This window comes from Octadecabacter sp. R77987, from assembly GCF_042466115.1.
Lineage (GTDB): Bacteria > Pseudomonadota > Alphaproteobacteria > Rhodobacterales > Rhodobacteraceae > SW4.
In genome coordinates, this window is the sequence record NZ_JAXHBQ010000001.1 from 338,834 (window position 1) to 452,684 (window position 113,851).

Consider the following 113,851-nt stretch of genomic DNA (forward strand, 5'->3'; position numbering starts at 1 on the left):
TGATGCCGTGATTGCCGCGCGCCCTGATGTGCTGATCACCATCGATTCCCCCGATTTCTGCTTGCGCGTGGCGCGGCTTGTGAAAGAGGCGGGCAGCACGCGCACCGTGCACTATGTCGCCCCGACCGTCTGGGCGTGGCGGCCCAAGCGCGCCGCGAAAATGGCGCGGGTGATTGACCACGTGCTGGCCCTGTTCCCTTTCGAGCCACCCTTGATGCAAGCGGTTGGCATGCGGTGCGATTTCGTCGGGCATCCGGTGGTGGCAGACCCTGTCGCCTCGGCTGATGAGGTCGCGGCGTTTCGTAAGGCCCACGCCATTGACGGCCCGCTGATCCTCGCGCTGCCTGGATCGCGGCGCGGTGAGGTTTCCCGCCTCGCATCCCGTTTCGGCGCGGCCCTTGCGCATTTGATCAAAGCCCACCCTGACGCGCGCGTTGTGTTGCCATGCGCCGGACCGGTCGAATCCCTCGTGCGGGAACTGACAAATGACTGGCCGGTGCAGCCGCTGCTAATATCCGCCGCTGACACTACCGACAAACGCGCCGCCTTTGCTGCCGCTGATGTGGCGCTTGCGGCGTCGGGCACGGTCTCGCTTGAACTGGCCGCCGCCGCAACGCCGATGGTGATCGCCTATGATATGAACTGGCTGAGCCGGATCATGATTTCGCGGATGTTGCTGGTGGACACGGTCACGCTGGTAAACCTTGTCAGCGACACCCGCGTGGTTCCGGAATTTATCGGTCAAGACTGCCAGCCCGCACCGATTGGTGCCGCGCTGCTGGACGTGCTGGCCAACCCCGATGCCCAAAACGCCGCGATGGCCCTGACAATGGAACGGCTGGGGCAGGGTGGCGAAGCCCCCGGGTTGCGCGCCGCCCGCGCCGTGTTGAATGGATGTGGAGAGAGCGATGCCGGCCCCTGAAAATACCCTCAAGTCAAACCTTGCGGCGGGCAAGTTGCAAACGGGTGTCTGGTTGACGCTGGCCAACCCGATTGCCGCCGAAATTGCCGGACGCGCGGGCTTTGACTGGTGCCTGATCGATGCCGAACATGGCCCCAATGACATCCCGTTGATCCTGTCTCAGTTACAAGCGCTTGCTGGCACGCCTGCGCAGGCGGTGGTGCGGGTGCCAATCGGGCAGGATTGGGTGCTGAAACAGGTGCTGGATCTGGGTGCGCAAACGATTATGGTGCCGATGGTCGACACCGGCCCGGACGCCGCGCGCGCCGCTGCCGCCATGCGCTATCCCGGTGCAGGTGTGCGGGGCATGGGCGCGGCATTGGCGCGGGCCAGCCGATATGGTGAAATCGTCGATTATGTCGCCAGCGCCAACGACCAGATTTGCCTGATCGCCCAAGTGGAAAGCCGCACCGCGATTGAAAACATCGACGCGATTGCAGGCACGCAAGGGGTCGATTGCGTCTTTATCGGCCCTGCGGACCTATCCGCCGATATGGGGTTTCCGGGCAATCCCGACCACCCCGAAGTGCAGGCCGCCATCGACCACGCCATCACGCGGATCACGGCGGCGGGCAAGGCAGCGGGGATCATCAGCTTTGATCCGGCGCAGTTCGCCGGATTGGCGCAAAAGGGCGTTACATTCTTGGGGATGGGGGGGGACGCGGCACTGCTGCGGGTCGCGCTGCAGGATCTGGCGAGCAACTCCCCTAACTAGGCGCATCATCCAGCACACCATGCGCTGACATCTGCGCGTAAAGCAGCCCTTCGCGCAGGCCACGGTCGGCGACGGACAGGCGGTCGGTGGGCCACAGCCGCATCAGCGCTTGCAGGATCGCCGAACCGGACATGATCAGCGCCTGACGGTCGCGCCCGATCCGTGGATCATTGCGCCGCCCGACCTCGCCCAGGGATAGATAATCGCGGATCACCGCATCAATCTGGTCGGTGGTCATGCGCAGCCCGTCGACCTTGGTGCGGTCATAGCGGCGCAGGCCCAGATGGCTGGCGGCGACAGTGGTAACGGTGCCGCTGGTGCCGATAATCTGAAACCCCTTGCGGTCCTGGATTTCCGAGGTGGGCGCGAATTTTTCAAGGTTTTCTTCAAAAAACCAGCTCATCAGGGCAAAGCGCGCGGCGTCGTCCTCCACGTCGTGAAACTGGTCGCGCAGGGTGGCAACACCCAAAGGCACCGAAATCCAGTCCACCACCTTGGCACCGGCGAACGCACCCGGATCACTGTCAAACCCCGCATGCAGCCGCATGATCGCGCCCGATCGTTCCTTTTTGGGCACGTTCGTCAGGTCAATCCAGACCAGTTCGGTTGACCCGCCGCCGATATCCACGACCAGCAATTGCGTGGTCTTTTTGTTCACCAAGGGCGCGCAGGAAATCACCGCAAGGCGCGCTTCTTCCTCTGGCGTGATGATATCAAGGCGCAGGCCGGTTTCGCGTTTCACTTGGCGGATGAATTGCGTGGCGTTGCTGGCGCGCCGACAGGCTTCGGTTGCGACAAGGCGCATGTGTTTCACCTTGTGGCGTTGCAGTTTCTGGCGGCAAATGCGCATCGCCGCCACGGTCCGGTTCATCGACGCACGCGAAAGTTTGCCAGAACTTTCAAGCCCTTGGCCAAGTTGCACAGATTTGGAAAAGCTGTCCACGACCTGAAACTGATGGCCCATCGGTTGGGCAATCAGCATGCGGCAACTGTTTGTGCCCAGATCAAGTGCTGCATAAAGCGGCCGTTGATCGGACGGATTGGGTGCGGGGCTTTCGACCACGCTGGGGACTGCGCCCGCACCATCGGGACGCTGGGGCGCCATGTTTTGCGCCTTCCTATTTCGAGTTACCTTTAACCTAGTCACGCGCGCGCCGCCGCGCAAGCACCATGCGCGCCTCATGATCATCTTGAAAGGTTCGCGACTGGCCGTGCGCAGGCATATTTGCGACATAGGGGAAAGTCGCTGACCGCGCGTGTCATGTCGAAAATGATCACCTTGGTCGGGCAGCGCCCGCGTAAAAGCGGGTAACACTTGCGGGGAGGGAATCGCATGGCACAGGTCGTTATCGTCTATTGGCGCGACATCCCCGCACAGGTGATTGTCGGCAAGGGTCGTCGTGGCACGAAAATCCAATTGTCCGAACGCTTTGAACAGGCAATTGACCGCGCGGCGATGAAATCGGGTGCGGCCAGCACCGATGCCTATCTGGCCGACTGGCGCAAGGCCGATCCGGTCGAGGTCGCGGGCGAGGACGCCGATGTCGCCGCATCCGAAGCGGCCCGCCTTGAAGCCGAATACGACAAAGACCGCCTGATGACCCTGATCAACAACGACGGCCGCGCGTGAGCGGGAATTCTGATGACCGCGGAACACTGATCCGCTTTAAGGAGGCTGCAATGGCCCTTTTGAACTTCAAGAAGAAAACACCGCAAACCAGTGGCGTGAACCCTGACGTTGAATCCTTCCTGCAGGACTATTCCATCGAGGTGATGCCGCGCACCGCTGAAAAGGTCGAAAATTTCCGCGATCTGCTGCCCGCTGGCACTCGCGTCTATATCGCCCATATCGAAGGCACGCCGATCGAAGACATGGTCGCCACCGCCAAGCGCCTGAATGCAGACGGCTATCCCGTCATGCCGCATTTCCCTGCGCGCATCATCAAGGACAAGGCGACACTGGCCGACTGGATCGCCCGCTATCAGGGCGAAGCGAACGTTGATCAGGCGCTGCTGCTGGCCGGTGGTGTGGCCCAGCCGCACGGCGATTTCGACAGTTCCATGCAGTTGATGGAAAGCGGTCTGTTCGATGCGGCAGGCTTCAAACGCCTGCACGTGGCCGGCCACCCCGAAGGCAACCGCGACATCGACACGGACGGGTCGTTCAAGCAGGTCAATGCCGCCCTTGGCTGGAAACAGGAATTTTCCAAGCGCACCGACGCGCAGATGGCCATCGCCACCCAGTTCGCATTCGAGGCCGGACCGATTATCAAATGGGCCGATAGCCTGATCGACATGGGCGTCGATATTCCCGTCCATATCGGTATTGCCGGCCCTGCCAAGCTGCAAACCCTGATCAAGTTTGCCATTGCCTGCGGTGTTGGCCCATCCCTGAAAGTGCTGCAAAAGCGCGCGATGGATGTGACCAAGCTGCTGCTGCCCTACGAACCCACGGATGTTGTCGCGCAACTGGCCGCCCACAAGGCCGCCAACCCCGATTTCAATATCGAACGCGTGCATTTCTTTCCGCTGGGCGGGATCAAGACCAACGCGACCTGGGCCATCGACAACGGCGGCGCATCCGGCGTTCCTGCCAGCGCGTCATAATCAGCGGTATGGGGCAGGCGGCACTATTGTTTGATCTGGACGGCACGATGCTGCACAGCGACGCGATTCATATGGCGGTGTTTGCCGATATGATGGCGCCGCTGGGTCTGGACGTGGACGAAGCGTTTTACATGACCCATGTGCATGGCCGCCTCAATGTGGATTTCTTTGCCGAATTTCTGCCCGATCACCCCGATCCCCAAGCGCTGTCCGATGAAAAAGAGGCCGCCTTTCGTGCCCGCCTGCCACAGCCCTATCCGGCCATGCCCGGCGTGGTCGATCTGGTGGAGCGGGCCGCGGCGCAGGGGTGGAAACGCGCCGTTGTCACCAATGCCATGCGCGAAAACGCCGAATGCATGCTTGCGGCCATCGGGCTGCGCGATCACTTTGACACGATCATCATCGGCGAGGAATGCACCCGCGCCAAACCCGATCCCGCACCCTACCGCGCCGCCATGGCCGCGTTAGGTGTGACGCCGGAAAACGCAATCGCGTTCGAGGACAGCCCCTCGGGCGTGCGCGCGGCGGCTGCTTCGGGTGCTTATACTATCGGCATCCGGTCCGCGCTGGATGATGCAACCCTGCGCGCCGCTGGCGCCCAGACAACCCTTTCAGATTTCACAGACCCCGCGCTGGCCCCCGTGCTGGCGCGCCTTACAGGAGCCACCCAATGACCCGCACGATCGTCGAATCCAAGACCAAGACCGCCATTATCGGCTTTGACCAGCCGTTCTGCGTCATTGGCGAGCGGATCAACCCCACGGGGCGCAAAATCCTGTCCGAAGAACTGGAGCGCGGCGATTTTTCCCGCGTCGAAGCCGATGCGATTGCGCAGGTCGCCGCAGGTGCGACCGTGCTGGACATCAATTCGGGCGCTGTGTTTTCCAACAAGATGGCCGAAGATCCGCGCTACGCCGACAACAACTTTGTCGAACCCACGCTGATGCGCGAACTGGTCGAACGGGTGCAGGCCGTTGTCGATGTGCCGCTGTGCATTGATTCATCCGTGCCCGGTGCGCTGGAAAACGGACTGGCGGCTGCCGAAGGGCGCCCGCTGCTCAATTCCGTGACCGGCGAGGAAGAACGCCTTGAGCTGGTCCTGCCGCTGGTCAAGAAATACAATGTCCCCGTGGTCGCCATTTCCAACGATGACACCGGCATTTCCGAAGACCCCGAAGTGCGCTTTGCTGTCGCCAAAAAGATCGTCGAACGGGCCGCCGATTTCGGTATTCCTGCCCATGATATCGTCGTTGACCCGCTGGTCATGCCGATTGGCGCGATGGGAACGGCCGGTTTGCAGGTGTTCACGCTGGTGCGGCGTCTGCGCGAGGAACTGGGCGTGAACACGACCTGTGGTGCGTCCAACATTTCGTTCGGTCTGCCCAACCGTCACGGCATCAACAACGCCTTCCTGCCCATGGCCATGGCTGCTGGCATGACATCCGCCATCATGAACCCCGTTGCCTTGCCCATCGGCCCCAAGAAGATCGCCGAGAAAAAGGCCGAGATCGAAGCCGCCGGTATCATGCTGCCCGAAGGCATGGACGACGAAACCTTTGTGCGCCTGTTTGGCATGGGCAGCACCAAGCCGCGTGCGGGGTCGGAAATGACAGCGATCCGTGCTGCCAACTTCCTGACCAACAACGACCCGTCAGGCAACGCCTGGATTTTGGCAAACCGCGAAGCCCCCAAGGCCGGTCAGGAAGGGCGCGGACGGGCAGGGCGCGCAGGCGGTCGTCGACGCGGCTAGGGTCTTGTGCCGGGCGTCCCGGCGTCAGCAACACGGTTCACGCTAAGGCAGACCATCGCGCCGCAAGGTCGCGCTGGTCTGTTACGCGCCAGCCAGTCGTCAGGCAACACAGGTTTTGCTGGCATCGCCAAGTGCCAAAGCGTCCACCTACGCCCGATGACACGCGGATGTGTAGGGTGACAGGGCGTGGCGAATTGCGCCGATCACCAAGGCGCGCGCCACGGGTTTCAATGCGCCGTTTGCAACGGGATCAGCCAATCGACCAAGGTGTTGCGAAATCAGAGGCCAGGGTATTTCGCGCTCTCCCAACTTTGTAAACAGCCGGTCCACGGCTGCCGTCGCCACCGGATCGGGCCAGAGATAGCGAATGCGGTCGGACAGTCCAAAGTGGCGTTGGATCTTTTGATCACGGTCATTTCCGCTCACATAATCGCGCCAATACACCGGATTGTCTGCCATCACGTTCTCCATCGCGGCGGGCAGGGTTCCGGCTGTGTCGCCGTCACAGATCTCGCCAGCGATCGCATCAAGCCCGTAAAGCGCCTCGCGCATGGCAAAGGTCAGGCCGGGCCCGACCTTGAGGATCGCAAACCCGTCCTGCACAAGCCGCGCCAGTGCCTGCGCTGTCTGGTAGTCGGTTGAATGGGCCTCGAACACCAGCGTTTCCCGGGCCACGCGCCACGCCGCCAGCCTCGCCGCTGCGGCTGGGTCATACCGGTCAATGTCGATCTGGCCGAATTCAACGCCCGGCTGCACGACTAGCCCGACAATGCGCGGCCAGACATGTTCAAGGTTGGCGCTTTTCAGGGCGTCCATTTGGGCCTGAACTGTCGCATCCGCGCTTTCGGGCCGTGTCACGACAAGGTGCGCGTGGTCTTGGGATGCGCCACCGGGAACGGGAACTTCGGTGCCGATGATATAGCCGGGCGGGGGATGCCCGCCACGGGCTGCGCCGTCTTCGGCCTGGGCCATCAAGGCCGCCGCGCGCGCAGCAATGTCAGAATCACCCAGCGGTGTCGGGTCATCCGCGCACGACATCGACGCATCCAGATGGATTTTTGAAAAACCGGCCTGCGCATAGTCCCTTGTCATAACCAGCGCCTTGGCCATCGCATCCCGGGCGGGCAAATCGCGCCACGGATTCGGCCCAAGGTGATCACCCCCCAGCAAGATACCGGCGCGCGGGATGTTCAACCTGTCAGCGATGCCCATCACAAGGTCACGGAAATCCGCAGGGGTCATGCCGGTATAGCCACCGTCCTGATTGACCTGATTGCATGTCGCCTCGACGCAGGGCACCTGACCGGCCTCATGGGCCTCGATCAGGCCCGCTTCGATCACAAGCGGGTGGGCAGAACACACGCTGGTCACACCCGACCTTTGGCCGATACCATGCGCGCGCGGCAACGCAAGAAATGCATCCAGCGGGTTCATGAGAGAACCACAACCTTGCTAAGATGGCGGGGGGTGACGGTGTTGATTCCCTTGGATTGGGCATGTCGTTCACCCAGCAATTGCAGCGCGGGCAGGGCCTCGGCGCCGGCCAGATCGCCGCGTGTTGCCACTGGCAGCGACACGTCACCCGGACCGCCGATCCCGATCACGAATGCGCCCTTGTCCTGCAACTCGCGCACCAGTGCCGCGTCTGCCTGTGCCGTATCGCTGTGATAAAGCATGACAACAGCCGACCCTTCGTCAATCAGGCTGATGGGACCGTGGCGATATTCGCCGGGGTGAAAGGTCTGCGTGGCAGTGATCGCCATTTCCATCAGTTTCAACCCGCCCTCAAGCATCACGCCATAATGCGCGCCCCCGCCCAGAAACACGATGTGATCGCGCGTATGGAAGGGTGCAATGTCGCTGGCGTCCATCGCGTCAAGCAAGGCTTTGGCATGCGCGGCAAGGGTATCGTCCACCGTCAGGCCAGCCATCGCGTAGCCCGCCAGCAGCATCAAGGACGCAGAGGCTGTCATCACGATGCCCTCGGCGGGGTGGGTGTCATAGACGATGGCGGTATCGGATGCGGCCGCAAGTGCTGTGTCGGGCGCACAGGTCACACCCGTCACATGGAACCCGAGCGCGCGGCTGGCTTCGGCGGCCCGCAGGGTTTCCGTTGTTGTGCCACTGCGCGACAAGGCGATGATGTCGGCCTTGGCCCCCTCGGGCAGATAGGACGCGGCGCGATCATGCCATTCGCCCGCAGGCACGCCGATTGCACGATGTCCGGCGCGGCACAAGGCGGCCGCCACGGCAAGTGCCAGATTGTAACTTGTTCCGCAGCCGATCACGACACGGGTGGTGTCGCGCACCGGCAGTGGCGCGGGCATCACGGCCTTGCGCCAGTAATCGAATTGTCCGGTGATACCATCAATCGTGTGTGTCATGTGCTGTGGTCCTTCAAGGTCATTGCGGATTGTCCTGAGACAGGACCTTGGCGGTCCATTCAGGTGTGACGTTCCATTTCGCCAAGGCGGCGGCGTGCAGCAGCCCGCCCGTCAACGCGCTGGCGACAGGGGGTGTTGGGGCCCCGTTTTCATGTATCAGCGCATCAAGGATCCGGCTGCTTTGAAAGACCGATCCCGCATGGGCCCAGGGCGTGCCGACAGGGGACGCCGAACGCATCAATGCTGCAAGATGGGCGGCCGCCTCATCCAGAATTGAACGGGCAACGAGGTTTCCCGCCAGCGCCAACCGATCAAGGATGCGGGCGACACTTGCGATCCGCGCGCGCTGTGTGTCCCCTTGCATCACCCAATCCAGCAGACCGTATGGGTGCTTTGGCGCATCCAGCGCCTGCGTCAGCATTGCGGCAAATCCGGTCATCGGTGCGCGGCCATCAAGTTCGGCAGTGGCAAGCACAAGCGCCTGTTTGCCGATCCAGAACGCGCTGCCCTCGTCACCCAGCCAGTGCCCCCAGCCGCCGGACCGGCGCTGGATGCCCTGCGACCGCCCGATCGCCATTGACCCGGTGCCCGCCAGCACCAGAACCCCGTCACGATCCGGAAATGCGCCGCGAAAGGCCAGTTCCACATCATTGATGATCAGATGGGCAGCGCCGATCCGGGCGGTGACAAAATCGGCAACCTGCATGTCGTGGTCGGGAACCTCGCCAAAGCCGGGCATGCCGATCACCGCAAAATCAATGTCGTGTGCTTGGTCGAAAAGCGCGCCAAGCGCGGCCTGCCACCCGGCGCCATCTTGTATGTTGCACCCCTGTGCGGGTTTCAAACGGGACAGGCGACCATTGCGATCCGCAACCAGCCCCGCCGTTTTCGTGCCGCCGCCATCAATGGACAGGACCGACCTAAGCATATGCAAGCGCGGGCAGGGGGGTGGACTGTGTAAACGCGACACCGGCCGTGTCCAGATAGGCGGCGAATGCGCCTTTGGGTGGCGCGTCTGAAATCAACCGGTCGCCTGCGCCAAGGGTTGTGACAGCATGGGTCGTGCGGGTGTCGAATTTCGTATGATCGGCCAGAACAACCAGTTCGCCACTGCGGCGCACCATCTGCGCGTTGGTTTCGGCTTCGTCCGCATCAAGGCTTGAAATCCGGCCCTGCGCATCAATCGCCGAGACGCCCAGAAACACCCGGTCAAACCACAACCCGCCAAGCATCGAAACCGCCGCTGGCCCCACCATCGACAGGTTTTCAGACCGCACACGCCCACCGATCAGGGTGACATTGACATGGGCCGCATGTGCCAGTTCCTGTGCAATAGCCAGACCGTTGGTGAAAACGTTGACGGGAACGGTGTTGCTTTTGATGTGGCGTGCAAGCTGCAAAACGGTGGTGCCTGCGTCCAGCAAGATCGCCTCGTTGGGCCGGACAAGCGCGGCCGCTGCCTGGGCGATGGCCCGTTTCGCCGCGATTTGATTGTCCTCGCGCGCCGAAAACGCCAGTTCCTTTTTTGATCCGGTGGCAATCCGCGCTGACCCGTGCAGCCTGTCAATCTGGCCCGATTTTTCCAGATCCGCCAGATCGCGCCGCACCGTTGCAGGCGATGCATCAAGGGCAGTGGCAATCTCGTGCACCGATACCTGCCCCCGTGACAGAAGCAGCAAAAGCAATTTGGATTGGCGGTCGTTTGTCATGATTGGCCCCGGATGTTGGCGCATTTAACCAAATGATACGATCAGAGGCAATCACAAATTTGATCATTTGTGATCAAATGCGGCGTGGTCATCCGTGGCAAGGGGCGTGACGGGGCGGGCGCTTCGAGGGGCTGCACAGGTCAGCCCCCGCCACTTCATTCAGCGACAGGGTCAAGTCCGGTCCGCGCGGCTGCGCGGTGCCAGATGTTGCAAGCGCGGCAAGTGCGACGACCACCGCAATGGCCCCACGCGGTGAGCCGATGCATGATAATGCGCCGCTGCGTGGATTTTTGCACAATGTCACGGTGGGGCCGGGCCATTCATGCAAATCCGTATAAGCAACCGTTGGATTTCGCCAATTCACAGGTGTTTTCGTATGGCCTAGGACAAGACCAATACCGCAACACCGGAACGCGTGACCTGCCCTGCCTTGATGCGGGCGGCGATCCCCCTTGTCCTGAAAGGATATGACATGACATCCCAACCGACCTTTAAACAGGCGCCGCGCATTGCCGGCGCGCTTTACCTTGCCATTGCCGTTTGTGGCGGCTTCAGTATCGGCTACGTGCCCCAAGCCATCTTTGTCAGCGGTGACAGCGCACAGACTGCAGCCAACCTTGCGGCCAGCGCCGGCCTTTTCAAGCTGGGCGTTGCAGCCGATAGCGTCGTGATCATCTTTGAACTGGTCCTGACGGCCATTCTTTACGTCTTGTTTCACAAGGCCGCACCGATCCTGTCGGCCACGGCAATGCTGGCGCGCGCAGGGATGATCACTGTCATGGGGATGAACCTGCTGTTCTGGGTCATGCCGCTGGCTCTGGGCACGCAGGGCGACGTGGAGCAAAGCCGGATGATGATGTTCTTTACCGCCCATGAACTTGGGGTTTATGTCTGGCAGCTGTTCTTTGGCCTGCATCTGCTGGCACTTGGCGCATTGATCCTGCGCACCGGCCTTGTGCCGCGCGCCTTGGGCTGGGGCCTGTTTGTCGGTGCGTTCGGCTATCTGCTGCAAGGGATCGTCGAACTGACATTTATCGACATCGGCCCGTTCTATAGCGTGATCATTGCGCTGCTCGTCGTTGTGACCATTGCCGAGCTGTCATTTGCGCTCTGGCTGCTGATCTGGGGCGGCAAACGTCTGGGCGTGCAGGGCTAGCCCGATTTGGTCTGCATCTTTGCGACCATGCCCAGCACCATCCGGCGTGGCAGGAAGGGGATCAGCCAGTTGACCATCACCGACAGCTGGAATTCGGTCACCGCCACCAGCTTGCCGCGCATCATCGCGTCATAGCCGATCTTGGCGACCTGGGCGGCGGTGGTTTTGCTGTTCCGGGTCAGGGGAATGCCGTCCATGTCCGCGCGATCCGCAAAACCGGTTTCCACATAACCGGGGCAAAGCACGGTGCAGGTCACGCCCGATCCGCGCAATTCGTGATCCAGCGCCTGACTGAACGACTGCACATAGGCCTTGGTCGCGAAATAGACCGCCTGATTGGGGCCGGGCATCATCCCCGCCGTGGAGCCGACGTTCAAGATTTTGCCGCCACCTTGCGCCGCCATTTTCGCAGCAAAGATATGCGTGAGCGCGGTCAGGGTTTTCACGTTCAGATCAATCATCGCCAGTTCGTCGTCCAAGGCGCGGTCGATATGGCGGCCCAGCCCGCCGAAACCGGCGTTGTTGATCAGGATATCCACGCGCAAACCCGCGCCTTCGACCTGTGCTGCCAGCGCTTGCGCGCCGTCCGCTGCGCCGATGTCTTGGGCAATCGCATGGGCGGTGATGCCATGATCGCGTTCCAGTTCGGCCTTGAGGTCCAGCAACAGGTCGGCACGACGTGCCGTGATGATGACGTTACCACCCTGTGCGGCGTGATAGCGGGCAAATTCCTTGCCGATGCCCGAAGATGCACCGGTGATCAGGGCGGTCTGTGTCATGGGTCGGCCTTTCGTTACTGTTTCAACACCCAGAGTTTCCACGAAACTCTGTCCCAAATCCTGCAAAAGGATTTGTCACGCGCCGCGCCAGATCCAGCCGCCGCCAAGGATGCGACTGCTGCTGGTTTCATAGAACACGCAGGCCTGCCCGGGCGAGACACCTTCTTCGGCGACCATCAGTTCCACTTCGGCCGTGGTGTCTGACAGGGGCCGCAAAATCGCCTCGGTCGGGGGTTTGGTCGAGCGCACCTTCACGCTGATCTGACGCTCGGACAGGTCTGCAAACCCGCCATCACCCAGCCAGTTGATTTCGCGCACAGGCACGGTGCGGGTTGCCAGCAGGTCCTTGGGGCCGACAATCACATGGCGCGCGTCCACATCCAGCTTGACCACATAAAGCGGATCGGCCAGCCCGCCGATGCCAAGCCCGCGCCGTTGCCCGATGGTATAGTGCAGCACACCGTTGTGCTGGCCCAGCACGTTCCCGCCCACATCGACGATATCACCCGGTTCTGCCGCACCGGGGCGCAGTTTTTCGATGACGCTGGCGTAGTTGCCGTTGGGGACAAAACAGATGTCCTGACTGTCGGGCTTGTCCGCCAGCGCCAGCCCGTATTTGCGCGCCAGCGCACGGGTCTCGTCCTTGGAGGCATGATGGCCCAGCGGAAAGCGCAGATAATCCAGCTGTTCCGGCGTTGTCGAAAACAGGAAATAGCTTTGGTCCTTGGTCGGGTCCGCCGCGCTGTGCAGTTCCGGCCCGTGATCGCCGATCATGCGCTGGATATAGTGGCCCGTGGCCATGCAATCGGCGTCCAGATCCTTGGCGGTGTTCAGCAGGTCCTTGAATTTGACCCGCTCATTGCAGCGGATACAGGGCACAGGCGTCGCGCCCGCCAGATAACTGTCGGCAAATTCGTCAATCACCGCGTCCTTGAACACGTTTTCATAATCCAGAACGTAGTGGGGAAAGCCCATGTCCTCGGCCACGCGGCGCGCATCATGGATATCGCGGCCCGCGCAACACGCGCCCTTTTTGGCCAGGGCCGCCCCGTGATCATAAAGCTGGAGCGTCACGCCGACCACGTCATAGCCTTCTTCGGCCAGCATCGCCGCGACAACGGATGAATCCACGCCGCCCGACATCGCTACAACCACGCGGGTGTCAGCAGGGGCCTTGGCAAAGCCAAGCGAGTTCAGGGCGCGATCAAGGGGCATCGGATTTCCAATTGGGCAGCTCTGTCGGAATATAGGAAAATCCAACCTATTCTCAAGGGCGCGTTTCACCCCCCGTTAAGACCAAACCGCCAAAGTGCCTCCACAACCAGTCACATAGGGGTGTGAGACATGTATTTGAAAAAGATAGACGGCCCGCGCGCCGTGACCTTACCGGACGGAACGACGATGACGCATGGTGATTTGCCAAAGCCCGATACGCGCCGCTGGGTCGCCTCGCGCAAGGCGGCCGTGGTAAGGGCAGTGATCGCGGGGCTGATTTCGCGCGACACGGCCAAATCGACCTATGGCCTGTCCGAGGACGAATTTTGTGAATGGGAAACGGCAGTTACGCAACACGGCGAAGCGGCTTTGCGCACCACCGCGCTACAAAAATATAGACAACCCTAGGTTGCTGTGCCAACTTCTTTCTGTCCGGTAACGTGTGATTAACCATTCGTGTTCTAGTGTGACCGTGATGAAGGAATAGCGGAGACACTTAAAATGCGCGTTTTGCTGGTCGAAGATGACCCTACCATGTCCAAAAGCATCGAACTGATGCTGACCCATGCCAATCTGAACGTCTATGCCACGGACTTGGGAGAGGAGGGGATCGATCTTGCAAAACTGTATGATTACGACCTGATCCTTCTTGATATCAATCTGCCCGACATGAACGGCCACGAGGTGCTGCGCCAGTTGCGCCTTGCGCGGATCGACACGCCGATCCTGATCCTGTCGGGCGATGACGGCACCGAAAGCAAACTCAAGGGCTTTGGCTTTGGCGCGGATGACTACATGACCAAACCCTTCCACCGCGAAGAACTGGTCGCACGCATTCACGCGATCATCCGCCGCTCCAAGGGGCATGCGCAGTCAATCATCAAGACTGGCCAGATCGGCGTGAACCTGGATGCCAAGACCGTCGAAGTGGGCGGCCAGCCCGTGCATCTGACCGGTAAGGAATACCAGATGTTTGAACTGCTTTCGTTGCGCAAGGGCACGACCCTGACCAAGGAAATGTTCCTCAACCATCTGTATGGCGGCATGGACGAACCGGAACTGAAAATCATCGACGTCTTCATTTGCAAGCTGCGCAAAAAGCTGAGCGTGGCAACGGGCGGCGATAACTATATCGAAACGGTCTGGGGGCGCGGCTATGTGCTGCGCGATCCGCAGCCTGCGGGAATGGATGCCGAAAGGATCGCCATCGGCGCCTGACAAAATTACCAACACGCCCACCACTCACGGACTGGACGCGCTGGGGACGCACCCCTATCACTTGGGTTGGATGATAACACAAGGGTAGGGGTTTCGTTTGTCTGATACCCAGTCACTGGCTGAAATCGCCGTTGCCGACCTGACCGAAAGTCAGGCGCGCGCCGAACTGGCGCGGCTGGCGGATGTCTTGGCGCAGGCCAACACCGCCTATCACGGGCAGGACGCCCCCGACCTGTCTGACGCCGACTATGATGCGCTCAAACAGCGTAACACGGCGATCGAGGCGCGCTTTCCCGGATTGAAACGCGCCGACAGCCCCAGTGATCAGGTCGGTGCCGCACCCGCCCAGGGGTTCGGCAAGATCACCCACAAAATCGCGATGCTTTCGCTGGGCAATGCCTTTGCGGACGCGGAGGTTGCCGAATTTGACGCCGGTGTGCGCAAGTTTCTGGGCCATGACGCGCCCCTGTCCTACACTGCCGAGCCGAAAATAGACGGGCTGTCCCTGTCCCTGCGCTATGAAAACGGCGCGCTGGTCAGTGCCGCAACGCGTGGCGACGGGGCCGTGGGCGAGGACGTGACCGCCAACGCGCGCACGGTTGCCGACATCCCGCAAACCCTGACCGGTGCGCCCGATATCATCGAAGTGCGCGGCGAGGTTTACATGTCGCATGATGATTTCGCGGCCTTGAACGACCGCCAAGCCGCAACCGGCGGCAAGACATTCGCCAACCCGCGCAACGCCGCCGCCGGATCCCTGCGCCAGCTTGACCCGGCCATCACCCGTGCGCGCCCGCTGCGGTTCTTTGCCTATGCCTGGGGCGACCTGTCCGCGCCGCTGTCGGACACGCAAAAAGGCGCAATCGACAGGCTTGCCAGCCTTGGATTTGTCACCAATCCGCTAACCACGCTGTGTGACGGCCCCGATGCGATGATTGCCCATTACCGCCAGATCGAAGAACAGCGCGCCACCCTTGGCTATGACATCGACGGTGTCGTTTACAAGGTGAACGACCTTGATCTGCAACGCCGCCTCGGGTTCCGCTCCACCACGCCCCGCTGGGCCATTGCCCATAAATTCCCCGCCGAACTGGCGTGGACCACGCTCGAAGCCATCGACATTCAGGTCGGGCGCACTGGCGCGCTGTCGCCTGTCGCGCGCCTGAAACCTGTGACGGTCGGCGGGGTCGTCGTATCCAACGCAACCCTGCATAACGAGGATTACATCGCCGGTCGTGGCAACAAGGGCGAAGAAATTCGCGGCGGTAAGGACATCCGCATTGGTGACTGGGTGCAGGTGTACCGCGCCGGTGACGTGATCCCGAAAGTCGCCGATGTGGACCTGTCCAAACGCCCCGCCGATGCTGAACCCTATGAATTTCCCCACATCTGCCCCGATTGCGGGAGCGAGGCGATCCGCGAGGAAGGCGACGCCGTGCGCCGTTGCACCGGCGGGCTGATCTGCCCCGCGCAGGCTGTAGAAAAGCTGAAACATTTCGTGTCGCGCGGCGCATTTGACATCGAAGGACTTGGCGCGAAACAGGTCGAGCAGTTCTACACTGACGGCTGGGTGCGCGAACCCGCCGATATTTTCACCCTGCGTGATCGGTTCGGGTCCGGCATGCAGCAGCTGAAAAACCGCGAGGGCTGGGGCGACAAGAGTGCCGCCAACCTGTTTGATGCGATTGATGAACGCCGCAAGATCCCGCTGCACCGGCTGATTTTCGGCCTTGGTATCCGGCATGTGGGAGAACAGGTGTCCAAACTGCTGGCCACGCATTTCGGCACGTGGGACGCCTTTGAAACCGCGCTGACGCAGGCCGAAATCGGGCAAGGTGCCGCTTGGGACGACCTGATGAATATCGACGGGGTTGGCGCGGTGCTGGCGCAATCGGTGATCACGACCCTGCAACAAAAGGCCGAGCGCGCGAGCATCGACCGCCTTGTTGCGCAACTGGAAGTGCAAGCCGCCGCGCGCCCGACCAGCGATAGTCCCGTTGCCGGCAAAACCGTGGTGTTTACCGGATCATTGGAAAAAATGACCCGCGCCGAGGCCGAGGCGCGCGCGGAATCCCTTGGCGCGAAAGTGGCCGGATCGGTCAGCGCGAAAACCGATCTGCTGGTCGCGGGGCCGGGGGCCGGATCAAAGGCGAAAAAGGCCGCTGATCTGGGCATTGAAACGCTGGACGAGGACGGCTGGCTGACCCTGATCGGTGACGCATGACGGGCCGCCCCGAACCCCTTTGGCCGCTGTTTGGCGAATTGCAGACACTCGATGGTGTCGGCCCGAAAACCGCCCAGACATTCGCGCAAATGCACATCGAACGGCCACGCGATTTGTTGTTCACGCTGCCCCATTCCGGTGTGGATCGCCGACGCCGCGCCAGCATCCGCGATGTGATTGCCCCTGCGACCGTCACCGTCGAAGTGACCGTGGGCCAGCATGCGGCCCCCGCGGCCCGTGGCCGCCCTTACCGTGTGACGGTCGCGGATGCGCAGACCAGCTTTCAGCTGGTTTTCTTTCACGCACACGGGGATTACGTGCGCAAATTGCTGCCCACTGGGCAGCGGCGGCTGATTTCGGGCAAGGTCGAACTGTTCGACGGCGTGGCGCAGATGGTCCACCCCGATCATGTGTTGCCGCTGGACGAGGGCGCGCACATTCCGGCCTTTGAACCGGTCTATCCGCTGACCGCCGGCATCACCCAGAAACTGATGTTCAAGGCCACGCGCGCCGCCGTGAACATGGCGCCGATGCTGCAGGAATGGATTGATCCGGCCCTGAAAGCGCGCGAAAACTGGCCCGATTGGCACAGCGCACTTGCGGCCGCGCATGCGCCCGAAGATAGCGTGCATCTGGCCCCGACCGACCCCGCGCGCCAACGTCTTGCCTATGATGAACTGCTGGCCCATCAGATGACACTGGCACTGGCACGCGCGACCCTGCGGCGCGGCAAGGGGCGGCCCAGCCCCGGCACCGGATTCTTGCAACAAAAGGTGCTGGCCGCATTGCCCTATAAACCCACCGACGCGCAGACCCGCGCGGTGGCTGAAATCGGGGCCGATATGGCCGCGAAGCAGCGCATGAACCGGCTGCTGCAAGGCGATGTGGGGTCGGGCAAGACGCTCGTGGCGCTGTTGGCGCTGCTGGCGGCGGTTGAATCGGGCGGGCAGGGCGTGATGATGGCCCCGACAGAAATCCTTGCGCGTCAACACCTTGAGGGGCTGCGCCCGCTCGCGGACGATGCGGGCGTGGTGCTGGAAATCCTGACAGGGCGCGACAAGGGCAGCGAACGCGCCGCGAAACTGGCCGCCCTTGCCAGCGGCGATATTCACATCCTTGTGGGAACCCATGCAGTGTTTCAAAAGGACGTTCACTTTCACGATCTGCGCCTTGCGGTGATTGATGAACAGCACCGTTTTGGCGTGTCGCAACGCATGGAGCTGGGCGCCAAGGGCGCACTGGCCGATGTGTTGGTGATGACGGCCACGCCGATCCCGCGGTCCCTGTCACTGGCGCAATACGGCGATATGGATGTGTCGGTGCTAGACGAAAAACCGCCCGGTCGCACGCCGGTAACGACCGCGCTGGTCAGCACCGCCAAGATGGATGCGGTGGTGGACCGCTTGCGCGCCGCGGTGGCCGAAGGGCGGCAGTGCTATTGGGTTTGCCCCCTGGTCGAGGAATCCGAGGTCAGCGACATGACGGCCGCGACCGAACGGTTCAAACAGTTGCGCGCCGCCCTTGGCGAAGGACTGGTCGGGCTGGTGCACGGGCAAATGCCACCTGCCGAAAAAGACGCGGCGATGGCGCGGTTTGTGGGCGGCGAGACCAAAGTGCTGGTCGCCACCACGGTGATCGAGGTCGGCGTGAACGTGCCCAATGCCAGCATCATGGTGATCGAACGCGCCGAAAAGTTCGGGCTGGCCCAGTTGCACCAGCTGCGTGGCCGGGTCGGGCGCGGGGCGGCGCAATCAACCTGCCTTCTAATGTATCAGAACCCGCTGAGCGAAAGCGGCAAGCGACGGCTGGAAATCCTGCGCGAAACCGAGGACGGGTTTCGTATCTCTGAAGAAGATTTGGCCATGCGCGGGGCAGGGGATGTGATCGGCACCGCGCAATCGGGCCTGCCACGGTTCCGCATCGCCGATCTGGAACGCCAAGCCGCACTGATGGAACTGGCGCAAACCGATGCGCGCAAGCTGTTGCACGACGACCCGACACTGGACACACCGCGCGGCAAGGCGGCGCGGGTGCTTTTGTGGCTGATGGAACAGGACAAAGCTATTCGTTTGATATCAGTGGGTTAGCGCATTTCTGCGCATTTTGTTCTCAAATGTTCTTAAAAAGTTCTTGCGTCATGGTTAATGATATGAGAACAAAGATGCAACAAAGAGAACAACCGCAGGAGACACCAATATGGCGAAAGAGATCAAGAACGTGATCGCACGGTCGCAAGATACGATCATTTCCGACGCAATCGGTGCCCTGTCTTTGGTTGTGATCCTGTTTGTCGGACTGTCCCTGCCCGGACTGGTCTGACCTGCCTGCGCTCCGTGCCGATCCCCATTCATGTCAACCTGTCCCAACACAAGATATGAACCACACTGCCTGTCCAGAGATTGCCTCCTCTGAAAAGGGTCATCGGGTCCCACACGGAAACGCTTAACCTGCCGCCGCCATCCTGTCCCGGATGGCGGCGGTTTTTTATTTTGTGGCAGGGGGTTGTCAGGCGTTGTTCATGCTCTTGATCGCATCAAGTGTGGCATCGAATGCCAGCAGGATCGAACCATGGCGGTTCTTGTAGTCTGCCGCCGGTTGCAGCACTTCCAGCCCGTCAAAAGGCGCGGCAGGCACGGGGCCGCCGGATTTCAGCATTGCCGCCAGTTCATCACGCCCCTTTTGCACCGTTGCTGCGTCCAGTCCGATGATCACCGCACCAATCACCGCCGCGGCCGCCTGGCCCAAGGCGCAGGCCTTCACGTCTTGTCCATAAGCGCTGATCCTGCCATCCGTCAGGGCGATGTCCACCGTCACGGTTGAGCCGCACAGCGGTGCGCGCTTTGTTGCGCTGCCCATCGGCGCAGGCAGGCGTGTGGTGTGGGGCATATCCGCCGCCAACGCCAGAATCCGCGCGGAATAGAGTTTGATCATGTCCTGGTCGGCCACGGGGTTTGCCCTTTCGTTTCTTGCCCCCTAGATAGGGCCGGTAATCGCAAAAGGAAATCCCGCCATGACCTTTGATCCCGCAACGCTGACATATAATGACGCCGGCCTGATCCCCTGTATTGCCCAAGACCAAAGCGGCGAAGTGCTGATGATGGCCTGGATGAACGCGCAGGCGGTGGCGCAAACGCTGGCAACGGGGCGTGTCACCTATTGGTCGCGATCCCGCGGGGCGTTCTGGATCAAGGGCGAAACATCGGGACATACGCAGGATCTGGTGGATCTGCGCGTTGATTGTGACCGCGACTGCCTGCTGGCCGTGGTGCGCCAGACAGGCCCGGCCTGCCACACGCACCGGCGGTCCTGTTTTTATACATCCGTCATGGATGGTGAAACCGAACTGATGGCACCGATGGCCGAAAGCGCGGATTGAGTTGTATTGGCCAAGATGAAGCCGGGAGCGTCAGAGCCCGACCATCTGGCGGATGTCCCCGGGGCTGGCCCCTTCGGCGCGGTATTTCGACAGGGCGCGCGCATCGTCACGTTTGGCAAGTCGGCGGCCCTGATCATCGCGGATCAGCCTGTGATGGTGATAGATTGGTGTCGGCAAGCCCAGCAGCCGTTGCAGGATCACATGGATTTTCGTTGCTGCGAACAGATCCTGGCCGCGCACGATATGGGTGATGCCCTGGGCCGCGTCATCAAGCACCACAGAAAGGTGATAGGACGTGCCCATGTCGCGGCGTGACAGGACAACGTCACCGATGCTGGCGAGGGCTTCGTCTGCGCCAAAGGAGATCGCGCCGGTTTCGCCGTCCGGGCCTTTGCCGGTTTCGGTAAATGTGAACGGTGTGGTCAGGTCACGCAGGGCGCGTTCCAGCCACAGGCGCAGGGCGCGATCGGTGGGCATGGGCGTATCTTGCGGGCAGGCCGGGCGGCAGATGCCCGGATAGATCAACCCGTCGGGACCGGTCAGCACCAGCATGCCCTCTTGCGGGGCGGCCATCGCCGCCAGAACATCCCGCCGCGAGCAAGTGCAGGCAAAGACATACCCGTTGTCCCACATCCAGTTCAGCCTGTCGTGATACTGGGCCAGCCTGTCGGACTGGCGCATCACAGGGGTTGGCCATGTCAGCCCCAACCAGCGTAGGTCGTCATAGATCTGCGCCTCCCATTCCGGACGCGCGCGGGTCTGGTCGATGTCTTCGATCCGCAGCAGGAACGTGCCGTCGCGCGCCATGTCATGGGCCAGAAGGGCGCTATAGGCATGCCCCAGATGCAGCGGCCCCGTGGGCGAGGGCGCAAAGCGGGTGATCATGAACGGCGCAGCACGATCACGTCCGATCCCATGCCCTTGTCAGGCAGGTGCGGGCCATGATCGCGGTGGACCTCGCTGACCGTTCCCGCCGCCAAAAGGCGGGCAAGGTGATCGGTATAGCGTGAATCGGCCAGCGTCGGGTCGTTGAACGAAAACGCCAGCAACCCGCCGGCATCCAATGCGTCGATCAGCAAATCAAGCGTATCGGGCGGGGCCGCACCAAGGCTGACCACACCGGCAGCGAGAATCGCATCATAGCTTCCGCGCGCCACGTCAAGCGCACCTGGTGTGCCCGCGAACAGCTTGCGGTAAATCCCTTTTTGCTGCGCCAGGGCCAACATTTCCGGCGTGATGTCAGTGCCGTCGATCGTGGTAAAACCCGCTTGCGCCAAGGCCATACCCGACAACCCCGTGCCACAGCCGAAATCCAGCACCGGTCGCGTCACATCCATCAGCGGACCAAGGGCACTGGCCGCACGCGTCGGCGTCACATAGCCCGAGCCAAGCACATCGGCGTCATAGTCGGCCGCCCAGTCGCGATAGATCGCGATGGTGTCCTCGACCGAGCGGGGTTTCCAGAGTTTGGTGTTCAAAGTGTCGTCTGCCATGTTTCAAGGCTAGCGCGGGTTACGCACCTTGGGCAAGCCAGGCTTGCCAGTCGGTCTTGGCGCGGTCGGTATAGGCCTTGTAGCGGTCCTTGCGTCCGCGACGGCCCGATTTAAGCCCCTCGACAGCGGGAAACAGCCCGAAATTGACGTTCATCGGCTGGAACGTCTTGGCATCTGCCCCGCCGGTGATGTGGGTGACAAGTGCGCCGGTCGCTGTTGTGTCAGGGACGGGTGGCAGCGTTTCGCCGCGCAATTCGGCGGTTGCCAGGCGCCCTGCAAGCAGGCCCATGGCCGCCGATTCAACATAGCCTTCAACGCCGGTGATCTGGCCCGCGAACCGGATATTAGGGCGCGATTTCAGGCGCATCTGGTCATCCAGCAAGGTGGGTGAATTCAGAAACGTGTTGCGATGAATACCCCCAAGACGGGCAAAATTCGCATTCTCCAGTCCTGGAATGCGTTTGAGAACATCGATTTGCGCGCCATACTTCATCTTGGTCTGAAAGCCGACGATATTGTAAAGCGTCCCCAACGCATTGTCGCGGCGCAGTTGCACTACGGCGTAGGGCTTGTTTTCGGGATCGTGCGCATTGGTCAGGCCAACCGGTTTCATCGGCCCGAAACGCAGGGTCTCGCGGCCCCTTTCGGCCATGACCTCGATCGGCAGGCAGCCATCAAAATAGCCAGCGGTTTCGCCCTCTTTGAATTCGGTTTTTTCAGCGGCCAGCAAGGCATCAATAAAACCTTCGTAATCGGCCTTGGTCATCGGGCAGTTCAGATAGGCTGTGCGCTCGTCCTCGGTGTCGCCCTTGTCATAGCGGCTTTGCATCCACGCCACATCCATGTTGATGCTGTCGTGATAGATGATCGGGGCGATGGCGTCGAAAAACGCCAGTGCTTCGGCACCGGTTTCGGCGGCAATGGCATCTGCCAGCTTGCCCGATGTCAGCGGACCTGTGGCGATAATCCACTGGCCATCGTCCGGCAGCGCATCAATTTCCTCGTATGAAACCGATATGTTAGGGTGCGCGGTTAAGGTCGCCGTGACGGTTTCGGCAAAGGGATCACGATCAACCGCCAGCGCACCACCAGCGGGCAGTTTATGCTGATCGGCCGTGGCCATGATGATCCCGCCAGCGGCGCGCATTTCCCAATGCAGCAGGCCCACTGCGTTTTGTTCATTGTCGTCCGAGCGGAAGGAATTGGAACAGACCATCTCTGCCAGATTGCCGGTCCGGTGGGCAAAGGTTGCGACCTTGGGGCGCATTTCATGGATCACGACCTGAATGCCCGCGTTGGCGGCTTGCCATGCGGCTTCGGATCCGGCCATGCCGCCGCCGACGATGTGGAGCTCTTGTGTCATGACGCCACCGATAGCTTTGGATGATGCGGTTTGAAAGGGCGGGTTTACACTTTGTTGTGTTATTCGACCGGGTCCGCGCCTTCGTCCTCGTCGCCCTGTTCGGCGATCCAGGCAACGGATACGACCACTTCGCCCTTACCTGTGTCAAACACCTTGACCCCACCCGCGCTGCGCGAACGGAAGCTGATGCCCTCCACAGGCACGCGGATCGACTGGCCCTTGGAGGTGGCCAGCATGATCTGGTCGTCCAGTTCCACAGGGAAGGAGGCGACCAAGGCACCGCCGCGCATCGCCTTGTCCATCGCCATCACGCCCATGCCGCCACGCCCGCGCAGGGGGTAGTCGTGGCTTGACGACAGCTTGCCCGCGCCACCGGCGGTGATTGTAAGGATCAGGTTTTCAGCGGCCGACATTTCGGCGTAGCGGTCGGGGGAAATCGCACCGGCTGGCGCGTCTTCCTCGTCTTCGTTTTCGGCGTCATCGGCCAAACCGGCCATGGCGCGGCGCATCTTGAGGTAAGCGGCACGTTCCGCCGGATCGGCCTCGAAGTGGCGGATCACCGACATGGAGACAACCGTGTCATCGCCGTTCAGCCGGATCCCGCGCACACCCACGGACGCGCGGCTGTTGAACACCCGCACATCGGTGGTGCGGAAGCGGATCGCACGGCCCGAATCCGTGGTTAGCATCACATCGTCATCGTCGCTGCAAATGCGCGCGTTGATCAGTTTGGTGTCAGCGTGATCATCCTCGAACTTCATGGCGATCTTGCCGTTTGATTTGACATTAGTGAAGTCTGACAACCGGTTACGGCGCACAGTTCCAGCAGATGTGGCGAACATGATCTGCAGGTCGTCCCAGTCTTTTTCGTCGCGGTCCACCGGCATGATGGCGGCAATCGACACACCCGGCGGGATCGGCAGAATATTGACGATCGCCTTGCCCTTTGAGGTGCGCGAGCCCTGCGGCAACCGCCAAGTTTTCAGCTTGTAAACCATCCCGTCGGTCGTAAAGAACAGCAACTGCGTGTGGGTATTGGCCACGAACAGGGTTGTGACCACATCCTCTTCCTTGGTGGCCATGCCGCCGACACCCTTGCCGCCGCGGCGCTGCGCGCGGAAATCAGCGAGGGCCGTGCGTTTGATATAGCCACCCGATGTGACGGTGACGACCATGTCCTCGCGCTCGATCAGGTCTTCGTCTTCCATGTCGCCTGACCAGTCGACAATTTCGGTGCGGCGCGGCACGGCGAACAGTTCGCGCACCTCGGCCAGCTCGGTGCGGATGATGTCCATGATGCGGTCGCGGGATGACAGGATCGCAAGGTATTCGCGGATTTTCGCGGCCAGATCCTGCAATTCGTCTGTCACTTCCTTGACGCCGATCTGGGTCAGACGTTGCAGGCGCAAATCAAGGATCGCACGGGCCTGCGTTTCCGACAGGTTATAGGTGCCATCGTCATTGGCCGTATGGGTCGGATCGTCAATTAGGGCAATGTATTCAAGGATGTCGCGGGCGGGCCAGCGCCGCGTCATCAGTTTTTCGCGCGCTTCGGCCGCGTCAGCAGAAGACCGGATCGCGGCGACGATTTCGTCGATATTGGTGACGGCAACGGCCAGACCGCACAGGATATGGCTGCGCTCGCGGGCCTTGCGCAACTCGAACGCGGTGCGGCGCGCAACCACATCTTCGCGAAAGTCGATGAAGCAGGTCAGGAAACGACGCAGGGTGAGCGTTTCGGGGCGTCCGCCATTCAGCGCCAGCATGTTGCAGCCGAAACTGGTCTGCATCGGCGTAAAGCGGAACAACTGGTTCAGCACCACCTCGGCGGTGGCATCGCGTTTGAGTTCGACGACCACGCGCACGCCGTTGCGATCGGATTCATCCTGCACATGGGCGATGCCTTCGATGCGCTTTTCGCGCGCAGCTTCGGCGATTTTTTCGATCATCGCGGCCTTGTTGACCTGATAGGGGACTTCGTCGATAACGATGGCCCAGCGATCCTTGCGCAATTCCTCGATATGGGTTTTCGAGCGGATGATGACGCTGCCGCGCCCTTCCAGATAGGCTTTGCGCGCGCCGGAACGGCCCAGCATGATGCCACCGGTGGGGAAATCGGGGCCGGGCACATAGTCGATCAACTGTTCGCTGGACAGGTCCGGCTGGTCAATCAGGGCCAGCGTTGCATCGACGACTTCGCCCAGATTGTGGGGCGGAATATTGGTCGCCATGCCCACGGCGATGCCGCCTGCGCCATTGACCAGCATATTGGGGAAACGGGCGGGCAGGACGGTGGGTTCCTGCTGTTTGCCGTCATAATTGTCTTGGAAATCGACGGTGTCCTTGTCGATATCGGCCAGAAGATAGGCGGCGGGTTTGTCCATCCGCACTTCGGTATAGCGCATGGCGGCGGCGTTATCGCCGTCCATGGAGCCAAAGTTGCCCTGGCCGTCCAGCAAGGGCAGCGACATGGAAAAATCCTGCGCCATCCGCACCAATGCGTCATAGATCGCAGAGTCGCCATGCGGGTGGTATTGGCCCATCACATCGCCCACGGGACGGGCCGATTTGCGATAGGGTTTGTCGTGGGCGTTGTTGGTCTCGGACATGGCGAAAAGGATGCGCCGGTGCACCGGTTTCAACCCATCGCGCAGGTCGGGAATCGCGCGGCTGACGATCACCGACATCGCATAGTCCAGATAGGAGGTCTTCATCTCGTCGGTGATCGAGATCGAAGGCCCATCGTAGACATACCGTTCAGGTGTGTTTTCTTCAGGGTTTTCAGGTGTTTCCGGGGTATCGTTCACGTAAGTCGCCTGTCTGGTCTTGAACCGCTATATTTTGTTAACAGCGGTATATCAGACCCAAGGGATGGGGTGCAATGGGCAAGGCCGCTTGCGCCCCGCACGCGGGCGGGGTTGGGGGGCGCTGCCCCCCGTCCTCGCGGACTCCCCCCGGAGGTATTTTTGAACAAAAGAAGGGGTTATTGCGCCCGCAGCAGCATCCCGAACAGATCGCGCGGATCGTCGGGATCGGCGAGCATGTCAAGATCGGTGTAAAACGCCGTGCCCTTGATCTTGTCGCGGATGTAGCGCAGGGCGCTGAAATCCTCGACGGCAAAGCCGACACTGTCGAACAGGGTGATCTGGCGCGCGTCGGTGCGCCCCTTGGCGGTGCCGGTCATGACCTGCCAAAGTTCGGTCACGGCGTGATCGGGGTCAAGCTGCTGGATTTCGCCCTCGATCCGGGTCTGTTCGGGAAATTCCACAAAGATGTCCGAGCGCAGCAGGATATCGCGGTGAAGTTCGGTTTTGCCGGGGCAATCGCCGCCGATGGCGTTGATGTGCACGCCGGCGCCGACCATGTTGTCGGTCAGGATCGTTGCGTATTGTTTATCGGCGGTGCAGGTGGTGATGATCTGCGCACCCATCATCGCGTCCTCGGGGGTGGTGCAGGGGATCACGGTAAGGCCGGAGCCGGCCAGATTTCGCGCGCATTTTTCCGTCGCCGCGGAATCAATGTCATAAAGGCGCACGGTGTCGATCCCGCAGATCGCCTGAAACGCCAAGCACTGGAATTCGCTTTGCGCGCCATTGCCGATCATCGCCATGGTCGTCGCGCCCTTTGGGGCCAGATAGCGCCCGACCAGCGCCGATGTGGCCGCCGTGCGCAGCCCGGTCAGCAGCGTCATTTCCGACAGCAGCACCGGATAGCCGTTGCCCACATTGGCCAAAAGTCCAAAGGCCGTAACGGTTTGCAGGCCTTCTTTCATGTTCTTGGGGTGGCCGTTCACGTATTTGAAACCGTAGACTTCGCCGTCCGAGGTGGGCATCAGTTCGATCACCCCTTCGGCCGAGTGGGAGGCCACACGCGGGGTTTTGTCGAACAGCTCCCAGCGTTTGAAATCCGCCTCGATATAATCGGCCAGATCGCGCAGCATTTGCTGAATGCCGATGGAATGCACCAGCTGCATCATGTGATCGACGGATACGAAAGGCACGAGAGCGAGTTTGGAGGGCGTTGTCATGTAAAGCTCCGGGTGGGGCGGTCAAAGATGCGCCGTCCCAGCAGGGAGGCGGTCAGATCGACCATCAGGGATGCGGTGCGCCCGCGATCATCAAGAAACGGGTTGAGTTCGACGAGGTCGAGCGAGGTTACAAGCGCGCTGTCATGCAGCAGCTCCATCACCAGATGGGCCTCGCGCATGGTCGCGCCGCCCGGAACGGTGGTGCCGACGGCGGGGGCGATGGAGGGGTCAAGAAAATCCACATCCAATGACACATGCAGCATGCCATTGGCCGCGGCGACCCGTGCAAGAAATTCGGAAAGTGGCGCCTTGATCCCGCCCTCGTCGATGGCGCGCATGTCCACGTAGGTCACATCGCTGCCCTGAAGGGCGGCATGTTCGGCATCATCCACCGAGCGCAGGCCCATCATGCAAACGTTTTCAGTGGGCACCACGGCGGGCAGGGGCGGGAAGGCATCAAAGCCGTCGCGCCCTGTCACATAGCCCACGGGCGTGCCGTGCAGGTTGCCGCTGTCGGTGCTGTCGGGCGTGTGGAAATCAGAGTGCGCGTCAAGCCACAGCACGAACAGGGGCCGGTTCTGGTCAGCCGCGTGGGCGGCCATCCCTGCGACCGAGCCCAACGACAGCGCGTGATCACCGCCCAGAAAGATCGGCATGCCCGATTTGGCCGCATCGCGCGCGGCCGCCGACAGGGTTTTCGTCCAGCCGATGTTTTCTTCCAGCTTGTAAACCAGCGGATTGCGGGTGGTGGTTTCGGGGACGTCGGCAGGGGCAAGGTTGCCAAGGTCCGTGGCCGTGTGGCCAAGGCCTGTAATCGCCTCGGCCAGACCGGCTGTGCGATAGGCGTCAGGCCCCATCAGGCAGCCACGATTGCGTTTGCCACAGTCCACGGGTGCGCCGATAAGTATGCAATGTGTGTTTTCCATGGGCCGAGTTTTACCCGTTATGGTGGTAGTGTCAGGCGTCAATTTGTGCGAAATGGGTTGCTATTGACCAAACAGAACATAAGAAGTGATCGGAATGGATGATCTTGATATCGGGCTGATCGCCGCCCTGCGCCGTGACGGGCGCGCGCCTCTGTCCGATCTGGCGGCTGACCTTGGCGTGACCCGTGCAACGGTGCGTGCCCGCATGGCGCGGTTGCAACAAAGCGGGGAAATCGCGGGCTTTACGGTGCAGACACGCCGCGATGTGGCCCCCAGCCCTGTGCGCGGGCTCATGATGTTGGGGATCGAAGGGCGCGGCGCAGACCGGATCACCCGCACATTGCAGGGCATGGTGGCGGTCATGGCGGTGCATTCGACCAACGGGGCATGGGATCTTGTGGTGGAAATCGGCACCGGCACGCTTGAGGCGCTGGACAAGGTGCTGTTTGACATCCGCCGCATCGACGGGGTGACACGCAGCGAAACGAACCTGTTGCTGTCGACGCGGCGTGCGGGGCGGGGTCGTTAAAAGGACGCGGGGCGTTAGCGGCGCGCGGCCACGATCCAGACGGCCACCAATGCAAGCGAGAAAATCGCGTTCCAGCTGGCCATCGACAGCCCGAAAATCCACAACGAGACCTGATCGCACATCACAAGTGCCGGGCCATCAAGCGACAGCAGATCAGCGCCCGACCCCAGATTGCCGCCGCCGGTGCAGCTGGTCGGGCCGTCCCACCAGTCCTGTTCGACGCCGGTGTGATAGATGCCAAGACCGCCGGTCGTGGCGGCGGCCAGTGCACCCAGATAGGCCCAGATGCGCCCTGAAAACCCGGCCAGCAGCACCAGCGCGCCGATGATGATCGCCGCTGCGTGGGGCCAGCGTTGCCAAAGGCACATCTGGCAGGGGGCATAACCGATCGCCTGGAACAGGAATGCCCCGGCAAGAAGTGCAAACGAGCCGCCAGCGGCGATAAAGATCAGGGAATTGCGGGTCATATGTATTTCACCAGGAAGAATCCGCCGATCAGTAGGACGCAGAACAGGGTGAACACAAGCCCAAGGCGGCGTTCGATAAAGTCACGAATTGGTGTGCCGAATTTCCACAGCAGCGCGGCGACGACAAAGAACCGCAAGCCCCGCGCGATTATGGATGTGATGACGAATGTCGCCAGCGGCATCCCCGTCCAGCCGGACATGATCGTGATGACCTTGTAGGGGAAGGGTGTGATCCCCGCGACCAGCACCGCCCAGAACCCCAGATCGTTGAAGCGCGTGTTGAATTCGGCCATTGAATCGGCCTTGCCAAGGCTTTGCAAAATGGGCTGACCGATGCTTTCGAATGCGAAGGCACCAATCGCATAGCCCAGGATGCCGCCCAGAACAGAGGCGACCAGGGCCACACCGGCAATCAGGAACGCGCGGTTGGGGCGGGCCAGGATCATCGGAATCATCAGCACATCAGGCGGGATCGGAAAGACCGAGGATTCGATGAACGCAACAGCCGCCAACGCCCAAAGCGCATGCGGCGTGTCCACCAGCGACAGTGTCCAGTCGTAAAGTTTGCGGATCATCGGTGCTCGGCCCGTTTTGTTTTTCCCCTTAGGGCATGGGCGCGCGATCAGGTCAAGGTTTCAAGGATGCAGGCTAGACGCAGGATCGGTGCAGATTGTCGAAGAATGCCGTTGAGGTGGCAGGGTCTGTGCACGGCCAGAAAACTGGTGATCTGACCCCTTGCGAGACCTTTGGTGCGACACGGCTTTGAGGGGCGTTGACGCGGCCTGCGCGCGGGGGTAAACCGCGCCCGTTGGCCGGTGTGGCGGAATGGTAGACGCAGGGGATTCAAAATCCCCCGACAGCAATGTTGTGTCGGTTCGAGTCCGACCACCGGTACCAACGAAATTTCCGAAAATTTGAAGCATTGATTCGCGGGTCTGTTCGCTGACCCAGGGTTAATTATGGTCATTTGACGCGATTGGTTCCGTATTGGCACCGATCTGTTAACCCTGCCTTATTTCTGCCGCGGGAAAAGGCGGGGGGGTTTCCCCGTGAACCACTGTCGCGCGTTTTGCTACATTCGACGGCTCGATTCACCTTAGAACCCGCAAATTTGCCACTTTGCATCGCTGCGACCTGTCCAAAAGTGCTATTATTGTTTCTGGCAGCGAAACAATGGTCAAAGGGCAGGATTTCGTGACGCAAGGTAAATCACCTGAATTTCAGCGCGCAGACCCGTTAACCATCTTAATCCGAACACTTTTCACTTTGTTTGACTTAACCTTGGCTGTATCCAAGTCAGGCCCAACTGGGGGGCATATCCGGCATCTGGGGTGTCGGGTTCGGATGCGAAAGCAAACGAATGAAAATGTGGTGTCTGCGGGATCGGGTCCAAACCTGTTCGATGCGGATGATAGTTTTGGTCGCTTGCGACCGGCGTGTATTGTTTGGGGCCCTGCCATCTTCAATTCGCGTCTTCATCTAGAAGTCGGCCCCTTGGGTCGGCGGGGAATAGGATCTGGTAATGTCTGATTATACAATTGACTGGTCGCAATCGAATATCGACATCGACGGCAATAACACTGTCGGCAGCGGTGCGAACACGCTTGGCTTTTCTGTGCACACGCCGCGCAACCAAGACAACGATCAATGGATGAAGGGCACGCATCACGGCGTTGACGGCCTCAAGGCCTGGGATGTGAATGATCCGACCAAAGTGCTGATCAACTTTGATCAGGACGTTGTAAACGTCAATTTCGACCTGCTTGATGTGGACAGCTGCAACGGCCAGTGGGACGACCGGGTGACAATCATCGCCAAGGACGCGCACGGCAATATCCTTCCTGTTACCTTCTCCGGCACCAACGCGACCCAGCACGTGAACGGCAACCAGATCGACGCGCAAAGCAATTCGCTTAGCGCGGGCGATCAGGGTGCGACTGTCGGCGTGCACATCGCCGGACCCGTCGCCAGCCTTGAAATTGTCTATGACAACGGATCGGGCGCAAACATTTCCGGCACGGTCGGGATTGGCGACATCCACTTTGACGCTGCCGTCACCGCAGATGGTTACGTTGATGGCACCAGCGGCGATGATGTGATCGACGTGGCCTACACCGGCGATCCCGACGGCGACCGCATCGACAACAACGACGAAATTCTGCCCGGCGAAAATGCACAGGACGATATCGTTCTGGCAGGCGGCGGCGATGACCTTGTGATGGCCAAAGACGGCGACGACGAAATCTATGGCGGTTCGGGCGATGACACCCTGTGCGGTCAGGACGGCGATGACGTGATCTATGGCGGGTCTGGCGCCGACATCCTTGAAGGCATGAACAACGACGATGTTCTGCTGGGCGAATCCGGCAGCGACACGATCTATGGTGACGCGGGCGACGACATCATGTCGGGCGGCACCGGCAACGACAAGATCCTTGGCGGTGCGGGCGATGACCTTGCCTCGGGTGGCAAGGGCAATGACGAAATCAACATGGGCTCGGGCGATGACGTGGCGTACGGCGGCACAGGTGCTGACAGCATCCTTGGCGGTGCGGGCAACGATACACTTGTCGGCGGCAACATGTCCTTCAACGGCACACAGGATTTCAACGATCTTGCGGCGGGCGATCTGGTCGAAGGCCAGTATATCGGCGAAGGTGTGACCATCACATCTGCGGACCCAAAGCACCCTGTCATGGCATTTGACAGCGCCAACCCGACGGGCGGCGACCCTGATCTGGGCACAGCCAACCTTGGCATGGTGCTGATCCTGTCCGAAGACCGTGACGGCTCTGATCCCGATGACAACGTCTCGGGCGGCACCTTCAACATCAATTTCGAAGCACCAGCCAGCGTTACATCGCTGACCCTGCTTGACGTCGAAGCCGGCGCCTGGGTCAAATACTACGATGTGAACGGCAACCTGTTGCAGCAGGTCGATGTCTTTACGGGCAACAACGGCCAGCACGTGGTCAATACCGATCTGCATAACGTCTGCAAGATCGAAGTGATCCTTGGTGGTTCTGGTGCCATCGACAACCTGACCTATGCGATCAACCCCGACAACATGGACGGCAATGACGTGATTGCAGGTGGTGACGGCAACGACATCATCGAAGGCAACGCAGGCAATGACGATCTGTCCGGCGACGCTGGCAACGATACCATCTATGGTGGCGCTGGCGACGATGAACTGGACGGTGGCGATGGCGCTGACCGCCTTGAAGGCGGCGCAGGCGACGACACGTTCTATGGCGGTGCCGAGCGTGACATCATTCTGGGTGGCAGCGGCGACGATGTGGCCTATGGCGGCACCGGCGGCGACGAAATCTGGATGGGGTCCGGCGATGACGTGGTCGAAGGCGGCGACGGCAACGACTGGGTCCATGGCCAGGGCGGCGACGATACGCTGCTGGGCCAGGACGGCGACGACATGCTGTTTGGCGAAGACGGCGACGATGTTCTGGATGGCGGCGCAGGTGCCGACCTTCTGAAAGGCGGCGCTGGCTCGGACACGATCCTGGGTGGCGCAGGCGATACTGTTGACGGCGGGGCCACAGGTTCCGACCACGACGTGCTTGACCTGACCGGTCAGGGGCCGTTCTACCTTGATAACGTGGTGTCTGACACGACAACCGGCGGCAACGGCAATGGCATCAACGGCACCGTGGTGTTTGTTGATGGCAATGGCGACCCGACCGGCGAAACCATCACCTTTACCGACATTGAAGAAGTGATCGGCGATGAGGTCAACCGCGGCCCCGATGCCAATGATGACACGGCCGAAGTGGACGAAGATGGCGAAGTGACCATCAACGTTCTGGGCAACGACAACGATCCTGATGGCGACGACCTTGAGGTCACTGACGCGACATCGCCAGACGGCGACGTTGTGATCAACCCCGATGGCACGATCACTTTCACGCCTGACGAAAACTTCAACGGCGAAACCACGATCACCTATACGATCGACGATGGCAACGGCGGCACCGACACCGCGACTGTGACCGTCACCGTCAACCCCGTGAACGATGATCCGGTCGCCAATGACGACACGGCCGAAACCGACGAGGACACCCCCGTCACGATCGACGTGCTGGGCAACGACACGGATATGGATGGTGACGATCTTGAAGTGACCGACGCGACATCGCCCGATGGTGACGTCACGATCAACCCTGATGGCACGATCACGTTCACACCGGATGACAACTTTAACGGCGAAACCACGATCACCTATACGGTGGACGATGGCAACGGCGGCACGGATACAGCCACTGTCACCGTGACGGTCGGTTCCGTGAATGATGGCCCCGATGCGGTTGACGACAGCGACACAACCGACGAGGACACGCCCGTCACCGTTGATCTGCTGGCCAACGACAGCGACCCTGAAGGTGACGATCTTGAAGTCACAGCGGCAACGCTGATTTCCGGCGAAGGTGAAATCACCGACAATGGCGATGGCACCGTGACCTTCACACCAGCTGAAAACTGGAACGGCGAGGCCGTGATCGAATACACGATCAGCGATGGCAACGGCGGCGAGGACACAGCACAGCACACGATCACCGTCACACCGGTGAACGATGCACCCGAAGCCAACCCCGATGCGGACGTGACCGACGAGGATACAGCCGTCACTGTTGACCTGCTGGCCAACGACACGGATGTGGACGGCGACGACCTGACGGTTGTTTCCGCAACGCTGGTATCTGGCGAAGGTGAAATCGTCGACAATGGCGATGGCACATTCACCTACACCCCGGCGCCCGACTTCAACGGCGAAGCCGTGATCGAATACACGATCGAGGACGAGGAAGGTCTGCAAGACACCTCGACCCACACGATCACCGTGGAAGGTGTGGAAGACGCACCTGATGCGCAGGACGATGTGGCCGAAACCGACGAGGACACGCCTGTCATCATCGACGTGCTCGACAATGACAGCGATCCGGACGGCGATCCACTGGAAGTCACCGAGGCCACAAGCCCCGATGGCACGGTGGAAATCCGCCCCAACGGCACGATCCGCTTTACGCCGGATGAAAACTTCAACGGTGAAACCACGATCACCTACACCGTGACGGACCCGGACGGGAACACCGACACGGCCACCGTGACCGTGACCGTGAATCCGGTGAACGACGCGCCAGAGGCCAACGATGACAGCGATACCACAGACTTCAACACGCCTGTGACTGTCGATCTGCTGGCCAATGACACGGATGTTGACGGTGACGATCTGACCGTCACGGATGCAACCGTGCCTGCCGATCAGGGCACACTGGTCGACAATGGTGACGGCACCGTGACCTTTACACCGGCCCTTGGGTTCACCGGCACGGCCACGATCAGCTACACCATTCAGGACGAAGAAGGCCTGACCGATAGCGCCGTGCACACCATCACAGTGGGCGATGCCCCGCTGGACGGCACCGTGGAAGGCACTGCAGGCGACGACCTGATCGACGGTGGCTACATGGGCGACCCCGATGGGGATCGCGTCGACAATAATGATGCCATCCTGCCGGGTGACGTGGGCGATGACGACCTGATCTACGGCTTTGAAGGTGATGACACCATTCTGGCTGGCGCTGGCGACGACGAAGTTTACGGCGGCACAGGTGACGACAGCATTCTGGGTCAGGGCGGGTTCGATACCCTGTCTGGCGACGAAGGCGAAGACACCATCACCGGTGGCCGTGACGACGATATCATCTACGGCGGTGCCGACGATGACGTTCTGGACGGTGACAGCGGCAACGACACCATCGATGGTGACGACGGCGATGACAGCATTCTTGGCGGCGGTGGTGACGACACCATTTCCGGCGGCGAAGGCAATGACACCATCGACGGCGAAAACAACGATGACATGATCTCGGGCAATGCCGGTGACGATGTGATCTTTGGCGGGTCGGGTGACGACACGCTGAAAGGTGGCGACGACGACGACACCGTCTTTGGTGGCGCGGGCTCGGATGAAATCTGGGGCGGCGACGACGAAGACGAACTCTATGGTGACGGCGGCAACGACCGGATAGACGCGGGCCTTGGTGATGACGTGGCCTATGGTGGCGACGGCAACGACCTTGTCGAAGGCAACGAAGGCGATGACGAATTGCACGGCGATGCCGGCAATGACTCGATCACTGGCGGAACCGGTAGCGACACCGCCTATGGTGGTGACGGTAACGATACCATCGACACCGGCAACCACGACGATCCGCTGCCCGATCAGGCCTACCCCGGCGTTTACGGCGCCGATGCTGATCCCAACAATGACCTCGACACCGTCTTTGGTGGCGCAGGCAATGACACGATCAGCACCGGCGACGACAACGACACGATCTTTGGTGGTGAAGGCCGCGATGTGATCGACGCGGGCATCGACGACGACTATGTCGAAGCTGGCGATGACAACGACACGGTAATCGGTTCCGAAGGCAACGATGAAATCTACGGTGGTGACGGCGATGACCTGATCTATGGTGGCCTTGATCCATCCTTCCCCGATGTGTTGAACCTGCCTGATGATGGCTCTGGCCCGTTTGGTCCCGACCTTGTCACCGACAACAACAACGACACGCTGTTCGGCGGCGCTGGCAACGACACCATCTTTGGTGCCGATGACGACGACACGCTGTATGGTGGCACCGGCGATGATGTCCTTGATGGCGGCGTTGATGATGACCTGCTGAAAGGCGAAGAAGGCGACGATGAACTGATCGGTGGCCAAGGCGACGACACCCTGTTTGGTGGCGACGGCAATGACGACCTTGACGGTGGTATCGGCGACGACTCCGTGATCGGTGGCGCTGGCGATGATGTGGTCAACGGTGGTGACGGCGACGATCTGGTTGCCGGCAACGACGGCGACGACACGCTGACAGGCGGCGCTGGCGAAGACACCGTCACAGGTGGCTTTGGCGACGATCTGTTCCTTGGCGGCAACGGCGGTGACGTGGTGCGCGGCGGCGAAGATGCCGATGGCCTCGACGTTGACGTGCTGGACCTGACCGGATCGGATGTGGACTTTATCACCTATGTTGACGGCGATCCCGAGGCGGGCACCGTAACCTTCGGTGATGGCTCCACCATGACCTTCTCGGAAATCGAGAACGTGATCCCCTGCTTTACGCCGGGCACCACGATCGCGACCCCGAAAGGCGAGCGTCTGGTCGAGGATCTGCGCGAAGGCGACCGGATCATCACACGTGACAACGGCATCCAGGAAATTCGCTGGATGGGTCGCAAAGAGATGACGGGCAAGCAACTGGTTGCCAACCCGCACCTCAAGCCGATCCTGATCAAGGCCGGTGCACTGGGCAATGGTCTGCCTGAACGTGACATGCTGGTATCGCCAAACCACCGCGTGCTGGTCGCCAACGACATGACACAGCTCTACTTTGAAGAGCGTGAAGTGTTGGCCGCTGCCAAGCATCTGGTGGGCAGCGCCGGCATCCACGAGATCGACGTGATGGGCACCGCCTATATCCACTTCATGTGCGACCGCCACGAAGTGGTTCTGTCAAACGGCGCATGGACCGAAAGCTTCCAGCCCGGCGATTACAGCCTCAAAGGCATTGGCAACAGCCAGCGCAACGAAATCTTTGAACTGTTCCCCGAGCTGAAGTCGAAGGAAGGCCTTGAAGATTACCAGTCGGCCCGCAAAGCGCTGAAAAAGCACGAAGCACGCCTCTTGGTAAAATAATATGCAGCTCCGCCCGAACCGGGCGTAGTAAGAAAGGCGGGGATCGGGAAACCGGTCCCCGTTTTTTTGTGAACAATTGGGTACACGCAGTAGTTGTTTCGTCAATGGAAACAATATCGCGTGATCCCAACCACTTTTGCGCCGATTCACGCCTTCGGGCGTCATTGCAGACTTTTCCCCGTAAATTTATGTCGTTATTGCCTTAATCTTGTTTTGTCGCATCGGGGGATGTGGCGATGACCTTTGAGCTGCCGAAAGGAACCACCATGGCCACCATTACTGGGACCTCCAATAACGATGTTCTTCAGGGGACACCCGAAGACGACGTGATTTCCGGCCTCAACGGGCAAGACACGATTTCCGGCGAGGGTGGCGACGATAGCATCACCGGCGGTGGCGGCGACGACGTCCTTTATGGTGACGAGGGCACAGGCACCGCGCCGGGCAATGACGCGACGCCACTGAACCTGTCGATCAACAATCTGGTGTCGGATTCCTCTAGCGGTAACAACAACGCCAATCCGGGTGATTTTTCAGTTTACAGCAACATCGCGCAACTGGATGACGGCACACCGATTTCAGCGCGTCTGGTGCTGGTGTCGACCTCTAATCCCAACCTGAACGTGGACCTGTCGGGCGGCAACGGCTTTGAAATTTTGCTTAATAGCGGATTTGGTTCCAGCGCATCAATGCAAGGCGAAACCGCAACCTTCCGCATGGAATTCTTCGATCCTGCAACGGGCCAGCCCGTGGCGCTGAACTCGACCGCGACCTTCAATGACCTTGATCGCAATTCCCCCGGTGACCAGGAAAGCGTCACGCTGGATGCAAACAGCTTTAACGAATTTGGCGTGGCATCGGATTCGGTGCTCAACGTCACCACCGCACCCGGATCCGTGACAGCCGCAGGCACCGAAACCAACAATCCCAACGATCAGGACAGCTGGTTTTCGGCCTCGTTTGACGACCGCACCAGCATCGAATTCACGCTGGAAACACGCTCGACCCAATCGGGTTTTTCGATGAACGGCGACCTGATTGATGACGTGGTCGTGGAACCGATTGAGCCGGGCAATGACACGATTGACGGCGGCAGCGGTCAGGACGTGATCTTTGGCCAAGGCGGCGATGACAGCCTATCGGGCGGCGACGGTGACGATGAAGTTTACGGCGGCGTCGGGCAGGACAACATCAGCGGTGGCGCTGGAAATGACGAGCTCTTTGGCGGCGGTGATCAGGATACCTTTACCGGCATCACGGCGGGCGACACGATTGAGGGCGGCGAAAGCGGCGTCGATGAAGACACGCTCGATTTGACGGGCTCCGGTCCTCTGCGCGTGATCTTTGATGCCAATGATCCCGAAAGCGGCGTCGTCAATTTCCTTGATGCCAATGGTAATGTCACTGGGCAGGCCAACTTCTCGGAAATCGAAAACGTCATTCCCTGTTTCACCCCCGGAACCGTGATTGCAACCGCACGTGGCGAGGTGGCTGTCGAAACCCTGCGCGCAGGCGACAAGGTCTTTACCCGTGACAACGGGATGCAGGAAATTCGCTGGGCCGGACGGCGCGATGTAACCGCGTCAGAACTGGCTCTGATGCCACATTGGCAGCCTGTGCTGGTACGCGCTGGCGCGCTTGGTCCTGATCTCCCTGCGCGCGATATGCTGCTTTCGCCCAACCACCGTCTGTTGATGACGGGCGAGCGCGCGAACTTGTATTTCGGTGAAAACGAAGTGCTGTCCGCGGCCAAGCATCTGACCGATATGGACGGAATAGACGGCGTTGAAACCGCCTCTGTGTCCTACATCCACCTGATGTTTGACCGCCACGAAGTAATCTTGTCCGACGGTGCTTGGAGCGAAAGTTTCCAGCCCGGTGACTATGCCATGCGTGGTATTGGCGCTGATCAACGCTCTGAAATCTTGGGGCTTTTCCCCGAATTGGACGGTGTAGGCGACACGGGCGCATTCAGCGCCGCGCGCAAGGTTCTTAAAAAGCACGAGGCAAAGCTGCTGTCCAACTAGCGGTTTCTAAGCCAGTCCTGCCAGTCTTCGGGCGTGTCGATATCGCGGCGCGCCCGATTTCCGTTCAGCGGCACGTTAAAGGTCAGCTCGGGATAGTTGCGGATGATTTCCGCGCCGCCCGTGTCGCCAAAAAGTGCGGCGAACAGATCGAACATGCTGGCATCGAACAGCACCGGATGGCCGGGTTTTCCACCCTCCGTGGTGGCCCGCCAGATGTGACATTCGGGATGATCCGCGCTGGCCTTGATCACGGCGCGCAGATCGTCCGCCGTGATGTCGGGCATATCGGCGGGCAAGATCAGCACGCCATCCGCCTGGGCGGGTAGGGCGGCGATGCCATGGCGCAGGCTGGCGGCAAAGCCCGTTTGCCCCACCGGCACCTGGATACAAGACGCTCCGGTCAACGCGCCATAGCGGTCATGCGGGCGCGGGGGCAGGGTGGTGAACACAGGGCCGACGCTGGCGGCAATATCCACCATCCGGCGCAGCATTGGCTGGCCGTCGATATCAAGCAGCAGTTTATCGCGGCCCATGCGCGATGACGCGCCCGCCGCCAAAATCAGGATCGGGATCATACCGCCAGACTAGCCGCGCATGCGCGTCCCGTCAGCATCAAACAACGGCGTTGTGATCAGCGTCGCATCACGCAGATCGCCCAGAATTTCGATCTGGACCTTACGGCCCTCATGCGCCTCGGCCCGTGGGATCAGCGCAAGCGCGATGCTTTTGCCCGCATGGTGCGAATACCCGCCCGAAGTGCAGAACCCCTGCACGGTGCCATCAATGAACACCGGTTCATAGGCGGTGACATCAGCATCATCCGCATCCACCGCGAAGGCCGCCAATATGCGGGCTGGGGGATTGGCGCGTTCCGCCTCGGCCGCGGCGCGCCCGATGAAATCGGTGCTCTTCTTGAAGCTGATGAAACGATCCATGCCGGTTTCCGCCGCCGTATAATCGGGTGAAAATTCAGCCAGCCACGATCCGAAAAACCGGTCCAGTCGCAGCGACATCATCGCCCGCATCCCGAAGGGCGTGATCCCCATGGGCTGGCCCGCATCCCATAGGGTTTGCCATAGCTGCCGTTGATCCATCGGATCGCAGTATATCTCGTAGCCCAGATCGCCGGTATAGCTGACCCGCTGCACCAGCGTGTTGACCTGCCCGATCACCATGGGGCGCACATCAAGGAACGCCAGATCAACCGGATCGCGGGTGCAGGCGGCCAATAAGTCGCGCGCGCGCGGCCCCGCAATCTGGAAGCCGTTCACTTTATCGCTGATATTTTCGACCCTTACGCCCTGTTCTACATGTAGATCAAACCAGCGCTGATGGATCGCCTGCGCACCATAGCTGGCTGTCAGGCGAAAGTGATCCTCGGCCAGACAGGACACGGTGAAATCCCCCAAAAGCCGCCCCTTGGGTGACAGCATCGGCGTCAGGGACAACCGCCCCACCTTGGGGATGCGTCCGGCCATGATCCGGTCAAGCCATGCGCGGGCATTCTGGCCCGTCACATCGAACTTTCCAAAGTTGTGAACCTCATTGATTCCAACAGCTTGACGCACGTTCTTCACCTCGCGCGCGGTGGCGTCAAACGCATTGGAGCGGCGGAATGACGGGGTTTCAAAGGTTGGTTCGTCGCCCGTGGCAAAGTAGTTCACCACCTCAAGACCGAACTGATGCCCCCAGACCGCGCCCAGATCGGAAAACACCTCATACATCGGCGTGGTGCGATGCGGGCGTGCGGCGGGCAGTTCTTCGTTCGGGTAGGACACGGAAAAACGCCGCTGATAGTTTTCCACGACCTTGGGGCGGGTGTAGCCGGGCGAAATCCAGTTGCCATAGCGCCCCACATCCATCGCCGTGACATCGCGTTCGCATTCCCCGTCGACCATCCACTGCGCCAGCATCAACCCGACGCCGCCGCCTTGCGAAAATCCGGCCATGACACCGCAGGCAGACCAGTAATTGCGCAGGCCCGGCACGGGGCCGACCAGCGGATTACCATCGGGCGCAAAGGTGAACGGCCCGTGGATCACCGATTTGATGCCGGCGCGTTCCAGCACCGGAAAGCGGTTGAAGGCAAAGGCGACCGAATCCTCGATCTTGTCCAGATTGTCGGGCAGCAATTCGTGGCCAAATTCCCACGGGGTGCCATCGACGGCCCAAGGCCGACAGGGTTGTTCATAAAATCCGATGCACAGCCCGCGCCCTTCCTGACGCAGATAGCTTTCGCCGGCGGGGTCCATCACATGGGGGTGTTCCACGTCCCGTTCATAGATTTCGGGCGTTTCCTCGGTGATCAGATACTGGTGCTCCATCGGGTGCAGCGGCACGTAGTGGCCCGCCATCGCCGCCACCTCGCGCGCCCAGAGACCAGCGGCATTGACCACATGTTCCGCGTGGATCGTGCCCTTGTCGGTAACCACATCCCATGTGCCATCGGCGCGCGGGTTGGTTTCCAGCACCTTTGTGTGCAATTCGATGGTCGCCCCGCCCATCCGCGCGGCCTTGGCATAGGCGTGGGTGGTGCCGCTTGGGTCAAGGTGGCCGTCAAGCGGATCATACAGCCCGCCGATAATGCCATCCAGATTGGTAATCGGCGCGATCTTGGCGATTTCGGCAGGGCCGACAATTTCGGTTTCCAGCCCCATGTAACGGTGCTTGGCCCGTTCCGCGACCAGCATATCGAACCGGTCCTGATTGTCGGCCAAGGTCACACCACCCACATGGTGCAACCCGCAGGACATGCCGGTGATCGCCTCCAACTCCTTGTAAAGCTTGATGGTATAGCCCTGCAACGCGGCCATGTTCGTGTCACCGTTGAGGGTGTGAAACCCGCCCGCGGCATGCCACGTGGAACCGCTGGTCAATTCGGACCGTTCCAGCAGCATCACATCCGACCAACCCAGTTTCGTGAGATGATACAAAACTGACGCGCCAACGACGCCCCCGCCGATCACGGCAACTTGGGTGGTGGTTTTCATTGGGGGGGCTCCGCTGTTGTTTGGCACAGATTGCAAGCGATCACACCCGAAGCGATAGCACAATGACGACATGAAGTGTCGCCTTGATACAAATGACAGGCAATGGCGCGGGCCACTCTGGAGCGAGATTCGCAACCGCAGGAAAGACCCCAATGCGCACCCATGCCCAAGCTGTCGTCATCGGAGGCGGCGTGATCGGCTGCTCGATCCTTTATCATCTGGCCAAGGCTGGCTGGACGGACGTTGTTTTGCTGGAACGGGACGAACTGACATCGGGGTCAACATGGCATGCAGCGGCCAATATCCACGGATTGCACGACAGCACGAATATCAGCCGCATCCAGCACTACACGATGCAGCTTTATAATGACCTCGAGGCGGAAACTGGCCAAAGTTGCGGTGTATTCCAGCCCGGCAGCCTGTATCTGGCCCAGACCGAGGCGCGCGAACATCAGCTGCGCCTGCAAGCGGCCAAGGCCAAATTCTACGGGATGAATTTCCACGAGGTCAGCCGCGACGAGGCCGAGCGCCTGCACCCGCTGGTCAATTATGATGGCATCCGCTGCATCATGTATGAACCTGATGGCGGCAATGTGGACCCCAGCGGCGTGACCAACGCCTATGCCAGCGGCGCGCGCCAGTTGGGCGCGGAAATCATCCGCTTTTGCCCTGTGACCGGCACGCTGCAACAGCCCGATGGTAGCTGGATCGTGCAGACGGCCAAGGGCGATATCCGCGCCGATTGGGTCGTGAATGCGGCCGGGTTGTGGGGGCGCGAAGTGGCGGCGCTGGCGGGGATTGAATTGCCGCTGCAACCGACCGAACACCAGTATTTCGTCACTGAAACCATTGCTGACATCGCCGCGATGGACCGGCGCTTGCCTTCGGTTGCCGACCGTGACGGCGAATACTATCTGCGCCAGGAAGGGCAGGGATTGCTGGTCGGCGCCTACGAAAAGGATGTGCGGTTCTGGGCCGAGGATGGCACACCGCAAGGGTTCGGCCACGAATTGTTCGCCGACGATCTGGAACGGATCGAGGACAACATGATGCGCGCGATTGACCGCGTGCCCGCCGTGGGTGAGGCAGGCATCAAACGGGTGATCAACGGGCCGATGATCTGGTCGCCGGACAGTAATGTCTTGTTTGGCCCGCACCCTGATCTGCGCAACTACTTCTGCTGCAACGGTATCATTCCGGGCTTTAGCCAGTCGGGCGGCATGGGGCTGATGGCCGCCGATTGGATCACCACTGGTGAAAGCCGTTACGACATGTTCGCCTGGGACGTGGCGCGCTTTGGCAAATGGGCTGACAAAGCGTTCACCAAGGCGCGGGTCGGCGACCAATATGCGCACCGTTTCAGCATCCACTTCCCTGGTGAAGAACGGGCGGCTGGCCGCCCTGTGCGGGTCCGCCCCGTCTATGAACGCCAAAAGGAAATGGGCGCGGTGTTCGGGTTGAATTATGGCTGGGAACATCCGGCGTATTTTGACGCCGATGTGCCTGACAGCGCCGGATTTACCCGCCAACCGTGGTTCGATAGCGTCGGGCGCGAGTGTAAGATGCTGCGCCTAGCGGCTGGGATCATTGATATTTCCAACTTTGCTAAATACATCTGCAAGGGTGCGGGGGCGGCTGATTGGCTGAACGCAGTCTTTGCCAATAACATGCCCAAAGCGGTCGGGCGGTCCTGCCTGACCCCGCTGATCGGTGTGCGTGGCGGCATTGCCGGTGATTTCACCGTCACCCGAATGGCCGAGGATGAATTCATGGTGATCGGATCGGGCATGGCCGAACGTTATCACCAGCGGTTCTGGAAAGAGGTGCCGCTGCCCGATGGCACCACATTCGAAAGCCATACCGAGGCGATGTGCGGCTTTAACATTGCCGGACCTTTGTCGCGTAAGCTGTTGCAAAAGCTGACAAATGCCGACCTTTCCACCGATGCGTTCCCCTTCATGCGCTCGCAACGGATCGAGATTGCGGGAGTCAGCGTCATTGCCCTGCGCGTGTCGTTTACCGGCGATCTGGGCTGGGAGCTGCACTGCGCCGAGGCCGACCAGCTGCGCCTTTATGATGCGCTGTTGGAGGCTGGCAAGGATCTGGGCGCAGGGCCGGTGGGCAGCCGCGCGCTGATGTCACTGCGGGTCGAAAAGGGCTATGGATCATGGGGGCGCGAATACAGCCCCGAATACTGGCCACAGGAAGTGGCGCTGGACCGGCTGGTCAAGTTGGAAAAGGATTTTCTGAATAAATCAGCATACATGCAGATCAAAGATAATGCATCACGTGAAGTGTTATCGCTGATCCATGTGCAGGATGTGGACAGCGCCGATGCCACCGGAGGCGAGCCGGTGTTCCTGCCTGACGGCACGCCTGTGGGCCGCGTGACCAGCGGCACATATGGTTACACGGTCGGCATGAGCCTTGCCTTGGGCTATCTGAAGGGGGTCAGCGTGGGCGATGCGGTTGACGTGATGATCCTTGGAAAAGCGCACCGTGGTGTGGTGCTGGCAGACCCGCCATTTGATCCAATGGGCGAACGCCTGCGGGCTTGATTTTACAGCGTTGCCAAGCCGTTAGGGAATGATGCGCGTGTATTTCGTGCCTTCCAGGGTCGCGCCAACGCGCAGGCCGGTCTGGGCAAAGATCACAGCGATCACAGGCGCGAGCGATGTCGTAGTTTCAGCGCGCACGGATTCACCTTGTTCCAGCAGGGCGTATTCAAGGTCCGCGCCCGCCGCCCACCCGTCCGAGCGGCGAAAATCCATCAGCGCGTCTTGCGTCATGAAAAACAATACGTGGCTGGATTGCTGCGCGCCAATTTGCAGGCCTGCACTGGCGGCGGTGACGGAATAATAGTCAACCGATGTTTCTCCAACCCGTAGCGCGCCGCGCCCATATGATGCACCAAGCCCAAGACCGGCTTCGGTGATCAGCGGCATAACCAGCATACCTGTCGATTTACTCGCCAGATCACGGGTGCCGGGGTATTGCGAATACATATAGTTCAGCGTGGAAGCGACGCGCGCGTCGATCGTTTCCGCCCCGCGTCCGCCAATGCCGTTGCCGCATGCGGCCAGGGATGTGCCTGCAACGGCCCCCAAAGCAAAATTGCGTCGTGTGAGATGTGTCATGGTGCTGCCTCGATGTGCCTGATTTACTGCCGTGTCGGCCTTTTTGACCGTTATGAGGGACACTATAGGCAGTAATCCGCCCCCTGTCAGCACCTAGATGCAGTTGCGCAGGTTTCAGCCCAAAAGGCGCGCGGCAGCGGGGGCGAAATAGGTCAGAATGCCGTCACATCCGGCGCGTTTGAACGCCATCAGGCTTTCCAGCATCACCGCATCCCCATTCAGCCAGCCGTTGGCCGCCGCCGCCCTAATCATCGCGTATTCACCGCTGACCTGATAGGCAAATGTCGGCGCACCAAAGGTGTCTTTCACGCGGCGGCAGATATCGAGGTATGGCATGCCCGGTTTGACCATGACCATATCCGCGCCCTCGGCCAGATCGCGCTGCACAAGGCGCAGGGCCTCGTCGGAATTGGCGGGGTCCATCTGGTAGGTGTTCTTGTCGCCGGTCAGTGCTGCGGATGCCCCAACCGCATCGCGAAACGGCCCGTAGAACGCACTGGCGTATTTCGCCGCGTAGGACAGGATTGAAACGCTGTGATGCCCGTCACCTTCCAACGCGCTGCGGATCGCGCCGATCCGCCCGTCCATCATATCGGACGGCCCAAGGATATCGGCGCCCGCATCGGCCTGCGCAAGTGCCATTTTCACGAGCGCATCAACTGTGCGGTCATTGACAATTTCTCCGTCCACGACAAACCCGTCATGGCCGTTGATATTATAGGGGTCCAGAGCGATATCGGTCATCACCGCAATATCAGGCGCCGCGTCCTTGATGGCGCGGATCGCTTGGTTTGTCAGGTTGTCGGGCGACCAAGCTTCGGCGCAATCCTCCGTGCGGTTGGCCGCGTCGGTGTAGGGAAAGATGCAGATCGCTGGGATGCCCAGCGCCTGCGCCTCGCGCGCCGCCAATGCCACGCGGTCAACCGTGCGGCGCACCACGCCGGGCATGGATGCCACGGGTTCTTCGGCGTCCTTGCCGGCCATGACGAATACGGGCCAGATGAAATCCTCGGCCGACAGGGCATTCTGGCGCACCAGCGCCCGCAGGGCAGGCGATTTGCGGGTCCGGCGCAGACGCGCGGCGGGAAAGGGGGCAACTGTCGGTTTCATGAGCGGGCCTTTCTGGTCACACCCCTAGGCCTGCCACGGATTTTGTGCGCTCACAAGTCTGGGCATTGCCCGCGCGCGGCGTTAGTGTCCCGCGAAACTGATTTGGACATGCGCGCGCCGTGAACTGGACCCAAGTGATCTTTGAAGTGATCGACATGCGATCGTTCTCGAACCTGTGGTTCTGGATCGGCTTGGCCGTGGTCTGGTCATCGGCCAGCCATTGGGTGCTGGGCGTGCCCTTTGACCTGATCCAACGGGCGAAAAAACATGGCGGGCAGGCCGAAGCCGACCTTGAAGACATGGTGCGCATCAACGTCAACCGCCTGCTTTATATCGGGCGCGTTTCGGGGCTTTGGCTGCTGGGATTCATCTGCTTTCTGCTGACCACGCTGGCGCTGCTGGCCTTTGTCTATGACATCGAATTTGCCCAAGCCGTGTTCCTGATCGCCTTTCCGATGACGCTGGTGGGGATGTTGTCGCTGTCCACCGCGCGCCTTATTGAAACGCACGAACCCGTGGGCGAGGATTTGCACCGCCGCCTGCACCGTCACCGGATCTGGACGCAGGTGATCGGCATGATTTCGATCTTTGTGACGGCGATGTTCGGGATGTATCAAAACCTTGCTGTCGGCCCCGGATTCTAGGCGTCAAACCCGTGGCAAAACCTGCACATATCACCGTATCGGGTGCGCCCGAAGGCTTTGACGCCCGCCTTGTCGTTCAGGAAATGGAAACATCCGGCGCGCCGGTCATGCATATCGCGCGCGACGACAAACGCCTTGCCGCGATGCAGGCCGCCTTGCGGTTTTTTGCGCCTGCGGTGCCGGTGATCACCTTTCCGGGTTGGGATTGTCTGCCTTTTGATCGCGTGTCGCCCAACGCCGATGTTTCGGCTGCGCGCATGGCCACGCTGGCGGGGTTGGTGCAGGGGATGCCGGCGCAGTTTATCCTGCTGACCACGCTGAATGCGGCAACCCAAAAGGTGCCCGCGCGCGCGGTCCTGCGCGAGGCGGCATTCACAGCGGATGTTGGCGAACGCATTGACGAGGCGGCGCTGAAATCCTTTCTCGTGCGCATGGGGTTCACCCAAAGCCCGACCGTGCTGGAAGCCGGTGATTACGCCGTGCGCGGCGGGATCATTGATGTTTATCCGCCGGGGCAAAGCGGCCCTGTGCGCCTTGATCTGTTCGGCGATATTCTGGACGGCGCGCGCCGCTTTGATCCGGCAACACAGCGCACCACTGAAAAACTGGACCGCGTGGAACTCGCCCCAGTCTCCGAGATCATTCTGGACGAGGCGGCGATCACGCGGTTCCGCCAGAATTACCGCATCGCGTTCGGCGCGGCAGGGTCGGACGATCCGCTGTATGAGGCGGTGAGCGCGGGGCGCAAACACGCAGGTGAAGAACACTGGCTGGGCTTTTTCCATGATCATCTGGAAACCCTGTTTGATTATCTGCCCGATGCGACCGTCACGCTGGATGACCAGTTCACCGCGCAGCGCGTGGCCCGCTGGGATGCGATTGCCGATCAATACGATGCGCGCCGCGAGGCGATGCAGCAAAAGTCGCATATGGATACGGTCTATAAGCCCGCGCCGCCGGAAACCCTTTATCTGGATGACGGCGCGTGGAATGCCGCCATAGGCGCGCGCCGTGTGCTGCACTTCAGCCCGCTGCCACAGGCCACCGGCGCAGGTGTGATTGATGCAGGCGGGCGGATCGGACGCAATTTTTCACCTGAACGACAGCAGGAAAACATCAGCCTTTTCGGTGCATTGGCTGCCCATATTAAAGCAAAACTTGAAGATGGTCCCGTTGTCATCGCCAGCTATTCCGAAGGCGCGCGCGAACGCCTGACGGGGCTGATCGAGGACGAAGGCGTGGCCGAAGCGATCCCCGTCACCGATATGTCGCGCGTGGGCAAACGCGGTGTGCATCTGGCCGTCTGGGCGCTGGAACACGGGTTCGACGCACCGGGTATTACCGTGGTCTCGGAACAGGACGTGCTGGGCGATCGTCTGATCCGCCAGACCAAGCGCAAAAAGCGCGCCGACAACTTCCTGACCGAAACCCAAAGCCTGACGCCCGGCGATCTGGTGGTGCATGTGGATCACGGGGTCGGGCGCTATACGGGGATGGAGGTGATCACGGCACTGGGCGCGGCGCATGAATGCCTGCTTCTGGAATATGCGGAACAGACGAAACTGTATCTGCCGGTTGAAAACATTGAACTCCTTAGCAAATTTGGCCACGAGGTCGGGTTGCTGGATAAACTTGGCGGCGGCGCGTGGCAGGCGAAAAAGGCCAAGCTGAAAGAGCGTATCCGCCAGATGGCGGAACGCCTGATCCGCGTGGCTGCCGAGCGTGCCCTGCGCACCGCGCCCGTTTTTGACCCGCCCGAGGGCATGTGGGACCAGTTCCTTGCGCGCTTCCCTTATGCGGAAACCGAGGACCAGTTGCAGGCGATCGAGGACGTGTTGGTTGACCTGTCATCAGGGCGGCCCATGGACCGGCTGGTTTGCGGCGATGTGGGATTTGGCAAGACCGAAGTGGCGATCCGCGCCGCGTTCGTGGCGGCCATGTCGGGTGTGCAGGTGGCAATCATCGCACCGACCACGTTGTTGGCGCGGCAACATTACAAGGGGTTCGCGGAACGCTTTCGCGGTTTTCCCATCAATGTCAGACCCTTGTCGCGCTTTGTGAGCGCAAAGGATGCCGCCGCCACGCGTGATGGCCTGTCGCGCGGCACAGTGGATATCGTCATCGGCACCCATGCCTTGCTGGCCAAATCCATCCGGTTCAAGAACCTTGGTTTGCTGGTCATCGACGAGGAACAGCACTTTGGCGTCCAGCACAAGGAACGCCTGAAACAGATGCGCACGGATGTGCATGTGCTGACATTAACTGCGACGCCTATCCCACGGACTTTGCAGCTAAGTTTGTCCGGTGTGCGTGATCTGTCGATTATCGGCACACCGCCCATCGACCGTCTGGCGATCCGCACCTATGTGTCCGAGTTTGACACGATCACCATCCGCGAGGCACTGTTGCGCGAACACTATCGCGGCGGGCAGTCCTTCTTTGTGGTGCCGCGCATTGCCGACCTGCCGGAAATCGAAACATTCCTGCAAGATCAGGTGCCCGAAGTGACCTATGTGACCGCTACGGGGCAGATGGCGGCAGGCGAACTTGATGACCGGATGAACGCCTTTTATGACGGCAAATACGATGTGCTGCTGGCCACGACGATTGTCGAAAGCGGCCTCGATATTCCCACGGCCAACACGATGATCGTGCATCGCGCGGATATGTTCGGGCTGGCGCAGCTTTATCAAATTCGCGGACGGGTAGGGCGCAGCAAAACGCGCGCCTATGCTTACCTTACGACCAAGCCACGCGCGAAACTGACCGACACCGCGCAAAAACGCCTGCGCGTGCTCGGTTCGCTCGACAGCCTTGGGGCCGGCTTCACGCTGGCCAGTCAGGATCTGGATATTCGCGGTGCGGGCAACCTGCTGGGCGAAGAACAATCCGGCCAGATCAACGAGGTTGGTTACGAACTTTATCAGCAGATGCTGGAAGAACAGATATCCAAGATACGTTCCGGCGAAGCCGAAGGCTTGCAAGACGATGGCGAATGGTCGCCGCAGATCAATCTGGGCGTGCCGGTGCTGATCCCCGAAGATTACGTGCCTGATCTGGATGTGCGTCTGGGCCTTTATCGCCGCCTGTCGGACCTGACAACAAAGGTTGAACTGGAAGGGTTCGCCGCCGAATTGATCGACCGGTTCGGAACGCTCCCGCGCGAGGTGAACACGCTGATGCTGGTCGTGCGCATCAAGGCCATGTGCAAACGGGCAGGGATCGCCAAACTGGATGGCGGGCCAAAGGGTGCGACGATCCAGTTCCACAACGACAAGTTCGTGTCGCCCAAGGGGCTGGTCGAATTTATCGAGGACCAGCGCGGGCTGGCCAAGGTGCGCGACAACAAGATTGTCATCCGCCGCGACTGGACCAAGGAACGCGACAAAATTCAGGGCGCCTTCGGCATCGCCCGCGATCTGGCGGCGAAGGTTAAGGAAGCGGAAAAAGCAAAAGGGTGAGCTGAGCCAGCGATTCGAAACAAGGCAACTTACCTGCGCCGCGGTGCAGAATCGGCATCACGAGAATTGATATGTCGATTTTCCGATGCGTTAGCCTGCCTGCATATAGGTGCATCAATTCAACCCGGCGCAGCATGTTGCGGGCATCAATTCGTGTTCCTGTTTTGTTTCTGCATTTCCAAAAAACTCACGCTGGTGTGAGCGATGCCTATAATGGATGCATGTTTGCACACCACATAGCGGGGCCTGCCATGCCACCTACCGAACCTGACTACGTCATCAATATCAAAATTCTGGGCGCCAAGGTTAAGATCAAGGATCGCGCAACCGTTTACGTTTTCAGCGTTGCGATCGTGAGTTCATTGTTGATTGCAGCCTATATCGTAAGAACATCCAAAGCCTGACCCTTTACGCTGGGGCGGTGAGTGGGGGGCGCTGCCCCCCGTCCTGAAGGACTCCCCCCGGAGGTTTTTTTGAACAAAAGAAGTTCGGCGTGGTCAAAGCGACACAAGCGCCCGAATTAGCTGGGCGCAACGTTAACGAACCGTTAACCTTTGGCCGGCGGAGGCATGTCATGCGGGCGTTTGCGGTTATCAGTTTGGTCCTGGCGGGGACTGTTGGCGCTGCGGAAGGGATCGCGCCACCACGTGTCACGCTTGACCATCCGTTGTTTGCAAACCTGCGCAATGTGCAGGCATTCAACTGCTCCAACACCACATGCACCCAGATAAGAAGCTGCGAGGAAGCCTGTTACAAGCTGCGCGTCTGCGGGCACACGCGCCGTGACGGGGATGGTGACGGAATTCCTTGCGAGAACCTTTGCAGCCGCCGCTGTCCTTAACCGTCGCTGTCCCGCCGGATCAGCGTTGTCAGCCAGAACGCAATCGCGGCGCAGATCATGCAAGCAAGGGCGAGTGGCAGTGGTGTTCCGTCAAAGGCCAGCCCCACGGGCGCGGCAATCGCGACCGCGCCAATCGTGGACACTGATACGATCACGGAGGCTGCCGTGCCTGCGATATGTCCCATCGGTTCCATGGCCAACGCGTTCAGGTTGCCCAATGTCATACCCACCTGAAAGAACACCGTAAGGGTCCATGCCGCATAGACCAAAAGCTCGATTTGGTTTGGCAGTCCGGCAAACACCGCCGTGATCATCAGCGCCGATGCGCCCACTTGCATCAGGAACGTCACCTTGATGATCGGCCGCATCCCCAGCCGCCCGACAATGCGCGCATTCAACAGGCTGGCCGAGGCCGCGAGAATGGCGATCCCGCCAAACCACAAGTGGAATTGCGCGCCTTGTCCATAGGTCAGGTCAAATACCTGCTGCGTGCTGGAAATCACAGCGAACAGCATTCCCATCGCAAGTGTCTGAATGAAAATTGACAAACGGGTCGTCGGGTGGCGCAGGACTTCGCCCGCCGCCGCAAAGATCGGGCCAAACCGGAGCGGGCGGCGCAACGCCGGCGTCAGGGTTTCCGGCTGGCGAAGACCAAGCCAGACCACCGTGACACCGGAAAACGCGACAAACGCCAGAAAAACAGCATGCCATCCGGCGAAGGCAATGATGATCATGCCAATGGACGGCGCAAGGGCCGGCACAAGTGCAAAGATCAGCATCGCAAAGGACATGATCCGGGCCATATCGCGCCCGGTATAAAGATCCCGCACAAGCGCCTGCACGACAACACGGGGCCCGGCAGCCCCCAACCCCATCAACAGTCGCGCGGCCAGCAATGCCTCTAGCGTGGGCGCGGCCCAAGCAAACAGAGCCGCGATGCAGTAGATCAACGCGCCTGCGATCATTACCGGCTTGCGCCCGAACCAATCCGAAAGCGGGCCGGTAAAAAACGTGCCCAGCCCCATACCCAACACAAAACTCGTGACAATCAATTGCGCGCGGTTGGGGGCATCGGGCGACAGTTCGGCGGCGATTGCGGGCAGGGCGGGCAACATCGCATCAATGGAAAAGGCGACCGTCGCCATGATCATCGCGATCAGGGCCACGAATTCCAGTTGCGACAGGCGGGCGGTGGGCGGTGTCATGGGCGCCTCGGATAAAGCGTGGCGGCCAGCGCCCAGATGGCCAGTTCAAGGGCAAAGACCCAGTGCAGCACGAAATTCAGCACCCAGTTGTCCCAGCGCGCGGGGATCGTCACAAGATGGGTGAATTGATTGGAAAACGGCCAGTGCCACAGGATATCGCCTGCGATGGTGTCAAGGCAGAGGTGCAACAGCAGGGCAGCGAAAAAGGCCGATGCCGCCATCAGGTAGCGGCGCGCAAACAGGGCAACAAGGGGCAGGGCAACCACGGCCACAATCGCCCAGAACGCAGGAATATGCACCCAATAGCGGTGGTGGTGAAATGCGCGATCATCGACCAGATAAAACCAGATCATATCGAAATCGGGCAATATGCCGCCTAGAACGGCCGCAGGCAGAACCAGCGGCGCGGCAGGCCAAAGCCGCCCCAGAACATAGCCCGATGGCAGATGCGCCGTGATCATGCGTTTTCGATTTGCGCCATGATCTCGGCGATCACGGTGTCCCACGTTTCGGTTGGTTGTGCGCCCGGCACCGCGTGGGCTTGGGCGACGATAAATGTCGGCACTGATTGCACGCCCATCTTGCGGCTGTGCACATCGCGCGCGCGGATATCGTCAATGTCGGCGTCACTGGCCAGCAGTTTGGTCACAAGGGCCGCGTCCATACCCGCGCTGTCGGCCACATCGGCCAGCACTTCGGCGTCGCCAATATCGCGCCCTTCGACGAAATAGGCCTCGAACAGTTTCTGCACCACGAAAATCTGATGCCCCTCGATCCCTGCCCAATGGATCAGCCGGTGCGCGTTCAGGGTGTTGGGCGTGGTCTGGATCGCGTCGAAATTGATCGCCAGCCCGGCGGCCTCGGCCCGCTCGAGCACAGGGGCATAGGCCTGCACCGCGCCCTCCTTGCCGCCGAATTTCGTTTCAAGGTACTCGCGCCGGTCCATGCCGCCTGCGGGCATGTCGGGGTTGAGCTGGAAAGGATGGTATTCGATGGTGAACGGATGGTCGGGCACCTTGATCAGGGCGGCGTCCAGATTGGCCTTGCCGATGTAACACCAAGGGCAGATCGGGTCGGAAATGATATCAAGCTTGACCATGGCGGTGTTTCCCTTGTGGCTGGCGATGAATTGCCAGCAGACACGGCCAGCGCGACACCCTCTATCACATCAGGGCTTGGTGAAAAGGCCGCAGTCAGGGCAGGGTGCGCAACAGGCGCGGCAGGATCAGATGCGCAAGGCCAAGGCCGACCAGCTGCATGAGGATGAACATCGCGATATGGCCGGGGTAGATACCGGCAAATGTATCACTGAATCCGCGCGCGATCGTGACGGCCGGATTGGCAAAACTGGTCGATGAGGTAAAGAAATACGCCCCCGTGATATACAGGCCCACAAGCGGGGGCACCGCATCGGGGCGGTGATGCACACCACCAAAGATCACGAACAACAGGCCAAGGGTGGCGATGATTTCCGAGGTCCATTGCCCCAGCCCTGTGCGGTGCATGGTGGTCGAGGTCTGCAGGATCGACATGTCGAACATCAGGTGTGTCAGCCAGACGCCGATGATTGCACCGGCGATCTGTGCCCCGATATAGGGGGCCACATCGCGCCAGTGATGTTCACCGCGCAGCGCAAAGGCAAGCGTGACCACGGGGTTGAAATGCGCCCCCGATATGGGGCCAAGCGTGGTGATGATCGCATAAAGGATGCATCCAGTGGCAATGGCATTGGCCAGCAGGGCCACCGCGTCGTTACCCTGCGCCAGCGCCGCGCCCATGATCCCCGATCCGACAACGCCGATCAGCAGGAACGCCGTGCCGATGAATTCGCTGCACAGCCGCCGCATCACAGCTTGCCGATCCGGTTCAGGGTGGCGCGCAATGCGCCCTTTTCCATCGTTTCAATCGGCAATGCCAGCAGTGTCTTGGCGCGTTTTTTCAGGCTGTCACAGGCCGTTTTAAATGCGGCGTCCCAGTCGGGTTCGGCGACAGGATCGTCGCCCCGCCAATGGGCGCGCAGGCGCCCGGTGCCAAGGTCGTTCAGGATAGATTCCAACGGGATCGCGCGGACCGCGTGACCGGTGCAGGGGACAAGGTTATTCATAAGGTTCCCATAGGGGATGTTTGTAGCGGTTTCACGACAGAACGTGGCACAACCTCTGGCGTTTGCAAAGCACAACCGACCGCAAAAGACAGATGCAACGTGCGGCATGACGATTGAGGTCGGCTGCGGTGACGCTGCGTGATGTTGGCCCGCCCGCAATCAAGGCGCAGCGGCCCCAAAGCATCTGTGGGGCCGCCGCATTGTTCATCCGCGTCGCCAGATCACCCTTTGATCGAGCAGGTGCTGATCCCGAGAACGGAATAGATCGGGCAGGTTCCGACAAGGCCCGTTGCCAGCGGAACGATGCCAATTAATCCCCACAGAGTTTGCGGGCCTACGAAAACAAGTGACAGCAATGCCAAGCCGACAATGACCCGCAAGGCACGATCGAGAGTTCCTTCATTCTTGGTCATGTTGATGATCTCCTTTCAAGAGTTGATAGCATATCATAACAACAGCCCGCGCGTTTCAGCGGTGACAGTGTCACCGCCTGTCTGCGGCGACCTGACGCAGAGCGGATTCATCGAGGATTGCGACGCCTTTGGGTAGCTGTTCTACCAGTCCTTGCTGAACGAATTCTGACAACCGACGGGTCACGTAGGCGCGCCCCGAGGCGGTCTCGGTTGCCAGAGCCGAATGCGACAGGGCAACAACGCCCGCTCCGTCCGCCAGACGCAGCAGTGTCCGTGCCAAGCGTGCATCAAAGCGCGTCAAGGCGACCTCTTCAACGAGCGACTGATAGTCGGAAAAGCGCGCGGCAACCGAAGCCATGATCCGATTTCTGAATGCGGCGTCATCGGCAAGGCGGGTCTTGAACTGGTCTGCGGGGATCAGCTCCCCCTCCAGATCGGTTTCTGCGACGCCTTCGGCGCTGTAGTTTTTTGCATCTATTAGGCAGGAAAATGTCTGCAGACAGATTTCGCCCGGGTTCACACGATATAGGACGACCTCGCGCCCGCTTGTGCCGGACAGCGTGACCTTGATCGTGCCTTCGGACAGTATCACGAACCCCGGGCATTCCTGCCCGGCTTGAAAAATGACCTTGCCTTTGGTCGCTATAAATTTCCGGATCATGTCTTCGGACCACCTGAGTTTAGGCCCATTGTGACTGCAAGAGCGCCTTTGGTCGACAGTCCATGACGTTCCCATGTGATCCAATGCCAGCGAAGTTATCGCAAGTATGGATTAATGAGGTGCGCAGCCTGTTGGTTTTCAGCCCTTGGTCCGACCCAAGGCGGGTCTTTGGCGTGCCGCAATGTGACAGTTCTGTAAAAGATTTATGACAGGTGCCCCGCCTGCGTCCGCGTGTTGAATAGGAAGACCACATGACTGAACTGGCCCTGTTCAGCCTGAGATCCGAAGCGATTTCCAAAATCGAAATCTGCTATTTCTTCGGGGCAATCGCGATTGCGGTGATTTGTTCCGTGCTTGGCACCGGACTTGGGTTCGTCGCGGTGATCATCGTTTTCGTCTTGGCGGCAGCTTCTGCAATCTGCGAGCAGCGCAAAGCTGACCCTTGACCGGATCGGACATGTTCATCGTCGAGACAAGGTCGGCCATTGGTCGCGGCGTTGCAGATGTGTTGTTGCGCTTGGCCAAGGTGCGTCCGGCAAAGCGGTGTTCGAAATACCGCGTTGGTATGGCCGCGACGGGGCAGGTTTCGCGTTACAACCATTTACTGCCGACCATGCGCCGTCGGGGCAGCCTTTAGGCCATTGGTCTGACACACCATCAGACCAAATCGTGCATTTGCACGGCCCTTCGTCGGTATTGAATTTCGCGGCGGCAAAAGACCCTGAGGGCATCCAAACCAGTCCAAGGAGACACCTTATGAAGCCCTCAACCCTCATCGCCAGCGCCTTATCGAGGGCTTCGCGCACCAGTCCCGCGTCTTTGGATGGCGCTTCTTGCCCATCAAGTGCTTCGTCAAGTCGTAACGAGGCAAGCGACAGGTATTGCGCAGGCCCATCGTGAAGGCCTGATCCGATGCGGCGAATGGCCCGTTCGGTCTGGGCGATCGCGCGGCTGTCTTATTCGTTGCGCACGCGATAGCTGCGATGACAGTCGCCACATGCGCCGCCAAGCGGACCCATTGCAGCTTTCAAGGCGTCGAGGTCGGTTCCAGCAGCTTCCTGCATCGCCAATGCCGCTTCGACGAGGGCGGCGCCCTTGTCACCAACATCGCTACCTTCTGCCCAGATCGCCGGAAGTGCGCGTGATCCTTCGACGGAGTCGCTGTCGCTTCCCGGCAACCAATAGCGGGACTGGGACAATGTCGTCAGAGCGACAATGCTGTCAGCGGCGGCAGATGCGGCGGCGGCGTCATAAGGCATTTTATCCTGCGCCATTCCACCCAGTGTCGCCATATGGAACGAATAGAGCTGCATGTGGGACTGACGGGCCTTGATGGAGGTTTCAATTTGCTCGTCGCTGATGTGACCATCCGCGACAGCGTAGGCGGCAACCGAGACGGCAGCAGCGGCAAGGCAGGCAAAGAAAGGTATGCGCATGTGTAAGGACTCCCTTGAGACGTGAAAAAGGCTTGCCCAGAGCGTAGCTGTTCGAAAATATGGCAACAGTGAGAAAAATTGCGCAATTGGGTGCCTGAATATGCACAACGAAAACTGGGACGATCTGCGCTACGTGCTGACAGTTGCCGAAACTGGTTCAGTATTACGGGCTGCGAAACAGCTTGGCGTCAATCACGCGACCGTTCTGCGCCACGTCGCCGCGTTTGAGGACCGCCACGGGGCGCCGGTTTTCGAGAGAACCCGCAAGGGGTATCAACTGTTGCCTGATCGGGCGCATGTCATCGACGCAGCGCAAGAGGCGCAGACAGCGATGGATGAAGTTGCCCGCCTTGCCAGCGGCGGGCGCGCCGTATTGGGCGGCGATGTGAGAATGACCTCGACCGATACGTTTTGTGCCTTGGTCCTGCCCGATTTCGCTGCCCAGATTACCGGCGAAGACCATCGCTGCAATGTCACGCTTCTTAGCAGCAACACCCATCTGGATTTGATCCGCGAACAAGCGCATCTGGTCGTTCGCCCTGCCATCAAATTGTCAGAAGAACTGGTGGGTGACGCGGTTAGCAAGATCGGTTTCGCGGCCTATGCGACTGATGAAAATGCGGATTTATGGCACGGTTTGGCGGGGCCACTGTCACGATCCGTCGCGGCGAAATGGATGGCAGAAGAGCTTGACCCCGAAACGCTTACAACGGCCAGCGACAGTTTTCTGACATTGCGCGAATTGGCGGTGCACTCTGGCGCCATTGCCGCATTGCCGTGTTTTGTGGGTGATGGCGACGCGCGTTTAAAGAAGCTGACGCGCATGCCGCCGATCAGCGTGCCTGTCTGGGTCGCCCATCACGTGGATACGGACACAACGCAGCAATTGAAGTTGGTGCAAGACCGACTGAAGACATACTTGGCTGGCCAAAATGACGTTCTGGCGGGACATTCGCGCGGTTGACCGCTTGGTCCCTGACGATCACACAGCCGCGCGCCTTCGCGACGGGTTCTCTTGTGTAGATGCGGGCCAGATCCGCGGGCGTGACGCCAATGTTCTGGATCAGCCGCATCCGAATACGCGAGAATAAGAAACGGCAGCTTTGATCCGCACAGCCGACGTTCAACGCAAGCAGCACCCGAAGTTTCCTTCGGGTGCCGCTGGATTTTGTATCGTGCAAACGGGCCGCGTTGCATCATGCGAAAGGCACCGCCCGCGGGCACGCACTTGTTTACCCTTCCTCGTACCACCACACGTCGGGCTGCCAGCCGGGCCAGTCGCCAAAGATCGGCATGGTGTCGGGGAAATGCAGGTTCTTGTCGTGAGCGATACGGCTGATGTTCCACTGGTAGATCGGGATCACATAGCGCCCCGATGTCAGCAGACGGTCCAACGCACGGGTTGCGGCCAGAAAATCATCCTGGGATGGCGAGGTCAGCAAGCGGTCGATCATCGCGTCAATCGCGGCACTTTCCACACCCATCAGGTTGCGCCCGCCCGGTTCATTTGCAGCTAGCGAACCCCAGTAAAGGTTCTGTTCATTGCCGGGCGACAGGGACAACCCGCGCCGCATATAGGTCATGTCGAAATCATAGGCGTCAGTGCGTTCCTTGCCCTGCGCGCTGTCGACAACGGCAACCGTGGGCGTCACGCCAATCCGTTCCAGCGACTGCACATACATGTCGATGATCGCCTGATTTTCACTGCTGCCCGATTCCAGCAGGATTTCAAACGTGAACGGATTGCCATCGGCGTCCGCCATCACCCCGTCCTGCACCGTGTAACCCGCCTGTTCCATCAGATCGAGGGCGGCGGCAGTGCCAGCACGGTTGCGTTCGGACCCGTCCCCGACGGGCAGGGCATAGCCGCTGATTGCGTCCGCCGGTATGCTATCGGCAAATGGTTCCAGAAATTCGGCGACGCGCCCCGTGGCGGGGCCATCCAGCATCGCCAGCGGCGAGTTGCTGAAATAGGACGTGATGCGCGGCTGCGCGCTTCCGGTCATCGCCTCGTTGATGAATTCAAAGTTGAAGGCATGGATCATCGCATCGCGCACGCGGATATCGGCAAACTGCGGGCTGCGCGTGTTCATCACGAAACCGGTGATCCCGCTGGGGCGCGCATGGGGTAAGACCGACAGCACAACGTCACCTGCGGTAATCGCTTCAAAGTTATACTGGCTTTCCCATTTGGCGACGTTGAATTCGCGGTTGGAATTGACCTCGCCGACCTTGAAGGCCTCGAACGCGGCGGTTTCATCGCCAAAGAATTCCAGCCGGATCGTATCAAGGTTGTATAGCCCGTTCACAAACGGCACGACATCATACCCCCAGTAATCGGGGTTGCGGGTCAGTTCCAGGAAACGGCCCGCCTCGAAGTCGCTGATCTGATAGGGGCCGGATGTGGTGGGGATCACGTCCAGACCGCTTTCGGCGAAATCAATGCCCTCCCACTGGGATTTTTGCAGGATCGGGCGGATACCGGCCAGCAGGGCCAGCTCGCGGTCCTCGGTGTTGAAGGTCATGCGCACCGTGCGCTCGCCGGTCGCTTCGATGCTGGCAAGTTTGCCATAGAACCCGTGATAGCGCGGATGGCCGACCGTCCCGAGGGTTTCATAGGACCAGATCACATCATCGACCGTGACGGGGCTCCCGTCCGAGAATCGGGCTTCCTCGCGCAGGGTAAATTCGACCCATTCGCGATTCGGTCCGGTCTCGACCGATTCGGCCAAAAGACCGTAAAGCGTGAAGGGTTCATCCAAGGATCGCGCCATCAGGCTCTCTCCGGTAAGGAAGCGCAGCTGCCACGGGACCGACCCCTTGAGGATGTAGGGATTGAGGCTGTCAAAGCTGCCAACCTCGGCGGTGACGATGCGCCCGCCACTGGGCGCGCCGGGGTTGGCATAGGGCAGATGCGCAAAATCTGGTGGCAGGGCCGGGTCCCCATACATAGCTATGCCATGCTGGGGTTCGGCGATCGCGAATGTGGCGCAAAGCGCGATGCTTGCCGTAGCGGCAATCCGGCGCGCGGCTGTGAAAAACTCTGTGGCCATTTTGGAGACAATCCCTTTATTCCCTGTGCCTGTTGGCGATCAGCCTAAACAGGGTTCCAAGTGTTTTCAAACTTTTAGCTTGGACACACGCGACAGATTGCTTATAAAGAGTGCACTGCTCGATAGGTTTCTTGCCTGTATGAAACCTGCCTCAATAACTTAACGCCAGCCTTGTGCTGGCGTTTTTTTCTTTTTGGGGGTCTGTGAATTGTGATGTCGCCATTCTGGTCTTTGCAGGTGCAGCATGTCAGATTGCCCGCAACGCACAGGAGGCATTCATGACACTCTCAGGAAAAACCGCCGTCATTACGGGCAGCAATTCGGGCATTGGTCTGGGCATCGCGTGGGAAATGGCGCGGGCGGGGGCGGATGTTGTGCTCAACTCGTTCACCGATCGCGACGAAGATCACGCGCTGGCCAATGACATCGCCAAGGAAACGGGCGTGACCGCGCGCTATATCAAGGCGGATATGTCCAAGGGCGATGAATGTCGCGACCTGATCGCGCGGGCGGGCAAATGCGATATCCTGATCAACAACGCCGGTATCCAGCATGTCGCCGCGATTGACGAATTTCCGGCCGAAAAATGGGACGCGATCATCGCGATCAACCTCACATCCGCGTTTCATACCACGGCCGCGGCCCTGCCACTGATGCGCAAGGCTGGCTGGGGGCGGGTGATAAATATCGCCAGCGCCCATGGCCTCACGGCGTCGCCCTATAAGTCCGCCTATATCGCGGCCAAGCACGGGATCGTCGGCCTGTCGAAAACAACTGCACTGGAAACCGCGCAGGAACCGATCACCTGCAATGCGATCTGTCCGGGCTATGTGCTGACACCCTTGGTCGAAAGCCAGATCCCCGACACGATGAAAGAATACGACATGTCGCGCGAGGATGTGATCAAGAACGTCATGCTGACGCGCCAGCCCTCCAAGGAATTTGCCACGGTCGAACAGTTGGGCGGCACCGCCGTGTTCCTGTGTTCCGATGCTGCCGCCCAGATCACCGGCACGACGATCAGCGTCGATGGCGGCTGGACCGCGCTGTGAAACGCATCAACCTTGGTCTGCAAGGGGGCGGCGCGCACGGGGCGTTCACCTGGGGTGTGCTGGATCGCATCCTTATGGACGACCGGATCGAGATTGCGGCGATTTCCGGCACTTCGGCAGGGGCGCTGAATGGCGCGGCCCTCAAGGCGGGGATGATCGAAAAAGGACGTGAGGGCGCGCGCGCCAACCTTGATTGGCTGTGGGAACAGATCGGTGCGATCAGCGCGCCGGGCTTTACTGATTGGGTCGCGGCCTTTGGTCCGGCAACCCCGTTCATGGCGCAGGCGCTGGCCTATTCACCCGCTTACGCCGCCTTTGATGCCGCCTCGCGGATGTTTTCGCCCTATGGCTTTGGCACGGTGTTTTCCAACCCGCTGGAACGGATTGTCACGCAGTTTCACTATGATGCGGTCTGCGATGATCACGGCCCCGAACTGCATATCTGCGCCACCAACGTGCGCAGCGGCAAGATCCGCGTCTTTTCCGGTGCCGAGATCGTGCCGGATGCGATCCTGGCCTCGGCCTGCCTGCCGACGCTGTTTCGCGCCGTCGAAATGGACGATCCGGTAACGGGGCAGCGCGAAGCATTCTGGGATGGCGGATATACCGGCAATCCGGCGCTGTTTCCGCTGTTCGAGGCGCATTTGCCCGACGATATTCTGGTGGTGAACATCAACCCGCTGTGGCGCGATGACTTGCCCGACGATCCGCAAAGCATCCAGAACCGGATTAACGAGATCAGCTTTAATTCATCGCTATTGCGCGAATTGCGCGCGATTGAATTTGTCCAGCGTCTGATTGCCGATGGCAAGGTGGCCGAGGGACAGATGAAACGCGTGCTGGTGCATATGATTGCCGACGATCCGCTGATGAATGACCTGAACGTGGCAACGAAAACACTGGCGACACCGGTGGTTCTGGCGCGATTGAAAGCGGCGGGGCAGGCGGCGGCGGATACCTTTCTGACCAATCACTTTGATGATCTGAACGAACGCGAAACGGTCGATTTGCGGGCGATGTTTTCCTAGGCCAGCAGCTTTAGCGCCAGCGCCCACATCACAACGCCGATGATCACGTCCAGCACCTGCCAGGCGCGGGCCGATTGCATGACAGGGGCCAATAGGCGCGCGCCATAGCCCAGCGAAAAGAAAAACACGAACGACGATGTGACCGCGCCAATGCCAAAGGCCAGCTTTTCGCGCGGTGCCGTGAAATCCGTCGAAATCGCGCCGATCAGCCCCAGCGTGTCCAGATAGACATGCGGGTTCAGCCATGTGAATGCCGCCGCCGTGGCCAGCGTCACCCCAAGGCTGGCGGATTTTCCCGCCAGTGTCAGCGCATAATCGCCCTTCCACGCCGCCCAGAACCGCATCGCGCCATAGGCAAACAGGAATGCCGCGCCTCCCAAAGCCATGACAACGGGCAGGGACGGGAATTGCGCCACGATCACGCCGAACCCGACGACGCCCGCCGTGATCAGCAAGGCATCGGACGCGGCACAGAACAGGCACAGCCAGAACACATGCTGGCGCAGCAATCCCTGACGCAGCACAAAGGCGTTTTGCGCGCCAATCGCAAGGATCAGCGCAAACGCCGTGGTAAAACCGATCAGGGCAGGGGCAAGCACGCGCTAGACAACCGCTGGCGGCTTGGTCGGGTCTTTGCCGTTGGGATAGACAAGCCCGGCGGAAATCACCAGTTTCGCGGCGTCCTCGACGCTCATGTCCAGCTCGAATATCTCGTCACGGGGCAGGAACAGCAGGAAACCCGACGTGGGGTTTGGCGTGGTCGGCAGAAACACGGTCGCAATGTCCTTGTCGCCATGAATCTTGCTTTTGATTTCGCCCTTGGCGTTGATGCTGATAAAGGCAATCGCCCAGATCCCCTTGCGCGGGTATTCGATCAGGCAGGCCTTATCAAAGGATGTGTCGCGCTGGGAAAACACGGTTTCGGCAATCTGTTTCACACCGCTGTAGATCGAACGCACAACCGGCATGCGTTCAACGAACCCCTCGCCCCAGCGCAGAAACGACCGCCCGATCAGCCCCTTGCCCAGCCAGCCGACAAAGACCGTGAAGGCTAGGAACACGAACACACCGATTCCGCGCACGTTGACGTTGATGCGTTCGGCTTCGGGCCCGCGGATCATCTGGTTGACCCAGTTGACCAGTTCTTCGGGCTGATAGCCGCGCGGCACGAACGGCCAGACCCATGAATCGATCCAGCCCACGACCGTCCAGATCAGCCAGAGCGTCAGGCCAATGGGTGCGATGATGATCAAACCGGCCAGAAAATTCCCGCGAATGCGCGCGATCAGGCCGCGGCGGTGGGGATCAGGAGGGGTATTTGTCATATCGCGTTTCCGTATTGGTCGGCCTACGATTTATGTGCTGCGCAGGCCAGTCACAAGCGAGCAGTTGCGTTTCACGGGGATTAGACGGCGATCTTGGCCATTTCGCAGGCGATTTCCGCGGCCAGACGCGCATTATTGCGCACAAGCGCGATATTTGCGGTCAGGGATGCACCCTTGGTCAACTCAAACAAGCGCGCCAGCAGGAAGGGTGTCACGGATTTCGCGGCAATACCCTGCGCCTCGGCCTCGGCCAGCGCCTGATTGATGAAGGGGGCGAGTGTTGCAGCAGGGATTTGATCAGCGGCAGGGATCGGATTGGCGATCATCTGGCCGCCGGGCAGGCCCATCTGGCCACGCAGGACATGGGCGCGGGAAATTTCGGCGGCGCTGTCCATGCGCAAAGGCGCGGGCAGGTCGGATGTGGCGGACCAGAACGCGGGCAGGCTGTCTTGCCCAAAGGCAATCACCGGCACGCCAAGGGTTTCGAGCACCTCATAGGTTTTTGGCAGGTCCAGAATGGCCTTGGCCCCGGCGGCCACGACCGTCACCGGCGTTTGCGCCAGTTCGTGCAGATCGGCGCTGATGTCAAAGCTGGTTTCGGCACCGCGATGCACCCCGCCGATACCGCCCGTCGCGAATACATGAATGCCCGCCATGCGTGCCGCGATCATCGTTGCGGCCACGGTTGTGGCACCTGTGCCACCGCGCGCGATGCAGGCGGCAAAATCGGCGCGCGACAGTTTGGCAACGTCCTGCGCCTGTCCCAGCGCATCAAGCATGTCATCTGTCAGCCCGATGTGCAGCACACCCTTGATCACGGCGATGGTGGCGGGCACGGCCCCGCCCGCGCGAATGTCGCCCTCGACCAGACGGGCGGTTTCGACGTTCTGCGGATAGGGCATCCCGTGGGTAATGATCGTGCTTTCCAGCGCGACGATAGGTGCACCGGCGGCCTTGGCTGCGGCCACGTCGGGGGCATAGTGGATCATCGCGGGGTCTCTCCTGATACATAGGTGGCAGCGGCGCGCAGGGCGCGTGCAAGGGCGGTGTCCCGATCTGCGCCGGCACTTTCGGCTGCGATATGCGCCGCCATGAAGGTGTCGCCCGCACCGGTCACACGCGTCACCAGCACTTCGGGCGGGGTTTGGGTGATGATGTCGTCGCCCGATGCTTCCGAGGCGGATCGGCCACCGTCTGTCACCAGCACACGGTGCGCGCCTTGGGCGATCAATCCGGTTGCGGCGGCGGCTGACGTGTCAAACACGGTGTTGCATAGCAGTCCGGCTTCCTCGAGGTTCACATAAAGCGTGGCCGAGGGGTGATTGCGCAGCGCCATCAGGCGTTTGGCCTTGCCCGGTGACGCAGGCGCGACCCGCAGGTCAGCGGCGGCAAACAGGGGCGAGGCGGCGATGTCATGCAGCAGGTCTTCGGTCAGGTTTCCATCCAGCGCCACGGGGCCGTTGAACGGATGTGCGCTGTCGCCAAGGCGCCCATCCGAGAGCGGGCGCAGGATTTTCGCACCCGCCTGTTCCAGTGAATGGGCATCGGCAATCGCGGCAATCAGCCCATTTGCCCCTTCGACGGCCATATAGACATCCGTGGGCAGATCATCGCTGCGATAAAGGAAATCGGTGTTCAGGCCCATCCGGTCGCATTCGGCGACCAGTTCGTTACCTTCGGCATCGCGGCCCACGGACGAGAGCAGGGCAGGGCGCATCCCGAATTGCACCAGCGTCATGGCGATATTCATCGCCACACCACCGGGTAGGCGGGTGATCCGGCCCGGCACATCACTGCCCGCACGCATATGGCTCGAGGATCGCCCGATCACGTCCCACAGGACCGATCCGATGCACAGGATGTCAGGTTGGTTTGTCATGGCGAACTTTTGGCGCGCCTATCGACGGGCGTCAATAAGTTCACGACTCTGATAAAGGGCGGCCCCCGACCGCGGGTGGGGGAGAAGCCCCCGCCCATGGGGGCGGTCGGGGGCTGTCCGGCGGTGCCGTCCAAGAAAGAAATTTTTGCCGTGCTGCATTATTCAAAGGCTATTCAGGCACGGCAAACGTCAAATTCGCCCAAAGCGTTTCCCAGACGGCATTGCTGCTGGCGGCCAGGTCTGCACCGGGTTCGCGCAGCACGACGGCATCCAGCATATAGGAATGGCCCGCCGTCACGGGCACCACGGCAATCCCGTTTGCGTCCGTGCGCAAATAGGTGACAGTGACCGTGTCGTCGGGGGCTTTGTCGAAAACCTCGACCTGCGTATCGGCACGCACATCATCCCCGTAAAACACCTGCACGCGCATGCCTGCGGACAGATCATCCGTGTAGGGGTTGGTCAGGGCTACAAATTCGGTTTCCAGCCCCGTGCGCATATCCGCGCCATCGCCAACGCCCACATTGATCAGGGTCTTGGCATAGCGGCCATAGACTTCGCGGAAATTGGCATCTGGCAGGGCGCGCGCTTCATGCAGACTGCGCACATCGCCAAAATCCTTGTGATCGACGAACCGCTGGAATTTCGCCCAGTCGTCATAGGTGACGGTGGCCGTGGTGGACTGGTAGATCACCACATTCAGCCCCTCGGTCAGCGGCGCCGCATTCAACGCAGGTCGTGACCCAAGCCGCCCCTGCACCGGCAATCCGCGCGGGCCCGCGAATTGTTCGAAACGCACGAACCGTTGCGGCAGATACGAAAGTTCCACCCCTTCAAAGGCTTGACCGTTGACAATCTCGGCTTCAAGCCTACCGTCTGACGGCACCTGATAGGCAAGCGGTTCCAGCCAGAACTCGTGCGCCGACACCGAACCGGCAAGAAGTGAGAATAGAAAGATGAGCGCGCGCATGATCAATTCCTTTGGTAACAAGCCTATGGTGTCCCTGGCGGCGGTGATGTCAACCGCGCTCGCGCTGTGGATCACGATGGCGTCATTGGCGCAGGCCCACGAAGTCCTGCCCGCAATCGGCGACCTGAGCGTCGAAGATGGCACCGTGACCCTGTCGATCAGCGCCAATCTGGAAAGTTTCGTTGCCGATATTGATCTGGACGGGCTGGAGGACACCGAAGCCGCCCCCGAAGCCGCAGCCTATGACAATCTGCGCGCGCTGTCGCCCGATGACCTGGCGGCGCAATTTACTGCCTTCTGGCCGCAGATGGCGGGGGGGATCACGCTACAGGCCGATGGTGTAGACCTTCCGCTGACCCTTGCCAGCGTGACCGTGCCCGCGGTGGGCGATGTGGAGGTCGTGCGCGCTTCGACGTTCGTGATCACCGCCCCGCTGCCCGACGGGGCCGAAACCCTGACCGTAGGCTGGGCGCCGCGCTTTGGCGTGCTGGTCCTGCGCCAGATGGGTGTAGATGCGCCCTATGACGGCTATCTTGCGGGTGGCGCACTGTCCGATCCGATCAAGATCGCCGGTGGTAATCAGGCCAGCGGCTGGCAAACCTTTGTCGATTACATCCCTGTGGGGTTTGATCATATCGTGCCCAAGGGGCTGGATCATATCCTGTTTGTTCTGGGCCTGTTTTTCCTTGCCGCGCGGATGCGCCCGTTGATCTGGCAGGTCAGCGCGTTCACGCTGGCGCATACGATCACGCTGGCGCTGGCGGCGTTGGGATATGTCAACGTATCAGGCGCGATTGTCGAACCGCTGATCGCGGCTTCGATCGTCTATGTCGCCGTGGAAAACATCTTTGCCAAGGGGCTGAACCCGTGGCGGCCACTGATCATCTTTGGCTTTGGTCTGTTGCATGGTCTGGGGTTTGCCAGCGTGTTGGCCGAATTCGGCCTGCCCGATTATGCCTTTGTGCCCGCCCTGATCGGATTCAACATCGGGGTCGAAGTGGGGCAGCTGTTCGTGATTGCCGTGATGTTCCTGTGCGTCGTGCAGGCGATCCGTGTGGATCGGGGCCGCAACGAGGTCATGCAGGCCACGGTCCTGTATGCAGTCTTGCTGCTGGCCACGGTTGCCATGTGCTTCCTGTCGTGGCCGCAACTGACGCAGACGCTGGAAATGTCGCCGCTGGTGTTCTTTGTGCCCCTTGCTGCGGTATTTGCCCTGTGCCTGCTGTCGGTCCGCCTGCGCGACCAGTTGCATGCATACCGGCGGATCGTCGCAGTGCCTGCGTCCGTGGCCATCGCGATTGTCGGGGCTTACTGGTTCGTGGAGCGGGTGTTTCTTTAGCGCCCGACAACATCGCGCAGGGATTGCAGATAGGCCATGACGCGGGCGTTGATATCGCCTGCCAGCACGTGGCGCAGCCAGTCGGTTGTCATCGGGCCATCCGGTGTCAGTTCGGCGCGCAACGCGGCACAGGTAGCAGGGTCGGGCAGGGGTAGCTTGGCCGCTTCATCAAGCAGGATCAGCAGGTTATGCACCCTTAGGGCATCCTGAAAGGCGCTGAACATCGGCGCGGCAAGGCTGGGTTCATCCTGCCATGACTGACCGTTGAAAACCTCTTGGGTGACGCGCTGGCCCGCCCCGTGGCAGGTGAACGCCACACAACCGCCAAACCCAGCATCTGCCAGCCCTGCATGGATCGTGCAGCGCGCGTTTGCTGACAGATTGGGGCAGGGCGCGGCGGCGGGTTTGTCGATGGCAAACTGCGCGCCCTTGTCAAACGGCAGGGCCGCACAGCACAGGGCGGCGCAACGGCTGCAATCCTCGGTCAGGTCAACGGTGGTCATGGCGGTGGTATATCAGGGCATTTCCGTGCGGCAAGGCATGCCCGAATTCAAGCCGCAAGCGCCGGGTGATCAGCGGCCCGCCTCCGCGCAAACCCCGCCAAACAAAGCTCTTGCGCCCCCGTGACACCCGTTCTATACGGCGCGCACTTAATCCCGCAGGCGGGGGCGGGTGTTTTGGGGAGAAATCCCAAACCATCCACCGGTTGTCCCGGACTTGATCCGTGATGATACCCCCGCCGAGGCTAAACCGGAAAGGAATACGGACATGGCTCTTCCCGAGTTCTCCATGCGCCAGCTTTTGGAAGCAGGCGTTCACTTTGGTCACCAGAAGCAACGCTGGAACCCAAAGATGCAGCAATACATCTACGGTGCCCGCAACGGCATCCACATCATGGACCTGACACAGACAGTTCCGATGCTGGACCAGGCGCTTAACGTGATCCGCGACACAGTGGCCAAAGGCGGCCGCATTCTGTTCGTCGGCACCAAGCGTCAGGCGCAGGCCCCGATCAAGGACGCTGCTGAAAAATCCGCACAGTTCTACATGAACCACCGCTGGCTGGGCGGCACGCTGACCAACTGGCAGACCGTGTCTAAATCCATCCAGCGCCTCAAGGCGATTGACGAAGCCTCCGAGCGTGGCTTTGAAGGTCTGACCAAGAAAGAACGCCTTGGCATGGAACGCGAGCAGGGCAAGCTGGAAGCGTCCTTGGGCGGTATCCGCGAAATGGGCGGCACGCCTGACCTGATCTTTATCATCGACGTGAACAAGGAAGATCTGGCCATCGCCGAAGCCAAGAAACTGGGCATCCCGGTTGTGGCCGTGGTGGATACCAACTGTTCGCCCGATGGCATCGACTATGTGATCCCCGGCAACGATGACGCAGCCCGCGCCATTGCGCTTTACACCGATCTGGCAGCCCGTGCGGCCCTTGACGGGATGTCGGCACAGCTGGGCGCCGCTGGCGTCGATATGGGCGAGATGGAGCAGATGGCCGAGGACGTCGCAGAGGTTGCCGCCGAACCCGCCGCCGAAGAGGCCGCAGCACCTGCACCCGAAGACGCCGCGGCCAACTAAGCTGCGCGTTCAGGCATTGTAATCGGGCAGGGGACAGACCTGCCCGATCCCTTCTCAATTTCAAGGAGACCAAAGATGGCAATCACTGCTGCAATGGTTAAAGAACTGCGCGACACCACCGGCGCAGGCATGATGGACGCCAAGAAGGCGCTGACCGAAACCGCTGGCGACATGGAAGCCGCCGTTGACTGGCTGCGCACCAAAGGTCTGGCCAAGGCCGCCAAGAAATCCGGTCGCACCGCTGCCGAAGGTCTGGTCGCGGTTGCTGTCGAAGGCGGCAAGGGCGTTGCTGTCGAAGTGAACTCGGAAACCGACTTTGTTGGCAAGAACGCCGACTTCCAGGCCATGGTTGCCAGCATCGCGGCAGTGGCCAAGGGCGTGAACACGACCGAAGAACTGCTGGCCGCTGACCTGGGTGGCAAGACCGTCGCCGACGTCGTCACCGCCAAGGTCGCGACAATCGGTGAAAACATGTCGGTGCGCCGTATGGCCACTGTTTCGGGCAACACTGTCGTATCTTACGTCCACAATGCCGTTGTCGATGGCATGGGCAAGATCGGTGTGCTGGTCGCACTTGACGGCGACAACGAAGCATTCGGCAAGATGGTCGCCATGCACATCGCCGCCGCCAACCCCGCATCGCTAAGCGAAGCCGACCTTGACCCCGAACTGGTGGAAAAGGAAAAGCAGGTCCAGATCGAGATTGCCCGCGAAAGCGGCAAGCCCGAAGCGGTGATCGAAAAGATGATCGTCGGCCGGATGAAGAAATTCCTCTCCGAAGTGACACTGCTGGGTCAGGCCTATGTGGTGAACCCCGATCAGACCGTCGAGGAAGCCGCCAAGGAAGCCGGCGTTGCCATCACAGGTTTCGTGCGTCTTGAAGTCGGCGAAGGCATCGAAAAGAAAGAAGAAGATTTCGCAGCCGAAGTGGCAAAGACCCTCAAGGGGTAAGTTGCCCACAACACCTGCGCGTCAAACAACGCCCGCCTGACATGTTCGGGCGGGCGTTTTGTATCCGCGGCATCAAAAAGGCGCTGCACCGGGAGAGATGCAGCGCCGTAACTGTCCAGTTGGCTACAGGGATGAGACAACAACCAGACGGGCGCTGACCGGGACGGGTCAGGAAAACCCCGCCCAGCCAGCTTTTGGATGCGGGTGAAAGAGCCTTGAAATCACAAGGGTTTCACCCGCTGTTCCCGGCCTTAGGCCACCACTCACGGAACAAGGTTACAATCGCATTTGACCCAAAGGAAAGACAGTCAGGGAATCCCTACCTTTGGCGACAGATTGTGTCGTGTGACGTAAGGGGAAAAATCACAAAGCTGCGTCAGACCTGCGTTCAGTCGAGATCAATGATGAACATCTGGTTGTAGAACGCGGCCTTCAGCACGGCCTGCGCGGTGGTTTCCACATCAAGCGCCTCGCGCGCAAGGCGCAGGTGTTTTTCGACCGTCGCGGGTGTCAGTTCCAGCAGGATCGCGATGTCCTGCGTTGTCTTGCCATCACCGACCCATTGCAGCACTTCGCGCTGGCGCGATGTCAGGTTGCGCGATGCATGGGGCAGGGTAAGCAGTTTCAGGTGGAACACATTGCTCATCACCGAAATCTCGGTGCCATGGCGCACCCAGACCTGTTCCACGGCGTCCTGCGTCATGCCTTTCTTGGCGGTGATCGCCATCGCCGCCTTGGCGCGCTGCGACACGGACCTGAAACTGATCGTATAGCCGGCCGTCACACCCATCTTGAGGTTGAACTGCGCCACGCGTTCTTCATCTGCGGTCAGGTGGCCCGGTGTTGTCATCCAGCGCCAGCTACACGCGCCATCGTTCTCCAGCGCCCAACGCAGCATCGGCGCGTGCCAATACAGACCGTCGTCAATGAAGACCTTCATATAGTCGTCGCCGTGGTTCGTCAGGATCACCCAATCCTGCGGATCGCCCAAGGAGTTGGACGTGAGATAGCGGCTAAAGCCATAGATCAGCCGGTCAAAGCCATAGGTCGCCATCTTCTTGGTGTGCAGCGCCCAAAGATCTTCGACGTTTTGCGCATTGGTCAATGCATCGAGGTGATCGACAAAAGCTGTCATCGCGGGATCCCATCCAAGGTAACGTATGGGGAACCTAGCACTAAACCTGTGCGGCGCAAATTCTTAAGCGTGGGGCATTGTTTATCAGGTTTCTGGCCATCGTTATATTACATAATTACATAATACTCATTATGCGTAAAATGACATCCGCAATTCGTCTGACAGCATTATCCACAAAATGCTGCCCCGCCAGTGCGTTATGCATCACACCTAAGGTTTCACCACCAGCCCTGCCGGTGTTTCGCACAGCCGTTCGTGGCCTGTCGCGGTGATCAGGATCGGTTCCGTGATCTCGATCCCGCCATCGTCGAGCCAAAGTGCGGGCATGAAATGGAATGTCATCCCGTCTTGCATCACCGATGTGTCGCCGCTGCGGAACGACATCGTGCGTTCGCCCCAGTCCGGCGGATAGCTGATGCCGATCGCATAGCCACAGCGACTGTCCTTTTCAAAGCCGTGTCGCGCCAGCGTGGTGTTAAAGGCGCGCGCCACGTCCTGACACTGGTGTCCGGGTCTGGCCTGCTCCAACGCGGCCTCGGTTGCCTCGGCCACGGCTTTTTCGGCATCCAGATACTTTTGCGGCGGCGTCCCAAGGAACAGCGTGCGCGATTGCGGGCATTGATAGCGGCGATGCGCGCCTGCGATCTCGAAAAACGTCGCCTCACCCGTGCGCAAGGGCGTGTCATCCCATGTGAGATGCGGCGCTGTGGCGTCCAATCCGGACGGCGCCATGGGCACAATCGCCGGATAATCACCCCAGTGGCCGCCCGCCCCGCTGATCCCCTGATGATAGATTTCCGCGACCAGCTTGTTTTTCGGCAAGCCCGGTTCCGCGATGTCGACGATACGCGCGTGCATGGCGGTGACGATTTCCGCCGCGCGGCGCATATAGGTGATTTCGGTCGGGCTTTTGATAGCCCGCTGCCAATTCACTAGACCGGTCGTATCGGTGAATTCCGCCTTCGCGCAATGCTTGAGGAGTGATCCATAAGCCGCTGCACTGAAATAATAATTGTCCAGTTCGACGCCAATGCGCCCTGCCGCCATCCCGTGATCTGCCAACAGGCGCGAAAGATCCTCCATCGGGTGTTTGTCGGGGTTTTGCACATAGGTATCATCATAGCCGTGCACGCAGTCTTCGGGCATGTAAACCGTGCGCAGGGCACCGGCGCCGTCCATCGCGCGGCCCCACCACAGCGGATCACCTTCCATCCCCAAAATCACCGCCTGATGCACATAGAACGACCAGCCGTCATAGCCTGTCAGCCAGGCCATGTTGGACGGGTCGCTGACAATGATCGTATCAACCCCCGCGCGCGCCATTGCGGCGCGGGTCTTGGCGATGCGGGCGTAGTATTCTTCGTCCAGAAAGGACGGGCTGGTGCGGGTGCTTGGCATGGTGCGACTTTCCCTAGGGTTCAGGGAAAGGCTGGCGCAACCCGCGCATCAAATCCAGCCAAAAAGCGCCCTACCCCAGTGCGTAACCGGCACCGCGCACCGTGCGCAGCGGATCAGGGCCGCCATGGGCGGTCAGAACCTTGCGCAAACGGCCCACATGCACGTCCACGGTGCGCGTATCCACATAGATGTCGCGCCCCCAAACCAGATCAAGCAGTTGATCACGGCTATAAACCCGCCCCGGCTTTTCCATGAGGGTCGCGAGCAGGCGAAATTCGGTCGGGCCGAGTTTGAGCGTCTTGCCACTGCGCGTCACGCGGTGGGTTTCCCCATCAAGCGAGATGTCATCAAATGTCAGCACCTGCCCCACCGTTGTGGGGCGCACACGGCGCAATTGCGCGCGCACCCGCGCCATCAATTCGTTCACGCTATAGGGTTTGGCCACATAGTCATCCGCGCCGGTTTCAAGGCCGCGCACCTTGTCCATATCCTCGGAACGGGCCGACAACATGATCACGGCAATGTCACGCGTGGCGCTGCGCGCCTTGACCTGGCGGCAGACCTCGATGCCCGACACATGCGGCAACATCCAGTCCAGCACGATCACATCGGGGCGGTCCTCGGCGATGCTGTCCAATGCGCGTTCGCCGTCTTCGGCCATTGAAACGCGAAAGCTTTCGGATTCAAGGTTATAGCGCAGCACCTCGCGCTGCGCGGCTTCGTCTTCGACAATCAGGATGTGAGGTTGGGCCACCTAGACACCTTCATCGTCAATCAGCGTGACCGAGGTATCGTCGCCCTTGGGGCGTGCCTCGTCGGGCATTTCGCCGGTTTCCAGATAGATCACCTGTTCGGCCATGTTTGTCACCAGATCGCCCATGCGTTCGACGTTCTTGGCGATGAAATGCAGATGCATGCAGGCGGTGATATTGCGCGGATCTTCCATCATGAAGGTCAGGAACTCGCGAAACAGCGCGTTATACATCTGATCGACATCATGATCGTGCTGGCGCACGGATTCGGCCAGTTCCGCATCGCCACGCAGATAGGCATCCAGCGCATCCTTGAGCATCCCGCGCACTTCGCGCGACATGCGGCGCAGGGCGGCTTCGGTGCCGTTCACCGTGCGCATTTCCGCCAGCACCGAGGTGCGCTTGGCCATGTTTTTTGCGTAATCCCCGACCCGTTCAAGGCTGCCGGCCAACTTTACGGTCGCAAGCAGCACGCGCAGGTCCTTGGACACGGGCGCGCGTAGGGCAATGACACGGGCCGCGGCCTCGTTGATCTGTTCCTCAAGGGCGTCGATCACCCTGTCCCCTGCCCGCACCTTTTCGGCCAGCGCGATGTCGTGGGTTTCAAGGCTTTCGGCCCCGTCCATGATGGCAGCTTCGACCAGCCCGCCCATTTTCATGATCAGGGCCTGAATTTCTTCAAGGTCGCGGTCGTAGGCTGATGCGATATGTTGGGTCATGATATGCTTCCTTAGCCGATCCGGCCGGAAATATAGCTTTCCGTGCGGGGGTCTTCGGGATTGGTGAAAATCTTGTCGGTGTCGCCATATTCCACAAGGCTACCAAGGTGGAAAAAGGCGGTGCGCTGGCTGACGCGGGCGGCCTGCTGCATCGAATGGGTGACGATCACCACACAATACTGCGCGCGCAATTCGTCGATCAGTTCCTCGACCTGCGCGGTGGCGATGGGATCAAGCGCGGAACACGGTTCGTCCATCAACAGCACTTCGGGTTCGGTGGCCACGGCGCGCGCGATGCAAAGGCGCTGTTGCTGCCCGCCCGACAGGCCCGTGCCCGGCGCGTGCAGGCGGTCCTTGACCTCGTCCCAGATGGCCCCACGCCGCAGGGCGCGTTCAACGATATCGTCCATGTCCGATTTGCCGCGCGCAAGGCCGTGAATACGCGGGCCATAGGCCACATTGTCATAGATGGATTTCGGGAACGGATTGGGTTTCTGGAACACCATCCCGACCTTGGCGCGCAGCTGCACCGGGTCCACGCGCTTGTCATAGATATCTTCGTCTTCGATGCGAATGTCGCCCGTCACGCGGCAAACATCAATCGTGTCATTCATCCGGTTCAGGCACCGCAGGAAGGTGGATTTGCCACAGCCCGACGGACCGATGAATGCGGTCACGGTCTTGTCGGCAATCGCGACATTCACATCCTTGATCGCATGGGTATCGCCGTAATGGACATCGACGCCCTTGGCTGAAATTTTCGTATCTGTCATGGTGTCGGCCCTTGTTATCACGCGCATGTCATTCATCTGCTTGCCCCTACCAGCGGCGTTCAAAGCGGCGGCGCAGCAGGATCGCGATGATGTTCATCACCATCAGGAATACCAGCAGGATGATGATCCCGCCCCATGCGCGTTCATAATAGGCCGGATCAGCCCGTTTCGCCCATTCATAAATCTGTGCGGGCATGGCGGAATTGGGCGCCAGAAACCCCTCGGCCAGCCCGTCGGGGGTGTTCGTGGCGATATAGCCAACCATGCCGATCAACAACAGCGGTGCCGTTTCACCCAAGGCCTGCGCCAGCCCCAGGATCGTGCCGGTCAGAATGCCGGGCATGGCCAGGGGCAGCACATGATGGAACACCGATTGCATTTTCGACGCGCCGACCCCAAGGGCCGCATCGCGGATGCTGGGTGGCACCGATTTCAGCGAGGCCCGCGTGGAAATGATGATCGTCGGCAAGGTCATCAGCGTCAGAACCAGCCCGCCAACCAGCGGGGCCGATTGCGGCAGGTGCATGAACTGGATGAACACCGCCAACCCAAGGATACCGAACACGATGGATGGCACGGCGGCGAGGTTGGAAATATTCACTTCGATAAAGTCTGTGAACTTGTTGGTGGGCGCGAATTCTTCGAGGTAGATCGACGCCGCCACGCCAATGGGCAGCGACAACAGCAACACCACCAGCATCATGAACAGCGACCCCAGCATCGACACCCCAAGGCCCGCCTGTTCTGGGCGCGATTCAGAGGCATCCGCGCCAAAGATGAATGCCGCGTTAAAGGATGTCTCGATCACCCCCGCCCCCTGCAGCGCATCCACTACGTCCAGATGTTCAGGCGCAAGATTGCGATCACGCGCAAGGCTTTCGCGGCTCACACGGTCCTTGAAATAACCGTCAACACGCGACGCAGCGAGGACGCGAAATTCAACCGTGTCGCCAATGCGGTCGGGGTTTTCCAACACGAAATCGCGGATCTGCGCGGCCGCACTGGCCGAAACCATTTGCAACAGGGCTTGGGCAGGCAGCGGGGTGTCAACGCCCGTGTCATCCACCGCCCGTTCCAGCGCCATACCGATCAGCGGCGCATAACCAAAGGTGGACACCTTTGCGATGACGTCGGGGTCGCCCGTGCCGTCCTTGTCAAGGATATCTGCGCGCAATTCGACCGGCAGCGCGATGAAGGTCTGTTTGAACGCGCCCGTGCCGTTGCTGATGATCGCCGTCAGCAAGGCGATCAGGAACAGCAGGCCCACGGCCAATGCCGCGATGCCATAAGCCTTGAAGCGGGTCTCGGCAGCGTTGCGCTTGCGGGTGCGCGCGTCGATGGTCAACAGCGATGTTCTGGCGGTCATTCGTATTGCTCCCGATACCTGCGCACGATCCACAGGGCAAAGATGTTCAGCCCCAGTGTGATCACGAACAGGGTCATACCCAGTGAAAAGGCCACCAGCGCCTCGGGCGAGGAAAAGTCTGCATCGCCCGTCAACTGGCTGACGATCTTGGCCGTGACAGTGGTCATGGCCTCGAACGGGTTCATTGCCAGGCGCGCGGCGGCCCCTGCCCCCAAAACGACGATCATGGTTTCACCAATCGCGCGGGATGCGGCCAGCAGGATCGCACCGGCGATACCGGGCAAGGCGGCGGGCAGAACCACCTGCCGGATCGTTTCCGATTTCGTCGCCCCAAGACCCAGTGACCCGTCACGCATCGCCTGCGGCACCGCGTTGATGATATCGTCCGAAAGCGACGACACGAACGGGATCAGCATGATGCCCATGACCAGTCCGGCCGTCATCACCGCCGTGCCGCCCTGCATCCAGTTGACGCCAAACAAACCGCCGTCGCCAAAGGCAGAGACCAGCAGCGGGCCGACCGTCAACAGCGCGAACAACCCGTAAACGATGGTTGGAATGCCTGCCAGAACCTCAAGCATGGGTTTGGCAAAGGCGCGCACCCGCGGGCTGGCGTATTCCGAAAGGTAAATGGCCGCGAACAGCCCGATCGGCACCGCAACCAGCAGCGCGATGACGGAAATATACAGCGTGCCCCACAGCAGCGGCAGGATGCCAAGCGACGACCCGCCACCAAAGCTGGGCGACCAGACCGTGCCGAAAAAGAAATCAGCCGCCGGATAAAGGCGAAAAAATTCGACCGTGTTAAAGATCAGCGCAAAGACGATGCCGACCGTCGTCAGGATCGCCAGCGAGGCGGCACCGACAAGCAACCCGCGCAGCGTGGTTTCAACGCTGTTGCGCGCGCGAAAATCGCGCCCGGTCTGGCGCAAGGCCCAAAGCCCGCCCAGCACGGCCACGGCAATCACCACGATCATGCGCCACAGCAACCAGCGCGCGGATTGCACGCGGTATTCCTGCGCGGCGTTCAGGGTCGCGGCAGAGACATCCGTGCCAACGGCCACACCTGCGCTGGCAAGGGTATCGCGCAGGTCGCCCGTTTCAACGTCAAGCGCCAGAACCGTCTGGGCAGACATCGTGCCCGATGCAACGATCCGGTCCAGCCCGTCGGCCACGCGGCGCACATCGCTCATCAGCAGGCCCAATTCGCCCGAACCTGCGCTGGCGGCGTCAGTGACCATCAGGGGGGCGACCACACGATTGATCATCACAGGCTGTGCGATCATCCAGCAAATCAGCACCAGAATGGCGGGGCCGGCAGCCCAAAGCGCGGCGTTCCAGCCATAATAGGCGGGAAGCGAGTGCAGGTTGCGGATGTTGCCATCGGCCGAAGCAAGGGCGCGTGTCCGGCCCAATACGAAACATGCAGCCCCGATGGCAAGCACAAGCAGAGTGATCCAGAAGGCGTGCATTTATTGTCCGTCCTTGGCAGCAAATTTGCGGGCGGCGCAGCGCCGCCCGCAAGGTCGGGCCTAGTTGCCCATTGTTTGTTCGGCTTCGATCATGGCCTGCGTTTCGGCCAGGGCCGGATCGGATACCAGACCGTATTGTGCCAGTGGCCCCCATGCCCCGGCGATTTCGTCAGAGACAAAGAACGCCGCGTATTCCTTGAGGCCGGGAATGACGCCGATATGGGCCGCCTTGATATAGAAAAACAGCGGACGTGACACCGGGTATTCGCCGGTCGAGATGCTGTCCACAGTGGGTTGAACACCCGCCATTGTCGCAACTTGCAGCTTGTCGGTGTTGTTTTCGTAAAACGCCAGCCCGAACACGCCGATGCCGTTGGGGTTTGCGCCGATACGCGCCAGCGTTTCGGTGTAGTCCCCGTCGATGTCCACGGAAAGACCATCGGTGCGCACGGCGATACAGGCGTCTTCGGCGTCGTCTTCGGACATGCCACCGGCGATCATGGCTTCCATCGCGCCGGTTTCTTCACAGCCCACGGCCAGCACTTTTTCCTCGAACACTTCACGGGTGCCGTGCTTGGTGCCGGGGATAAAGGCCATGATTTCCTGCGCGGGGAAGTCAGGGTTCACTTCGTTCCACATGGTGTAGGGGTTTTCGACAACAGCGCCGTCAACCAGAACCATGGGCGACAGGGCGCGGAACCAGTCGCTTTGATCAAATTCAAAGGACGCGCCGTTGATGTCGGAGGCAAACACGATCCCGTCATAGCCGATCCGCACTTCGATGATGTCGGTCACGCCGTTTTCGGCGCAGGCGGTGATTTCCTTTTCGCGGATTGCGCGGGATGCATTGGCGATGTCGATCTGGTTTTCACCGACGCCCTCGCAGAAGCGGGCCAGACCGGCAGATGATCCACCCGATTCAACGACCGGTGTGGGGAATTCAAAGTTTTCGCCGAAGGCTTCGGCCACGATCGACGCATAAGGCAGCACAGTGGACGAACCGGCAACCTGCACGTTGTCACGGGCGCTGGCGGCGCTGGCCGCGACGATGGCAAGGGTGGATACAGTAACTTTCGCGAATGACATTGGGCAACTCCTGTGTGTCAGTCTTGCGACGGGCGATCCCGCCGCTGTGTGGCCCTTTTCGGCCCCGCGCAAAAACCTTTTGTGACGTTTATGTAAAAGTTTCATGACACAGTGCGCGCAGCGCGAAAATTAATCATGCGTCCGGCGAAAAGACGGGTAAAATCACTGTAAAAACACTGCCTTGCCCCGGCTCGCTGTCAATCACCAGCCGCCCGCGATGCCGGTTCAGAATGTGTTTTACGATCGCCAGCCCCAGTCCTGTGCCGCCCACATCGCGCGCGCGGTGGGAATCGACGCGGTAAAACCGTTCGGTCAGTCGCGCGATGTGATGGGATTCGATTCCCGGGCCCTGATCGCGCACCGCCAGCCGAACGCCAGTGCCGCGCAGGCGGGCCTCGTGGCGGGGGGCATGCAGGATGATATCGACATGCGGACTGCCGTATTTCACGGCGTTCTCGATCAAATTGACCAGCACCTGGCGCAACTGATCCGCATCACCCTGCAGGGTGATATCATCATCGGGGGCACCAAAAGCCAGCGTTCTGTTGTCCGCGCCATGTTGGGACAGGTCTGCAACCGTACGCCGGCAAAGCTCGGTCAGATTGACACGGGTTTGCGGGCGATTGCGTTCGCTGTCTTCAACGCGCGACAGCGACAGCAGGTCATCCACCAGCCGCTGCAGGCGCCCCGCCTCTTGCTGCATCATCCCAAGAAAGCGCTCGCGCGCCGCGGCATCGTCTTTGGCCGGGCCGCGCAGGGTTTCGACAAAGCCGGAAATCGCGGTCAGGGGCGTGCGCATCTCGTGGCTGACATTGGCAACAAAATCACGCCGCATCTGCCCTGCGGCCGCAATGGCGGTGGTGTTCTCAAAGCTCAGCACGACAAGGTCCTGCGCGCGGGCCACATGGACCTGATAGGTGGTCTCGGTCCCGTGGGAATCGCCAAGGTAGCGGGTCGCGCGCGCGGTGCCGTCACTGCGCACGGCCTCAATTGCATCAAGCAAGGCCGGCTGGCGCAGGGCGGTAATGTAATGCAGTCCCGTGCCGTCGGCCCCCAGCATCGCCTGCGCGGCGTCATTCATCGCCAGAATACGTTCATCCGCACCGATCACGATCACGGGGAGAATGAGGGCGTTAATCATTTGTAAAGGATTCATGGCCCACTACTTGAATGAAACAGGGTTGCATTACCACGCATTAACAGGGTCCATAAGGCAAGTGTCTCTTTTTGAATCGCATGGTAAGCCCGACTGGTTTGCCTGCGCAAAGCTTTCATGTGTTTGCAACAGTTCCATGGCACAATCACACGAACAGGGGAACGGGGGTGTGACGACAATTGACGCGCAAAAACCGGTGATGCTGGTGATCGGACGCTACAATGCATGGACAGGTGCGGGGCGTGACGTGCCGCATATGCCGGGGTTTCACTTTCTGGGATATGGTGACGTCACAGCGCAAACCCTGCGCCGGATTGCGCCTGATGTGGTGCTTTGCGCGCTGATGGGTGACGGCTTTGATGCGATTGATCTGGCCGAAAGGCTGGCGGATCTGGGCTTCACCGGACGCCTGCGCGCACTGGCCACCGATTTGCCCAATCCAGATGCCGTGCGCCGCGAGGTCTGCGAGGCCTGCCCCGAAATCGACTTTGATGTGCTGGTCCTGGAAGACGGGATGCTGACCCCCTAAAGCGCGCGCAAACCCTTCCGAAAACGGCGCGCGTTTTCCTGATATGACAGGGCCGAGGCGCGCAGGCCACTGATCGCGCCCGCGTCCAGTTCCCGCACAACCCGCCCCGGCGCGCCCATCACAAGGCTGCCATCTGGGATCACCTTGCCCTCGGTCACAAGCGCCCCTGCCCCGATCAGGCAGTTCTTGCCAATCACTGCCCCGTTCAACACGCTCGCCCCCATCCCGATCAGGGAATTGTCGCCGATCGTACAGCCGTGCAGCATCGCCTTGTGCCCAATCGTGCAGCCCGCCCCAATCGTCAACGGAAAGCCCATATCGGTGTGCAGAACACTGTTTTCCTGCACATTGCTGCCCGCGCCCACTGTGATCATCTCGTTGTCGCCGCGCAGGGTGCAACCGAACCAGACCGAACTGTCGGGCGCGCAGGTCACCTTGCCGATCAGATTGGCATCAGGTGCGATCCATGCGGTTTCATCAACCTGCGGGGTATCATCATCAAGCGCGTAAAGGGCCATCACTGCCCCTCGAATTCGTTTTGCAGCTCGCGCACGAAATCGTTCAGGCCCTCCTGACGTTCACGGCGCAGGCGTTCCGCCACAAGGATCGCGCGCACATCGGCGGCGCAGCGCTCCACGTCATCATTGACCAGAACGTAATCGTATTCGGCCCAGTGGCTGACCTCGTCCAGACTTTGCGCCATGCGGTTGTTGATCACCGCGTCGCTGTCCTGCCCGCGATCACGCAGACGTTTTTCAAGCGCGGCCATCGACGGGGGCAACAGAAAGATCGACACCACATCGTTGCCCAGCGACGAGTTGCGGATCTGCTGGCCGCCCTGCCAGTCGATATCAAACAGGGTGTCCTGTCCCGCACCCATATTCGCCTTCACGGGGGCTTTGGGGCTGCCATAAAGGTTGTCAAACACCTCGGCGTGTTCAAGCATTTCGCCTGTGTCGACCATGTGTTGGAATTCTGCGGGGGTGCGGAAATGGTATTCGCGCCCGTCCTGTTCGCCCGCGCGGGGGGGGCGTGTCGTGGCGGATACCGAAAATGCGATCGTGTCGTCCCATGCGCGCAGCATCTTGGCCATCGTTGATTTTCCGGCCCCCGAAGGTGACGAAAGGATGATCAATAAGCCACGTCTTTTCATAGGGTTACTCCACGTTTTGAATTTGTTCGCGCATCTGGTCGATCACGGCCTTCAGATCAAGGCCAATCGCCGTCAACGCGCTGGATTGCGCCTTGGAACACAGGGTATTGGCCTCGCGGTTGAACTCCTGCGCCAGAAAATCCAGCTTGCGCCCCGATGGGCCATCGGCACTGACCAGGTCGCGCGCGGCACTTACATGGCTGCGCAGGCGGTCGATTTCTTCGGTCACGTCCGCCTTGACGGCCAGCAGCGCCAGTTCTTGGGCCACGCGCCCCTGATCCAGATCATCGGCGTCCTGCATCACCCGTTTCAACGCGGTCGTCAGGTTCTTTTGCACCTCGGGGCGGCGATCCTGGGCGGCGCTGGCAGCGGCTTCGGTCAGTTTGGCGATCTGGTCAAGCTGGGCCGTGATGATGCCCTGCAAGGCTGCCCCTTCACTGGCGCGCATCGCTGCGAAATCATCCAGCATCGTGGCAAGGTTTTCCGCCAGCACCCCGATCAACGCCGTATTGTCGGTTTCATCCGCACGGGCCTGTGTGACAACGCCGCGCTGCGTCAGAACATCCGCCGCCGTGGGCTGGCCAAGGGTCACACCCATGGCAAAGGCGCGTTCCTGCACCTGATCAAGGGCGGCCAACACGCGGTCAAGCTGGGCGGTGTCCAACTGCAAGGCGTTGGCATCCTCCGCGCGGGTCAGACGCAGGTTCAACGTGACATTGCCGCGGGTCATACGGGCGGCGACATCCTTGCGCAGGGTCGCCTCGAGGGCGGCGAACCCGTCGGGCAGGCGCAGCCGCAGATCAAAGCCGCGCGCATTGACGCCGCGCACTTCGGCGCTCCAGCTGACGGCACCTTCGGCCCCCTGTTGGCTGGCAAATGCGGTCATTGAATTGATCACGGGCGCGGCCTTTCGTTTGTGATGCCTGCACCTAATGCCAATGACCGCCACGGGGCAAGCCCCACACCCGGCAAAGCCGCGCGCCATTAACCTTTTAAGACTTTGGTTGATGAAAATTGTTGGCAAAACTGCGATATTAACACTGTGTTAATGAGTGCGGCACGCGCCGCGTTGAAAGGACTTCCATGCTTGATCTGACCAAACATGACGATAGTGACGACGCGGGGCGGGCCTGTTTGAACGCGGTCGAGGCCTATTGGAACGCCCTGTTTCGTGCCAGTCACCTGCCCATGCGGCGCGATGTGGACCCGATGAAAATCGACCATGCCCTGCCCTCGACGTTTCTGGTGCAGCGGGTCGCGCCGGGTGTGGCGCGCTTGCGTGTGTCGGGTCAGCGGGTCAACGCCTGTTTGGGCATGGATGCGCAGGGGATGCCCCTGTCGACGTTTTTCCTGCCCCATGCACGCGCCGATCTGACCCGCGCATTGGAACAGATGTTCACGACCCCTGCCCTTGTGGAATTGCCAATCACGTCACCGCGCAGCATCGGGCGGCGGTTGCTGAAGGGGCGTTTGTTGTTGCTGCCGCTGGCCGATGATCAAGGCCATGTCACCCGCGCGCTGGGGGCGATGTGGGTGCAGGGCGATCTGGGGCGCGGGCCGCGCCGCTTTGAAATGGGCAATGGCGCGCGTCGCTATCAGCCGATTGACCAGCGCCCGACATTGGCAAAGGTTGCCGATACGCCACGCAAAAGGCCGGCCACATCGCAGCGGCCGGCCCTGAAACTGGTGGTCGATAACGCCTAGCCTGCCTTTGTTGCGGCCATGCCGCCACGCCGCGCCGACAGTTCTTCGGCCACAAGAAACGCAAGTTCCAGCGACTGTGACGCATTGAGGCGCGGATCGCAGGCCGTGTGATAACGGTCCGACAGGTCCTCGTCCGTCACCGCGCGCACGCCACCGGTGCATTCGGTCACATCCGCGCCCGTCATTTCAAAATGCACGCCGCCAGGCACGGTGCCTTCGGCGTTGTGCACCGCGAAAAACTCGCGCACTTCACGCAGCACGCTGTCAAAGGGCCGTGTTTTGTAGCCCGTTGACGACTTGATCGTGTTGCCGTGCATCGGATCGCAGGTCCAGACCACGTTGGCCCCTTCTTCCTGCACAGCCTTGACCAGACGCGGCAGGTGTTCCCCCACCTGCCCCGCACCAAAGCGCGCGATCAGGGTCAGGCGGCCCGCCTCGTTGGCCGGATTCAGTTTCGCCATCAGCGCCTTGAGGTGGCCGGTTGTCATGCTTGGCCCGCATTTCAACCCGATCGGGTTCTGCACACCGGCGCAGAATTCCACATGCGCGCCGTCCGGCTGGCGGGTGCGATCACCGATCCAGACCATATGGCCCGATCCAGCGAGCCACTTGCCGGATGTGCTGTCCAGCCGCGTCAGGGCTTCTTCGTATTCCAGCAGCAGCGCTTCGTGGCTGGTGTAGAATTCGACAGTTTCCAGCGCGTGCGACGCCTCGCTACGGATGCCCGCGGCCTCCATGAAATCAAGCGTGTCGCTGATCCGGTTGGCCATCTCGCGGTATTTCTCGGCCTCGTCGGCTTCGGTGAAACCCAGCGTCCAGGCGTGGACCTTGTGCACGTCGGCATAGCCGCCCGTGGAAAAGGCGCGCAGCAAGTTCAGGGTTGCAGCAGCTTGAAGATAGGCCTGCAACATCTTGTCAGGGTTGGGAATTCTTGCTTCGGGGGTGAAATCAAGCTCGTTGATGATATCGCCTCGGTAGCTGGGCAGTTCCACGCCATCCTTGGCTTCCATATCGGCGCTGCGTGGCTTGGCGAACTGGCCTGCCATGCGGCCGACCTTAACGACAGGCACCTTGGCGCCGTAGGTCAGCACCATTGCCATTTGCAGCATCACCTTGAAGGTGTCGCGAATGCCGTCGGCATTGAACTCCGCAAAGCTCTCGGCGCAATCACCGCCCTGCAACAAGAACGCATCACCACGCGACACAGCCGCAAGGTGCGCCTTGAGGCGGCGCGCCTCACCGGCGAAAACCAGCGGCGGATATGACGACAGCTTGGCCTCGACGGCCTTGAGTGCTGCATCATCCGTATATGTGGGCATCTGGATCCGTGGCTTGTTGCGCCAATCCGATTTCTGCCATTCCGCCATGGGTTTGCTCCGTATGTATTTCCAGTGTCCGCCAAGGTTAGCGGTATCAGGCATCGCTTATAGCCAGACATGGCGCAAGGGCCAATGGCAAAAGGCGATGCTTTTGCGCTGGATTTCGATGCTTGGCGCTTGATAAGGGCTTGCAAACCTGATCAGGTCATCCGAAACGCGCGCCTGAAAGCGCACAAAAGAGTCGCAAATGGATATCCAACAACAAATCGTCGAAGTCGAGACGGCGGGCAAAAAGCCGCGCCGGTTTGTGTTTGTCCTGCTGCAGGACTTTACGATGCTGTGTTTTGCCAGCGCCCTGGAAAGCCTGCGGATCGCCAACCGCATGTCCGGTCAGGAACTCTATCGCTGGACCTTGATCGGCGAAGGCGGCGATACGGTCACCTGCTCGAACGGCACCGAATTCAAGCTGCAGGCCGATCTGGAAGAACTGGGCCGTGACGACACGGTGATGATCTGTGGCGGCATTGATGTGCAATCGGCCACCACCAAAAAGGTGCTAAGCTGGATCCGGCGCGAGGCGCGGCGTGGTGTCATCATGGGCGGGCTGTGCACCGCCGCCTATTCACTGGCCAAGGCGGGCCTGCTGGACGGGAAAAAGGCCACGATTCATTGGGAAAATCAGGACAGTTTTGCCGAAGAATTCGAAGACGTGACCCTGACGAAATCCATCTTTGTGGTGGACGGCAACCGGATCACCACCGCGGGCGGCACCGCGTCCATTGACCTGATGCTGAAAATTATCGCCGATGATCACGGCGAGGATCTGGCCAATGCGGTCGCCGACCAGCTGATCTATTCCAGTATCCGCACCGATCAGGACACGCAGCGTCTGTCGATCCCCACCCGTATCGGCGTGCGCCATCCCAAATTGTCGCGCGTCATTCAGGCGATGGAACAAAACATCGAAGAACCGATCAGCCCCTCGGTGCTGGCCCGCGATGTGGGCATGTCCACGCGCCAGCTGGAACGCCTGTTTCGCCGCTACCTGAACAGATCGCCCAAGCGGTATTACATGGAATTGCGGCTGCAAAAGGCGCGCAACCTGCTGATGCAAACGGATATGAGCGTGATCAACGTCGCGCTGGCCTGCGGTTTTGCCTCGCCTTCGCATTTCTCCAAATGCTACCGCGCGCATTACAACACGACGCCATACCGCGAACGGGGCGCGCAGGCTGCGCGGCTTTCAATCTAGGCGTGAATTGTTGGCGCTTGGCGGGCAATCGCAGGCGTTTGACCCGCAAACCCGCGTTTTTCACGCCAAATGCCCCAGCGTTCCACCTTCCCTTTTTGCGAATCGCTGCGTAGTCTGACCTCTGGATAACCAAGTCCAATAGGGAGACTACCAATGAAAAAACTGCTGCTGGCCTCTGCTGCCACCGCACTCGTGACAGGCGCCGCTTTCGCCGAAGGTCACGCCGAAGAAGTCAAAATCGGGATCATCCTCGGCTTTACCGGCCCGCTGGAATCGATCACGCCGGCCATGGGCGCGGGCGCTGAAATGGCGATTGCCGAAGTCAACGAAGCCGGCACATTGCTTGGCGGCGCGACCGTCACGCCCGTGCGCGCGGATTCGACCTGCATCGACGCGGCAGCCGCCACGGCAGCCGCCGAACGCCTGGTGACATCCGACAACGTCAACGCCATCATGGGCGCTGACTGTTCCGGCGTCACCGGCGCGATCCTGCAAAACGTGGCCCGCCCCAACGGCGTGGTGATGATTTCGCCCTCTGCCACATCCCCCGGCCTGTCGACCGCCGAAGATGACGGGCTGTTCTTCCGCACCGCCCCGTCCGATGCCCGTCAGGGTGTCGTGATGACCGATATCCTGATGGATCGCGGCATTACCGAAGTGGCGCTGACCTATACCAACAACGACTATGGCAAGGGTCTGGCTGACAGCTTTGAAGCCGCCTTTACCGAAGCAGGCGGCACCGTGACGATCAACGCCGCCCACGAAGACGGCAAGGCCGACTATTCGGCTGAAGTTGGCGCGCTGGCCTCGGCTGGTGGTGAAGTGCTTGTCGTGGCCGGTTATACCGACCAAGGCGGCAAGGGCATCATCCAGTCCTCGCTCGATTCAGGTGCATTTGATACCTTCGTTCTGCCCGACGGCATGGTCGGCCAGCAGCTGGTCGACGATATCGGTTCCGCACTTGACGGCTCGTTCGGGCAGTTCCCCGGCACCGACAGCAACGGCGCGGAAATCTTCCTTGGTCTGGCCGAAGCCGCCGGTTTCGACGGCACCGGCGCGTTTTCGCCAGAAAGCTATGATGCAGCGGCGCTGATCATGCTGTCCATGGCGGCGGCTGGATCGTCTGCCTCGGCTGACTTCAAGGATCACGTGATGGACGTGGCCAACGCACCGGGCGAAGAAATCTTCCCGGGCGAACTGGCCAAGGCGATCGAAATCCTCGCCGGTGGCGGCGACATTGATTATGTCGGCGCAACGGCTGTGGAACTGATCGGTGCCGGTGAATCTGCTGGTAACTACCGCGAGATCGAAATCGGCGACGGTGCGATCAACACGGTGCGTTTCCGCTAGGATCTGCGAGAACTGAAAATGCGCGGCCCGGGGTTTTCGCCTCGGGCCGTTTGCAACAGGGGAACGGGACGCCCGACAACAGGGTGACCGACAGGGGAAAGCGCATGATTGTCGTTGAAGACCTGCACAAACATTTCGGTGGCTTTCATGCTGTTGACGGATCCAGCCTGACCATTGAGCCGGGATCAATCACCGGATTGATCGGCCCCAATGGTGCGGGAAAAACCACCCTTTTCAATGTGATAGCGGGCGTTCTTAAACCCACGTCCGGTCGTGTGACCATGGATGGCGAAGACATTACCGGTCTGCCGCCCCACACGCTGTTTCACAAAGGTTTGCTGCGCACATTCCAGATCGCGCACGAGTTCTCATCCATGTCGTGCCGCGAGAACCTGATGATGGTGCCGGGCGGGCAAGCGGGCGAAACCCTGTGGAACACGTGGTTTGGCCGCAAGCGGATCGCCGATGAGGAACGCGCCCTGCGCGCCAAGGCCGACGAGGTTCTGGAGTTCCTCACAATCGAACACCTGTCCGACCACAAGGCGGGTCAGGTGTCAGGCGGCCAGAAAAAGCTGCTGGAACTGGGCCGCACCATGATGGTCGACGCCAAGATCGTGTTTCTGGACGAAGTGGGCGCAGGCGTGAACCGCACCCTTCTCAATACCATCGGTGACGCGATTATCCGCCTCAACAAGGAACGCGGTTATACCTTTGTGGTGATCGAACACGACATGGATTTCATCGGCCGCCTGTGTGATCCGGTCATCTGCATGGCCGAAGGGCGGGTGCTGGCCGAAGGCACGCTGGCCGAAATCAAGGCCAACGAACAGGTGATCGAGGCCTATCTTGGGACAGGCCTGAAAAACAAGGATCAGGTGGCAGCCGTATGAGCGACAATCCCTATCACGACGACCGTGGCAACAAGGACGCCAGCATCGCCAAACAGGGCGCGCGCGGCACCGCCGAAGGCACGGATCGCAAAGGCCGCGCAACCCCAGCGTCCGGTGGCCCCTTTCTGATCGGCGACAACATGACTGGCGGCTATGGCAAAGGCCCCGATATTTTGCACGACTGCACGATTGCCGTGGAAAAAGGCGAAATCGCCGTGATCGTCGGCCCCAATGGCGCGGGCAAATCCACCGCCATGAAGGCCGTGTTCGGCATGCTGAACATGCGCGGCGGATCGGTGCGCCTTGACGGCGAAGACATCACATCGCTGTCGCCGCAGGACCGCGTGGTCAAGGGCATGGGGTTCGTGCCGCAGACCAGCAACATCTTCACCTCCATGACGGTCGAGGAAAATCTGGAAATGGGCGCCTTTATCCGGCGCGACGATTTCCGCGATACCATGGCGCAGATCTATGACCTGTTCCCGATCCTCAAGGAAAAGCGCTATCAGGCGGCGGGTGAACTGTCGGGCGGGCAGCGCCAGCAGGTCGCTGTGGGCCGCGCGCTGATGACCCAGCCCAAGGTGCTGATGCTGGACGAACCGACCGCCGGTGTGTCGCCCATCGTCATGGATGAATTGTTTGACCGCATCATCGAGGTCGCCCGCACAGGCATCCCGATCCTGATGGTCGAACAAAATGCGCGGCAGGCGCTGGAAATCGCCGATCACGGCTATGTTCTGGTGCAGGGGCGCAACGGCCACACAGGGACCGGCAAGGAATTGCTGGCCGACCCCGAAGTGCGCGCAAGTTTCCTGGGAGGATAAAGATGAAAGCCACGATGTTCGCGATGGGTCTTGCCCTTGCCCCGCTTGCCACGCAGGCGCAAACCATTGTCAAGGAATGCGTTTTCCCAACACAGTGCTACAGCGATGGCGATTGCGACCCGACCTCGCAACCCAATTACACCTTTACGCTTGATCTGAATTCCCAGACCGGGCTTTACGAAAACGGCACCTTTTCGGCGACAGGGTTCCTGCGCGAAAGCGGTGCGTTGATCCACTTTTACTTCGTCAATTCCGCAGGCACCGAAATCATGACATTCGCCGACAACGGCGCGGCCGAGTTTGTCGGCCATATGTCCGGCGGGTCGGGTATTTCGACCTATACGCTGACCGGCACCTGCACGATTGGCAACCCGTAATGACCCGCGCGACAACTGAACGGACCCCGCCATGGAATTTCTGAACGGCCTTGTGACCTTTGGCAACTTTGTGTTTGTCCCCGGCCTTGCTTATGGCGCGCAGCTTGCGATTGGCGCGCTTGGGGTGACGCTGATCTATGGCATCTTGCGGTTTTCCAACTTTGCCCATGGCGACACGATGGCATTCGGCACGATGATCACCATTGCCTTTACGGTGCTGTTCCAAAACATCGGTCTGGGTCTTGGGCCGTTGCCCACCGCCCTGCTGGCCCTGCCCTTTGGCATTGCGGGCACCGCATTGTTGCTGCTGGGCACCGACCGGCTGATCTACAGGTTCTACCGCCAGCAAAAGGCCGCGCCCGTGATCCTTGTGATCGTGTCGATGGGCGTGATGTTCGTGATGAACGGCATCGTGCGCTTTTTCATCGGCACCGAGGATCGCAATTTTCTGGATGGCGAACGCTTTATCATCAACGCACGCACCTTCAAGGAACTGACCGGCCTTGATGAGGGGTTGGCGATCCGCACATCCCAAGGGCTGACCGTTCTGACGGCTGTTGTGGTCGTTGCCTTGCTGTTCTGGTTCCTGAACAAGACACGCACCGGCAAATCCATGCGCGCCTTTTCCGACAACGAGGATCTGGCGTTGCTGTCAGGCATCAACCCCGAACGGGTCGTCATGGTCACATGGCTGATCGTCGCGGGGCTGGCGACGATTGCCGGTGTGCTTTACGGGCTGGACAAGTCGTTCAAACCCTTCACCTATTTCCAGCTTTTGTTGCCGATCTTTGCCAGCGCCATCGTCGGCGGGCTTGGCAACCCGCTTGGTGCCATCGCCGGTGGTTTCGTCATCGCGTTCTCTGAGGTCACAATCACCTACGCATGGAAAAAGGTGCTGGGCTACTGGCTGCCGGAAAGCCTTGCGCCCGACAGCCTCGTGCAGCTGATGTCGACCGATTACAAATTCGCCGTCAGCTTTGCGATCCTGATCATCGTGCTGTTGTTCAGACCCACAGGGCTTTTCAAAGGACAATCCGTATGACCGTGAACATTCGCAATATCGCCCTCTTTGGTGCCGTCGCGCTGCTGATTATCGGCACGGGGTTTGTGCAGGGCTGGAACTCGGCGCTGCTGATTTTCAACATGGGGCTGATCAGTGCGATCATGGCTTTGGGCGTGAACCTGCAATGGGGGTTCGCGGGGCTGTTCAACATCGGTGTGATGGGGTTTGTGGCCCTTGGTGGCCTTGCGGCGGTGATCGTCTCGATGCCCCCCACCGGCGAGGCATGGGCCGCAGGCGGGTTGCGCGTGCTGCTGGGCCTGGCCCTAGGGGCTGGCACCGTTGCAGCAGCGATCCTGACGCAAACGCGCCTCAAGGGGCGCGGGCGCAACTGGGCGACACTGGCCGTGCTTGTGGGCGGGTTCTTTCTGTTTCGTTACGTCTTTGACGGGGCGGTTGATGCGATCGAGGCGGTCAATCCCGCCTCGACCGGCTATCTTGGCGGGTTGAACCTGCCCGTGATCATCGCATGGCCCGTGGGTGGTATTCTGGCCGCCGGGGCTGCCTGGGTCATCGGCAAAACCGCGCTGGGGCTGCGCAGCGACTATCTGGCGATTGCGACCCTTGGCATCGCGGAAATCATCATTGCCGTGATGAAAAACGAAGACTGGCTGTCGCGCGGCGTGAAAAACGTGATCGGCCTGCCCCGCCCCGTTCCCTACGAAGTCGATCTGCAACAGGATCCCGGCTTTATCGACCGGGCCGCAAGTTTCGGGCTGGACCCGACAACCGCCTCGACGCTTTACGTGAAATTCGCCTATGGCATCCTGTTTGCCATCGTGTTGATCATCCTGCTATGGCTGGCGCAAAAGGCGCTCAACAGCCCCTGGGGCCGGATGATGCGCGCGATCCGCGACAACGAGGTCGCCGCCGAAGCCATGGGCAAGGATGTCACCGCGCGCCATCTGCAAATCTTTATCCTTGGCTCGGCGATCTGCGGTATTGCCGGTGCGATGATGACAACCCTTGACGGCCAACTGACGCCGGGCTCTTACCAGCCGCTGCGCTTTACCTTTCTGGTCTGGGTGATGGTGATCGTCGGCGGATCGGGCAATAATTTCGGGGCTGTGCTGGGCGGCTTCCTGATCTGGTTCCTGTGGATTCAGGTGGAACCGGCGGGCCGCGCGATCATGGATATCGTGACTGCGGGCATGACAGACGGTTACTGGCTCAAGGACCACCTACTGGAATCAGCCGCGCAAATGCGCCTGCTGACGATGGGTGTGGTGCTGCTTCTGGTGCTGCGCTTCAGCCCGCGTGGATTGATCCCCGAAAAGTAACTTCTTTTGTTCAAAAATACCTCCGGGGGAGTCCGCCAGGACGGGGGCAGCGCCCCCCGCCCCGGATCAATCAAGCGCTGACAGGCGTTTGATCAGGCTCGATGTATCCCAGCGCCCGCCGCCCATGCGTTGCACGTCCTTGTAGAACTGATCAACAAGGGCTGTCACAGGCAGGCTCGCACCGGTTTCATTCGCCGCATCCAGCACGATGCCTAAATCCTTACGCATCCAGTCCACCGCAAAGCCGTGGTCAAACTGGTCCGCCAACATGGTTTCATAGCGGTTCGCCATCTGCCAGCTGCCCGCCGCGCCCTGGCTGATCACCTCGACCACAGCCGCACCATCAAGACCGGCTTTCTGGGCGAAATGCAGCGATTCCGCCAAACCCTGCACCAACCCCGCAATAGCAATCTGGTTGCACATCTTGGTCAGCTGGCCAGCGCCGCTTTCGCCCAGCCGTTTGCAGATTTTCGCGTAAACGTCGATCACGGGTGCGGCGCGTGCGTAAGCCTCTGCTTCGCCACCGCACATCACCGATAGGGCGCCATTTTCCGCGCCCGCCTGCCCGCCTGATATGGGCGCATCCACGAAACTGATCCCGGCCTGCGCCGCCACCCCGTGCAAGTCGCGTGTCACCTGCGCCGACACGGTCGTGTGATCCACAAACACCGTGCCCGCAGCCATGCCGCCAAAGGCACCCGCGTCCCCCAGACAGACACCGCGCAGATCGTCGTCATTGCCCACGCAGGCCATCACGAAATCAGCACCCTTTGCGGCCATCGCAGGCGTTTGCGCCAGCGCACCACCATGCTGCGCGACCCAAAGCTCGGCCTTGGCCGCCGTGCGATTGTAAACCGTCACATCGTGGCCCGCGGCCTGCAAATGCCCCGCCATCGGAAAGCCCATGACACCCAATCCAAGGAAACCAATTCTTGCCATCTCTTGCCCTCTCGCGTGGTTTGTGGAAATCAGACCATGATACCGACACCACGGCCACGTCAACTCATAAGGACAACCGGCTTATGGCGCTTTTGTTTCGCTGGCTTTTGCGGCTTGCCACGGCCCTGATCGTTCTGGTCGTGGCGGTGTTTGCGCTTGCATATTATTTCGCTTCGCGCTCGCTGCCCGATTACGAAGGCACCTTTGCCGTCAGCGGTATCACAGCGCCTGTGGAAATCGTGCGCGACCACGCCAATGTGCCGCATATTTTCGGGGAATCCGATGGTGATGTGTTCTTTGCCCTTGGCTATGCTCATGCCCAAGACCGGTTGTGGCAAATGACCATGTTGCGCCGCACCGCACAGGGGCGTTTGTCGGAACTGTTTGGCGAGCGCACGTTGCGCATCGACACACTGCTGCGCCGCCTAGATCTTTACGGGGCCGCGCGCGCGTCCGTGGCCGCGCAGGATGCCCCGACCACTGCCGCACTTGAAGCATACGCCGCCGGTGTCAACGCCTGGCTGGCCGAAGTCAACAGCGGTGCGCGCGGGCGCGGCGCGCCGGAAATGTGGATGTTCAACCACGCGGTCGCGCCGTGGCAGCCCGCTGACAGTATCGCCGTTGTGAAGCTCATGGCGCTGCAATTGTCGGGGCATCTTGAGGACGAAGTGCTGCGCGCGCGCACCTCGCTTGTGCTGGGGGATGAACGGATCAACGATATCCTGCCCGACGCGCCCGGAGCGCCCACCGCCGCCCTGCCCGCCTATGCCAGCCTGATCGAGGGCGCGCCACGTTACGCGCAAAACATGCGCATGCCCTTTGATCCGCTCTCGCCCGTGCGCCCGCGTGAACTGGCAGGGGCATCCAACGCCTGGGCCGCGGGTATCAGCCGGTCGGCCACCGGATCGACACTGTTGGCCAACGATCCCCACCTTGGGCTGACCGCCCCGACGATCTGGTATCTGGCGCGCCTTGAACTTGAATCGGGCGGTGTCATTGGCGGCACGATCCCCGGTGTGCCCGTGGTGATGATCGGGCGCAGTTCCGATCTTGGCTGGGGGCTGACATCGTCCTATCTGGATGATCAGGACGTGTTCATCGAAGAAGTAAACGCCCAAAACGCCAACCAGTATCGCACCGCCGATGGCTGGGCCGATTTCGAGACCCGCGACAGTATCATCAGCGTGCGCGACAGCGCCGCTGTCACGATCCAGTTGCAATGGACCGGCAACGGCCCCGTGATCCCGCCCGACCAGTTTGATCTGGGCACGATCCGCCCGCCCGGCCATGTGACCACCCTGGCCTGGACCGCCCTGTCACGCGAAGACACATCGGTGTCGGCCGCGATGGACCTGATGCGCGCGCGCAATGTCCGTCAGGCGATTGCCGCCACGGCGGGCTATATCGCGCCCTCGCAGGTGCTGACCATGGCCGATCGCAACGGCATCGCCATGAAGCTGATCGGTGCCATGCCCGCCCGCGATCCGGCCCATCAATCCCAAGGTCGCCTGCCCACCTATGGCTATATCCCGACCAACCAGTGGCAGGGCCTCCTGCCCTATACCGACAACCCTGAATTCGTGAACCCCGAGGGCGGGATCGTCGGCAATACCAACAACAAGATCGTTGATCGCCCCTTTCCAAACCACGTGTCCTTTGAATGGGGCGATACCCAGCGGATCAACCGCTGGCGCCGTCTGATGCAGGTCCGCGAGGTGCATACCCGTGAAAGCTTTATCGAGGCCCAGCTTGATACCGTCAGCTATACCGCCCGCGCGCTGCTGCCGCTTGTGGGGGCCGATCTGTGGTTCACCGGCGAGGCCGCGCCCGAAGGCACCCCCGAACACCAGCGCCAGCTTGCCCTGCAACTGCTGAGCGAATGGAACGGCGAGATGAACGAACATCTGCCCGAACCGCTGATCTATGCCGCCTGGATGCGCGCCTTGCAGGATCGCCTGATCCGCGACGAGTTGGGCGGGCTGTCGCGCGAGTTTACCCATGTTGATCCGGTGTTCATCGAACGGGTTTACCGCGATGTGGGCGGTGCCGCGCGCTGGTGTGACGTGCTGCAATCCGCACCTGTGGAAACCTGCACTGATCTTGCCCGTCTTGCGCTTGATGATGCGCTGTTGTGGATTGCGCAAAATCACGGCAGCGCGCTGGAAAGCCTGCGCTGGGGCGATGCCCATCAGGCGACCCATGACCACCCTGTTTTGGGCGAGGCTGCGGTGCTCAATTGGTTCGTGAACATCCGCCAATCCACCAGTGGTGGCGACAATACCCTGCAACGGGGCCGCACATCTGGCGTTGATCCGTTTCCGTTCCAGAATGTCCACGCGGCGGGCTATCGCGGGGTTTATGACTTTGCCGATCCCGACAGTTCGGTCTTTGTCACGGCCACGGGGCAATCGGGCCACCCGCTGTCACGCTACTATGACGATCTGGGCGATCTTTGGCGGCGCGGCGAATATATCCCCATGTCGCTTGATCCCGCCCTTGCGCGCGCGGCGGCAGTGGGCGTCACGGTGCTGGAACCGGACGCGCAATGATCCTAGCGCCGGTCGCGCCGTTTCTTGTGGAACCGGTCGCGGTCGCGCCGTGACCATGTGACATCAACCTGCCAGCCTTCGGGATTTTCGCGGCTGGCATCCACCACGCCCATTTCGTGCAGGAACGCGTGCGAGGCCGCATCGTCCCAGCCGATTTGCAGCATTTCGTGGGTTTTCGGGTCGGTCGTTTCGGCCAGCACATGATCCAGCAGATCGGCGACACCTTCACCTGTCACGGCGGAGGTGACATGTTTGCCAGTGCGTTTGGCCGTGACGCGCAGCGCTTCGGCCTCGTCTTCGGGCAGGTTGTCGATCTTGTTCCAGACCTCGATCTGGGGCGTGTCCTTGGACACTCCCAGCACGCCCAAAATGGTGACGACCTCGGCCCATTGATCCTGACTTTGCGGATGGCTGATATCGCGCACATGCAGGATCACATCCGCCTCCAGCACTTCTTCCAATGTGGCACGGAAGGCGGCGACAAGTTCGGTGGGCAGATCGCTGACGAACCCGACCGTGTCGGAAAAGATGACCGTCTCGCCGGTGGGAAATTCAATCTTGCGCATGGTCGGGTCAAGCGTGGCGAACAGCATGTCTTTGACGAAAACATCCGCGCCCGTCATCTTGTTGAACAAGGTCGATTTGCCCGCGTTGGTATAACCGACCAAGGCCACGGTCGGAAACGGCACCTTGGCACGGCCCGCGCGGTGCAGGGCGCGGGTTTTCTGCACCTTGGCTAGCTGGGCCTTCAGGCGGTTCAACTGCGTATCAATCGCGCGCCTGTCAGCCTCGATCTGGGTTTCGCCGGGACCACCGACAAAGCCCAATCCGCCGCGCTGGCGTTCAAGGTGGGTCCAGGCCCGCACAAGGCGGGTGCGCTGATAGGTGAGTGCGGCCATTTCAACCTGCAACACACCTTCCTTGGTGCGCGCGCGGTCGCTGAAGATTTCAAGGATCAATCCGGTGCGGTCCAGCAGCTTGACGCCCCATTCCTTCTCCAGATTGCGCTGCTGCACGGGTGTCACGGGACCGTCGATCAGGACAAGCCCTGCCTCGGCGTCATGAATGCGCTGTTTCAGCTCGGCGATCTTGCCCTTGCCGAACAGCATGCCGGGATGCAGTTTCGGCAAGCGCACGATTTCCGCGCCGACCACGTCAAGATCAGGCAGGGCATCGCCAAGGGCCACAGCCTCGGCCAGCGCGGGCTCTGCGCTTTGCTTTGATCCGGCTACCTTGAGTTCGGGGTGCAGGACATAGGCCCGCATGGCGGACCGTTCATCGGACATTGCTAGCCTTCTTCGCCATCATATAGGCTGATCGGCTGGGCCGGCATGATGGTGCTGATCGCGCTTTTATAGACAAGCTGGCTTTGGCCATCGCGGCGCAGCAGCACGCAAAAACTGTCAAACCAGGTGATCACACCTTGCAGTTTCACGCCGTTGATCAGGAAGATTGTAACGGGAACCTTCACCTTGCGCACATGATTGAGGAACGCATCCTGTAGGTTCTGTTTGTCTGAGGCCATTGCCTAACCCTTCTATTCTTGCGGCCGCGGACCGGCCATTCCCATCCGCCCAATTATGTCGCGCCCCGCGCCGAGATTAAAGAGGAAAAATAACGCCGCTAACGGCGCCAGAATTCGGGGTTCAACAGGGCGATGATCGCCAGCGCCTCAAGGCGCCCGACAACCATTGCCGCTGCCAGCACGTATTTGGCAAAAGCGGTCAGGCCCGCATAGGAAATCGGGGCTTCGGCCCCCACATCGGCCAGCGGACCGGTCGTGGATAATGCCGCCACGGCCAGCACCATCGCCGTTTCAAATTGCACACCCGTCAGGGACAGCAAAACCATCACGGCGGCAATGGACATGGAAAACAGCATGAAAAAGATCCATGCGATATAGGCGCCCTGCTTGCGGATACGGCGCGCATCGGCCCCAGCCCCGCCCACGGAATTGGGATGCACCAGCCGTTCAAGTTCGCGTTCCGAATGCTTGTAAAGCGCATAGACCCGCAGCAGTTTCACACCGCCCGCCGTGGTGGCCACGCCGCCACCGATCATCGACAGACCCACAAGGATCAACCCCGGTGTTTGCAGGCCCGACCAGTTCGCAGCGCCCAGCCAACTGGCGGATTCGAAACCCGTGGTGGTCAGGAATGACATCACCGTAAAGATACTGCCCCACAGGGCGCGCAAGCCCGATTGTATTTCACCAATGCCGGTGCTGGCTTCGGTCGCGCCGATCCAGTGACGCAAGAACAGTAAGGCGGGCAAGATCACGATCAAGGTCATGCCAAGCCGGAATTCGGGGTCATGAAATACATTCTGGCGATCTTCGCCCATCAGCCCGCGCCCGAAGGTCAACCGCGACAGGGCAAACAGCATGAACAAAAAGATCAGCACTTCGCCGCCAATGCCCGCACCGCTGTAAAACAGCCCGCCCACCGGTGATATCCCCGAGGTCGCCATGACCGACATCGCATGGCACAGCGCCACAAACGGCACCTCGCCCAGGATCGTCAGACCCAGCCAAAGCACAACCGTCAGCGCGGCGTAAAGCGGCACCAGCCGAGCGGCAAAACGGGTCAGGCGCTCGGAGGGGTCGGCGATCCGCGCGATCTGGCGAAAGTCGGTGGGCCCCTGCCCCGCGGTTGCCGTGGCGCGCACCTCGAACCCGCCAAGGTTCATCGGCGCCAGGATCGACGCCGCCGCGACCCAGATCAGCAAACCGCCCATCCAGCCCACCATCGCGCGCCACAGATGCAGCGGACGGGTCAGCACACGCGGATTGTCAAACAAAGTCGCGCCCGTGGTCGTGAAACTGGACACCATTTCAAACCAGGCATCGCGGAATGTCAGAGTGTTGACGGCCTCGTAGAATGGCACGGCCAGCATGACCGGCAAGACGGAAAACGCGGTGAGCAAGGCCACAAGCTGGCTGCGGGCAATGCTGGCGGGGCGATAATGCTGGGTTGCAATCGCCAGCAGGACCGACAGCAGGGTAAACAGGATCGCACTGTAAAGGAACGCGCGCGCGCCCGCAAAATCATCCAGCGAAAAAGCATAAAACGCAGGCACCATCATGGCCAAAGCCGCAATGCCCATCATCAGAACGATAAAGGGAAATTCGGTCAGCCGCAGTGCCATCAGAAAAAGTCGATCGAGACCTGCAACAGGCGCTCGACCTCGCTCACGTCGTCAGCCATGCAGAAAATCGCGATGACATCGCCTTCTTCGATGCGCAATGCGGCGGTGGGTTTGACCAGTTTGTCACCTTTCAGGACCGCGCCGACCAGCACGCCTTCGGGGAAATCAATGTCGCGGATGCGCTGGCCGGAAATGGGTGATGTGGACAGCACCTGCGCCTCGATCACCTCGGCTTCGGCGTCTCCGATGGAATAGACGCCCCGCACGCGCCCGTGGCGGATATGGCGCAAGATGCTGCTGACGGTCGTGGCGCGCGGGTTGATATAGGCGTCGATATTGAGCGGGCCCATCAGCGGCACAAGGCTGGGATCATTGGTCAGGCAAATGGCCATCGGACAGCCCAGCCCCTTGGCGCGCACGGCGGCCAGCAGATTGGTCTTGTCGTCATCCGTGACGGCCAGCACGGCGTCCGCACCGGCGATATTGGCCTCGGTCAACAGGTTCACATCCAAACCGTCACCATTCAAAACGATCGTGCGCTCAAGGGCATCGGCCGCGTCCTCGGCGATGCGGCGGTTCTTTTCGATCACCCGCACGCGGACACGGTCGGTGCGCTGCTCCAGCGCGCGCGCAACCGCCAGCCCCACATTGCCGCCACCGATAATGACGATCCGTTCCTGCTTTTCGTTGGTTTTGCCGAAAATTTCGAGGGTGCGGGTCATGTCAGCCGTGCGGGTAAACAGGTAAACCTCATCACCGGCGAAAATCTGATCTCCCGCACCGGGCGCAAACAGCGTGCCGTCCCGGCGGATGCCGACAACGATGGCATCAAGGGTGGAAAACAGATCGGTCAACTGGCGCAGGGGCGTGTTGATCACCGGACAATCGGGCGCGATATTGATCCCCAAAAGCTGCGCTTTGCCGTCAAGGAAACTCTCGGTGTCAAAGGCGGCGGGGGCCGACAGACGCTGCAAGGCAGCCTCGGCCACTTCTTTTTCGGGTGAGATGACCACATCAATCGGCAGGTGATCGCGGCGATACAGATCGGAATAGATCGCATCAAGATAGCTTTGCGCCCGCAGCCGTGCGATCTTGCGCTGGATGGCAAAGACCGAATGGGCCACCTGACAGGTCACCATGTTCACTTCGTCACTATGGGTCGCGGCGATGATCATATCGGCATCGCGCGCACCGGCGCGTTCCAGAATGTCGGGATAGCTGGCATGGCCCGCAACACCCTGCACATCCAGCGTATCGGTGGCGCGGCGCACCAGATCGGGGTTGTGGTCTACGACCGTGACGTCGTTGCGCTCGCCCGACAAATGGCGCGCGATCTGCCAGCCGACCTGACCCGCGCCGCAAATGATAACCTTCATGTCAGCCCCTCATGTGCTTGGCCTGTGGTGCCTGATCGTGCGGGCACGGTCAATCGCCTGCATCCTGCGTGGCTTCTTCGATATGGGCGACCCGTGCACCGGCCTTGTTCGAGGTCACGACCCCCAGCGATTTCAACTTGCGGTGCAGCGCGCTGCGCTCCATCCCGACAAAGCTGGCGGTGCGGCTGATATTGCCACCAAAACGGTTGATCTGGGTCAGCAGATATTCGCGCTCGAACAATTCGCGCGCCTCGCGCAGGGGCAGTGTCGCAAGACCGCCCGACAGCAACACACGGTCTTCGCCACTGCTGGGTTCCTCGTTGCTGGGCAGTTCCTTGGCAGTGATCTCGTCGGTATTTTCTCCAAGGATAAGAACACGTTCCACGACGTTCTTCAGCTGGCGCACATTACCGGGCCACAACATCGTTTGCAGCAAGGCACGCGCGTCATCCGCCAGTTTGCGCAGCGGAAGGCCCTGCACCTTGTTGAATACGCCGATGAAATGTTCGGCCAACATCGGGATATCCTCGCGCCGTTCTTCCAGACTTGGCACATGGATCGGCACAACGTTCAGGCGGTGATACAGCTCCTGACGGAAGTTTCCTGCTTCAATTTCGGCGTTCAAATCCTTGTTTGTGCTGGAAATAACTCGCAAATCAACCTGCACTTTTCCGGTGCCGCCGACCCGCTGGAATTGCTGGTCCACCAGCACCCGCAGGATTTTCGACTGGGTGCCAAGGGGCATATCCGCGACTTCGTCAAAGTAAACGACCCCGCCGTTGCCTTCCTCAAGCATGCCCTTTTCAACACCGCGTTCCGGGCTTTCGCGCCCGAACAGCACTTCTTCCATGCGGTCCGGTTCAATCGAGGCCGAACTGACCGTCACAAACGGCGCCGCGGCGCGGTTGGAATTGGCGTGGATATAGCGCGCCGCGATTTCCTTGCCTGCCCCCGCCGGCCCCGTCAGCATGACGCGGCCATTGGATTTCGTGACCTTGTCCAGCTGGGACTTCAAGGTGCGGAACGCCGCACTGTCGCCCAGCATATCCGCCCCTGCGCTATCGCCACGTTTCAGTTGCAGGTTCTCGCGGCGCAGGCGTGATGTTTCCATCGCGCGGCGGATCACAACCATCAACTGGTCGATATTAAAGGGTTTTTCGATGAAATCATACGCACCCTGCTTGATCGCCGCGACCGCGATTTCAATATTGCCGTGGCCGGAAATGATCACGATCGGGATATCGGGATGATCGCGTTTCACCGATTTCAGGATGTCGATCCCGTCCATCTGGCTATCCTTGAGCCAGATATCCAGGATCATCAGCGCCGGTGCGTCCTTGGCAATTTCCGACATGCATTGATCAGAGTTCGCGGCCAGTCGCGTGGTAAACCCTTCGTCCTTGAGAATATCCGAAATCAGCTCGCGGATATCGCGTTCGTCGTCGGTTATCAGGATATCGCCCATTTTGGTCCTCATGCGGTTTCTTGGTGTGGCAGGGCGGCGGCGGTCAGGACCGGAAGGTCAATCACTGCCATCGCCCCGCGATGGTTGGATGCGTCAAAAGCGTCTGCATCCTGCAATTGCAGGGTGCCGCCGTGTTCTTCGATAATCTTTTTCACGATGGGCAGGCCAAGGCCGGTGCCCTTTTCGCGGGTTGTCACATAGGGTTCAAACAACCGCGCGCGGTCTTCGGGCAGGCCAATGCCGTTGTCGCTGATGGTGATCTGCGCGCCCTGTGGCGTCACCTTCATCGCGACGCGCACCTGCGGCTTGTAACCCTTTGGAACGCCGTTTTCTTGCAAGGTTTCAGTGGCTTCGCCCGCGTTCTTGATCAAGTTCGTCAGGGCCTGACTGATCATCGTGCTATCCAGATCAGCCATCACCGGACGATCCGGCAAATCGGATGTGATTTTGACATCGGGCTGGCCCGATTGCTGCAACAGGACCGCATCCCGCACAAGTGCAGCCAGATCATGGGTCATGCGTTCGGGTTCCGGCATCCGCGCGAATTTGGAAAACTCGTCAACAATGCGCCGTAAGTCATTGGTTTGGCGGATAATTACGTCTGTCATCTGCGCCAGCGCTTCGTGATCATCGCCCACAAGGTCTGCAAACTTGCGCTTGATGCGTTCCGCACTAAGCTGGATTGGCGTGAGCGGGTTCTTGATCTCGTGGGCAATGCGGCGCGCCACGTCCCCCCATGCGGCCATGCGCTGCGCGCTGACCAGATCGGTCACATCGTCAAAGGCCACAACATAGCCTTCCAGTGTGCCATCATCGCGCCGCCGCGGGGCCATCCGCACCAGCAGGCTTTCCTGTTGCCCGCCGCGCACCAGATTGACCTGTTCCTGCACCGCATCGCGTTCGCCTGCGCGCATCCGTTCAAACAGCGGCGCAAATTCGGGCACGGCCACGGCAATTGCCACATCTTCCTGATCCTGCGCCATATCCAGCAACCGCCCGCCCGACCGGTTCACAAAGGCGACCGTGCCATCGGCATCAAGCCCGACAACACCCGACGACACCGACGAAAGCACGGAATCAAACAGGCGGCGGCGGCGTTCGATCTGGCGCGTGTTGTCCAGCAGTTCCTCGCGCTGGCCCTTCAACTGCGTGGTCATCTGGTTGAAATACTGGCCCAGCTGCGCGATTTCATCGTCACCGGTTTCTTCGGGGACACGCACGTCCAGATCGCCACCACCAACGCGCTGGGATGCCCCCACAAGCCGGCCAATCGGGCGCGACAGGCGTTCAGCAAACCAAATCCCCAGCCAGATCGCGGCCAGGATCAGGATCACCGCAAAACCCAGGTAAATCAAGCCAAACTCAAACAAGAGCCGCCCACGATCGGATTCAAGCTGTTCATAAAGCGCCACGGTTTCCTGCGTTTCATCCAGCAGCGATAGCACCGATCCATCGACCTCGCGGGTCACGAAAAGATAGCGATCGACAAAAGCTTCAAGCGGGATCAGCGCGCGAAACTCGTTGTTGTCCCAGTCCTCGATGATGACGACACCATCCGCGGTGGCCTGCGCGATCTGCTCGGCTGTGGGCTGTTCAAAGCCAAACTCATAGGACCGCGCACCGCGCGCCTTGATCTCGCCCGCGCCGTCGATCACGAACACTTCGGTCAGGGTGCGTTCAATCTGCGGCTGGACCGCGCCCAGCACCTGGCGCACTTCGCCATCGCTCATGAAAAAGGTCTTGAGCCGTTCCGTGTTCAGGAACCCTGCAAGACCCAAGCCATCGCGGCGCAATTCCTGACGGTGTTCTTCTTCATAGGCTTCGGCGGCCGACAGGGAATTGCCGACAACGTTGCGCACCCTTTCGCTGAACCAGCCTTCAAGCCCCACATTGATCGACAGCACCGCAAAAACGGCGACCAGAACTGTAGGGATCAATGCCAGCAACGCGAACACGCCTGTGAGGCGCAAATGCAAGCGCGACCCCGCCGACCGCGCGCGCCGCGCCATGATCAGCCCGATCACCCGCTGCAGGACCAATGCGGCAATCACCAGAATATAGACAAGATCGGCCAGCAGGATCAGCCGCAGTGACGGGGCCGTTGCGGTCTGGTCCAGCGGTCCCAGAATCGTGATCGTCAGCCCCGCCAGGATCGGCCCCAACAGCACCAGCCCCAATGTCATGGCGTTTTGCACAGGTCGTTTGCGCCGCCAGCGACTGAACCTTGCCAAATTGATGCCCAGAAGGGACCGTTGCACCTGCACGCCCTTTGATGTGGGGCCGTTGCCCCGTTACCGCTATGTGCGGTCCTAACCGCTACAGACTGTGTCTGCGGCAGGCTGGCCACGCTTATGTTGCGGTTTTACATCAATTTACGCCGCCGTGTCACGCGCATATCGAGTTCGGTGATCTTCTTTCGCAAGGTATTGCGGTTTATGCCCAGAAGATCAGCACATTTCGCCTGATTTCCACCTGTCGCATCCAGGGCGATTTCGATCATCGGCGCCTCGACCTCGCGTAGAATCCGCTGATAAAGGCCCGGCGGCGGCAAGGCACCGCCATGCAGATCGAAATACCGCCGCAGGTGTTTGGCAACACTGGCCGACAGTTTGTCGCCCTCGCCTGCCGCCCCGCGCATCGGCTCCGTTGCTGGCTGGTTGCCCAGCACCGCTTCGATTTCGCCCAGGGTGATCTCGTCTTCGGTCGCGGTGGCCACAAGCCGGCGAATCGCATTCTCCAACTGGCGCACATTGCCCGGCCAGCTGTAGTTGCGCGCCAGATCAATGGCGCCGGGTGCAAGGCGGCGCAGCGATCCGCCATCGCGTTCCGCGCGCAGCAGAAAGTGATCGGCCAGCAGCGGAATATCGTCGACACGTTCGCGCAGGGACGGCACGGAAATCGTCACACCGCCAATGCGATAGAACAGATCCTCGCGAAAGCCGCCCTCCTCCATCCGCGTGGTCAGATCGACCTGTGATGTGGCCATGATCCGCGGCGCGTTGTCGCCCAGGGTGTCCAGCATCCGCACGATCCGCGCCTGCGCCGTATCCGCAAGATCGGCGATTTCATCAAACACCAGCGTGCCGCCCTTGGCGCGCGCCAACAGCGACGATGGGCCGTCCATCCCTTGCAGATCCGCAGCACTTGCCACCACGAAGGGCAGCGACCGGCGATCGGAAAAATCATGCACCGCGCGCGCGATCAGGCTTTTGCCCGTGCCGCTTTCGCCGGTGATCAGCACCGGCAGGGCCGTGTTCATCACCCGCGCCACCAGCCGATACAGCGCCTGCATTGTCGGGGTGCGCCCGACCAGCGGCAATTCGTCGTTGGCGGCGTGTGCATCGGGGCGCGCAGGTGCGGCGCGGCGTTTCACCTCGAGCGCGCGGGCCGAGCGTTTCATCAGATCGGGCAGATCAAAGGGCTTGGGCAGGTAATCATAGGCCTCGGCCTCGGCGGCCTGAATGGCCGTCATGATGTTGTTTTGCGCCGAAATCACGATCACGGGCAGGCCGGGGCGTGCAGCGCTGATCTTAGGCAGCTGTTCCAGCCCGTTGCCATCGGGCATGACCACATCGGAAATCACCAGATCGCCTTTGCCTTCCTCGACCCAGCGCATCAGCGTCACCAGCGACGACGTGGCGTGCACCTTGCATCCGGCCCGCGTCAGTGCCTGCGTCAATACCGTGCGGATCGTGCGATCATCGTCAGCAACAAGAACGGTTCCATCCATCAGTTTTCTCCGGTGGTTTGCGTGGCAACAGGCAGGGATATGCGAAACACGGTCCGCCCCGGCGTCGATTCAACGCCGATCCAGCCGCCCACGTCCGAGATCAGCTTTGACACCAGCGCAAGGCCCAGGCCTGTGCCGTTTTCGCGCCCCGACACGAAAGGTTCAAAGATATGCGGGGCCAGATCAGGCGGCAGGCCGGGCCCATCGTCAATCACTTCGATTTGCAGCGGCAGGCGGGCAATCGTGCCATCCGCGCGCCGCACCCGCAACGAGGGTTCGTAATAGCTGCGCAGGCGGATCACGCCGCCGTCCTTGCAGGCTTGCGATGCGTTCTTCAATAGGTTCAGCAGCACCTGCAACAGCTGATCCCCGTCCGCCAGCGTGTGCGGCAGCGACGGATCATAATCCTCGACCAGCAGCATATGCGCACCAAAGCCCACCGAGGCGGACTGGCGCGCGCGGTCCAGCACATCGTGGATATTCACCGATTGCAGCATGGGCGGGCGCAGGTTGCCGAACTGTTCGACCTGTTCCAGCAGTTTGACCACGCGGCGCGATTCCTCGACGATCAGATCGGTCAGTTCCTGATCTGCGCTGCTCAGATTCATCGACAGCAGTTGTGCCGCCCCCGTGATCCCCGCCAGCGGGTTCTTGATTTCATGGGCCAGCATTTCCGCCATTCCGATCGCCGATTTCGCGGCCTTGGTGGATTGCGCGTGCTGCGTGATCCGGTCGGCAATTTCACGCGGCGAAATCATCATCAGCATGTAGCCGTCACTGCCCTGCAACGGCGCAAACTGGATGTTGCAATGCATCGGTGCGCGTTCGCCGCTGCCCACATCCACGTCATTGACCGACAGGATCGTGCCGCGATCGCGGGCGCGGGCATAGGCATCCTCGAGGGGGGCATCAATCATCACCTTGTCCCAGACCAGCGCACCCAGCAGGGATTTGGAGGACAGGTTCAGAAAATTTTCGGCCGCCGGATTGCTGTCGCTGATCGTGTCATCGGGGGCCAGCAGCAATGTCGGCACGGGCAGCGAATACCACAGGGGTGTGTCAATCTTCATGCGGCCACCGCATCGGCCAGCATGGCGTGCACCTGGGACGGATCGGTGCAGGTCAGGACACGTTTGCGCAGGGCGGGCGGCGTCCCTGCCCCGTCCATATACCAGCCCAGATGTTTGCGCGCGACACGCCCGCCAAGGGTGGCTCCATAAAACGACAGCATCGCATCATAGTGCCCCGCGACCATATCAACGCGCGCTTGGCCTTGTGGAATATCGGGTGGCGGCGTGCCACATAGCGCGTTCGCAACCTGCGCCAGCGCCCAAGGCCGCCCTTGCGCCCCCCGCCCGATCATCACGCCCTGCGCGCCGGATTGATCAAGCGCCGTTTGCGCATCATCGGCATCCTGAATGTCGCCATTTGCGATCACCGGAATATCCACCGCGTCCACCACGGCGCGGATAGCGGCCCAGTCGGCGCTGCCTTTATAAAACTGGCAGCGGGTGCGCCCGTGGATCGTGATCAGGCGGATGCCCGCACTTTCGGCGCGCCGCGCCAGTTCGGGCGCATTGCGCAAATCGTCATCCCAGCCAAGACGGGTTTTCAGCGTCACGGGGATGTCGACGGCACCGACCACGGCGTCGATCAACGTCAGCGCATGATCCAGATCGCGCAGCAGGGCCGAACCGGAATAGCCGTTTGTGACCTTTTTCGCGGGGCAGCCCATGTTGATGTCGATCATGCGCGCGCCGTTGCCTGCCACGACGCGGGCGGCCTCGGCCATCCAATGCGCATCGCGCCCTGCCAGTTGCACTGCGGTGTTGGCCTGATCGAAACCCAGTTCGGCGCGTTCGCGGACGCCGGGTTTCGCCTGCACCATTTCCTGACTGGCGACCATTTCACTAACAACCCAGCCCGCACCAAAGCTGGCAACCAGTTGGCGAAACGGTAGATCGGTGATGCCGGCAAGCGGCGCAAGCGCAATCGCGGGGGCCAGCGCCATGCTGTCCAGCCGGATATCTTGCGGTTTTGCCTGCGCTTTGACCATGTGCTTAATCCTTGTGCATCCCTGATCTACGCGGCAAAAGCGAAATGCACAATGAAATGGCGCGATAAAACGACGGCGAAACAAGAACTGCCTAAAATTTGGGCAGATACATCGCCTACTTTCCCTTGTTGCCTTCGCTGGTTACAAAAGGCGCGAACCAAAAGGCTGAACCGATGCGCACCACCGCCATTATCGTCGCCGCAGGCCGCGGCACCCGCGCGGGCGGTGCTTTGCCCAAGCAGTGGCAGGATTTGCGCGGTGCACCGGTGATCGCCCATACGATCCGCGCCTTTGCGGGCCATGTCGATGACATCGTGCTAGTGCTGCACGGTGACGATCTGCACCGCGCCGCCACACTGGGCCTCAGGGCGGTCGCGGGCGGTGACACGCGGGATGCCTCCGTGCAGGCAGGGCTGGCCGCGCTTGCCGCTGATCCCCCCGATTACGTGCTGATCCATGATGCTGCCCGCCCGCTGGTCAGCGCTGATCTGATTGCCCGCGTGAAGGGCGCGCTGGCGACCCACACAGGTGCGGCCCCTGCCCTGCCCGTGACGGACGCGCTGTGGACCGGCACGGATGATCTGGTCACCGGCACGCAGGATCGCGCGGGGCTTTATCGTGCGCAGACCCCGCAGGGCTTTCACTATGGCGCGATCCTTGCGGCCCATGCCGCATTCGCCGGTCAGGCCGCCGATGATGTCGCAGTGGCGCGCGCCGCGGGGCTGGATGTGGCCATCGTCGCGGGTGATGCCGACAACCTGAAAATCACCCAGCCGGACGATTTCGCGCGGGCGGCAAAACTGATGGGACGAGATATGGATATTCGCACCGGCAACGGGTTTGACGTGCACCGCTTTGGTGACGGGGATCATGTGATGCTCTGCGGTGTGGCGATCCCTCACAGTCGCGGATTGCAAGGGCATTCGGATGCTGACGTGGGCCTGCACACGATCACGGATGCGATTTACGGCGCCCTCGCGCGGGGTGACATCGGCCAGCATTTCCCGCCTTCTGATCCGCAATGGAAGGCCTGCGAAAGCCACGTGTTCCTGCGCCATGCGGTTGAACTGGCCGCTAACATGGGGTTCACGATCACCCATATTGATTGCACGCTAATCTGCGAATTTCCGAAAATCGGCCCCCATGCGGATGCGATGCGCGCGCGGGTGGCGGACATTACGGGGCTTGATCCCGACCGGATCAGCGTCAAGGCGACAACGTCCGAACGTCTTGGGTTTACAGGACGCGGCGAAGGGATTGCGGCGATGGCCACAGCAACACTGGTGAAGTCATGAAAGACAAATGGGCGCATATCACGGCAACGGTGTTTTACGTGGGCCACCTGAAACCGGCACCCGGCACTTGGGGGTCGCTGGTGGCCCTGCCGATGGCCTGGGCGATCTACATGATCGGCGGGTTCTGGCTGTTCGCGCTGGCAATCCCTGCCGCTTATATCAAGGGCTACTATGCAACCGTCTGGATGACTGCCGGCAAGGATAATCACGACCCCTCCGAGATTGTGATCGACGAAGTGGTCGGCCAGTGGATCGCCCTTTTGCCGGTGATCTATGGCATCCAGATGATGGGTGTCACACCGCAAACCCTATGGCCCGGTTGGGTTGCCGCCTTTGTATTGTTCCGCTGGTTCGACATCACCAAACCGGGCTTTGTCGGCTGGGCGGACCGCAAGGACAACGCGACCGGCGTGATGCTGGATGATGTGATCGCGGGGGTGTTCGCGGCGATCGGCGTGGCGGCGCTGGCCTCGATCTATCATCAGGTGATGATGTGAGCGCAGCCGCCCTGATGGACGCGGCCCGCGCCAAGGGGCTGATGATCGCCACCGCCGAAAGCTGCACTGGCGGGCTGGTGGCCGCCGCGCTGACAGACATCGCAGGCAGTTCGGACGTGTTCGAGCGCGGATTTGTCACTTATTCCAACGCCGCCAAGGTGGCCATGCTGGACGTGGCGCAGGCCACGCTGGACGCCCATGGCGCTGTGTCCGAACAGGTCGCGGGTGAAATGGCGCGGGGCGCGCTGGCCAACTCCAACGCAAGCCTTGCGGTGTCGATCACCGGTATCGCGGGGCCCGGCGGCAGCGATCACAAACCCGAAGGGCGCGTTTGTTTCGGGATCGCACATGCCGGTGACACCCACACCGAAACCGTCGAATTCGGCCCATTGGGGCGCGCTCAGGTGCGTGCGGCGGCAACCACCCACGCGCTTGGGCTGTTGCAACAAGCCATCGACTCGGCGCTGCCCGTTTGTGCGCCAAGCCCCGACCAGACTGCCTAAAAAACCGGCGTTTGAAAAACTGCCTGCCAAATTGGCGCGATCTGCGCGGTTGTGCCTTTTTATTCGTCGCCAGCCATGCCCCAACCTCCCAATCATCTCAGAGGGGACAGGATATGAACGGAGCGGACACAGCATGGATCATCGTCGCAACGGCGCTGGTTCTTTTCATGACATTGCCGGGGTTGGCGCTGTTTTACGGCGGGCTTGTGCGTGCGCGCAACGTGCTGAGCGTCTTTATGCATTGCTATGCCATCGCCTGTTTGATGTCGGTGCTTTGGCTGGTCGCGGGCTATTCGATTGCGTTCGGGAGCGGCACTAGCGGTGTTTGGGGCGGGCTGGACAAGATGTTCCTGAACGGCATTGACGCAGACACATTGGCGGGCACCCTGCCCGAGGTGCTTTTCTTTGCCTTCCAGATGACATTCGCGATCATCACGCCCGCGCTGATCGTCGGGGCCTATGTGGAGCGGATCGGGTTCGGTTTCGTGCTGTTGTTTTCGGCGCTTTGGATGCTGTTGTGCTATGCGCCTGTGGTGCACTGGGTCTGGGGCGGCGGGTTTTTGGCAGACGGGGGCATCTTTGGCGACACCGGCGTGCGCGACTTTGCCGGCGGGATCGTCGTGCATGAAACCGCGGGCATTGCGGCGCTGATCCTTGCGGTATTCCTTGGGCCACGGCGCAACCGCACCACCCCACCCCATAATCCGGGCATGGTGATGATCGGCGCGGCCATGCTTTGGGTCGGCTGGTTCGGGTTCAACGGTGGGTCGCAACTGGCAGCCGATGGTGGCGCCGCCATGGCCATCACCGTGACGCATCTGTCGGCGGCGGCTGCCTCGCTGTCATGGGCGCTCTGGGAAAAAATCAAATTCGGCCGCGCCTCGCTCGTGGGCCTTGTCACGGGCACGATTGCGGGGCTGGCCAGTATCACGCCTGCATCCGGTTTTGTCGGCCCCGTCGAGGCGCTGGCCATCGGCACGGTCGCAGGGATCCTCTGCCAAGAGGCCGTGACCCTGATCCGCAACATCTTCAAGATCGACGACACGCTGGATGTGTTTGCGGTGCACGGCGTTGGCGGCATTTTCGGCACGATCATGATCGCCGTTTTCGGCCTTGGGTCATGGGCGGCGCAGCTGGGCAGTCTGGCGATTGTCGGGGTGTTTACAACCGTGGTGACGGTTGCGCTGATCTTTATCGTCAAAGCGGTCACACCCCTGCGCGCCGATATAGAGGCGGAAACCAACGGGCTGGATCTGGCCGTGCACGGCGAACGCGCCTACGACATGAACAGCTAAAGTTTTGGGCAGGCCTTAGCGGGCCTGCCCGTAAAGATCGGCGGCGCGCTGTTCAAAAGCCCGCACAACGCGCTGCATGGCCTCGTTGAAAAACAGCCCCGCCGCGCCCTGCAACAGGCGGTTGCGAAATTCAAAATCCACCGCGAACGACACAGCGCAGCCCTGATCGTGGGGCGTGAATACCCACGTGCTTTCCAGATACTTGAACGGCCCGTCGATATAGGCGGTGTCAATCTGGCGCTTGGCGGGCCAAAGCGTCACGCGGCTGCCGAACTTTTCGCGAAAGACCTTAAAGCTGATCACCAGATCGGCCAGCATGACCGTGTGATCACCGTGATCGGTCGTGCTGCGGATACGCGCGGCCGCCGTCCACGGCAGAAATTCAGGATAGCGGGCCACATCGGCTACAAGCGCATACATCTGGTCGGGCGAATAGGGCAGCGACTTGGTTTCGGCGTGTTGCGGCATGGGGCATTTTTCCGTCTTGCGTTGCCCCCCGTGTCGGACAAAACGCCGCCCGATACAAGGGCGGCGCGCAGTGGACGGACCCGGTGTCGCAGTCCTAGCTTGGCTTGGTTGGCTTGGTGGCGGGTTCTTTTTCCTCAAGATCGGCGCGCAGATCGGCAGACATCTTGTCGGTCAGCGCTTCCATGTATTTCTGCAAGATGATCGGCGGCTCGGCAGGGGCAAGTTTGACGCGCAAGGTGCTGGCCCCTTCCTGCGAATAGGCATAGCGCGACGAATAGGAGGCATTGACCGAGGCGGCAAACGGCCCCCAACCGCCCTTGGCGCTGGCACTGCCGCTCTTTTCGGTCGTCTTGGCCATGGTGATCGCCATCTTCACTTCGATCTCGGCCTCTTGCACCGCATAGAATGTGGGCAGGAACCCCATTGACACAAGCGAGAATGTCTTGGTCTTGCTGGGTTCGGACAGGTCTGGCAGGGTGATCATCTGCTCGGCCATATAGCTGGCGACAGCGGTTGAATTCATATCCAGTTTGGTCTGGGATTCGGCCACGGCAATGGCCAGTTTCTGAACCATCTCGGGAAATGGGGTGTTAAGAAGTTCTTGTCCGACGCTCATGATGATCTCTCCTGTCTAGTGCTAATCTACGCTTTGAATACGGGTGCGCCGCCGCAGGCTGAACTTGACGCGGGTTGCGGTGTCGCCTGTCATCGCCTGACGCGGGTTCACGCCCAGCATCACATTGTCGGCGTCCTTGCCAAGCGCGCCGGCCATGTCGATTTCGATGTTATCAAGGCTGAAGGCGCCGTCTTCGGGATGGGCGCGGGCAATTTCCGCGGCCAGTTGCCCGGCCAGTTCGCCCGCCGCGACGACCTGCGTGTCGGGATCGGCTTGGGGCGGTAGCACCGGGCCGGTCGCCCCGAACATCGGGCCGCGCGACTGTTCGGCGATCTTGCTTTCCAATGCGGCGATCTGCGCGCGCAGTGTGTGGTCACTTTCTTCCAGCGCCGCGATGCGCGATTGCAGACCGGTCAGCGTGGCGATGATATCATCGGACAGGCCGACGATGCGCACCTCAAGCGGGCCGTCACCGGATGCGGGTGTCGTGGGTTTGGCCATGCTAGCGGCCCTCGCCCGACTGATCTGTCAAAGCATCGTCAACGCCCGGCGGCGGACCGGGGGCAAAGTGCATCCGCAGGCTGGATGCGCCGCTCACATCGAATTCCTGACCGTTCTGGTAGTTGGCGTTCACTGGCGTTGCCCCGATGATAAAGTCCCATGCCTTGCGCCCGATGCCGCGGTCGTCCTTTGCCTCCTTGGCGGGTTCAAGATGCAGGGCAAGCTTCAGTTCGACCTCGACCGATTGCATGTGAAAGATCGTCGGGGTCAGCCCTACTTCGATCAATTCGGTCGGGTAGTCGCGCAGGGCGGCCAGTTGCTGCCGGTTCAGTTCAACCGAGGCCGACGCGACACTGGCCCCGACCTGTTCAATCATCGCCGAAATTGGCGCAACCAAAAAGCCAAGCGGATCGGTATCTGCCATAACATCCCCCAAACAATGCTGAAAAAAGCTACCACAGGTTGTGTGATTTACCTAACGGCAATCTGGTGCGCCAATCCAGCCCATTGCACATCCCGCGCGACTTATGACACACAAAGCGCAGGCCTATATGACCGGAGATACCGATGACCACGCCCGACCATTCATCTTATGTCATCGACGAAATGATCAGCGCGAAATCCATCGCCGCGCGGATCGAGGATCTGGCCCGCGATATTCAGGCCGAATTCAAGGGCACCGACAAGCTGGTCGTCGTCGGCTTGCTGCGCGGATCGTTCGTGTTCATCGCCGATCTGGTGCGCGAGCTGGACCTGCCCGTCGAGGTCGATTTCCTTGAGGCATCATCCTACGGCGACGCCATGGAATCCAGCCGCGAGGTACGCATCTTCAAGGACCTGCGCGGCCAGATCGAGGGGCGCGATGTGCTGGTCGTCGAGGATATCATCGACACCGGCCACACGCTGGCCCATGTGACCGATTACTTGCGCACAAAACATCCCGCACGGCTGAAATCCATCGCCCTGCTTGATAAACCCACGCGGCGCGAAGTGGATTACAAGGCCGATTGGCTGGGCTTTGAAATTCCCGATGAATTTGTCGTGGGCTATGGAATTGACTACGCCCAACGCAACCGCAACCTGCCCTTCATCGGCAAGGTGAGGTTTACCTAGGCAAGCGCCGCTGCAGGGCGGCTGTGCATCCTGCAATGGCAGGATACCGCCGAGACCCCATGTTTTTGTGTCACAGGCAGCCATTTTCTGGTGCCGGGCGCTTTGAGAAGTGCGACTGGCCCCGTAGCATGACCCTACGTAATCATTTTGATCCAGACATTGAGACGAGGCAACGACATGAAAACAATCGCAATTTGCGCAGGCATCGCCTGTTTCGCCACCGCTGCCGCCGCACAAAGCGGGCCGGATATGAATTTCGGAGGGTCGATCTCGTACGGCATTGTCTCCGATACCAGCAGTGACTTTGAATATATCACGCTTGATTTCAATGTGCAGGGCCAGTTCGCGGGCAGTTCCGGCCTTGGCTATTTTATTGACTACGCAGCCATTGCCCCCTCTGACGACCTTGGGGCCAATATTGATGAATTTTACTACGGGCTGACCTATGATCTGGGTCCCGGCACCTTGCAGTTCGGTCGCCCCAAGTCGGTGATCAGCGACCTGCTTGATGGTCCACGCTTTGGCGAAAACCCCGACGCCATGTTTTTCTTCGGACAGTTTGCCGGCAGTATCTTGCCGCTCATCCTCGTGTCTGACGACGAAGTTTACGGGCTTCGCTATGATGGAAATGCCGGTCAGGTCCAGTTTGGCCTCAGCGTTCACAGCTCGCAGAACACCGATGAAACCCTGACGGGCGGTGTCGTGTCCTATGACGCAGGCAATTTCACGCCATTCGCCGTGTTTGAAACCCTGTCCGGCCTTGGTGCCGGTCAGGAAGCGCGCTATTCGCTGGGCACGAAATACGCCAATGGGCCGTTTTCCGGGCTGATCAGCTATACGATGAATCCGGGTTTCGCTGATGACCTCAACTCGATCTTCCTGA

General features: G+C 60.7%; 107 protein-coding genes and 1 tRNA gene (2 of these 108 cut by a window edge). 46 read left to right on the forward strand and 62 right to left on the reverse strand.

The genetic code is table 11. The features are described from left to right. Together lpxB and SJY21_RS01720 are read left to right on the forward strand one after the other, a co-directional pair. Nucleotides 1-922: the 3' portion of a lipid-A-disaccharide synthase gene (gene lpxB, locus SJY21_RS01715; RefSeq protein WP_377505288.1), read on the forward strand. Its footprint begins 230 nt before the window's first position; 922 of the gene's 1,152 nt are visible here — the last part of the coding sequence; its start codon lies beyond the left edge, outside the window; it ends in the stop codon at nt 920-922. Then, the gene (locus tag SJY21_RS01720; protein ID WP_377505291.1) at nt 909-1,676 is read left to right on the forward strand and encodes an HpcH/HpaI aldolase/citrate lyase family protein; all 768 of its coding nucleotides are present in this window, start codon (nt 909-911) and stop codon (nt 1,674-1,676) included. Before lpxB ends, SJY21_RS01720 begins: the two co-directional genes overlap by 14 nt. On the opposite strand, the gene SJY21_RS01725 is transcribed toward SJY21_RS01720, so the two are convergent. Beyond that, nucleotides 1,669-2,781 carry a Ppx/GppA phosphatase family protein gene (locus SJY21_RS01725; protein ID WP_377505294.1) on the reverse strand — a complete coding sequence of 371 codons (1,113 nt, stop codon included), beginning with the start codon at nt 2,779-2,781 and terminating at the stop codon, nt 1,669-1,671. The genes SJY21_RS01720 and SJY21_RS01725 overlap by 8 nt on opposite strands. A 228-nt stretch (nt 2,782-3,009) precedes the next feature. Here SJY21_RS01725 and SJY21_RS01730 point away from each other — a divergent pair, with 228 nt between their 5' ends. The 4 genes from SJY21_RS01730 to SJY21_RS01745 are packed head-to-tail and all read left to right on the forward strand — an operon-like array spanning nt 3,010 to nt 6,033. Then, nucleotides 3,010-3,306, forward strand: coding sequence for a virulence factor (locus tag SJY21_RS01730; protein WP_377505297.1), 297 nt, complete (start codon nt 3,010-3,012; stop codon nt 3,304-3,306). Nucleotides 3,307-3,356: 50 nt separating this feature from the next. After that, the gene (locus tag SJY21_RS01735; protein ID WP_377505300.1) at nt 3,357-4,283 is read left to right on the forward strand and encodes a methylenetetrahydrofolate reductase; all 927 of its coding nucleotides are present in this window, start codon (nt 3,357-3,359) and stop codon (nt 4,281-4,283) included. Between the two features lie 26 nt (nt 4,284-4,309). Beyond that, on the forward strand, nt 4,310-4,957 hold the full coding sequence (locus SJY21_RS01740) for an HAD family hydrolase (protein WP_377505303.1): 648 nt from the start codon (nt 4,310-4,312) through the stop codon (nt 4,955-4,957). Then, nucleotides 4,954-6,033 carry a methyltetrahydrofolate cobalamin methyltransferase gene (locus tag SJY21_RS01745; RefSeq protein WP_377505306.1) on the forward strand — a complete coding sequence of 360 codons (1,080 nt, stop codon included), beginning with the start codon at nt 4,954-4,956 and terminating at the stop codon, nt 6,031-6,033. Before SJY21_RS01740 ends, SJY21_RS01745 begins: the two co-directional genes overlap by 4 nt. Before the next feature lie 147 nt (nt 6,034-6,180). Here the strand turns inward: SJY21_RS01745 and SJY21_RS01750 are convergent, their stop codons facing one another. The 4 genes from SJY21_RS01750 to SJY21_RS01765 are packed head-to-tail and all read right to left on the reverse strand — an operon-like array spanning nt 6,181 to nt 10,126. Next, the gene (locus tag SJY21_RS01750; RefSeq protein WP_377505309.1) at nt 6,181-7,467 is read right to left on the reverse strand and encodes a class II D-tagatose-bisphosphate aldolase non-catalytic subunit; all 1,287 of its coding nucleotides are present in this window, start codon (nt 7,465-7,467) and stop codon (nt 6,181-6,183) included. Then, nucleotides 7,464-8,417: an SIS domain-containing protein gene (locus SJY21_RS01755; RefSeq protein WP_377505312.1), complete on the reverse strand. Its 954-nt coding sequence runs from the start codon at nt 8,415-8,417 to the stop codon at nt 7,464-7,466. Before SJY21_RS01755 ends, SJY21_RS01750 begins: the two co-directional genes overlap by 4 nt. Before the next feature lie 19 nt (nt 8,418-8,436). Then, nucleotides 8,437-9,345, reverse strand: coding sequence for an N-acetylglucosamine kinase (locus SJY21_RS01760; protein ID WP_377505315.1), 909 nt, complete (start codon nt 9,343-9,345; stop codon nt 8,437-8,439). Continuing rightward, nucleotides 9,338-10,126, reverse strand: a complete 789-nt coding sequence (locus SJY21_RS01765) for a DeoR/GlpR family DNA-binding transcription regulator (RefSeq protein WP_377505317.1) — start codon at nt 10,124-10,126, stop codon at nt 9,338-9,340. The genes SJY21_RS01760 and SJY21_RS01765 overlap by 8 nt, the downstream gene beginning before the upstream one ends. Before the next feature lie 472 nt (nt 10,127-10,598). Between SJY21_RS01765 and SJY21_RS01770 the strand changes: the two genes are divergently transcribed. Further along, a complete protein-coding gene (locus tag SJY21_RS01770) occupies nt 10,599-11,282 on the forward strand; it encodes a DUF4386 domain-containing protein (RefSeq protein WP_377505319.1) in 684 nt (227 codons plus the stop codon). Here the strand turns inward: SJY21_RS01770 and SJY21_RS01775 are convergent. After that, nucleotides 11,279-12,061, reverse strand: a complete 783-nt coding sequence (locus tag SJY21_RS01775) for an SDR family NAD(P)-dependent oxidoreductase (RefSeq protein WP_377505322.1) — start codon at nt 12,059-12,061, stop codon at nt 11,279-11,281. The genes SJY21_RS01770 and SJY21_RS01775 overlap by 4 nt on opposite strands. 75 nt (nt 12,062-12,136) lie before the next feature. Beyond that, complete coding sequence (mnmA, locus tag SJY21_RS01780; RefSeq protein WP_377505325.1) at nt 12,137-13,276, reverse strand: tRNA 2-thiouridine(34) synthase MnmA; 1,140 nt, start codon at nt 13,274-13,276, stop codon at nt 12,137-12,139. A 129-nt stretch (nt 13,277-13,405) separates the two neighbouring features. Between mnmA and SJY21_RS01785 the strand changes: the two genes are divergently transcribed. The 5 genes from SJY21_RS01785 (at nt 13,406) to SJY21_RS01805 (ending at nt 19,037) form a co-directional block, all read left to right on the forward strand. Then, nucleotides 13,406-13,684 (forward strand): DUF1153 domain-containing protein, encoded by a 279-nt coding sequence (locus SJY21_RS01785; RefSeq protein WP_377505328.1) that lies wholly within the window; start codon nt 13,406-13,408, stop codon nt 13,682-13,684. A 93-nt stretch (nt 13,685-13,777) separates the two neighbouring features. Next, entirely contained in the window at nt 13,778-14,494 is a 717-nt protein-coding gene (gene ctrA, locus SJY21_RS01790) for a response regulator transcription factor CtrA (RefSeq protein ID WP_377505331.1), read from the forward strand. Nucleotides 14,495-14,591: 97 nt separating this feature from the next. Then, on the forward strand, nt 14,592-16,718 hold the full coding sequence (gene ligA, locus SJY21_RS01795) for an NAD-dependent DNA ligase LigA (protein ID WP_377505334.1): 2,127 nt from the start codon (nt 14,592-14,594) through the stop codon (nt 16,716-16,718). Next, nucleotides 16,715-18,805: an ATP-dependent DNA helicase RecG gene (recG, locus tag SJY21_RS01800; protein WP_377505336.1), complete on the forward strand. Its 2,091-nt coding sequence runs from the start codon at nt 16,715-16,717 to the stop codon at nt 18,803-18,805. Before ligA ends, recG begins: the two co-directional genes overlap by 4 nt. A 109-nt stretch (nt 18,806-18,914) precedes the next feature. Beyond that, nucleotides 18,915-19,037: a hypothetical protein gene (locus SJY21_RS01805; protein WP_377505339.1), complete on the forward strand. Its 123-nt coding sequence runs from the start codon at nt 18,915-18,917 to the stop codon at nt 19,035-19,037. Between the two features lie 186 nt (nt 19,038-19,223). Here the strand turns inward: SJY21_RS01805 and SJY21_RS01810 are convergent, their stop codons facing one another. After that, nucleotides 19,224-19,649 (reverse strand): iron-sulfur cluster assembly scaffold protein, encoded by a 426-nt coding sequence (locus tag SJY21_RS01810; RefSeq protein ID WP_377513104.1) that lies wholly within the window; start codon nt 19,647-19,649, stop codon nt 19,224-19,226. Nucleotides 19,650-19,728: 79 nt separating this feature from the next. Between SJY21_RS01810 and hisI the strand changes: the two genes are divergently transcribed. Beyond that, a complete protein-coding gene (gene hisI, locus SJY21_RS01815; protein WP_377505342.1) occupies nt 19,729-20,094 on the forward strand; it encodes a phosphoribosyl-AMP cyclohydrolase in 366 nt (121 codons plus the stop codon). A 30-nt stretch (nt 20,095-20,124) separates the two neighbouring features. Here hisI and gluQRS read toward each other — a convergent pair whose 3' ends face one another. The 6 genes from gluQRS to rocF all read right to left on the reverse strand — a co-directional run bounded on the left by gluQRS (nt 20,125) and on the right by rocF (nt 27,903). Further along, entirely contained in the window at nt 20,125-20,979 is an 855-nt protein-coding gene (gene gluQRS / locus SJY21_RS01820; protein WP_377505345.1) for a tRNA glutamyl-Q(34) synthetase GluQRS, read from the reverse strand. After that, complete coding sequence (locus SJY21_RS01825) at nt 20,976-21,587, reverse strand: class I SAM-dependent DNA methyltransferase (protein WP_377505348.1); 612 nt, start codon at nt 21,585-21,587, stop codon at nt 20,976-20,978. The genes gluQRS and SJY21_RS01825 overlap by 4 nt, the downstream gene beginning before the upstream one ends. A 19-nt stretch (nt 21,588-21,606) precedes the next feature. Next, a complete protein-coding gene (gene trmFO, locus SJY21_RS01830; RefSeq protein ID WP_377513106.1) occupies nt 21,607-23,013 on the reverse strand; it encodes a methylenetetrahydrofolate--tRNA-(uracil(54)-C(5))-methyltransferase (FADH(2)-oxidizing) TrmFO in 1,407 nt (468 codons plus the stop codon). Beyond that, nucleotides 23,010-25,757: a DNA gyrase subunit A gene (gyrA, locus tag SJY21_RS01835; protein WP_377505351.1), complete on the reverse strand. Its 2,748-nt coding sequence runs from the start codon at nt 25,755-25,757 to the stop codon at nt 23,010-23,012. The genes trmFO and gyrA overlap by 4 nt, the downstream gene beginning before the upstream one ends. 176 nt (nt 25,758-25,933) lie before the next feature. Beyond that, entirely contained in the window at nt 25,934-26,977 is a 1,044-nt protein-coding gene (locus tag SJY21_RS01840) for an ornithine cyclodeaminase (protein WP_377505353.1), read from the reverse strand. Then, nucleotides 26,974-27,903, reverse strand: a complete 930-nt coding sequence (gene rocF / locus SJY21_RS01845; RefSeq protein ID WP_377505355.1) for an arginase — start codon at nt 27,901-27,903, stop codon at nt 26,974-26,976. The genes SJY21_RS01840 and rocF overlap by 4 nt, the downstream gene beginning before the upstream one ends. A 94-nt stretch (nt 27,904-27,997) precedes the next feature. Between rocF and SJY21_RS01850 the strand changes: the two genes are divergently transcribed. Then, nucleotides 27,998-28,432, forward strand: a complete 435-nt coding sequence (locus SJY21_RS01850; protein ID WP_377505358.1) for an Lrp/AsnC family transcriptional regulator — start codon at nt 27,998-28,000, stop codon at nt 28,430-28,432. A 14-nt stretch (nt 28,433-28,446) separates the two neighbouring features. Here the strand turns inward: SJY21_RS01850 and SJY21_RS01855 are convergent, their stop codons facing one another. Both SJY21_RS01855 and SJY21_RS01860 read right to left on the reverse strand, forming a co-directional pair. Further along, nucleotides 28,447-28,899 carry a disulfide bond formation protein B gene (locus tag SJY21_RS01855; protein ID WP_377505361.1) on the reverse strand — a complete coding sequence of 151 codons (453 nt, stop codon included), beginning with the start codon at nt 28,897-28,899 and terminating at the stop codon, nt 28,447-28,449. Continuing rightward, nucleotides 28,896-29,474 carry a YqaA family protein gene (locus tag SJY21_RS01860; protein ID WP_377505364.1) on the reverse strand — a complete coding sequence of 193 codons (579 nt, stop codon included), beginning with the start codon at nt 29,472-29,474 and terminating at the stop codon, nt 28,896-28,898. Before SJY21_RS01860 ends, SJY21_RS01855 begins: the two co-directional genes overlap by 4 nt. A gap of 236 nt (nt 29,475-29,710) precedes the next feature. Between SJY21_RS01860 and SJY21_RS01865 the strand changes: the two genes are divergently transcribed. The 3 genes from SJY21_RS01865 to SJY21_RS01875 all read left to right on the forward strand — a co-directional run bounded on the left by SJY21_RS01865 (nt 29,711) and on the right by SJY21_RS01875 (nt 38,643). After that, a tRNA-Leu gene (locus tag SJY21_RS01865) sits at nt 29,711-29,796 on the forward strand. A 625-nt stretch (nt 29,797-30,421) separates the two neighbouring features. Next, nucleotides 30,422-36,616, forward strand: a complete 6,195-nt coding sequence (locus tag SJY21_RS01870) for a cadherin-like domain-containing protein (RefSeq protein WP_377505367.1) — start codon at nt 30,422-30,424, stop codon at nt 36,614-36,616. Nucleotides 36,617-36,882: 266 nt separating this feature from the next. Then, entirely contained in the window at nt 36,883-38,643 is a 1,761-nt protein-coding gene (locus SJY21_RS01875) for a Hint domain-containing protein (protein WP_377505370.1), read from the forward strand. Here SJY21_RS01875 and SJY21_RS01880 read toward each other — a convergent pair. Next, nucleotides 38,640-39,218 carry an NTP transferase domain-containing protein gene (locus SJY21_RS01880; protein ID WP_377505373.1) on the reverse strand — a complete coding sequence of 193 codons (579 nt, stop codon included), beginning with the start codon at nt 39,216-39,218 and terminating at the stop codon, nt 38,640-38,642. The two genes, SJY21_RS01875 and SJY21_RS01880, sit on opposite strands and share 4 nt — an antisense overlap. 9 nt (nt 39,219-39,227) lie before the next feature. Next, entirely contained in the window at nt 39,228-41,633 is a 2,406-nt protein-coding gene (locus SJY21_RS01885; protein WP_377505376.1) for an FAD-dependent oxidoreductase, read from the reverse strand. 152 nt (nt 41,634-41,785) lie between these two features. Here SJY21_RS01885 and SJY21_RS01890 point away from each other — a divergent pair, with 152 nt between their 5' ends. Continuing rightward, nucleotides 41,786-44,191 carry an FAD-dependent oxidoreductase gene (locus tag SJY21_RS01890; protein ID WP_377505379.1) on the forward strand — a complete coding sequence of 802 codons (2,406 nt, stop codon included), beginning with the start codon at nt 41,786-41,788 and terminating at the stop codon, nt 44,189-44,191. 21 nt (nt 44,192-44,212) lie between these two features. On the opposite strand, the gene SJY21_RS01895 is transcribed toward SJY21_RS01890, so the two are convergent. Continuing rightward, nucleotides 44,213-44,770, reverse strand: a complete 558-nt coding sequence (locus SJY21_RS01895; RefSeq protein WP_377505382.1) for a YSC84-related protein — start codon at nt 44,768-44,770, stop codon at nt 44,213-44,215. A gap of 114 nt (nt 44,771-44,884) precedes the next feature. Then, nucleotides 44,885-45,880, reverse strand: coding sequence for a porphobilinogen synthase (hemB, locus tag SJY21_RS01900; protein ID WP_377505385.1), 996 nt, complete (start codon nt 45,878-45,880; stop codon nt 44,885-44,887). A 155-nt stretch (nt 45,881-46,035) separates the two neighbouring features. On the opposite strand from hemB, the gene SJY21_RS01905 reads away from it, so the two are divergent. From SJY21_RS01905 to SJY21_RS01920, 4 genes are all read left to right on the forward strand, one after another. Beyond that, nucleotides 46,036-46,524, forward strand: coding sequence for a component of SufBCD complex (locus SJY21_RS01905; protein WP_377513108.1), 489 nt, complete (start codon nt 46,036-46,038; stop codon nt 46,522-46,524). Between the two features lie 11 nt (nt 46,525-46,535). Continuing rightward, nucleotides 46,536-49,985 carry a transcription-repair coupling factor gene (gene mfd, locus SJY21_RS01910; protein WP_377505388.1) on the forward strand — a complete coding sequence of 1,150 codons (3,450 nt, stop codon included), beginning with the start codon at nt 46,536-46,538 and terminating at the stop codon, nt 49,983-49,985. Nucleotides 49,986-50,119: 134 nt separating this feature from the next. Then, entirely contained in the window at nt 50,120-50,389 is a 270-nt protein-coding gene (locus SJY21_RS01915) for a hypothetical protein (RefSeq protein WP_377505391.1), read from the forward strand. Nucleotides 50,390-50,559: 170 nt separating this feature from the next. Continuing rightward, nucleotides 50,560-50,826 carry an excalibur calcium-binding domain-containing protein gene (locus SJY21_RS01920; RefSeq protein ID WP_377513110.1) on the forward strand — a complete coding sequence of 89 codons (267 nt, stop codon included), beginning with the start codon at nt 50,560-50,562 and terminating at the stop codon, nt 50,824-50,826. Here the strand turns inward: SJY21_RS01920 and SJY21_RS01925 are convergent. The 7 genes from SJY21_RS01925 to SJY21_RS01955 all read right to left on the reverse strand — a co-directional run bounded on the left by SJY21_RS01925 (nt 50,823) and on the right by SJY21_RS01955 (nt 55,209). After that, entirely contained in the window at nt 50,823-52,031 is a 1,209-nt protein-coding gene (locus SJY21_RS01925) for a multidrug effflux MFS transporter (protein WP_377505394.1), read from the reverse strand. The two genes, SJY21_RS01920 and SJY21_RS01925, sit on opposite strands and share 4 nt — an antisense overlap. Next, the gene (locus tag SJY21_RS01930) at nt 52,028-52,492 is read right to left on the reverse strand and encodes a metal-dependent hydrolase (RefSeq protein WP_377505397.1); all 465 of its coding nucleotides are present in this window, start codon (nt 52,490-52,492) and stop codon (nt 52,028-52,030) included. Before SJY21_RS01930 ends, SJY21_RS01925 begins: the two co-directional genes overlap by 4 nt. Beyond that, complete coding sequence (locus SJY21_RS01935; protein ID WP_377505400.1) at nt 52,489-53,130, reverse strand: DsbA family protein; 642 nt, start codon at nt 53,128-53,130, stop codon at nt 52,489-52,491. The genes SJY21_RS01930 and SJY21_RS01935 overlap by 4 nt, the downstream gene beginning before the upstream one ends. A gap of 94 nt (nt 53,131-53,224) precedes the next feature. Continuing rightward, complete coding sequence (locus SJY21_RS01940) at nt 53,225-53,878, reverse strand: MIP/aquaporin family protein (protein WP_377505403.1); 654 nt, start codon at nt 53,876-53,878, stop codon at nt 53,225-53,227. Beyond that, nucleotides 53,878-54,135 carry a hypothetical protein gene (locus tag SJY21_RS01945; protein ID WP_377505406.1) on the reverse strand — a complete coding sequence of 86 codons (258 nt, stop codon included), beginning with the start codon at nt 54,133-54,135 and terminating at the stop codon, nt 53,878-53,880. The genes SJY21_RS01940 and SJY21_RS01945 overlap by 1 nt, the downstream gene beginning before the upstream one ends. 221 nt (nt 54,136-54,356) lie before the next feature. Then, nucleotides 54,357-54,548, reverse strand: a complete 192-nt coding sequence (locus tag SJY21_RS01950) for a DUF2892 domain-containing protein (protein ID WP_377505409.1) — start codon at nt 54,546-54,548, stop codon at nt 54,357-54,359. A gap of 70 nt (nt 54,549-54,618) precedes the next feature. Then, nucleotides 54,619-55,209: a Crp/Fnr family transcriptional regulator gene (locus SJY21_RS01955; protein WP_377505412.1), complete on the reverse strand. Its 591-nt coding sequence runs from the start codon at nt 55,207-55,209 to the stop codon at nt 54,619-54,621. Nucleotides 55,210-55,460: 251 nt separating this feature from the next. Here SJY21_RS01955 and SJY21_RS01960 point away from each other — a divergent pair, with 251 nt between their 5' ends. Beyond that, nucleotides 55,461-55,655: a DUF4956 domain-containing protein gene (locus SJY21_RS01960; RefSeq protein ID WP_377505415.1), complete on the forward strand. Its 195-nt coding sequence runs from the start codon at nt 55,461-55,463 to the stop codon at nt 55,653-55,655. Continuing rightward, nucleotides 55,652-55,846, forward strand: a complete 195-nt coding sequence (locus SJY21_RS01965) for a hypothetical protein (RefSeq protein ID WP_377505418.1) — start codon at nt 55,652-55,654, stop codon at nt 55,844-55,846. Before SJY21_RS01960 ends, SJY21_RS01965 begins: the two co-directional genes overlap by 4 nt. Nucleotides 55,847-56,165: 319 nt before the next feature. Here the strand turns inward: SJY21_RS01965 and SJY21_RS01970 are convergent, their stop codons facing one another. Then, nucleotides 56,166-56,645 carry a c-type cytochrome gene (locus SJY21_RS01970; protein WP_377505421.1) on the reverse strand — a complete coding sequence of 160 codons (480 nt, stop codon included), beginning with the start codon at nt 56,643-56,645 and terminating at the stop codon, nt 56,166-56,168. Between the two features lie 100 nt (nt 56,646-56,745). Between SJY21_RS01970 and SJY21_RS01975 the strand changes: the two genes are divergently transcribed. Continuing rightward, entirely contained in the window at nt 56,746-57,609 is an 864-nt protein-coding gene (locus SJY21_RS01975; RefSeq protein WP_377505424.1) for a LysR family transcriptional regulator, read from the forward strand. Nucleotides 57,610-57,877: 268 nt separating this feature from the next. Here SJY21_RS01975 and SJY21_RS01980 read toward each other — a convergent pair whose 3' ends face one another. Continuing rightward, entirely contained in the window at nt 57,878-59,698 is a 1,821-nt protein-coding gene (locus SJY21_RS01980; RefSeq protein ID WP_377505427.1) for an extracellular solute-binding protein, read from the reverse strand. Nucleotides 59,699-59,976: 278 nt separating this feature from the next. Here SJY21_RS01980 and SJY21_RS01985 point away from each other — a divergent pair, with 278 nt between their 5' ends. Both SJY21_RS01985 and SJY21_RS01990 read left to right on the forward strand, forming a co-directional pair. Continuing rightward, nucleotides 59,977-60,750 carry a 3-hydroxybutyrate dehydrogenase gene (locus tag SJY21_RS01985; RefSeq protein WP_377505430.1) on the forward strand — a complete coding sequence of 258 codons (774 nt, stop codon included), beginning with the start codon at nt 59,977-59,979 and terminating at the stop codon, nt 60,748-60,750. Then, complete coding sequence (locus tag SJY21_RS01990) at nt 60,747-61,778, forward strand: patatin-like phospholipase family protein (protein WP_377505433.1); 1,032 nt, start codon at nt 60,747-60,749, stop codon at nt 61,776-61,778. Before SJY21_RS01985 ends, SJY21_RS01990 begins: the two co-directional genes overlap by 4 nt. Here SJY21_RS01990 and SJY21_RS01995 read toward each other — a convergent pair. From SJY21_RS01995 to SJY21_RS02015, 5 genes are all read right to left on the reverse strand, one after another. Beyond that, nucleotides 61,775-62,377 carry a LysE/ArgO family amino acid transporter gene (locus SJY21_RS01995; protein ID WP_377505436.1) on the reverse strand — a complete coding sequence of 201 codons (603 nt, stop codon included), beginning with the start codon at nt 62,375-62,377 and terminating at the stop codon, nt 61,775-61,777. The two genes, SJY21_RS01990 and SJY21_RS01995, sit on opposite strands and share 4 nt — an antisense overlap. Before the next feature lie 3 nt (nt 62,378-62,380). Beyond that, entirely contained in the window at nt 62,381-63,103 is a 723-nt protein-coding gene (locus SJY21_RS02000) for a DUF502 domain-containing protein (protein WP_377505439.1), read from the reverse strand. 80 nt (nt 63,104-63,183) lie between these two features. Beyond that, nucleotides 63,184-64,092, reverse strand: coding sequence for a pseudouridine-5'-phosphate glycosidase (locus SJY21_RS02005; protein WP_377505442.1), 909 nt, complete (start codon nt 64,090-64,092; stop codon nt 63,184-63,186). Continuing rightward, a complete protein-coding gene (locus tag SJY21_RS02010) occupies nt 64,089-64,982 on the reverse strand; it encodes a PfkB family carbohydrate kinase (protein WP_377505445.1) in 894 nt (297 codons plus the stop codon). The genes SJY21_RS02005 and SJY21_RS02010 overlap by 4 nt, the downstream gene beginning before the upstream one ends. Nucleotides 64,983-65,151: 169 nt before the next feature. After that, on the reverse strand, nt 65,152-65,952 hold the full coding sequence (locus SJY21_RS02015) for a DUF4198 domain-containing protein (RefSeq protein WP_377505448.1): 801 nt from the start codon (nt 65,950-65,952) through the stop codon (nt 65,152-65,154). Here SJY21_RS02015 and SJY21_RS02020 point away from each other — a divergent pair. Beyond that, a complete protein-coding gene (locus SJY21_RS02020; RefSeq protein WP_377505451.1) occupies nt 65,951-67,291 on the forward strand; it encodes a HupE/UreJ family protein in 1,341 nt (446 codons plus the stop codon). The two genes, SJY21_RS02015 and SJY21_RS02020, sit on opposite strands and share 2 nt — an antisense overlap. On the opposite strand, the gene SJY21_RS02025 is transcribed toward SJY21_RS02020, so the two are convergent. Further along, nucleotides 67,288-67,794: a hypothetical protein gene (locus SJY21_RS02025; RefSeq protein ID WP_377505453.1), complete on the reverse strand. Its 507-nt coding sequence runs from the start codon at nt 67,792-67,794 to the stop codon at nt 67,288-67,290. The genes SJY21_RS02020 and SJY21_RS02025 overlap by 4 nt on opposite strands. A gap of 265 nt (nt 67,795-68,059) precedes the next feature. On the opposite strand from SJY21_RS02025, the gene rpsB reads away from it, so the two are divergent. Beyond that, complete coding sequence (gene rpsB, locus SJY21_RS02030) at nt 68,060-68,872, forward strand: 30S ribosomal protein S2 (RefSeq protein WP_377505456.1); 813 nt, start codon at nt 68,060-68,062, stop codon at nt 68,870-68,872. A gap of 75 nt (nt 68,873-68,947) precedes the next feature. Further along, complete coding sequence (gene tsf / locus SJY21_RS02035) at nt 68,948-69,823, forward strand: translation elongation factor Ts (RefSeq protein WP_377505459.1); 876 nt, start codon at nt 68,948-68,950, stop codon at nt 69,821-69,823. A 388-nt stretch (nt 69,824-70,211) separates the two neighbouring features. Here tsf and SJY21_RS02040 read toward each other — a convergent pair whose 3' ends face one another. The 9 genes from SJY21_RS02040 to SJY21_RS02080 all read right to left on the reverse strand — a co-directional run bounded on the left by SJY21_RS02040 (nt 70,212) and on the right by SJY21_RS02080 (nt 79,665). Then, nucleotides 70,212-70,958 carry an autoinducer binding domain-containing protein gene (locus SJY21_RS02040; protein WP_377505462.1) on the reverse strand — a complete coding sequence of 249 codons (747 nt, stop codon included), beginning with the start codon at nt 70,956-70,958 and terminating at the stop codon, nt 70,212-70,214. Nucleotides 70,959-71,168: 210 nt separating this feature from the next. Then, nucleotides 71,169-72,356 (reverse strand): M24 family metallopeptidase, encoded by a 1,188-nt coding sequence (locus SJY21_RS02045; protein ID WP_377505465.1) that lies wholly within the window; start codon nt 72,354-72,356, stop codon nt 71,169-71,171. 70 nt (nt 72,357-72,426) lie between these two features. Then, nucleotides 72,427-73,110: a phosphate regulon transcriptional regulator PhoB gene (phoB, locus tag SJY21_RS02050; protein WP_377505468.1), complete on the reverse strand. Its 684-nt coding sequence runs from the start codon at nt 73,108-73,110 to the stop codon at nt 72,427-72,429. Next, nucleotides 73,111-73,827: a phosphate signaling complex protein PhoU gene (gene phoU, locus SJY21_RS02055; RefSeq protein WP_377505470.1), complete on the reverse strand. Its 717-nt coding sequence runs from the start codon at nt 73,825-73,827 to the stop codon at nt 73,111-73,113. An 11-nt stretch (nt 73,828-73,838) separates the two neighbouring features. Then, nucleotides 73,839-74,636, reverse strand: coding sequence for a phosphate ABC transporter ATP-binding protein PstB (gene pstB / locus SJY21_RS02060; RefSeq protein WP_377505473.1), 798 nt, complete (start codon nt 74,634-74,636; stop codon nt 73,839-73,841). Nucleotides 74,637-74,646: 10 nt separating this feature from the next. Further along, entirely contained in the window at nt 74,647-75,966 is a 1,320-nt protein-coding gene (pstA, locus tag SJY21_RS02065) for a phosphate ABC transporter permease PstA (protein WP_377505476.1), read from the reverse strand. Then, complete coding sequence (gene pstC / locus SJY21_RS02070; protein ID WP_377505479.1) at nt 75,963-77,438, reverse strand: phosphate ABC transporter permease subunit PstC; 1,476 nt, start codon at nt 77,436-77,438, stop codon at nt 75,963-75,965. The genes pstA and pstC overlap by 4 nt, the downstream gene beginning before the upstream one ends. A 60-nt stretch (nt 77,439-77,498) precedes the next feature. Then, nucleotides 77,499-78,524: a substrate-binding domain-containing protein gene (locus SJY21_RS02075; RefSeq protein WP_377505482.1), complete on the reverse strand. Its 1,026-nt coding sequence runs from the start codon at nt 78,522-78,524 to the stop codon at nt 77,499-77,501. Between the two features lie 133 nt (nt 78,525-78,657). After that, nucleotides 78,658-79,665: an ATP-binding protein gene (locus SJY21_RS02080; RefSeq protein ID WP_377505485.1), complete on the reverse strand. Its 1,008-nt coding sequence runs from the start codon at nt 79,663-79,665 to the stop codon at nt 78,658-78,660. 151 nt (nt 79,666-79,816) lie between these two features. Between SJY21_RS02080 and SJY21_RS02085 the strand changes: the two genes are divergently transcribed. Next, the gene (locus tag SJY21_RS02085) at nt 79,817-80,209 is read left to right on the forward strand and encodes a hypothetical protein (protein WP_377505488.1); all 393 of its coding nucleotides are present in this window, start codon (nt 79,817-79,819) and stop codon (nt 80,207-80,209) included. On the opposite strand, the gene SJY21_RS02090 is transcribed toward SJY21_RS02085, so the two are convergent. The 3 genes from SJY21_RS02090 to SJY21_RS02100 are packed head-to-tail and all read right to left on the reverse strand — an operon-like array spanning nt 80,206 to nt 82,260. Next, nucleotides 80,206-80,727 carry a gamma carbonic anhydrase family protein gene (locus SJY21_RS02090; protein WP_377505491.1) on the reverse strand — a complete coding sequence of 174 codons (522 nt, stop codon included), beginning with the start codon at nt 80,725-80,727 and terminating at the stop codon, nt 80,206-80,208. The two genes, SJY21_RS02085 and SJY21_RS02090, sit on opposite strands and share 4 nt — an antisense overlap. Beyond that, nucleotides 80,727-81,362 (reverse strand): guanylate kinase, encoded by a 636-nt coding sequence (gene gmk / locus SJY21_RS02095; protein WP_377505494.1) that lies wholly within the window; start codon nt 81,360-81,362, stop codon nt 80,727-80,729. Before gmk ends, SJY21_RS02090 begins: the two co-directional genes overlap by 1 nt. A gap of 4 nt (nt 81,363-81,366) precedes the next feature. Then, complete coding sequence (locus SJY21_RS02100) at nt 81,367-82,260, reverse strand: YicC/YloC family endoribonuclease (RefSeq protein ID WP_377505497.1); 894 nt, start codon at nt 82,258-82,260, stop codon at nt 81,367-81,369. A 185-nt stretch (nt 82,261-82,445) separates the two neighbouring features. Here SJY21_RS02100 and SJY21_RS02105 point away from each other — a divergent pair, with 185 nt between their 5' ends. Next, nucleotides 82,446-83,066 (forward strand): PAS domain-containing protein, encoded by a 621-nt coding sequence (locus SJY21_RS02105; protein WP_377505500.1) that lies wholly within the window; start codon nt 82,446-82,448, stop codon nt 83,064-83,066. Here SJY21_RS02105 and SJY21_RS02110 read toward each other — a convergent pair. Next, entirely contained in the window at nt 83,063-84,433 is a 1,371-nt protein-coding gene (locus SJY21_RS02110; RefSeq protein WP_377505503.1) for a class II 3-deoxy-7-phosphoheptulonate synthase, read from the reverse strand. The genes SJY21_RS02105 and SJY21_RS02110 overlap by 4 nt on opposite strands. A 199-nt stretch (nt 84,434-84,632) precedes the next feature. Between SJY21_RS02110 and SJY21_RS02115 the strand changes: the two genes are divergently transcribed. From SJY21_RS02115 to SJY21_RS02145, 7 genes are all read left to right on the forward strand, one after another. Further along, nucleotides 84,633-85,637, forward strand: a complete 1,005-nt coding sequence (locus SJY21_RS02115) for a GlxA family transcriptional regulator (protein WP_377505506.1) — start codon at nt 84,633-84,635, stop codon at nt 85,635-85,637. 153 nt (nt 85,638-85,790) lie between these two features. Further along, a complete protein-coding gene (locus tag SJY21_RS02120) occupies nt 85,791-86,987 on the forward strand; it encodes an ABC transporter substrate-binding protein (RefSeq protein ID WP_377505509.1) in 1,197 nt (398 codons plus the stop codon). 104 nt (nt 86,988-87,091) lie between these two features. Further along, nucleotides 87,092-87,877: an ABC transporter ATP-binding protein gene (locus SJY21_RS02125; RefSeq protein ID WP_377505512.1), complete on the forward strand. Its 786-nt coding sequence runs from the start codon at nt 87,092-87,094 to the stop codon at nt 87,875-87,877. Beyond that, nucleotides 87,874-88,701, forward strand: a complete 828-nt coding sequence (locus tag SJY21_RS02130; protein ID WP_377505515.1) for an ABC transporter ATP-binding protein — start codon at nt 87,874-87,876, stop codon at nt 88,699-88,701. The genes SJY21_RS02125 and SJY21_RS02130 overlap by 4 nt, the downstream gene beginning before the upstream one ends. Before the next feature lie 2 nt (nt 88,702-88,703). Next, nucleotides 88,704-89,078: a hypothetical protein gene (locus tag SJY21_RS02135; protein WP_377505518.1), complete on the forward strand. Its 375-nt coding sequence runs from the start codon at nt 88,704-88,706 to the stop codon at nt 89,076-89,078. A 31-nt stretch (nt 89,079-89,109) separates the two neighbouring features. Continuing rightward, the gene (locus SJY21_RS02140) at nt 89,110-90,120 is read left to right on the forward strand and encodes a branched-chain amino acid ABC transporter permease (protein ID WP_377505521.1); all 1,011 of its coding nucleotides are present in this window, start codon (nt 89,110-89,112) and stop codon (nt 90,118-90,120) included. Beyond that, on the forward strand, nt 90,117-91,418 hold the full coding sequence (locus SJY21_RS02145) for a branched-chain amino acid ABC transporter permease (RefSeq protein WP_377505524.1): 1,302 nt from the start codon (nt 90,117-90,119) through the stop codon (nt 91,416-91,418). Before SJY21_RS02140 ends, SJY21_RS02145 begins: the two co-directional genes overlap by 4 nt. A gap of 66 nt (nt 91,419-91,484) precedes the next feature. Here SJY21_RS02145 and SJY21_RS02150 read toward each other — a convergent pair whose 3' ends face one another. Continuing rightward, entirely contained in the window at nt 91,485-92,357 is an 873-nt protein-coding gene (locus tag SJY21_RS02150; protein ID WP_377505527.1) for an NAD(P)-dependent oxidoreductase, read from the reverse strand. 83 nt (nt 92,358-92,440) lie between these two features. On the opposite strand from SJY21_RS02150, the gene SJY21_RS02155 reads away from it, so the two are divergent. After that, nucleotides 92,441-94,906 (forward strand): penicillin acylase family protein, encoded by a 2,466-nt coding sequence (locus SJY21_RS02155; protein WP_377505530.1) that lies wholly within the window; start codon nt 92,441-92,443, stop codon nt 94,904-94,906. Between the two features lie 2 nt (nt 94,907-94,908). Here SJY21_RS02155 and hflX read toward each other — a convergent pair whose 3' ends face one another. The 9 genes from hflX to dusB all read right to left on the reverse strand — a co-directional run bounded on the left by hflX (nt 94,909) and on the right by dusB (nt 106,680). Beyond that, complete coding sequence (hflX, locus tag SJY21_RS02160; RefSeq protein WP_377505533.1) at nt 94,909-96,192, reverse strand: GTPase HflX; 1,284 nt, start codon at nt 96,190-96,192, stop codon at nt 94,909-94,911. Nucleotides 96,193-96,194: 2 nt separating this feature from the next. Next, nucleotides 96,195-96,431 carry an RNA chaperone Hfq gene (gene hfq / locus SJY21_RS02165; RefSeq protein WP_148055407.1) on the reverse strand — a complete coding sequence of 79 codons (237 nt, stop codon included), beginning with the start codon at nt 96,429-96,431 and terminating at the stop codon, nt 96,195-96,197. A gap of 98 nt (nt 96,432-96,529) precedes the next feature. Then, the gene (locus SJY21_RS02170) at nt 96,530-98,053 is read right to left on the reverse strand and encodes a TrkH family potassium uptake protein (protein WP_377505538.1); all 1,524 of its coding nucleotides are present in this window, start codon (nt 98,051-98,053) and stop codon (nt 96,530-96,532) included. Beyond that, on the reverse strand, nt 98,053-99,429 hold the full coding sequence (trkA, locus tag SJY21_RS02175; RefSeq protein ID WP_377505541.1) for a Trk system potassium transporter TrkA: 1,377 nt from the start codon (nt 99,427-99,429) through the stop codon (nt 98,053-98,055). Before trkA ends, SJY21_RS02170 begins: the two co-directional genes overlap by 1 nt. A 49-nt stretch (nt 99,430-99,478) precedes the next feature. Further along, complete coding sequence (locus SJY21_RS02180; protein ID WP_377513112.1) at nt 99,479-100,894, reverse strand: sigma-54-dependent transcriptional regulator; 1,416 nt, start codon at nt 100,892-100,894, stop codon at nt 99,479-99,481. Nucleotides 100,895-100,902: 8 nt separating this feature from the next. Next, nucleotides 100,903-103,077: an ATP-binding protein gene (locus SJY21_RS02185; protein WP_377513114.1), complete on the reverse strand. Its 2,175-nt coding sequence runs from the start codon at nt 103,075-103,077 to the stop codon at nt 100,903-100,905. Between the two features lie 179 nt (nt 103,078-103,256). Further along, nucleotides 103,257-104,624 (reverse strand): response regulator, encoded by a 1,368-nt coding sequence (locus tag SJY21_RS02190; RefSeq protein ID WP_377505544.1) that lies wholly within the window; start codon nt 104,622-104,624, stop codon nt 103,257-103,259. Beyond that, nucleotides 104,624-105,694, reverse strand: coding sequence for a nitrogen regulation protein NR(II) (locus tag SJY21_RS02195; protein ID WP_377505547.1), 1,071 nt, complete (start codon nt 105,692-105,694; stop codon nt 104,624-104,626). The genes SJY21_RS02190 and SJY21_RS02195 overlap by 1 nt, the downstream gene beginning before the upstream one ends. Next, nucleotides 105,691-106,680, reverse strand: a complete 990-nt coding sequence (gene dusB, locus SJY21_RS02200) for a tRNA dihydrouridine synthase DusB (RefSeq protein ID WP_377505550.1) — start codon at nt 106,678-106,680, stop codon at nt 105,691-105,693. Before dusB ends, SJY21_RS02195 begins: the two co-directional genes overlap by 4 nt. A gap of 173 nt (nt 106,681-106,853) precedes the next feature. On the opposite strand from dusB, the gene SJY21_RS02205 reads away from it, so the two are divergent. The 4 genes from SJY21_RS02205 to SJY21_RS02220 all read left to right on the forward strand — a co-directional run bounded on the left by SJY21_RS02205 (nt 106,854) and on the right by SJY21_RS02220 (nt 110,270). After that, complete coding sequence (locus SJY21_RS02205) at nt 106,854-107,975, forward strand: bifunctional 2-C-methyl-D-erythritol 4-phosphate cytidylyltransferase/2-C-methyl-D-erythritol 2,4-cyclodiphosphate synthase (RefSeq protein ID WP_377505553.1); 1,122 nt, start codon at nt 106,854-106,856, stop codon at nt 107,973-107,975. Next, entirely contained in the window at nt 107,972-108,472 is a 501-nt protein-coding gene (locus tag SJY21_RS02210; protein WP_377505556.1) for a phosphatidylglycerophosphatase A, read from the forward strand. Before SJY21_RS02205 ends, SJY21_RS02210 begins: the two co-directional genes overlap by 4 nt. Beyond that, nucleotides 108,469-108,975, forward strand: coding sequence for a CinA family protein (locus tag SJY21_RS02215; RefSeq protein WP_377505559.1), 507 nt, complete (start codon nt 108,469-108,471; stop codon nt 108,973-108,975). The genes SJY21_RS02210 and SJY21_RS02215 overlap by 4 nt, the downstream gene beginning before the upstream one ends. Nucleotides 108,976-109,088: 113 nt before the next feature. After that, nucleotides 109,089-110,270: an ammonium transporter gene (locus SJY21_RS02220; RefSeq protein WP_377505562.1), complete on the forward strand. Its 1,182-nt coding sequence runs from the start codon at nt 109,089-109,091 to the stop codon at nt 110,268-110,270. Nucleotides 110,271-110,285: 15 nt separating this feature from the next. Here the strand turns inward: SJY21_RS02220 and SJY21_RS02225 are convergent, their stop codons facing one another. The 4 genes from SJY21_RS02225 to SJY21_RS02240 form a co-directional block, all read right to left on the reverse strand. Then, nucleotides 110,286-110,738: a type II toxin-antitoxin system RatA family toxin gene (locus tag SJY21_RS02225; RefSeq protein WP_377505565.1), complete on the reverse strand. Its 453-nt coding sequence runs from the start codon at nt 110,736-110,738 to the stop codon at nt 110,286-110,288. A gap of 94 nt (nt 110,739-110,832) precedes the next feature. Next, nucleotides 110,833-111,354: a hypothetical protein gene (locus tag SJY21_RS02230; RefSeq protein WP_377505568.1), complete on the reverse strand. Its 522-nt coding sequence runs from the start codon at nt 111,352-111,354 to the stop codon at nt 110,833-110,835. 21 nt (nt 111,355-111,375) lie between these two features. Then, the gene (locus SJY21_RS02235; protein WP_377505571.1) at nt 111,376-111,855 is read right to left on the reverse strand and encodes a hypothetical protein; all 480 of its coding nucleotides are present in this window, start codon (nt 111,853-111,855) and stop codon (nt 111,376-111,378) included. A gap of 1 nt (nt 111,856) precedes the next feature. Next, nucleotides 111,857-112,279, reverse strand: a complete 423-nt coding sequence (locus SJY21_RS02240; protein WP_377505574.1) for a hypothetical protein — start codon at nt 112,277-112,279, stop codon at nt 111,857-111,859. A gap of 143 nt (nt 112,280-112,422) precedes the next feature. On the opposite strand from SJY21_RS02240, the gene hpt reads away from it, so the two are divergent. Beyond that, nucleotides 112,423-112,968, forward strand: a complete 546-nt coding sequence (gene hpt, locus SJY21_RS02245; RefSeq protein WP_377505577.1) for a hypoxanthine phosphoribosyltransferase — start codon at nt 112,423-112,425, stop codon at nt 112,966-112,968. Between the two features lie 177 nt (nt 112,969-113,145). Beyond that, nucleotides 113,146-113,851 carry the 5' portion of a porin gene (locus SJY21_RS02250; protein WP_377505580.1) on the forward strand. It continues 200 nt past the right edge of the window, so 706 of the gene's 906 nt are visible here — the first part of the coding sequence; its start codon is at nt 113,146-113,148; its stop codon lies off the right edge, out of view.

Bases quoted from the DNA above. Each gene is read 5' to 3' on its own strand.
- pstA (WP_377505476.1), bottom strand. From the start codon at position 75,966: ATGACCGCCAGAACATCGCTGTTGACCATCGACGCGCGCACCCGCAAG.
- SJY21_RS01725 (WP_377505294.1), bottom strand. From the start codon at position 2,781: ATGGCGCCCCAGCGTCCCGATGGTGCGGGCGCAGTCCCCAGCGTGGTC.
- SJY21_RS02235 (WP_377505571.1), bottom strand. From the start codon at position 111,855: ATGGCCAAACCCACGACACCCGCATCCGGTGACGGCCCGCTTGAGGTG.
- SJY21_RS02170 (WP_377505538.1), bottom strand. From the start codon at position 98,053: ATGGCACTGCGGCTGACCGAATTTCCCTTTATCGTTCTGATGATGGGC.
- SJY21_RS02185 (WP_377513114.1), bottom strand. From the start codon at position 103,077: ATGACATTGGGGCTGGTGCTGTTGGGGCCGATCCTGGCGGGGCTGACG.
- SJY21_RS01905 (WP_377513108.1), top strand. From the start codon at position 46,036: ATGCGATCGTTCTCGAACCTGTGGTTCTGGATCGGCTTGGCCGTGGTC.
- SJY21_RS02115 (WP_377505506.1), top strand. From the start codon at position 84,633: ATGGATATCCAACAACAAATCGTCGAAGTCGAGACGGCGGGCAAAAAG.
- SJY21_RS02040 (WP_377505462.1), bottom strand. From the start codon at position 70,958: ATGACAGCTTTTGTCGATCACCTCGATGCATTGACCAATGCGCAAAAC.
- SJY21_RS01760 (WP_377505315.1), bottom strand. From the start codon at position 9,345: ATGCTTAGGTCGGTCCTGTCCATTGATGGCGGCGGCACGAAAACGGCG.
- SJY21_RS01975 (WP_377505424.1), top strand. From the start codon at position 56,746: ATGCACAACGAAAACTGGGACGATCTGCGCTACGTGCTGACAGTTGCC.
- SJY21_RS02240 (WP_377505574.1), bottom strand. From the start codon at position 112,279: ATGGCAGATACCGATCCGCTTGGCTTTTTGGTTGCGCCAATTTCGGCG.
- SJY21_RS02195 (WP_377505547.1), bottom strand. From the start codon at position 105,694: ATGAAGATTGACACACCCCTGTGGTATTCGCTGCCCGTGCCGACATTG.
- SJY21_RS01950 (WP_377505409.1), bottom strand. From the start codon at position 54,548: ATGACCAAGAATGAAGGAACTCTCGATCGTGCCTTGCGGGTCATTGTC.
- SJY21_RS01720 (WP_377505291.1), top strand. From the start codon at position 909: ATGCCGGCCCCTGAAAATACCCTCAAGTCAAACCTTGCGGCGGGCAAG.
- SJY21_RS02105 (WP_377505500.1), top strand. From the start codon at position 82,446: ATGCTTGATCTGACCAAACATGACGATAGTGACGACGCGGGGCGGGCC.
- ctrA (WP_377505331.1), top strand. From the start codon at position 13,778: ATGCGCGTTTTGCTGGTCGAAGATGACCCTACCATGTCCAAAAGCATC.
- SJY21_RS01980 (WP_377505427.1), bottom strand. From the start codon at position 59,698: ATGGCCACAGAGTTTTTCACAGCCGCGCGCCGGATTGCCGCTACGGCA.
- SJY21_RS01840 (WP_377505353.1), bottom strand. From the start codon at position 26,977: ATGACAACGCCCTCCAAACTCGCTCTCGTGCCTTTCGTATCCGTCGAT.
- SJY21_RS02210 (WP_377505556.1), top strand. From the start codon at position 107,972: ATGAAAGACAAATGGGCGCATATCACGGCAACGGTGTTTTACGTGGGC.
- SJY21_RS02205 (WP_377505553.1), top strand. From the start codon at position 106,854: ATGCGCACCACCGCCATTATCGTCGCCGCAGGCCGCGGCACCCGCGCG.
- SJY21_RS01810 (WP_377513104.1), bottom strand. From the start codon at position 19,649: ATGATCAAACTCTATTCCGCGCGGATTCTGGCGTTGGCGGCGGATATG.
- SJY21_RS01960 (WP_377505415.1), top strand. From the start codon at position 55,461: ATGACTGAACTGGCCCTGTTCAGCCTGAGATCCGAAGCGATTTCCAAA.
- SJY21_RS01985 (WP_377505430.1), top strand. From the start codon at position 59,977: ATGACACTCTCAGGAAAAACCGCCGTCATTACGGGCAGCAATTCGGGC.
- SJY21_RS01890 (WP_377505379.1), top strand. From the start codon at position 41,786: ATGCGCACCCATGCCCAAGCTGTCGTCATCGGAGGCGGCGTGATCGGC.
- rpsB (WP_377505456.1), top strand. From the start codon at position 68,060: ATGGCTCTTCCCGAGTTCTCCATGCGCCAGCTTTTGGAAGCAGGCGTT.
- gmk (WP_377505494.1), bottom strand. From the start codon at position 81,362: ATGAAAAGACGTGGCTTATTGATCATCCTTTCGTCACCTTCGGGGGCC.
- hpt (WP_377505577.1), top strand. From the start codon at position 112,423: ATGACCACGCCCGACCATTCATCTTATGTCATCGACGAAATGATCAGC.
- SJY21_RS02025 (WP_377505453.1), bottom strand. From the start codon at position 67,794: ATGACCACCGTTGACCTGACCGAGGATTGCAGCCGTTGCGCCGCCCTG.
- SJY21_RS01885 (WP_377505376.1), bottom strand. From the start codon at position 41,633: ATGAAAACCACCACCCAAGTTGCCGTGATCGGCGGGGGCGTCGTTGGC.
- SJY21_RS01920 (WP_377513110.1), top strand. From the start codon at position 50,560: ATGCGGGCGTTTGCGGTTATCAGTTTGGTCCTGGCGGGGACTGTTGGC.
- hemB (WP_377505385.1), bottom strand. From the start codon at position 45,880: ATGAAACCGACAGTTGCCCCCTTTCCCGCCGCGCGTCTGCGCCGGACC.
- SJY21_RS02085 (WP_377505488.1), top strand. From the start codon at position 79,817: ATGGCACAATCACACGAACAGGGGAACGGGGGTGTGACGACAATTGAC.
- SJY21_RS02225 (WP_377505565.1), bottom strand. From the start codon at position 110,738: ATGCCGCAACACGCCGAAACCAAGTCGCTGCCCTATTCGCCCGACCAG.
- SJY21_RS01735 (WP_377505300.1), top strand. From the start codon at position 3,357: ATGGCCCTTTTGAACTTCAAGAAGAAAACACCGCAAACCAGTGGCGTG.
- SJY21_RS01935 (WP_377505400.1), bottom strand. From the start codon at position 53,130: ATGGTCAAGCTTGATATCATTTCCGACCCGATCTGCCCTTGGTGTTAC.
- mnmA (WP_377505325.1), bottom strand. From the start codon at position 13,276: ATGCCCCTTGATCGCGCCCTGAACTCGCTTGGCTTTGCCAAGGCCCCT.
- hfq (WP_148055407.1), bottom strand. From the start codon at position 96,431: ATGGCCTCAGACAAACAGAACCTACAGGATGCGTTCCTCAATCATGTG.
- SJY21_RS02020 (WP_377505451.1), top strand. From the start codon at position 65,951: ATGATCAATTCCTTTGGTAACAAGCCTATGGTGTCCCTGGCGGCGGTG.
- SJY21_RS02130 (WP_377505515.1), top strand. From the start codon at position 87,874: ATGAGCGACAATCCCTATCACGACGACCGTGGCAACAAGGACGCCAGC.
- tsf (WP_377505459.1), top strand. From the start codon at position 68,948: ATGGCAATCACTGCTGCAATGGTTAAAGAACTGCGCGACACCACCGGC.
- SJY21_RS02230 (WP_377505568.1), bottom strand. From the start codon at position 111,354: ATGAGCGTCGGACAAGAACTTCTTAACACCCCATTTCCCGAGATGGTT.
- SJY21_RS01925 (WP_377505394.1), bottom strand. From the start codon at position 52,031: ATGACACCGCCCACCGCCCGCCTGTCGCAACTGGAATTCGTGGCCCTG.
- SJY21_RS01765 (WP_377505317.1), bottom strand. From the start codon at position 10,126: ATGACAAACGACCGCCAATCCAAATTGCTTTTGCTGCTTCTGTCACGG.
- SJY21_RS02125 (WP_377505512.1), top strand. From the start codon at position 87,092: ATGATTGTCGTTGAAGACCTGCACAAACATTTCGGTGGCTTTCATGCT.
- SJY21_RS02150 (WP_377505527.1), bottom strand. From the start codon at position 92,357: ATGGCAAGAATTGGTTTCCTTGGATTGGGTGTCATGGGCTTTCCGATG.
- SJY21_RS01970 (WP_377505421.1), bottom strand. From the start codon at position 56,645: ATGCGCATACCTTTCTTTGCCTGCCTTGCCGCTGCTGCCGTCTCGGTT.
- SJY21_RS02135 (WP_377505518.1), top strand. From the start codon at position 88,704: ATGAAAGCCACGATGTTCGCGATGGGTCTTGCCCTTGCCCCGCTTGCC.
- SJY21_RS01745 (WP_377505306.1), top strand. From the start codon at position 4,954: ATGACCCGCACGATCGTCGAATCCAAGACCAAGACCGCCATTATCGGC.
- SJY21_RS02090 (WP_377505491.1), bottom strand. From the start codon at position 80,727: ATGGCCCTTTACGCGCTTGATGATGATACCCCGCAGGTTGATGAAACC.
- hflX (WP_377505533.1), bottom strand. From the start codon at position 96,192: ATGTCCGATGAACGGTCCGCCATGCGGGCCTATGTCCTGCACCCCGAA.
- SJY21_RS02015 (WP_377505448.1), bottom strand. From the start codon at position 65,952: ATGCGCGCGCTCATCTTTCTATTCTCACTTCTTGCCGGTTCGGTGTCG.
- SJY21_RS01850 (WP_377505358.1), top strand. From the start codon at position 27,998: ATGGATGATCTTGATATCGGGCTGATCGCCGCCCTGCGCCGTGACGGG.
- SJY21_RS01750 (WP_377505309.1), bottom strand. From the start codon at position 7,467: ATGAACCCGCTGGATGCATTTCTTGCGTTGCCGCGCGCGCATGGTATC.
- SJY21_RS02045 (WP_377505465.1), bottom strand. From the start codon at position 72,356: ATGCCAAGCACCCGCACCAGCCCGTCCTTTCTGGACGAAGAATACTAC.
- pstB (WP_377505473.1), bottom strand. From the start codon at position 74,636: ATGAATGACATGCGCGTGATAACAAGGGCCGACACCATGACAGATACG.
- SJY21_RS02110 (WP_377505503.1), bottom strand. From the start codon at position 84,433: ATGGCGGAATGGCAGAAATCGGATTGGCGCAACAAGCCACGGATCCAG.
- SJY21_RS01930 (WP_377505397.1), bottom strand. From the start codon at position 52,492: ATGATCACGGCGCATCTGCCATCGGGCTATGTTCTGGGGCGGCTTTGG.
- SJY21_RS01895 (WP_377505382.1), bottom strand. From the start codon at position 44,770: ATGACACATCTCACACGACGCAATTTTGCTTTGGGGGCCGTTGCAGGC.
- SJY21_RS02005 (WP_377505442.1), bottom strand. From the start codon at position 64,092: ATGATCCACTATGCCCCCGACGTGGCCGCAGCCAAGGCCGCCGGTGCA.
- SJY21_RS01955 (WP_377505412.1), bottom strand. From the start codon at position 55,209: ATGATCCGGAAATTTATAGCGACCAAAGGCAAGGTCATTTTTCAAGCC.
- SJY21_RS01805 (WP_377505339.1), top strand. From the start codon at position 18,915: ATGGCGAAAGAGATCAAGAACGTGATCGCACGGTCGCAAGATACGATC.
- gluQRS (WP_377505345.1), bottom strand. From the start codon at position 20,979: ATGATCACCCGCTTTGCGCCCTCGCCCACGGGGCCGCTGCATCTGGGG.
- SJY21_RS01755 (WP_377505312.1), bottom strand. From the start codon at position 8,417: ATGACACACACGATTGATGGTATCACCGGACAATTCGATTACTGGCGC.
- SJY21_RS01825 (WP_377505348.1), bottom strand. From the start codon at position 21,587: ATGGCAGACGACACTTTGAACACCAAACTCTGGAAACCCCGCTCGGTC.
- SJY21_RS02000 (WP_377505439.1), bottom strand. From the start codon at position 63,103: ATGACAAATACCCCTCCTGATCCCCACCGCCGCGGCCTGATCGCGCGC.
- SJY21_RS02190 (WP_377505544.1), bottom strand. From the start codon at position 104,624: ATGGATGGAACCGTTCTTGTTGCTGACGATGATCGCACGATCCGCACG.
- SJY21_RS01875 (WP_377505370.1), top strand. From the start codon at position 36,883: ATGGCCACCATTACTGGGACCTCCAATAACGATGTTCTTCAGGGGACA.
- SJY21_RS01860 (WP_377505364.1), bottom strand. From the start codon at position 29,474: ATGATCCGCAAACTTTACGACTGGACACTGTCGCTGGTGGACACGCCG.
- SJY21_RS01775 (WP_377505322.1), bottom strand. From the start codon at position 12,061: ATGACACAGACCGCCCTGATCACCGGTGCATCTTCGGGCATCGGCAAG.
- SJY21_RS01945 (WP_377505406.1), bottom strand. From the start codon at position 54,135: ATGAATAACCTTGTCCCCTGCACCGGTCACGCGGTCCGCGCGATCCCG.
- hisI (WP_377505342.1), top strand. From the start codon at position 19,729: ATGACCTTTGATCCCGCAACGCTGACATATAATGACGCCGGCCTGATC.
- SJY21_RS01940 (WP_377505403.1), bottom strand. From the start codon at position 53,878: ATGCGGCGGCTGTGCAGCGAATTCATCGGCACGGCGTTCCTGCTGATC.
- phoU (WP_377505470.1), bottom strand. From the start codon at position 73,827: ATGACCCAACATATCGCATCAGCCTACGACCGCGACCTTGAAGAAATT.
- SJY21_RS02075 (WP_377505482.1), bottom strand. From the start codon at position 78,524: ATGTCATTCGCGAAAGTTACTGTATCCACCCTTGCCATCGTCGCGGCC.
- SJY21_RS01870 (WP_377505367.1), top strand. From the start codon at position 30,422: ATGTCTGATTATACAATTGACTGGTCGCAATCGAATATCGACATCGAC.
- SJY21_RS02010 (WP_377505445.1), bottom strand. From the start codon at position 64,982: ATGACAAACCAACCTGACATCCTGTGCATCGGATCGGTCCTGTGGGAC.
- SJY21_RS01855 (WP_377505361.1), bottom strand. From the start codon at position 28,899: ATGACCCGCAATTCCCTGATCTTTATCGCCGCTGGCGGCTCGTTTGCA.
- SJY21_RS02080 (WP_377505485.1), bottom strand. From the start codon at position 79,665: ATGATTAACGCCCTCATTCTCCCCGTGATCGTGATCGGTGCGGATGAA.
- SJY21_RS01915 (WP_377505391.1), top strand. From the start codon at position 50,120: ATGTTGCGGGCATCAATTCGTGTTCCTGTTTTGTTTCTGCATTTCCAA.
- dusB (WP_377505550.1), bottom strand. From the start codon at position 106,680: ATGGTCAAAGCGCAGGCAAAACCGCAAGATATCCGGCTGGACAGCATG.
- SJY21_RS02155 (WP_377505530.1), top strand. From the start codon at position 92,441: ATGGCGCTTTTGTTTCGCTGGCTTTTGCGGCTTGCCACGGCCCTGATC.
- trkA (WP_377505541.1), bottom strand. From the start codon at position 99,429: ATGAAGGTTATCATTTGCGGCGCGGGTCAGGTCGGCTGGCAGATCGCG.
- rocF (WP_377505355.1), bottom strand. From the start codon at position 27,903: ATGGAAAACACACATTGCATACTTATCGGCGCACCCGTGGACTGTGGC.
- SJY21_RS02145 (WP_377505524.1), top strand. From the start codon at position 90,117: ATGACCGTGAACATTCGCAATATCGCCCTCTTTGGTGCCGTCGCGCTG.
- SJY21_RS02140 (WP_377505521.1), top strand. From the start codon at position 89,110: ATGGAATTTCTGAACGGCCTTGTGACCTTTGGCAACTTTGTGTTTGTC.
- pstC (WP_377505479.1), bottom strand. From the start codon at position 77,438: ATGCACGCCTTCTGGATCACTCTGCTTGTGCTTGCCATCGGGGCTGCA.
- SJY21_RS01730 (WP_377505297.1), top strand. From the start codon at position 3,010: ATGGCACAGGTCGTTATCGTCTATTGGCGCGACATCCCCGCACAGGTG.
- SJY21_RS01785 (WP_377505328.1), top strand. From the start codon at position 13,406: ATGTATTTGAAAAAGATAGACGGCCCGCGCGCCGTGACCTTACCGGAC.
- SJY21_RS01880 (WP_377505373.1), bottom strand. From the start codon at position 39,218: ATGATCCCGATCCTGATTTTGGCGGCGGGCGCGTCATCGCGCATGGGC.
- recG (WP_377505336.1), top strand. From the start codon at position 16,715: ATGACGGGCCGCCCCGAACCCCTTTGGCCGCTGTTTGGCGAATTGCAG.
- SJY21_RS01770 (WP_377505319.1), top strand. From the start codon at position 10,599: ATGACATCCCAACCGACCTTTAAACAGGCGCCGCGCATTGCCGGCGCG.
- SJY21_RS02220 (WP_377505562.1), top strand. From the start codon at position 109,089: ATGAACGGAGCGGACACAGCATGGATCATCGTCGCAACGGCGCTGGTT.
- SJY21_RS02120 (WP_377505509.1), top strand. From the start codon at position 85,791: ATGAAAAAACTGCTGCTGGCCTCTGCTGCCACCGCACTCGTGACAGGC.
- SJY21_RS02180 (WP_377513112.1), bottom strand. From the start codon at position 100,894: ATGGGCGATATCCTGATAACCGACGACGAACGCGATATCCGCGAGCTG.